The sequence below is a fragment of the Candidatus Amarolinea dominans genome (genome assembly GCF_016704685.1).
Classification (GTDB): Bacteria; Chloroflexota; Anaerolineae; order SSC4; family Amarolineaceae; genus Amarolinea; species Amarolinea dominans.
Genome location: NZ_JADIZS010000004.1, coordinates 115,344 through 230,686 on the forward strand (window position 1 = coordinate 115,344; position 115,343 = coordinate 230,686).

The 115,343-nt window shown below is 61.8% G+C and carries 86 protein-coding genes, 4 tRNA genes and 5 pseudogenes (2 of these 95 cut by a window edge); 75 read left to right on the plus strand and 20 right to left on the minus strand.

From position 1 onward, the window contains the following. From IPF85_RS03720 to IPF85_RS03760, 9 genes are all read left to right on the plus strand, one after another. A protein-coding gene (locus IPF85_RS03720) for a hypothetical protein (RefSeq protein ID WP_343406718.1) crosses the window boundary here: on the plus strand, positions 1 to 470 show its end. It extends 1,240 nt beyond the left edge of the window; only the last 470 of its 1,710 coding nucleotides appear in the window; the start codon falls outside the window, past its left edge; the stop codon is at positions 468 to 470. Positions 471 to 481: 11 nt separating this feature from the next. Continuing rightward, complete coding sequence (locus tag IPF85_RS03725) at positions 482 to 1,840, plus strand: ABC transporter permease (RefSeq protein WP_343406719.1); 1,359 nt, start codon at positions 482 to 484, stop codon at positions 1,838 to 1,840. Continuing rightward, positions 1,837 to 3,225, plus strand: a complete 1,389-nt coding sequence (locus IPF85_RS03730; RefSeq protein ID WP_343406720.1) for a nucleotidyltransferase family protein — start codon at positions 1,837 to 1,839, stop codon at positions 3,223 to 3,225. Before IPF85_RS03725 ends, IPF85_RS03730 begins: the two co-directional genes overlap by 4 nt. Positions 3,226 to 3,465: 240 nt before the next feature. Next, positions 3,466 to 4,332, plus strand: coding sequence for a MurR/RpiR family transcriptional regulator (locus IPF85_RS03735; RefSeq protein ID WP_343406721.1), 867 nt, complete (start codon positions 3,466 to 3,468; stop codon positions 4,330 to 4,332). Between the two features lie 53 nt (positions 4,333 to 4,385). Next, positions 4,386 to 5,594: a cation:proton antiporter gene (locus IPF85_RS03740; RefSeq protein ID WP_343406722.1), complete on the plus strand. Its 1,209-nt coding sequence runs from the start codon at positions 4,386 to 4,388 to the stop codon at positions 5,592 to 5,594. Continuing rightward, positions 5,587 to 5,961, plus strand: coding sequence for a hypothetical protein (locus tag IPF85_RS03745; protein WP_343406723.1), 375 nt, complete (start codon positions 5,587 to 5,589; stop codon positions 5,959 to 5,961). The genes IPF85_RS03740 and IPF85_RS03745 overlap by 8 nt, the downstream gene beginning before the upstream one ends. An 8-nt stretch (positions 5,962 to 5,969) precedes the next feature. Continuing rightward, entirely contained in the window at positions 5,970 to 6,086 is a 117-nt protein-coding gene (locus IPF85_RS03750) for a hypothetical protein (protein ID WP_343406724.1), read from the plus strand. A 4-nt stretch (positions 6,087 to 6,090) separates the two neighbouring features. Continuing rightward, complete coding sequence (locus IPF85_RS03755) at positions 6,091 to 8,298, plus strand: DUF389 domain-containing protein (protein WP_343406725.1); 2,208 nt, start codon at positions 6,091 to 6,093, stop codon at positions 8,296 to 8,298. 142 nt (positions 8,299 to 8,440) lie between these two features. Beyond that, on the plus strand, positions 8,441 to 10,219 hold the full coding sequence (locus IPF85_RS03760) for a serpin family protein (protein WP_343406726.1): 1,779 nt from the start codon (positions 8,441 to 8,443) through the stop codon (positions 10,217 to 10,219). A gap of 3 nt (positions 10,220 to 10,222) precedes the next feature. Here the strand turns inward: IPF85_RS03760 and IPF85_RS03765 are convergent, their stop codons facing one another. Continuing rightward, positions 10,223 to 10,459: a hypothetical protein gene (locus IPF85_RS03765; RefSeq protein ID WP_343406829.1), complete on the minus strand. Its 237-nt coding sequence runs from the start codon at positions 10,457 to 10,459 to the stop codon at positions 10,223 to 10,225. A 57-nt stretch (positions 10,460 to 10,516) separates the two neighbouring features. On the opposite strand from IPF85_RS03765, the gene IPF85_RS03770 reads away from it, so the two are divergent. The 19 genes and pseudogenes from IPF85_RS03770 (at position 10,517) to ftsH (ending at position 28,903) form a co-directional block, all read left to right on the plus strand. Further along, positions 10,517 to 10,771 carry a hypothetical protein gene (locus IPF85_RS03770; protein ID WP_343406727.1) on the plus strand — a complete coding sequence of 85 codons (255 nt, stop codon included), beginning with the start codon at positions 10,517 to 10,519 and terminating at the stop codon, positions 10,769 to 10,771. Continuing rightward, entirely contained in the window at positions 10,768 to 11,064 is a 297-nt protein-coding gene (locus tag IPF85_RS03775) for a hypothetical protein (RefSeq protein WP_343406728.1), read from the plus strand. The genes IPF85_RS03770 and IPF85_RS03775 overlap by 4 nt, the downstream gene beginning before the upstream one ends. Positions 11,065 to 11,425: 361 nt before the next feature. After that, complete coding sequence (locus IPF85_RS03780; protein ID WP_343406729.1) at positions 11,426 to 13,045, plus strand: class I SAM-dependent DNA methyltransferase; 1,620 nt, start codon at positions 11,426 to 11,428, stop codon at positions 13,043 to 13,045. A 185-nt stretch (positions 13,046 to 13,230) separates the two neighbouring features. Continuing rightward, positions 13,231 to 13,572, plus strand: a complete 342-nt coding sequence (locus IPF85_RS03785; protein WP_343406730.1) for a hypothetical protein — start codon at positions 13,231 to 13,233, stop codon at positions 13,570 to 13,572. Between the two features lie 112 nt (positions 13,573 to 13,684). After that, the gene (locus IPF85_RS03790; RefSeq protein ID WP_343406731.1) at positions 13,685 to 14,494 is read left to right on the plus strand and encodes a restriction endonuclease subunit S; all 810 of its coding nucleotides are present in this window, start codon (positions 13,685 to 13,687) and stop codon (positions 14,492 to 14,494) included. A gap of 7 nt (positions 14,495 to 14,501) precedes the next feature. Further along, positions 14,502 to 15,152, plus strand: coding sequence for a four helix bundle suffix domain-containing protein (locus tag IPF85_RS03795; RefSeq protein ID WP_343406732.1), 651 nt, complete (start codon positions 14,502 to 14,504; stop codon positions 15,150 to 15,152). Continuing rightward, a pseudogene (locus IPF85_RS03800) lies at positions 15,149 to 15,880 on the plus strand (type I restriction endonuclease); the annotation flags it as partial. The gene IPF85_RS03795 and the pseudogene IPF85_RS03800, both read left to right, overlap by 4 nt. A gap of 11 nt (positions 15,881 to 15,891) precedes the next feature. Further along, on the plus strand, positions 15,892 to 15,993 hold the full coding sequence (locus IPF85_RS03805; protein ID WP_343406827.1) for a type I restriction enzyme endonuclease domain-containing protein: 102 nt from the start codon (positions 15,892 to 15,894) through the stop codon (positions 15,991 to 15,993). A gap of 208 nt (positions 15,994 to 16,201) precedes the next feature. Continuing rightward, on the plus strand, positions 16,202 to 17,707 hold the full coding sequence (locus IPF85_RS03810; protein ID WP_343406733.1) for an AAA family ATPase: 1,506 nt from the start codon (positions 16,202 to 16,204) through the stop codon (positions 17,705 to 17,707). Positions 17,708 to 17,727: 20 nt separating this feature from the next. After that, positions 17,728 to 19,659 carry an SNF2-related protein gene (locus IPF85_RS03815; RefSeq protein ID WP_343406734.1) on the plus strand — a complete coding sequence of 644 codons (1,932 nt, stop codon included), beginning with the start codon at positions 17,728 to 17,730 and terminating at the stop codon, positions 19,657 to 19,659. 79 nt (positions 19,660 to 19,738) lie between these two features. Next, complete coding sequence (locus IPF85_RS03820; protein ID WP_343406735.1) at positions 19,739 to 21,805, plus strand: hypothetical protein; 2,067 nt, start codon at positions 19,739 to 19,741, stop codon at positions 21,803 to 21,805. A 641-nt stretch (positions 21,806 to 22,446) separates the two neighbouring features. After that, the gene (locus IPF85_RS03825; RefSeq protein ID WP_343406736.1) at positions 22,447 to 22,803 is read left to right on the plus strand and encodes a hypothetical protein; all 357 of its coding nucleotides are present in this window, start codon (positions 22,447 to 22,449) and stop codon (positions 22,801 to 22,803) included. After that, on the plus strand, positions 22,787 to 23,578 hold the full coding sequence (locus tag IPF85_RS03830; RefSeq protein ID WP_343406737.1) for a radical SAM protein: 792 nt from the start codon (positions 22,787 to 22,789) through the stop codon (positions 23,576 to 23,578). Before IPF85_RS03825 ends, IPF85_RS03830 begins: the two co-directional genes overlap by 17 nt. Positions 23,579 to 23,687: 109 nt before the next feature. Beyond that, positions 23,688 to 24,065, plus strand: coding sequence for a DUF1257 domain-containing protein (locus IPF85_RS03835; RefSeq protein ID WP_343406738.1), 378 nt, complete (start codon positions 23,688 to 23,690; stop codon positions 24,063 to 24,065). 49 nt (positions 24,066 to 24,114) lie between these two features. Then, positions 24,115 to 24,309: a DUF2997 domain-containing protein gene (locus IPF85_RS03840; RefSeq protein ID WP_343406739.1), complete on the plus strand. Its 195-nt coding sequence runs from the start codon at positions 24,115 to 24,117 to the stop codon at positions 24,307 to 24,309. Beyond that, entirely contained in the window at positions 24,260 to 24,481 is a 222-nt protein-coding gene (locus IPF85_RS03845) for a hypothetical protein (RefSeq protein ID WP_343406740.1), read from the plus strand. Before IPF85_RS03840 ends, IPF85_RS03845 begins: the two co-directional genes overlap by 50 nt. Before the next feature lie 114 nt (positions 24,482 to 24,595). Next, entirely contained in the window at positions 24,596 to 25,594 is a 999-nt protein-coding gene (locus tag IPF85_RS03850) for an ROK family protein (RefSeq protein ID WP_343406741.1), read from the plus strand. Positions 25,595 to 25,660: 66 nt separating this feature from the next. After that, entirely contained in the window at positions 25,661 to 26,890 is a 1,230-nt protein-coding gene (locus tag IPF85_RS03855; protein ID WP_343406742.1) for a trypsin-like peptidase domain-containing protein, read from the plus strand. A gap of 174 nt (positions 26,891 to 27,064) precedes the next feature. After that, positions 27,065 to 28,903 carry an ATP-dependent zinc metalloprotease FtsH gene (gene ftsH, locus IPF85_RS03860; protein ID WP_343406743.1) on the plus strand — a complete coding sequence of 613 codons (1,839 nt, stop codon included), beginning with the start codon at positions 27,065 to 27,067 and terminating at the stop codon, positions 28,901 to 28,903. 55 nt (positions 28,904 to 28,958) lie between these two features. On the opposite strand, the gene IPF85_RS03865 is transcribed toward ftsH, so the two are convergent. Next, on the minus strand, positions 28,959 to 32,039 hold the full coding sequence (locus tag IPF85_RS03865; RefSeq protein ID WP_343406744.1) for a BTAD domain-containing putative transcriptional regulator: 3,081 nt from the start codon (positions 32,037 to 32,039) through the stop codon (positions 28,959 to 28,961). 467 nt (positions 32,040 to 32,506) lie between these two features. Here IPF85_RS03865 and IPF85_RS03870 point away from each other — a divergent pair, with 467 nt between their 5' ends. From IPF85_RS03870 to IPF85_RS04010, 29 genes and pseudogenes are all read left to right on the plus strand, one after another. Further along, positions 32,507 to 33,361 carry a type 1 glutamine amidotransferase domain-containing protein gene (locus IPF85_RS03870; protein ID WP_343406745.1) on the plus strand — a complete coding sequence of 285 codons (855 nt, stop codon included), beginning with the start codon at positions 32,507 to 32,509 and terminating at the stop codon, positions 33,359 to 33,361. 40 nt (positions 33,362 to 33,401) lie between these two features. Further along, the gene (locus IPF85_RS03875) at positions 33,402 to 35,108 is read left to right on the plus strand and encodes a thiamine pyrophosphate-binding protein (protein ID WP_343406746.1); all 1,707 of its coding nucleotides are present in this window, start codon (positions 33,402 to 33,404) and stop codon (positions 35,106 to 35,108) included. A 26-nt stretch (positions 35,109 to 35,134) separates the two neighbouring features. Then, on the plus strand, positions 35,135 to 35,581 hold the full coding sequence (locus tag IPF85_RS03880; RefSeq protein ID WP_343406747.1) for a hypothetical protein: 447 nt from the start codon (positions 35,135 to 35,137) through the stop codon (positions 35,579 to 35,581). A 149-nt stretch (positions 35,582 to 35,730) separates the two neighbouring features. Further along, positions 35,731 to 36,183 (plus strand): annotated as a pseudogene (locus IPF85_RS03885) ((2Fe-2S)-binding protein); the annotation flags it as partial. A 66-nt stretch (positions 36,184 to 36,249) separates the two neighbouring features. Next, positions 36,250 to 36,543, plus strand: a pseudogene (locus tag IPF85_RS03890) (nuclear transport factor 2 family protein); the annotation flags it as partial. 60 nt (positions 36,544 to 36,603) lie between these two features. Further along, entirely contained in the window at positions 36,604 to 37,041 is a 438-nt protein-coding gene (locus tag IPF85_RS03895; protein ID WP_343406748.1) for an FHA domain-containing protein, read from the plus strand. Between the two features lie 24 nt (positions 37,042 to 37,065). Next, complete coding sequence (locus IPF85_RS03900; RefSeq protein ID WP_343406749.1) at positions 37,066 to 40,032, plus strand: molybdopterin cofactor-binding domain-containing protein; 2,967 nt, start codon at positions 37,066 to 37,068, stop codon at positions 40,030 to 40,032. Positions 40,033 to 40,113: 81 nt separating this feature from the next. Then, the gene (locus IPF85_RS03905; protein ID WP_343406750.1) at positions 40,114 to 40,977 is read left to right on the plus strand and encodes a xanthine dehydrogenase family protein subunit M; all 864 of its coding nucleotides are present in this window, start codon (positions 40,114 to 40,116) and stop codon (positions 40,975 to 40,977) included. 86 nt (positions 40,978 to 41,063) lie between these two features. After that, on the plus strand, positions 41,064 to 41,483 hold the full coding sequence (locus IPF85_RS03910; RefSeq protein ID WP_343406751.1) for an ester cyclase: 420 nt from the start codon (positions 41,064 to 41,066) through the stop codon (positions 41,481 to 41,483). Positions 41,484 to 41,614: 131 nt separating this feature from the next. Beyond that, positions 41,615 to 43,138, plus strand: a complete 1,524-nt coding sequence (locus IPF85_RS03915) for a GMC family oxidoreductase N-terminal domain-containing protein (RefSeq protein WP_343406752.1) — start codon at positions 41,615 to 41,617, stop codon at positions 43,136 to 43,138. A gap of 57 nt (positions 43,139 to 43,195) precedes the next feature. Beyond that, complete coding sequence (locus tag IPF85_RS03920; protein WP_343406753.1) at positions 43,196 to 43,588, plus strand: nuclear transport factor 2 family protein; 393 nt, start codon at positions 43,196 to 43,198, stop codon at positions 43,586 to 43,588. Positions 43,589 to 43,653: 65 nt separating this feature from the next. Continuing rightward, positions 43,654 to 44,223, plus strand: coding sequence for a DJ-1/PfpI family protein (locus tag IPF85_RS03925; RefSeq protein WP_343406754.1), 570 nt, complete (start codon positions 43,654 to 43,656; stop codon positions 44,221 to 44,223). Positions 44,224 to 44,263: 40 nt separating this feature from the next. Then, entirely contained in the window at positions 44,264 to 44,683 is a 420-nt protein-coding gene (locus IPF85_RS03930) for a VOC family protein (RefSeq protein WP_343406755.1), read from the plus strand. A 16-nt stretch (positions 44,684 to 44,699) separates the two neighbouring features. Next, positions 44,700 to 45,380 carry a TMEM175 family protein gene (locus IPF85_RS03935; RefSeq protein WP_343406756.1) on the plus strand — a complete coding sequence of 227 codons (681 nt, stop codon included), beginning with the start codon at positions 44,700 to 44,702 and terminating at the stop codon, positions 45,378 to 45,380. Positions 45,381 to 45,421: 41 nt separating this feature from the next. Continuing rightward, complete coding sequence (locus IPF85_RS03940; RefSeq protein WP_343406757.1) at positions 45,422 to 47,242, plus strand: AGE family epimerase/isomerase; 1,821 nt, start codon at positions 45,422 to 45,424, stop codon at positions 47,240 to 47,242. A gap of 67 nt (positions 47,243 to 47,309) precedes the next feature. Then, the gene (locus IPF85_RS03945) at positions 47,310 to 47,642 is read left to right on the plus strand and encodes an STAS domain-containing protein (protein ID WP_343406758.1); all 333 of its coding nucleotides are present in this window, start codon (positions 47,310 to 47,312) and stop codon (positions 47,640 to 47,642) included. 20 nt (positions 47,643 to 47,662) lie between these two features. Next, complete coding sequence (gene glgX / locus IPF85_RS03950) at positions 47,663 to 49,777, plus strand: glycogen debranching protein GlgX (RefSeq protein ID WP_343406759.1); 2,115 nt, start codon at positions 47,663 to 47,665, stop codon at positions 49,775 to 49,777. 128 nt (positions 49,778 to 49,905) lie between these two features. Further along, entirely contained in the window at positions 49,906 to 50,244 is a 339-nt protein-coding gene (locus tag IPF85_RS03955) for an STAS domain-containing protein (RefSeq protein ID WP_343406760.1), read from the plus strand. Positions 50,245 to 50,309: 65 nt separating this feature from the next. Further along, positions 50,310 to 50,759 carry an ATP-binding protein gene (locus IPF85_RS03960; RefSeq protein WP_343406761.1) on the plus strand — a complete coding sequence of 150 codons (450 nt, stop codon included), beginning with the start codon at positions 50,310 to 50,312 and terminating at the stop codon, positions 50,757 to 50,759. Between the two features lie 38 nt (positions 50,760 to 50,797). Then, positions 50,798 to 52,066, plus strand: a complete 1,269-nt coding sequence (locus IPF85_RS03965) for a SpoIIE family protein phosphatase (protein WP_343406762.1) — start codon at positions 50,798 to 50,800, stop codon at positions 52,064 to 52,066. A gap of 376 nt (positions 52,067 to 52,442) precedes the next feature. Next, positions 52,443 to 53,192 (plus strand): MinD/ParA family protein, encoded by a 750-nt coding sequence (locus IPF85_RS03970; RefSeq protein WP_343406763.1) that lies wholly within the window; start codon positions 52,443 to 52,445, stop codon positions 53,190 to 53,192. Positions 53,193 to 53,376: 184 nt separating this feature from the next. Next, the gene (locus tag IPF85_RS03975; protein ID WP_343406764.1) at positions 53,377 to 56,739 is read left to right on the plus strand and encodes a cyclic nucleotide-binding domain-containing protein; all 3,363 of its coding nucleotides are present in this window, start codon (positions 53,377 to 53,379) and stop codon (positions 56,737 to 56,739) included. A 97-nt stretch (positions 56,740 to 56,836) separates the two neighbouring features. Then, entirely contained in the window at positions 56,837 to 57,619 is a 783-nt protein-coding gene (locus IPF85_RS03980; protein ID WP_343406765.1) for a hypothetical protein, read from the plus strand. 2 nt (positions 57,620 to 57,621) lie between these two features. Beyond that, complete coding sequence (locus tag IPF85_RS03985) at positions 57,622 to 59,457, plus strand: peptide ABC transporter substrate-binding protein (protein WP_343406766.1); 1,836 nt, start codon at positions 57,622 to 57,624, stop codon at positions 59,455 to 59,457. Then, positions 59,454 to 61,466, plus strand: a complete 2,013-nt coding sequence (locus tag IPF85_RS03990; RefSeq protein WP_343406767.1) for a HAMP domain-containing protein — start codon at positions 59,454 to 59,456, stop codon at positions 61,464 to 61,466. Before IPF85_RS03985 ends, IPF85_RS03990 begins: the two co-directional genes overlap by 4 nt. A 113-nt stretch (positions 61,467 to 61,579) precedes the next feature. Next, positions 61,580 to 61,891 carry a hypothetical protein gene (locus tag IPF85_RS03995; RefSeq protein ID WP_343406768.1) on the plus strand — a complete coding sequence of 104 codons (312 nt, stop codon included), beginning with the start codon at positions 61,580 to 61,582 and terminating at the stop codon, positions 61,889 to 61,891. Then, positions 61,892 to 63,346, plus strand: coding sequence for a cyclic nucleotide-binding domain-containing protein (locus tag IPF85_RS04000; RefSeq protein ID WP_343406769.1), 1,455 nt, complete (start codon positions 61,892 to 61,894; stop codon positions 63,344 to 63,346). Between the two features lie 84 nt (positions 63,347 to 63,430). After that, positions 63,431 to 63,952: a cyclic nucleotide-binding domain-containing protein gene (locus IPF85_RS04005; protein ID WP_343406770.1), complete on the plus strand. Its 522-nt coding sequence runs from the start codon at positions 63,431 to 63,433 to the stop codon at positions 63,950 to 63,952. Then, positions 63,900 to 64,205, plus strand: coding sequence for a hypothetical protein (locus tag IPF85_RS04010; protein WP_343406771.1), 306 nt, complete (start codon positions 63,900 to 63,902; stop codon positions 64,203 to 64,205). The genes IPF85_RS04005 and IPF85_RS04010 overlap by 53 nt, the downstream gene beginning before the upstream one ends. On the opposite strand, the gene IPF85_RS04015 is transcribed toward IPF85_RS04010, so the two are convergent. From IPF85_RS04015 to IPF85_RS04085, 15 genes and pseudogenes are all read right to left on the minus strand, one after another. Further along, entirely contained in the window at positions 64,180 to 67,965 is a 3,786-nt protein-coding gene (locus tag IPF85_RS04015) for a tetratricopeptide repeat protein (protein WP_343406772.1), read from the minus strand. The genes IPF85_RS04010 and IPF85_RS04015 overlap by 26 nt on opposite strands. A gap of 130 nt (positions 67,966 to 68,095) precedes the next feature. Continuing rightward, positions 68,096 to 73,840, minus strand: coding sequence for a right-handed parallel beta-helix repeat-containing protein (locus IPF85_RS04020; protein WP_343406773.1), 5,745 nt, complete (start codon positions 73,838 to 73,840; stop codon positions 68,096 to 68,098). A gap of 155 nt (positions 73,841 to 73,995) precedes the next feature. Continuing rightward, on the minus strand, positions 73,996 to 74,394 hold the full coding sequence (gene rplL / locus IPF85_RS04025; protein ID WP_343406774.1) for a 50S ribosomal protein L7/L12: 399 nt from the start codon (positions 74,392 to 74,394) through the stop codon (positions 73,996 to 73,998). 63 nt (positions 74,395 to 74,457) lie between these two features. Further along, positions 74,458 to 75,000, minus strand: coding sequence for a 50S ribosomal protein L10 (gene rplJ, locus IPF85_RS04030; RefSeq protein ID WP_343406775.1), 543 nt, complete (start codon positions 74,998 to 75,000; stop codon positions 74,458 to 74,460). 254 nt (positions 75,001 to 75,254) lie between these two features. Beyond that, positions 75,255 to 75,971 (minus strand): 50S ribosomal protein L1, encoded by a 717-nt coding sequence (gene rplA, locus IPF85_RS04035; protein ID WP_343406776.1) that lies wholly within the window; start codon positions 75,969 to 75,971, stop codon positions 75,255 to 75,257. A 57-nt stretch (positions 75,972 to 76,028) separates the two neighbouring features. After that, a complete protein-coding gene (gene rplK / locus IPF85_RS04040) occupies positions 76,029 to 76,454 on the minus strand; it encodes a 50S ribosomal protein L11 (RefSeq protein WP_343406777.1) in 426 nt (141 codons plus the stop codon). Positions 76,455 to 76,615: 161 nt separating this feature from the next. Further along, positions 76,616 to 77,248, minus strand: a complete 633-nt coding sequence (nusG, locus tag IPF85_RS04045; protein ID WP_343406778.1) for a transcription termination/antitermination protein NusG — start codon at positions 77,246 to 77,248, stop codon at positions 76,616 to 76,618. A 46-nt stretch (positions 77,249 to 77,294) separates the two neighbouring features. Further along, a complete protein-coding gene (gene secE, locus IPF85_RS04050; RefSeq protein WP_343406779.1) occupies positions 77,295 to 77,498 on the minus strand; it encodes a preprotein translocase subunit SecE in 204 nt (67 codons plus the stop codon). A 130-nt stretch (positions 77,499 to 77,628) separates the two neighbouring features. Beyond that, positions 77,629 to 77,701: transfer RNA gene (locus IPF85_RS04055), tRNA-Trp, on the minus strand. Positions 77,702 to 77,785: 84 nt separating this feature from the next. Beyond that, positions 77,786 to 77,950 (minus strand): 50S ribosomal protein L33, encoded by a 165-nt coding sequence (gene rpmG, locus IPF85_RS04060; protein WP_343406780.1) that lies wholly within the window; start codon positions 77,948 to 77,950, stop codon positions 77,786 to 77,788. A 54-nt stretch (positions 77,951 to 78,004) separates the two neighbouring features. Continuing rightward, positions 78,005 to 79,202 (minus strand): annotated as a pseudogene (gene tuf / locus IPF85_RS04065) (elongation factor Tu). Positions 79,203 to 79,269: 67 nt separating this feature from the next. Next, positions 79,270 to 79,345 (minus strand) — tRNA-Thr (locus tag IPF85_RS04070). Positions 79,346 to 79,384: 39 nt separating this feature from the next. Beyond that, a tRNA-Tyr gene (locus IPF85_RS04075) sits at positions 79,385 to 79,470 on the minus strand. Between the two features lie 43 nt (positions 79,471 to 79,513). Next, positions 79,514 to 79,586 (minus strand) — tRNA-Thr (locus IPF85_RS04080). 37 nt (positions 79,587 to 79,623) lie between these two features. Continuing rightward, positions 79,624 to 80,796, minus strand: a complete 1,173-nt coding sequence (locus IPF85_RS04085) for a glycosyltransferase family 1 protein (RefSeq protein WP_343406781.1) — start codon at positions 80,794 to 80,796, stop codon at positions 79,624 to 79,626. 108 nt (positions 80,797 to 80,904) lie between these two features. On the opposite strand from IPF85_RS04085, the gene IPF85_RS04090 reads away from it, so the two are divergent. Beyond that, a complete protein-coding gene (locus tag IPF85_RS04090; RefSeq protein ID WP_343406782.1) occupies positions 80,905 to 81,303 on the plus strand; it encodes a PPOX class F420-dependent oxidoreductase in 399 nt (132 codons plus the stop codon). A 30-nt stretch (positions 81,304 to 81,333) separates the two neighbouring features. Beyond that, on the plus strand, positions 81,334 to 82,131 hold the full coding sequence (locus tag IPF85_RS04095; protein WP_343406783.1) for a metallophosphoesterase: 798 nt from the start codon (positions 81,334 to 81,336) through the stop codon (positions 82,129 to 82,131). 40 nt (positions 82,132 to 82,171) lie between these two features. Here IPF85_RS04095 and malQ read toward each other — a convergent pair whose 3' ends face one another. Continuing rightward, entirely contained in the window at positions 82,172 to 83,719 is a 1,548-nt protein-coding gene (gene malQ / locus IPF85_RS04100; protein ID WP_343406784.1) for a 4-alpha-glucanotransferase, read from the minus strand. Positions 83,720 to 84,282: 563 nt separating this feature from the next. Between malQ and IPF85_RS04105 the strand changes: the two genes are divergently transcribed. Next, positions 84,283 to 84,615 (plus strand): DUF2283 domain-containing protein, encoded by a 333-nt coding sequence (locus IPF85_RS04105; protein ID WP_343406785.1) that lies wholly within the window; start codon positions 84,283 to 84,285, stop codon positions 84,613 to 84,615. A gap of 52 nt (positions 84,616 to 84,667) precedes the next feature. Here IPF85_RS04105 and IPF85_RS04110 read toward each other — a convergent pair whose 3' ends face one another. Both IPF85_RS04110 and dnaA read right to left on the minus strand, forming a co-directional pair. Then, a complete protein-coding gene (locus tag IPF85_RS04110) occupies positions 84,668 to 85,369 on the minus strand; it encodes a hypothetical protein (RefSeq protein ID WP_343406786.1) in 702 nt (233 codons plus the stop codon). Between the two features lie 13 nt (positions 85,370 to 85,382). After that, positions 85,383 to 86,801: a chromosomal replication initiator protein DnaA gene (gene dnaA / locus IPF85_RS04115; protein WP_343406787.1), complete on the minus strand. Its 1,419-nt coding sequence runs from the start codon at positions 86,799 to 86,801 to the stop codon at positions 85,383 to 85,385. 398 nt (positions 86,802 to 87,199) lie between these two features. Here dnaA and dnaN point away from each other — a divergent pair, with 398 nt between their 5' ends. From dnaN to IPF85_RS04190, 15 genes and pseudogenes are all read left to right on the plus strand, one after another. Then, a complete protein-coding gene (gene dnaN, locus IPF85_RS04120) occupies positions 87,200 to 88,384 on the plus strand; it encodes a DNA polymerase III subunit beta (protein ID WP_343406788.1) in 1,185 nt (394 codons plus the stop codon). A 224-nt stretch (positions 88,385 to 88,608) separates the two neighbouring features. After that, complete coding sequence (locus IPF85_RS04125; RefSeq protein ID WP_343406789.1) at positions 88,609 to 90,774, plus strand: UvrD-helicase domain-containing protein; 2,166 nt, start codon at positions 88,609 to 88,611, stop codon at positions 90,772 to 90,774. A gap of 87 nt (positions 90,775 to 90,861) precedes the next feature. Next, positions 90,862 to 93,315, plus strand: coding sequence for an ATP-dependent helicase (locus IPF85_RS04130; RefSeq protein WP_343406790.1), 2,454 nt, complete (start codon positions 90,862 to 90,864; stop codon positions 93,313 to 93,315). A gap of 28 nt (positions 93,316 to 93,343) precedes the next feature. Then, a complete protein-coding gene (locus tag IPF85_RS04135) occupies positions 93,344 to 94,660 on the plus strand; it encodes a hypothetical protein (protein ID WP_343406791.1) in 1,317 nt (438 codons plus the stop codon). A gap of 274 nt (positions 94,661 to 94,934) precedes the next feature. Then, the gene (locus IPF85_RS04140) at positions 94,935 to 97,193 is read left to right on the plus strand and encodes an SdrD B-like domain-containing protein (protein ID WP_343406792.1); all 2,259 of its coding nucleotides are present in this window, start codon (positions 94,935 to 94,937) and stop codon (positions 97,191 to 97,193) included. 278 nt (positions 97,194 to 97,471) lie between these two features. Next, entirely contained in the window at positions 97,472 to 98,554 is a 1,083-nt protein-coding gene (locus IPF85_RS04145) for an AAA family ATPase (protein ID WP_343406793.1), read from the plus strand. Continuing rightward, a complete protein-coding gene (locus IPF85_RS04150) occupies positions 98,554 to 99,186 on the plus strand; it encodes a DUF3226 domain-containing protein (RefSeq protein WP_343406794.1) in 633 nt (210 codons plus the stop codon). Before IPF85_RS04145 ends, IPF85_RS04150 begins: the two co-directional genes overlap by 1 nt. 193 nt (positions 99,187 to 99,379) lie before the next feature. Beyond that, positions 99,380 to 102,940, plus strand: a pseudogene (locus IPF85_RS04155) (helicase-related protein). Between the two features lie 25 nt (positions 102,941 to 102,965). Next, on the plus strand, positions 102,966 to 104,174 hold the full coding sequence (locus IPF85_RS04160) for an RNA-binding domain-containing protein (RefSeq protein ID WP_343406795.1): 1,209 nt from the start codon (positions 102,966 to 102,968) through the stop codon (positions 104,172 to 104,174). Between the two features lie 3 nt (positions 104,175 to 104,177). Further along, positions 104,178 to 104,327 (plus strand): DUF1156 domain-containing protein, encoded by a 150-nt coding sequence (locus IPF85_RS04165; protein ID WP_343406796.1) that lies wholly within the window; start codon positions 104,178 to 104,180, stop codon positions 104,325 to 104,327. After that, on the plus strand, positions 104,324 to 105,982 hold the full coding sequence (locus IPF85_RS04170; RefSeq protein ID WP_343406797.1) for an ATP-binding protein: 1,659 nt from the start codon (positions 104,324 to 104,326) through the stop codon (positions 105,980 to 105,982). Before IPF85_RS04165 ends, IPF85_RS04170 begins: the two co-directional genes overlap by 4 nt. A 128-nt stretch (positions 105,983 to 106,110) precedes the next feature. Beyond that, positions 106,111 to 109,353: a DUF1156 domain-containing protein gene (locus IPF85_RS04175; RefSeq protein ID WP_343406798.1), complete on the plus strand. Its 3,243-nt coding sequence runs from the start codon at positions 106,111 to 106,113 to the stop codon at positions 109,351 to 109,353. A 602-nt stretch (positions 109,354 to 109,955) separates the two neighbouring features. Further along, on the plus strand, positions 109,956 to 110,357 hold the full coding sequence (locus tag IPF85_RS04180) for a GxxExxY protein (RefSeq protein WP_343406799.1): 402 nt from the start codon (positions 109,956 to 109,958) through the stop codon (positions 110,355 to 110,357). Positions 110,358 to 110,777: 420 nt separating this feature from the next. Continuing rightward, a complete protein-coding gene (locus IPF85_RS04185; RefSeq protein WP_343406800.1) occupies positions 110,778 to 114,119 on the plus strand; it encodes a Swt1 family HEPN domain-containing protein in 3,342 nt (1,113 codons plus the stop codon). Positions 114,120 to 114,321: 202 nt separating this feature from the next. Then, positions 114,322 to 115,343, plus strand: partial view of a pyridoxal-phosphate dependent enzyme gene (locus tag IPF85_RS04190; protein WP_343406801.1) — the 5' portion only. Its footprint extends 373 nt past the window's final position; 1,022 of the gene's 1,395 nt are visible here — the first part of the coding sequence; its start codon is at positions 114,322 to 114,324; its stop codon lies beyond the right edge, outside the window.

A 115,343-nucleotide genomic window follows, 5' to 3' on the forward strand; every position in this document is an offset into this window, starting at 1 on the left:
TCAGTGTGGCGCCCCAATTGCGGGTCAGCTTCTATCGGCCGGTGGGTCAACCGATGCCGGGCACCCCCATCGAGCTGCCGATCGAGATCATCAACCAGGGCCGCAACACCGTGGGCATCACCTCGGTGGAACTTGGCCCTGTGGAAGGATTGACGTTCGAGAACGCCTCGGTCTACATCGGTTCGCTCGACTCCGGTCAGTCGGGCACGCTCGACGCGCAGGCAACGGCCGCGCAGGGCGGCGAGTACAACATCGAAATCATCATCAAGTACATTGATGATTTCAACCAGAACCAGGTTTACACCGCCACCCTGCCGCTCAGCGTTCTCAACATGGGCGAACCGGGCGACGGCAGCGGCGGGAGCGATGGCGGCAAAGGCACGAACGGCGGCGAACCGCCCATCACCCGCGTCCAACGCCCCTTCTGGCAACGCCTCTTCCTGGGCCTGTTCGGTCTCGGCAGCGGCTGACAGAAACACAAATGACATTGATTGACCTGTTTCGCACCGTTCTATCGAATCTGAACCGCATGCGCATGCGCGTGGTGTTGACGGCCATTGGCGTGGTCATCGGCACGGCCGCGGTCTTGGTGTTGATCAGCCTGGGCGCGGGTTTGCAGCGCAGCGCCACGCAGGGCATCGGCGGCATCTCCGACCTGACCCTCATCAACGTCATGGGCGAACAGGTGGTGATGATGGAAAAGAGCGCGCCGGATCCGTCAAGCGTCCAGCGCAGCGAGGCGCAGGGCCTGACCCTCAAGGTGTTGGAAAAGCTGCGCGCCCTGCCCAACGTCGTGGCGGTGACGCCGCAGGAATATATGCAGGGCCAGGTGGAGGTGCGTTACAATCGGCTGACGGGCGGAGGCGGCATTTTGGGCGTGGATCCGGAAGCCTGGAAGGCGTTCGGCTACAAGCTGACCTCCGGCGAAAACCGGGTAAGCACCGGCCAGGTCGTGGTCGGCGCCCAGGTCGGCGCCACACTCTACGATCCGCGCCAGGCCGGCCGCAATGAAGGCCTCTTCGATGGCCCCAGGGGCCTGGGCGCGTCAGGTGAGCCGGACGTCACAGACTTGCAGGACGCCAGCCTGACCCTGCGCGCCATTCGTTACGACAACGAGGGCAAGATGGCGACGCGCAATCTGCGCGTGCAGGTGACGGGCGTCCTGGCGTCGTTGGGCGAAACCGACTACAACATCTACCTGCCGCTCAAAGAGGTGGATGAGTTGAACCAGTGGTTCAGCGGGCGCCGGGTGGATCGCACGCGTGAGGGCTATCAGCAAGCGATCGTCAAGGTGGCCAATTCCCGCGACGTGGCGGCCGTGCAGAAGGAGATTCAGCAGATGGGCTTGAACGCCTACTCCGCGCAGGACACCGTCAACAGCATCAACTCCTTCTTCCTGGTGCTGCAAGCCATCCTGGGCGGCATTGGCGCCATTGCGCTCCTCGTCGCCGCGTTCGGCATCGCCAACACCCTGAGCATGGCGATCTACGAGCGCACGCGTGAAATTGGCTTGATGAAAGCCATCGGCGCGCGCAACCGCGATGTCATGAGCATCTTCCTGGGCGAAGCCGCCGCCATCGGCTTCCTGGGCGGCGTGGTCGGCGCCGGTCTGGGCTGGGCGGTCAGCGGCGTCATCAACCTGATTGCGCAGTCGGCCCTGGGGCAGCAGGGCAACCCCATCTTCGGCGGTCCCGGCGCCGACAGCAGCATCGTCTACACCCCTATCTGGCTGATTCCGTTCGCTGTCATCTTCGCCACCCTGGTCGGCCTGCTCTCAGGCGTCTTTCCAGCCCTGCGCGCCGCCACCCTCGATCCGTTGAAGGCCTTGAAGTACGAATGAACCAGGCCACCCTCTCCCGCGCAACGGCCGTCTCGCGGCTGATGCGCTGGCTCGGCGCCGCAGCCCGGCCCCCCGCACCTGCACCGCAGCAGGTGGACGCGACTGGCGCAGAGCGGCCGTTTTCCCTGGCCGACTGGACCGTGATTCTGCAGGAGGCGGTCCGGCACGGCGTCCATCTCCTCCTGGCCGAACATGGGCAAACGATCGCCACGCCTGATTATGTCATGCGCTGGCTGGCGGCTGAGACTGCGGCCAACGCCCGGCGCAATGACCTGCTGGCCGCGGAATTGAGCGCCATCCTGGTCGGCGCGGCGGCGGCCCAGGTCGAGCTGATCCCCTTCAAGGGCGCGCACTTCCTCCTCGAACGGCGCAGCTATCCCCGGCCTGAGGTCAGACCGCTGGCCGATCTCGATCTGCTGGCGCGGCCGGGTCAAATTCCCGCGCTGCGGAAGGTCATGCAGGCCCTGGGCTACAGCGAAGAATCACGCGTCACCTGGAAGCACCTGAGCTTCATCAAGCCTGACAACCGGCATCTCGCGTCCTTCAGCGCCGGCGATCCAAATAACCCGCGGCGGGTGGAGGTTCACAGCGCGCTGGCCGAAGATTTTCTGGGCCTGCGCCTCGATCTGACGACCGCGGCCTGGGGACACAGTCAACCCATGGAGATGGAAGAGATGGAAATGGACGCGGCATCGGTGCGCCTGCTGCCGCCCTGGCTGCTCTTCCTGCACCTGGCGGCCCACGCGTCGCAGGATGTGTGGGAGCGCAAGGCGCGCCTGCTACAACAGGCCGATCTGCAGCGGGTCTGGCAACAACTGACGCACCCGGACATTGCCATCATCGGCGGCGCCTGCGCGGCGCCGGCCGCCTGGTTCGATGCACAGGGCTTGAGCGCGCGGGACCGAGCCGCGGCCAGCCTGGTGGGCGTAGCGCGCCTGGAACCGCGCTTGCTGCTGCCCAGCCTCACCCTGCTGGAAACCGCCTTCCCCGGCGCGCTGCCGCCCGGTCTGACAGCCGCATTGGCCGCGCCCCTGCCGCCCGCGCTGCGGGCCTGGCTGCAACATCTCAGCCTGGCCGAGGTTTCCCTGAGCAATCCTGCGCCGCGGCGCCTGGCCGACAACCTGCGTTGGACGCACGGGCCGGCAGAGCGCGTGGGCGCGCTGCGCCGCCTGCTGCTACCCGACCGCTTCGGCCTGTTGGGCAACCGCTTCCCGCGCCTGGTCAGCTCACCGCTTTATCCGCTGGCCTACCCCCTGCACCTGGTCTTCCTGGGCGGCTGGTTACAGCGCCGCCTGCGCCGCCACGGCCAGCGCGCCGACGGCTCCCTCCATCAACGCATGCTCGATGACCTGGCCCACAGCCTGGCCGCAGAAGCCAACCGGTAGGGGCATGGCCTTGCGCCTGCCCGCTCAGCCAGGCAGTGAGAATGGTCTCGATAGCGCCCGGAGTGCCCCCCTGCCCCCCAATCCTGGGGGAGCCGAATGCTTTTCCCCCCAGGATTGGGGGGCAGGGGGGTCGTCTGAGCAAACTTTTCATTCGTCTAGTCTTTGACAAAAGATATTTCCTTTAGTATCATAACGGTAGTGTTTTGGTTCGTCAAGGTCTTATCCGCACAGGAATCGCAGATGGCAGGATCGTTATCAACACCCACAACCAGTTTATTGCTTACCATTCGCGGCTTACTGCCGGCGCTCAATGAGCAGGAGCAAAAGGTGGGTCAGTACGTGCTGGATCACGCCGATGAAGTGATCCACCTGGTGATGAGCGACCTGGCCGAGAGGTGCGCAGTCAGCGATACGACGGTCTTTCGGTTCTGCCGGCGGGTCAGGACCGACGGATACCAGGATTTCAAGATCCGCTTGGCGCTGGAGTCAGAGCCAGATCATACCACCACCTATGCTTCGATCACGGACGGGGATAGCGTCGCCCAAGCTGCGCGAAAGGTCATCGCGGCTGACGTCAAGGCATTAGAGGACACTCTCAAGGTGCTGGATTTGGCCGCCCTGGAGCGTGCCGCGGATGCGCTCCTGGCGGCACGCCGGGTGGACATCTACGGATCCGGCGGCGGAGCCATCGCCGCGCTGGAATTGCAATACAAGCTCATGCGCGTGGGTGTGCGCGCCGTCCCCCATACGGACGGCGAGATGCAGGTGATCTCGGCGACGCTATTGACACCGGCCGACCTGGCTATCGGCATCTCACATTCTGGGGAGTCGCACGATGTCCTGCGGGCGCTTGGGGTAGCCCGACAGGCCGGCGCCACGACGATTGCCATCACCAACCACCCGGCCTCTCCCCTTGCGAAATCAGCTGACATCAGCCTGCACACGGCGGCTCAGGAGGCCCTCGCCCACGGCTATCCGCTCGGCGCGCGCGTGGCCCAGGTCGCGTTGATTGATGTGCTTTACGCCGCACTGGCGCTCCAGTGCCCGTCCGAAGTTGAACGCAGCCAGGTGCGCATCGCCGATGCTTTGTTGATACGATTGAGCTAGTCGAAAATCCAGTCGTGTCGTGTCGTGTCGTGTCGCAATGAAAGGGCTATCACATGACCCCATTTCTGCAACTCGTTTTTTCTTTGATGGTGATTATTACGGCGGCGAAAACCGGGGGCTGGTTGGCCAACCGCCTGCGTCAGCCAGCCGTCCTGGGCGAACTGCTGGTTGGCGTCTTCCTCGGCCCCAGCGTGCTCGACCTTCTCCACTGGCCGTTTCTGGCCAATCCGGTTGATCCGCATTTGTTGACCGAAGCAGTTTACGAACTGGCTGAGTTGGGGGTGGTCTGCCTGATGTTCCTCGCCGGTTTGGAGGTGGACATACGCGAGATGCAACGCGCGGGGCGCGTGGCGACGCTGGCGGGTGTCAGTGGCGTGATCGTGCCGCTGGCGCTAGGCGCACTGGTTATGCTGCCGTTTGGCTACCAGGGTAACGCCGCCCTCTTCGTCGGCATGATCCTAACCGCAACCAGCGTCAGCATCAGTGCGCAAACCCTGCTCGAGTTGGGTATGTTGCGCAGCCGCGAAGGCATTGCGCTCCTCGGTGCGGCCGTCGTAGATGACGTGCTGGTCATTCTGTTGTTATCCATCTTTGTCGCCGTGGCAACCAGCAGCGCGGGGCTGGCCGCGGTGCCGCTCATCCTGCTACGCATGCTCATTTATCTGGGGGTGGCCGTGGCCGTCAGCTTCCTAGTGCTGCCACGGCTGGCCGACTGGGTGGATCGCCAGTCAATCAGTGAGGGGTTGGCCGCGCTGGTCTTGGTCGTAGCCCTGGCGTTTGCCTGGACTGCCGAAGTGGGCGGCGGCCTGGCTGCGATCACCGGCGCGTTCATCGCCGGTGTTGGTTTCGGCCGTAGTCATCTGCACGCCAAGATTACACGCAGCATGCACACCATCACCTACGCATTCCTGGTGCCGATCTTCTTTGTCAGTATTGGCCTCAAAACGGACGCCCACCTGCTGACTGGGCCGAATCTCCTGTTGATTATGGTCCTGGTCGTGGTGGCCGTCATTTCCAAGGTCGTCGGGGGTGGGCTCGGTGCACGCCTTGGCGGCTTCACGAACCGAGAAGCGCTGCGTGTCGGCTTGGGGATGATTAGCCGCGGCGAGGTGGGCCTGATTGTAGCGGCCGTTGGTGTGAATGCCGGACTGATCCAACCAGAACTATTTTCCAGCATCACGTTCATTGTACTGATTACCACCCTGATTACGCCGCTCTTTCTGCGGCGGGCCTTTGCCGAAAAAGAGGTAAGTTATGCCTAACATGGTCGTAGCTGTCTTGCCGAGCCTGGAAAAAAGCCAGGACGTGCTAAGTGCCTGGGAAGCCTTTGGGGTCACCGGCGTCACGATCCTGGAGAGTATTGGACTTCGCAAACTGCGGCAGTTGCGCGCCCAGCGCGATGATATCCCCTTATTCCCCTCGTTGCGACATCTCCTCGAGGAGGAAGAGTATCACCAACGCACGATTTTTGTGGTCGTGGATGACGCCTTTGACCTGGAGGGACTGATCCGCGTCACTGAAAAAGCGGTGGGCGGCAATTTCAACGCACCTGACTCCGGGTTGCTCTTTGTCACGCCGGTGACGCACGTGCTCGGACTGCGGCCGCATTGGACGCGAGAGCGCAGATAGAAGTCGTCGTGCGCCGCGCCGACCTGCCCTGCGTGCTCCAGGCCGTGGACTCCGTGGATGGCAAGGCGTTTGTCACGGTCGAAGAAACCCGCCGCGTCTATCGAGATTGGCGGCTAGGAAAATAGCTAGATGGCGTCCGTTCATCACACACAGACTGGAAGCATCCTTCTTCCGGTGTCCAACCCCAGCCGCGCGGCCAGCCTGGCAGCCACGGCAGCCCGCATCGCCTTGGCTCGATCTGCCCCGGTGATCGTTCTGACCATTGCCTTGCCGACCGATCCTTCGCTTGCGCGACTCGAGGCTGAGACAAGCGCGGATATGCAGCCGGCTTTGGAGACGGCGCTGGTTGTCCTCCGCGCAGCCGGCGTGAGCGCGCGTTCGATGGTGCGCGTTGCCGACGACGTCGGCGTAGCCATTCGTCAGACGATCCGCGAGCTGGGCAGCCAGCTCATTGTGCTCGGATGGCGCGGCGAAGCCCAACCCGACGGCAACTATCTCAACACGGCCCTCGCCGCTGTGCTGGAAGACCCTATCTGCGATGTTGTCATTGTCGGCGGATATGCCCCGCAGCAATTGCAGCGAATCCTCGTGTCGGTTGGCGGCGGACCTCATTCCGCCTTTGCCTTTCGGCTGGCTTCGGAGTTGGCTGGCACTTCTACCGGAGGCTCTGCGCAGCATGTGCAGGTAACTGCCCTGCATGTCGTGCCACAGGAGCACCATCCCCGCAGCACATTCATCTCCTCGGCTCGTCATCTTGAGCAAATTATCGATGACCGCCTGCATGATTCAGGTCTGGTTCGCAAAACCGTGGTGGCGAGTGACATCGCACAGGCAATCCTGGATGAGCTTGCGACCGGATACGATACGGTCTTGATGGGCACCTCACGCGAAGCCTTGATTGATCGGCTGCTGTTTGGGGACCTACCACAACGAGTTGCCGAGGAGAGTCGCGCGACAGTAATCGTGGTTCGACGACGCACCGGGTTTGTGACGCGGGTCTTCCGGCGCGCCTGGCATGGTATCATCGCCGCCATGCCCGCGCTGACCCCCAGTGAGCGAGACGAGGTCCGCACCGTCATCAGGGAAGGTGCGAGTTCTCGCGCCGACTTCTTTGTCATGATCGCGCTGGCTGCCATCCTGGCAGGTTTCGGCTTGCTCTTGAACAGCCCCGCGGTCATCATCGGCGCCATGCTGGTCGCACCGCTGATGACCGCCATCGTGGGGATGGGGTTGGGAATTATTGAAGGTGACACCGGTCTTCTGAGGATGGCAGCCTGGGCTTCAGCCCGTGGCATGCTGCTGGCCATCTTGATTGGCGCCCTGTTGGGTATGCTTGTGCCGGATGCGGCCACGACGCCTGAAATCATGGCGCGTACGCAACCGAATGTGCTGGATCTGGGCGTCGCCCTGGCCTCTGGCGCGGCCGGCGCCTACGCGTTGTGCAGCAAATCAGTCTCTGCTGCCCTCGCGGGCATTGCGATTGCCGCCGCGCTTGTGCCGCCACTGACCACAGTTGGCATCGGCTTGGCACTCGGTCGTCAAGACATCGCCGGCGGCGCGCTGCTCCTGTTCTTGACGAACTTGATCGCGATTGCTGCGGCCAGCGGGCTGTTTTTTCTTTTATTTGGGTTCGCGCCGCCTGCCAGGTACAAAACACAGCGCGCCCTGTTGCGCCGAGGACTCTTGGGCGCGCTAGCGCTCCTGGCGGCTGTCACCGTGATCCTCGGCATCCTCACGACCCAGACCCTACGTGTCGTGCGCCTCGATCGAGCCATTGACGTAGCGATTCGGGCCGAAGTCGAAATTCTGCCTGATACTGAACTCGTCGAAGTACGGCGTAGCCAGACCGATGATGGCGTCCTACACCTGGCTGTCACCTTGCGGTCGGTCCGCCAATTCCCACATGAAACAGCGTTGACATTTCAACGAGACATCGCCACGCGCCTGCAACAGCCGGTCGCACTCTTGCTCAACGTGATTCCCGCGACCCGGCTCGATCCATTAGTGCCGCCGACATTAACGTCAACGCCAACGCCGACTCGAACGCCAACCCCTGGACCGACGGCCACGGCCACCTCACACCACGCCAACACCTTCGCCGTCCCCCACGCTCACGCTAACGGCGACGGCATCCGCTTCACCCACCGCCACGGCGACCGCGACCGCACTCTCTACCCTGACGCCGACTGCCACACCGACGACGCCTCCGACACCGGCGCCAGCCGTGGTGGTCAACACAAGCGGCCGCGGCGCCTGGCTGCGAACAACGCCTGGCGGATCAATTGCCGGCACGGTGATGGAGGGCACGGCAGTCTTTCTGTTGGGAGAGCAGATTGAAGTCAACGGGCGCCTGTGGGCACGCGTCTTGATCCCCCGGGGACTTACCGGTTGGATTGCGCTGGATTATGTGAAGCTCGTTAGTGCTACGCGTTAACCCCGCGCACTGCTCATTGCGCCCCCAGCTTATGCCATGGTTGGCATGGCTGCCGCACTGGCTGCCGCCGTACACGCACCCCTGACCGCCATTATTCTGCCGGTGATGTTTGCCGTGGTGGTCGGTCTGTTCGTGGCGCAACGATTGCGTCGTGACCCTGTCTATACCCTGGGACTTGCGCGCAAGGGGCTGCGCCTACAACGCGGTCGCGACGTGGAGGTGCTGGAAGGCATCACGGTCGGCGAGGTCATGGAGACGAACGTCGTCACGCTGCGCGAAACGTACCTGCTCGCTACGGCCGCCGATCTCTTTGCACGGACGCGCCACCACGGACTGCCGGTCGTTAATGAGGCGGGCGATCTAGTCGGTATCCTCACGGTACAGTATCTGGAACAGGCACGAAACGAAAATGATGATTCAATCTGCACGGTGGGCGATGTATGCACGCGCGAGATGCTGGTGGCGCATTCCGAGGAAAGCATTGCACGCGGGAACCATCCCGCATCGGCTTCCGTCTCGATGGCGCACTCGAAAGGAGGTGCTGCCATGAGACACCGTCTAGCCAGGCATTTCTGGCTTACTACCTGTCTGTTCATCGTGCTCGCCCAACTCGTGACCGGCTGTGAACCGGCGCCGGTGGGGGCGCAACCACAACCACCCCCCGCACCCGCCATCCCCGCCCCGGCGGAAGACCTGGCCCAGCTCACGGCCGGGCAGAATACGTTCGCAACCGACCTGTACCAGCAACTGCGTGACACCCCGGGCAATCTCTTCTTTTCCCCGTACAGCCTGGCCACGGCGCTGACGATGACCTATGCCGGTGCCCGCGGTAACACTGAAACCCAGATGGCGCAGGTTCTGCACATCACCTTGCCGGCTGCCAGGCAGCATGCGGCGGCGGCAACCCTCAACTGGACGCTCTACCCCGCGGAGAAAAGCAGCGCCCGGCTCAACACCGCCAATGCCCTGTGGTCCCAACTGGACCTGCCGCTGCAAGCAGACTTTGTGGCCCTGATGAATCAGCACTACGGCGCCGGCGTCAAGCCGACCGATTTCAAGCAGGCGCCAGAAGCGGCCCGTGTAGCCGTCAACGATTGGGCGAGTTTCCAAACCGCCGGCAAGATCACGGACCTGGTTCCGCCCGGCATGATCACCGCGGACACCCGATTGGTGCTGGCGAATGCCATCTACTTCAAGGCCGATTGGCTCCTGCCGTTTGACAAGGCGCTCACGCGGGACGAGCCGTTCTTCCGCCTGGACGGCAGCGAGCGCCGCGTCCCCATGATGTTTATGCAAAAGCCCGCCGATCTCGCCTACGGCGCCGGCGACGGCTTCCAGGCGGTCACCCTGGAGTACACGGATACGCTCATTGCCATGACGGTCATCGTGCCGGACCGCGGGCGCCTGGAGACGGTTGAAGCAAACCTCAGCGCGGACTGGCTGCGTACGAGCATGAGTTCCATGACCTCACGCAAGGTCGCGCTGGGCCTGCCCAAATTCCGCTTTGGCTCGACCTTCTCCGTGGCGGATGCGCTCGGCGAGCTGGGCATGTCCGATGCCATCACGCCCTATCAGGCCGATTTTTCCGGCATTGATGGCACCCGCGATCTCTTCATCGGCGCGGTGGTGCACAAGGCTGTGGTGGAGGTGGATGAGAAGGGCACCGTGGCGGCTGCCGCCTCGGCTGTCGGGATGAGGGCGACCTCGATTCAAGTAGAGGAGGAACCGGTCCGCCTCACCGTTGACCGTCCCTTCCTGGTGGTAATCCACGACCGGCAGACCGGCGCGATCCTCTTCCTGGGCCGCGTGGTGGACCCGGCTTAAGATTCAGGCGGATATGTCCCCGGCACGGGTCAGAAGATCGTTCTTCAGAAACGGTCTGTGCGGCCTGTGCCGGGGACAGGGCAAGGCCGCGACGATCTCGGCTTCGCTCTTGTGGCCGTGCGGATCGCGATAGGTTGCCAGTTTGTGCGGATTGCGCTCGTCTGCGATAATATCCTGAATGATCGCAAACCCGGTCACGCCGGTGATGTCGCTGAGCACGTTGGTCAGCTTGAGGTTCATCAAGTGTTCGCTTGTTTATGGGTCTAATGGCGTGGCTATTGGCACTGGGAGCACGCTATGAGCGTCCTTTTTCCCGACACCCACCCCAAAATGGAAGCCCTGCAAATCCAGCTATGGCGGCAGGCCAGCCCCACCCGCAAAATGAACATGCTGGCGCAGCTCAACAAATCGGCGCAAATGCTGGCGACCATGGGACTGCGCGCCCAATATCCCCAGGCCAGCGAGGCCGAAATCCGCCGCCGGCTGGCCGGTCTATTATTGGGAGAAGAGACCGCCCGCAAAGTGTATGGAGAAATCAGCCATGCAAAATGAACCGATTGAAGTCACGCTCAATTTTACAATCGCAACTGGCCCGCGCCCAACAACAGACCTTCGCCTTTGAGACGGAAATCAGCGCCAAATTTGCCAGCCCCGAAGATACGGTCCTTGCCAAGCTCGAATGGTATCGCATCGGCGGCGAAGTATCAGAGCGCCAATGGCGCGATATTCTCGGTGTGCTGATAACCCGCGCCGGCGCACTCGATCTGGATTATTTGCGGAAATGGGCGGGCGAACTCAGGGTCAATGATTTGCTGGAACGCGCCTTAGGAATGAGAATTAAATAAGTGTCCGCTTTGGTGCTGTCTGTATGCTCAGAATTCGCTCGGAACTGGACAGTTAAAAAATTCTCATTCCTTACAACAAATGAAGTACAACGCACGCAGATTATCCTCAGAGCAATTCATGGGATCATGATCCAGGTGCGCCACGGTCAGCAACTACTGTGTCACCTGGCAATCCGACTTGTTCGGCGAAGGCGCCGTAGTGCGCTCTTATATTGCGTCGCCGCCCAACCCTGCGTGCAGGCGACGGAGGCTAATAAGTCGCAAAATCAAAGTTCAGGCGACAGCCGCCCCCACGCCTGACACACGCCGTTAGCGGCCTGCACGACCTATCGATCCACTGCATGACGCGATCAGGAACTCCATGGCAATCACGAAGGACAAAACCAACGATACCGGCGCCAACCTCGGCTTCGAAGCGAAGCTCTGGGCCGCCGCGGACGCGCTGCGCAACAACATGGATGCGGCCGAGTACAAGCACGTCGTCCTGGGCCTCATCTTCCTCAAGTACATCTCCGACGCGTTCGAGGCGAAGCATACGGAACTGGATGCGCAGCGCGCCGAGGGTGCGGATCCCGAAGACCGCGACGAGTACCGCGCCGCCAGCATCTTCTGGGTTCCCAGGGAGGCGCGCTGGCAGCACCTGAAGGCCAGCGCGCCGCAGCCCACCATCGGCACGCTGGTTGATGACGCGATGGCCGCGATCGAACGCGACAATCCGTCGCTCAAGGGTGTGCTGCCGAAGGATTTCGGCCGCGCCGGCCTCGACAAGCAGCGGCTGGGCCAGATCATCAACCTGGTGAGCGACATCGCCTTCAACTCCCCTCTCCCCGCGGGAGAGGGGCCAGGGGTGAGGGCCGACCGCGCCAAGGACACGCTCGGCCGCGTCTACGAGTACTTCCTGGCACGCTTCGCCAGCGCCGAGGGCAAGAGCGGCGGGCAGTTCTACACGCCCTCCAGCGTGGTGCGCGTGCTGGTCGAGATGCTGGCGCCCTACAAAGGCCGCGTCTACGACCCTTGCTGCGGCTCCGGCGGCATGTTCGTCAGCAGCGAGAAGTTCATCGAAGCGCACAGCGGCAGGATCGGCGACATCTCCATCTACGGCCAGGAGTCCAACTACACCACCTGGCGCCTGGCCAAGATGAACCTCGCCATCCGCGGCATTGATGCACAGATCGCGCACGGCGATACCTTCCACCGTGACGCGCACCCCGATCTCAAGGCCGACTATGTGCTGGCCAATCCGCCCTTCAACGACAGCGACTGGCGCGGCGAGCTCCTCAAAGACGACAAGCGCTGGGTCTACGGCGCACCGCCCGCGGGCAACGCCAACTACGCCTGGGTGCAGCACTTCATCCACCACCTCGCGCCCACGGGGCTTGCCGGCTTCGTGCTCGCCAACGGCTCGATGTCGTCCAACCAGTCGGGCGAGGGTGAGATCCGCAAGGCCATCATCGAGGCCGACCTGGTGGACTGCATGGTGGCGCTGCCGGGCCAGCTCTTCTACTCGACGCAGATCCCGGTCTGCCTCTGGTTTTTGCGCCGAGACAAGCGCCACCTCCCCTCTCCCGGCGGGAGAGGGGTCGGGGGTGAGGTGCGCGACCGGCGCGGCGAGACGCTCTTCATCGACGCGCGCAAGCTGGGCACGCTGGTGGACCGCACGCACCGCGAGCTGAGCGACGCCGACCTCGCCAGGATCGCCGGCGCGTACCACGCCTGGCGCGGGGATAAAGGCGCGGGCGCGTACACCGATGTGCCCGGTTTCTGCATGGCCGCGCGGCTCGACGACATCCGCAAGCACGGGCACGTCCTCACGCCGGGACGGTATGTCGGCGCGGAGGCGGCCGAGGACGACGGCGAGCTATTCGAGGAGAAGATGGCGCGGCTCGCTGCGACGCTGCACGAGCAGCAGACCGAGGCTGCGAAGCTCGATGCTGCCATCGCCGCCAATCTCAAGGAGTTGGGCTATGGTCTATCGAAATAACGATGTACCGGCATCCGGCGCTCTTGGAGGTCTTGAAGGCATGAGAGACCATTTTACTCGCAGAGATATGCCGGCAAAATCGGTATTTCATCGGCATATCGCCCGAATATGCCGACGTCATCGGCATATCGTTGCCTCACAGAGCAGTCCTATGCGCGTCATCGTTGACTTGGAGGAGCTTGCGTATGGCGGGTGAGTGGAAGCGATACCAAGTAGCCACGCTCATCGAAAGTGGGGCGCTTGTGGTCGGCGACGGCTACCGGGCAAAGAATTCTGAACTAACAAGTTCTGGTCTACCCTTCGCTCGAGTCAGCAACATCAATGCTGGGTTTTTCTTTAAAGACGCGGACTACTTTCCGGAAGAAAACCTTCGTCTTGTCGGCAACAAGGTAAGTCAGCCGGGTGATGTCGTATTCACATCAAAGGGTACGGTTGGCCGCTTTGGGTTCGTGAGTTCGGATACGCCAAGGTTCGTTTATTCACCGCAGTTGTGTTTTTTGGCGCTCGGTGGATCGTCAACTGATTGACCCTCGCTTTCCTCTCATTCTGGATGTCAGGCCGCGAGTTTTCATCCAGTTCAGAGGGGTCGCTAGCCAGACAGATATGGCCGATTACGTCAGCTTGACGGACCAACGCCGTATGCATATCACGCTTCCACCCCTCCCCGAACAACGCGCCATCGCCCACATCCTGGGCACGCTGGACGACAAGATCGAGTTGAACCGGCGCATGAACGAGACACTGGAGGCGATGGCGCGGGCGCTCTTCCAATCCTGGTTCGTGGACTTCGACCCTGTGCGCGCCAAGGCCGCCGGCCGCGACCCCGGCATGCCCAAGCCCCTCGCCGACCTGTTCCCGGATTCCTTCGAAGACTCGGAGCTGGGGGAGATTCCGAAGGGGTGGGAGGTCAAGAAACTCGGCGACTTACTGGAACTGGCTTACGGAAAGGCGCTCAAGGCAGAGGATAGGCAGGAGGGAGACGTGCCGGTCTATGGCTCGAACGGTCAAGTGGGTTGGCACAACGCCCGGCTCGTGGTCGGACCTGGAATCGTTGTTGGCAGAAAGGGAAACCCCGGGATCGCAACATGGGTTGCGACCGACTTCTTCCCTATCGACACGACCTTCTATGTCTTGCCCAAGGCGAGTTGCCAGAGCCTGGAGTTTCTGTTTCACATGCTCCGAACCCATGATCTTGCTTCGCTTGGGGCTGACTCAGCGGTGCCAGGGCTCAATCGAAATCTCGCGACCATGAGCAACCAGGTTCTTCCGCCTGCAGAATTATTCGGACACTTTGAACGCTTCGCAGGCGAGCTTGCGCGTTGTGTGAACTGCGGGAACGAGGAGTCTCGCACCCTCGCCGCGCTGCGCGATGCGCTACTGCCGAAGCTCATCTCCGGGGAGGTGCGAGTGGGGGATGCCGAACGATTTGTGCGAGCCGAACAAGGATAGGTACACCATGACCGAACCCGAAACTCTCATCCCCAAGCACGGCGGCTACCGCAACCTGAAGAGCTTCCAGGTCGCGCAGTTGGCCTACGACGTGACCGTGCGTTTCTGCGACCGCTACATTGACAAGAAGAGCCGCACCCACGACCAGATGGTGCAGGCCGCGCGTTCGGGGGTGCAGAACATCGCCGAGGGCAGTCAGGTGTCGGGCACATCGAAGAAGATGGAGTTGAAGCTGACCAACGTGGCGCGCGCCAGCCTCGAGGAGCTGCGGCTGGACTATGAGGATTTCCTGCGGCAGCGGGGGCTACCGCTGTGGGAACGAAGCGATCCGAGGCGGCAGGCTCTGATTGATCGGCGGTGTCGTACGGCTGATGACGTTGCGCGCTGGGTAAAAGAGATACATGACCGGGATCTCAGTGGACGCAGTGGACAGGGTGGACGCAGCGCACCGATCTCATCTGAGCTGTCCACACAGTCTACACAGTCCACCAACAGCGCCTACCCAGAAATAGCAGCCAATGCAGTCCTGACCCTTATTTCTGTGGCCACCGCCCTCCTGGACCGCCAAATCGCCGCGCAGGCCGCCGCCTTCGAAACAGAGGGCGGCTTTACGGAGCGGCTCTATCGAGTCCGCCAAGACAGAAGGCGGAGCCCATGAGCCACGGCTTCACTGAATCCATCGTGGAGGACGCGGCCCTTGCCTGGCTCGAAGCACTGGGCTATGCGGTGCTGCACGGCCCGGCCATCGCGGCCGGCGAGCCGGGCGCGGAGCGCAGCGATCCGGCCTACCGCGACGTGGTGCTCGATGGGCGGCTGCGCCAGGCGCTTTTCCAGTTGAATCCGGACCTGCCATACGATGCCCTGGAGGATGCCTACCGCAAGCTCACCCGCAGCGACGCGTCGTCGCTCGTGGAGCGTAACCGTGCCCTGCACCGGATGCTGGTCAATGGGATCACGGTCGAGTACCGCCGCAAGGACGGCTCGCTTGCCGGGGCGCAGGCCGGGGCCATTGACTTCGATGCGCCGAACAACAACGACGCTTTGCCCCACGCCTCGTTCATCGGCTTCACCGGGACGCCGATCGAGAAGACCGACGCCAACACGCGCGCCGTCTTCGGCGACTACATCAGCGTCTACGACATCCAGCGCGCCGTCGTGGATGGCGCCACGGTGCCCATCTACTACGAGGGCCGGCTCGCGCAGCTCAAGCTGAAGGATTCGGAGCGCCCGAAGATAGACCCCGAGTTTGAAGAGGCGACGGAAGGCGAAGAAGTCGAGCGCAAAGAGAAGCTCAAGACCCGGTGGGCGCAGCTTGAGGCCGTGGTCGGCTCTGAGAATCGCATCAAGCTTATCGCGCGCGACCTGGTGGAGCACTTCGAAAACCGTACGTCAAGCGCATCTTACGCAAGTACGGCTACCCGCCGGACAAGCAGGAGAAGGCGACGCAGACAGTGCTGGAGCAGGCGGAAGTGCTCTCCGAAGGCTGGGCGGTCGCATGAAACACCCCGAGCAGGCGGCCTAACATGGGCATGCGGACGCGATGGCGGATCATGATCCAGGTGCGCCACGGTCAGCTCTCGCCCTTGTTCTACAACCGCCGCGGCGGCGGCTTCTTCCACCACGGGCTTAACCGACTGCGCAATGGCAAAGGTTCTGTGGTATACTTGGGCTCGCAAGTCAGAAGACGTAGGCGAGGACAAGGATTCGATGCGCCAGGAACTCGATATTTACATTCGTGCCCGCTATCCGCTGTTGTACGTGGTGACAGCGGAAGAGGAACGCGCGCTGGCCGAAATCCAGAAGCTGGCCGATGAATCCAAGACGCGCAAGCAGGTGATTGCCTGGTCGTGTACGGAGGGCTTCGTCAACCAGGCCAGCGGCCGCAAGGATCCGGCCAAACGTGATCCACTCGTGGCGCTCAACAGCATCATGGAGGACAACACCCCGACGCTGGTCATTTTGCGCGACTTTCACCCATTTTTTGAGAATCATGAGATCGTGCGCAAGCTGCGCGACCTGGCCCAGGCCCTGCAGAAGGGCCATCGCACCGTGATTCTGCTCTCGCCGGTGCTGCGCATCCCGCCGGAGCTGGAAAAAGAGATCACGGTCATTGACTTCAGCCTGCCCAATGAAGCCGAGTTGGCTGACCTGTATGAGCGCGCGGTGCAGACGCTGGAGGCTGACGGCAAGGCGCGTATCCAGCTCGACCGGCGCGAGCGCGAGCGCCTGGCCAAAGCGGCCCTGGGGCTGACCTTGTCCGAAGCCGAAAAGGCGCTGGCCAAAGCCGTCATCATGGCCGGCGGCCGCCTGGATGGTCACGCCGCGGAGGCGGTGACGGCCGAGAAGAAGCAGATCATCCGCAAGTCGGGCTTGCTGGAGTTTTACGACACCTCGGAGACGCTGACCGATGTGGGCGGCCTGGATGTGCTCAAAGAATGGCTGCGTAAGCGGGTGCGCGCCTTCTCAGCCGAGGCGCGCGCGTTTGGCCTGCCGGAGCCGCGTGGCATCCTGCTGGTGGGCGTGCAAGGCTCTGGCAAGTCGCTGATGGCCAAGGCTGTAGCCAACGCCTGGCGCCTGCCGCTGCTGCGCCTGGATGTGGGACGCCTCTTTGCCAGCCTGGTCGGTTCGTCCGAAGAAAACCTGCGCACCGCCATCCGCGTGGCCGAATCCATTGCGCCGTGCCTGCTCTGGGTGGACGAGATCGAGAAGGGCTTTTCTGGCGTCGGCAGTTCCAACGTGAGCGATGCCGGCACCGCGGCGCGTGTCTTTGGCAGCTTCGTCACCTGGCTGCAAGAAAAGAAGGCGCCGGTTTTTGTCGTTGCCACCGCCAACCTGGTGGATCAACTGCCGCCCGAATTGGTGCGCAAGGGGCGCTTCGATGAGATTTTCTTCGTAGATTTGCCCATGACTTCAGAGCGTGAGGACATCTTCCGCATCCATCTGCGCAAGCGCAACCGCGATCCGCAGCAGTTCGATATCTCAACCCTGGCGATGTCGAGCGAAGGCCTGAGCGGCGCGGAGATCGAGCAGGCCGTGGTGGCGGGCCTGTACGAGGCCTTCGATCAGGGCCGGCCGCTGGCGACGGACGACATGGTCAGCGTGCTGGCCGAGACGATCCCGCTGTCACAAATGATGGAAGAGACGGTCAACGCACTGCGCACCTGGGCCAAGCACCGGGCGCGGCCGGCGTCATCCCAAACCCGGCTGTTTTAGACGAGCGATGAACAAATTTTATGCTTGAACGATTCGAATGGCTGGAGATTCCGGCTGAAGTGCAGGCCCCCAAGAAGCGCCGCTCCTCGGCCGATGACGTGGTTTTGGGTAAGCGCTGCCCGGCGTGCGGCTGGCTCGATGAAGAGACCGCGCTGGAATGTTTCCGCTGCGGGCATCGCTACAACCGCCAGACGCAGTTGGTCAGCGCCATCGAGGCGCTCGGCGTGCAGTTGCGTCCGCGCGTCATCGAAGGACACAGAGACATGGCGCGCTTCCTGCGCCAGCAGGAGCCGGCCGGCCTCGATCTGTTTCACTTACGCCTGCGCGCCGAGATGCTGCACCTGTCGCGTGGCTTCGATGAGTTGATCTGCCTGGAAGATATCGCGGTGGATCACTACGATCATCAGTTGGACACAGCCCGCCGCGCCCTGCGCGACATGCGCGGCCGCGCCCTGCTGGCCGATGAGGTCGGCCTGGGCAAGACCATCGAAGCCGGCATCATCATGAAGGAGTTGATCGAGCGCGGGCTGGCGCAGACCATCCTGGTGCTGACGCCGGCGTCGCTCACCGAGCAATGGCGCGAGGAGTTGGAGAGCAAGTTCCGCGAGCCATTCACGGTCCTCGATGCCGCGGCCGACTGGGCCGCGGTGGCAGGCGCCAGCGCGGGGCGTTGGATCGTTTCCCTGGACACGGCCAAGCAGGCCAACCGCGCCGAGCATCTGCTGAAACGTGACTACGACCTGCTGATTGTGGATGAAGCGCACAAGCTGAAGAATCGCAGCACGGTGGCCTGGCGGTTTGTCAACCAGATTCGCAAGCGCTATGTGCTGATGCTGACCGCCACGCCGGTGCAGAACGACCTGACCGAGCTGTACAGCCTGGTGACGATTCTGTCACCGGGGCACCTGGGCACGGTGCGCGGTTTCCGGCGCCAGTATTTCGATCAAAGCGATGGGCGCCAGCCCCGCAACGCGCCGGCGCTGCGACGCCTGCTCAACGATGTCATGATCCGCAATCAGCGCAGCAAAGTGACCGTGCATCTGCCCGCCCGCCGCGCGGCCGTCTATCATCTGAACCTCTCCGAGCCTGAACTCAATCTGTACCGGCAGGTCACGCAGTACATTCGCGATGAATTCGAGCAGGTAGGCAATAGCAAACACCTGCGCCTGGTGCTGCTCACGTTGCAGCGCGAGCTGTGCAGCAGCCCGCAGGCGGTGGCCGGCACCCTGCAAAAGCTGGTAGCCGACACCCAATATCCGGAGGCGACGCGCCGGCGCCTGGCCGCGTTCCTGGCCCTGGCGCAGTCCATTGGCGAGAGTCGCAAGCTGAGCGCCGTGCGCGAGATCCTGGGGCGCTTTCCGGGCAAGTTCCTGATCTTTACTGAGTATCGGCACACGCTGGAGCAGATCGTCAGTCAGTTGCGCGCCTGGGACATTGCCACCGTGGCATTTCATGGCGGCATGAACGTTTTTCAGAAAGAGGACGCGGTGCGCGCCTTCGCGAAAGACGCGCGCGTGCTGGTCAGCACCGAATCGGGAGCCGAGGGGCGCAATCTGCAATTTTGCCATCAACTCATCAACTATGACCTGCCCTGGAACCCGATGCGCGTCGAGCAGCGTATCGGTCGCCTGCACCGCCTGGGTCAACGGCACGAGGTCAGTATTTTCAACCTGTCCAGCAACGAAACGGTCGAATCGCACATCCTCGACCTGCTGGCCTACAAGATTCGCATGTTCGAGCTGGTCATCGGCGAGCTGGACCTGATCCTGGGCACGCTCGACGCCCGCAAGAGCTTCGAGGACCTGGTGCGCGAGGCCTGGCAAGGCAGCCGCAGCGAGAATGATCTGACCACACGCATGGGCGCGATTGGCAGCGCGATTGATCGCGCCCGCCGCGAGTTCGACCACATTCGACAATCGAACGATCTCCTCAACACCTGGTTGGAGAACTGAGGATGCAGACGACGCCGCGCAACCTGCCCGGCCGCGACCCTGCGCGGCCCCTGGAATTTCCGCTGGATCGCTCAAGCTGATGGCACGCAAGAAGGCAACCACCCAAACCCCGGCCGATTCACCTCTGCGCCAACTCGCGCTGGAGTTCTTCCGCCTGTTTGGCGCCACCGTGCAGACCAATGGCAGCACCGCCTTGACGGTGGAGTTGACGCCAGACCTGGCGGCTCATTTCGATAAGCCAACCCTTAGCCTGGTTTTTTCGACCGCAGAGCTGTCGCCCTATCATGACCTGGTAGCCTATGGCAGCCGTGTGTTCGACCGCATGATGACCTACATCGCCAATCACGGTTCGATGGCGCGCGAAACGCTGCCAACCCATTTCCCTGAGCTGGCAGTGAGCCGCCTGCCCGGCGAACTGACCCTTTCGGCTTGCGACCTGACCCACAGCGCGGGCAAGAACGGCTGGCGCTACCTGTTTCAGTTCAATTTTCACATCAGTTACCGGGCGGATGACAAGCGCGAGGAGGTCTTCTCGGTGGCGCTGGACGAGGATGGCAACCCGGTGCCCAACATGGGCGATCTGTTGGCGCAAGCGGCGCGGGCCGGCGCTGAGGTAACCGCGCCCAAGATGGAAGGGCTGATCGAATTGGCGCAGCAGGCACAGAAGTTGGCGCTCTTTCATGCCGATCAGCAGTGCGGTGAGGTCGAGCAGGACATTTTGCCGCGCTTACATGCCATCCTCTCACGCCTGGTCAACTACTATGAACAGCAGGCGCTGGAGATCCAGGAGCGCGGCGATGATCCCGACTATGCCGCCAATCAGCGCCAGGCGCTACGCTCCGATTTGCAACGCAAAATTGCGGAAGAGCTTGAGAATCATCGGCTGCGCGTGGCGGTGACGCTGTTCAGCCTGGCGCAGGTGGCGCAGCCCACGTGGGAACAGAGCCTGAGCTTGCGCAGCCGGGCGGGCGACACCACACTGAAGCTGCCGCTGACGCGTAACATCTACACCGGCAAGTTGACCCTGCCTGTCTGTCATGCCTGCGATACAGAGACGGCCGTGGTAGGCGTTTGCGCGCACGAGCATGTCAGTTGCCCCGCCTGCCTGACCCATTGCCACGCCTGCGCCAGAGACATCTGCCTGGAATGCGGCGTGCAGGGCTGTACCGTTTGCAAGGAATTGCTCTGCCAGGACTGCGCCGTCACCTGCCCGGCCTGCGGTCAGTGGGCGTGTCAGGAACACACAGCGCGCTGTCCCATTTGCCAGGAGACCACCTGCTTTGCCTGCCAGGACACCTGCGCGCAGTGCGGGGTGCAGCAGTGCAAGACTCACCTGGTAGCCGATTATCTCGCGCCGGGAACGCTGCTCTGCGCCAATTGCGCGCTCACCTGCCCTCACTGTCAGCGCCCCAGCGCGCAGACGGCCCTCTGCGACTTCTGCGGCCAGGTTTTCTGCCGGGGTTGCACCGATTCCTGCTATGCCTGCGGCAAGGTCTTCTGCCGACCCCATCTGCTGGCGGATCCGGTCAACGGGGGCGCGGTGTGCAAACGCTGCGTGGCGCCCTGCCCGCACTGCGGCATGAAAACCGCCTCGCTGACGACCTGCGCGGTGTGCGGCGTCACACAGTGTACTTCATGTCTGCAAGGTTGCGCAGAATGTGGTACAATGGTCTGTGCAGATCACCGGGAACGGTGCAGCCTGTGTGGGCGGTTGCACTGTCAGCGTCACAGCGACCGCTGCCACATGGATGGAAAGACCGTATGCGTTGCCCACAGCTTTGCCTGTCCGGTCTGCGGCGCCACGGTGTGTCATGCCCACCAGAAGTTCTGTGTCGTGTGCAACATGGCTTATTGCCCCGATTGTATCAACCTGGACAACAACGTTTGTGCCACATGTCAACAGTTGGAGGATGCGGACCCGATCAACCTGGCGCAGGAACCGGTGGCTCACGATCCAGATGTGGCAGCCCTGGCAACGGCCTACACCTGGCGTTCAGCCAGCAATCGCGCCCACACCGTCTATTTCGGCACGCGGCTGATGGGACAAATGACGCTCGTCGTGAGACACGACGGCAAGGTGGTGCATACATCTCATGTCAAGGGGCTGGAATCGCTGATCAGGTGGGGACGTCGTCTTCTTGGATGAACTGAATGGAACACGATCAATTTTTCAAGACGCTTCTGCGGGCGTTCCTGGCCGAATTCCTGGATCTTTTCTTCCCGGATATCAAGACACGGGTGCCCTTGGGGGACGCCGAAAGGGGGGGGGGGGGGGGGGGGGGGCCCCCCCCCGGGGGGGGGTCTGGGGGGGGGGGGGGGGGGGGGGGGGGGGGGGGGGGGGGGGGGGGGGGGGGGGGGGGGGGCGTTCCTCCAAAACGGAAGGGGGGGGGGCGGGGGGGGGGGCGGGGGGGGGGGGGGGGTCGGGGGGGCGGGGGGGGGGTCCCCCCCGGGGGGGGGCGGCCCCCCCCGCGGCCCCCCCCCCCCCGGGGGGGGGGGGGGGCGGGGGGGGGGAAAGGGGGGGGGGGGGGGGGGGGGGGGGGACGGGTTTTTTTTTGTTGGGGGGGGGGGGGGGGGGTGGGGGGGGGGTGGGGGGAAAGGGAACAAAACCCCCCGGGGGGGGGGGGGGGGGGGGGGGGGGGGGAGGGGGGGGGGGGAAAAAAAACCCGGGGGGAAAAAACGCCGCGGGGGATTCTATAACACGAGCCGAATCGGGCACGCCAGAATGTCCTGGCGATGTGTGTCAATAAGTATCTGCCGTTAGCAGAAGTTGAGCAACGGAGGTTAGAGATGATGCTAAGTACGGATCCACGGATCGAGAAGGAGTTAGAGGACATCGTTGCAGCGTGGAAGCAAGAGGAACGTGAGCGTATGATCCGCGAGGCGAAGGCAGAGGGTCGCGCAGCAGGACGCGTAGAAGGCATTGAAAAAGGACGCGCGGCGGGAATTAGTGAAGGCGAGAAACGGGGCCTGCTCTATCTGGTGTCCATGCGCTTTGGCGATCAGCCGATTCCAGACGAATTGCATGATACCATCATGAACATTGCCAGTGAAGAGGAACTGCTGAAGTGGTACCGATTTGCCTATGAAGCCGAGAGCTTGACCGATCTGTTGCCAGGTAAACGTGGAAATGGGCACGGCGCCTAGCCTCGACTCCGCATCGTTGACCGCGCGGGCGGCGCAGGCACGCACGCACCTTGACAATTGCCAGTTGTGCCCGCACCGCTGTGGTGAAACCCGCGCCACAGGCCGCGGGGTCTGCCGGGTTGATACCCGCACGTTCATTGCCAGTGAGATGCTGCACATGGGCGAGGAAGAGGCCATCCGGCCGGCCCATGCAGTGTTCTTCTCCGGCTGTACGGCGACCTGCACTTTTTGCACGGCGGCGCGCTTTGCCTTTCGACCGCAGTACGGCGTGGAAGCGACGCCGGGTCAACTGGCGGCCGCCGTGCGGCGACGCGTGGCGCAGGGGGCGCGCACGCTCGAATTCGTGGGCGGCGACCCGCTGCCGCATTTGCCGTTTGTGTTGGAAACGCTGGCGCTGCTCGGCCATGATGCCAATAACGCGCCGCCGGTGGTCTGGAACTCGAATTTCTACCAGACGCCAGAGGCGCTGGCGCTGCTCGATGGCGTTGTGGCGCTCTATCTGCCCGACTTGAAGTTTGGCAATGACCGCTGCGGCCTGGAACTGGGCGGTATGCCTGACTATTGGGCCGTGGTGACAGGCGCCATTGCCTGGGTCGCGACCCGCAGCCCGGTGATGGTTCGACATCTGCTGATGCCCGGGCATTTCGACTGTTGCACCGAACCGGTGTTGCGCTGGCTTGCCACCGCTGTCCCCCAGGTCACGGTGAGCCTGCTCACCCAATACTTCCCGCCGGCGCAGGCGTGGCAGCCTGGCGGCGTTCCTCAGCACGGCTGAGATTGAGCAGGCCCAAAACCTGGCCCAGGCGCTGCAGCTCAGGCTGACTGTCTGAGGCCAAGTGAGTCCACGAAGCGAATGAAAGCAGGATTGCGAACGGAGGTTTATCATGTCCAAGTTCGTCAAGATACGTACGGAGTTGCGCGATCTCACGATGATCAAGCGCGCATTGGATGACCTGAAACTGAACTACCAGGAAGACGCCAATTATCGTCACGAATGGTCAGGCGCCAGTCACACGGCCGAACTGGTTGTCACGGCCGGCATGTTCACCAGCTTCGGCCTGCGCCGCAATGATGAAGGCGTGTACGAAATCCTGGGCGACAACATGGGCCTCTCCAGCCAGCAGGAGACTTTGCAGCAGTTGAATCAGCGCTACGCCTATCACAAGGTTCTGAATGAAGTGGGCAAGGCAGGATTCAGCCTGGTAGAAGAAGCCACCGATCGCAACAAGGCGATTCGCCTGGTTGTGCGGCGCTGGGCCTGACAGGTCAACAGCCGGCTTCTGCCTTCGACTGTAGACAAGGGAGCGACTTATGCCTAAGAAACAGGAAATTGCCATCACGATCCTGCCGGATGGACGGATTGAATACACCATCCAGGGGATCAAAGGCGCGCAGTGCGAGAGCATCTCCCAATTGCTGGAAATCCTGGGTCGGGTAGATCAGGAGAAGAAAACTGGTGAGTACTACGAATCTGACCGCGCCCCCGGCATTGTCATTCAGCACTGAGACCGAGATCTACCTGACGGCTGATGGTCAGATCATTGTGGCGGACTTGCCGGTGGAGCTGGCCGATCTCATGGTCGAACTGGGGCAGGTACAGCCCTGCGAGATTGGCCCTGCCGTGGCAACGGCGCCGGTGCGGCTCTTGGGCCAGGCGCTGGCTCCAACTCAGCCCTGACCCATCCGTGAATGGCGAGTGTCCCGCCAACCGGCTTCAACCGGCTTCGACCGGTTTCGACCGGTTTCTAATTAAGGTGGCGGAACAAGAAATCGTGGGAGGAAAGTCGCAGACATGGCGAAGGACAACGAAAAGACGAACGAACTGGTGGTGGGTGTGGACCTGGGAGGCACCAAGATTCTGGCGGCGGTCATCACGGCCGACGGCAAGATCTTGGGTCAGGCCAAACGCAAGACGAAACCGGAAGCGGGCACGGAGAGTGTCATTGATCGCATCGTGAAAACGGTGGACGATGCGCTGGGCAGCGCCAAGCTCACGCGCAGCGATGTGCGCGCGGTGGGCATCGGCGCCCCAGGGCCGATTGACCCCGACACGGGCACAGTGCTGATGGCCCCCAACCTGAACGGGTGGGAAAATGTCGCGCTGGCCAAGATGCTGAGGGATCAACTCGACCTGCCGATCTTCCTGGACAACGATGTCAACGTGGGCACCCTGGGCGAGTACGTCTATGGCGCTGGCCGCGGGGCCAGTGATGTCATCGGTGTTTTTGTCGGCACGGGCGTCGGTGGTGGGTTGATTATCGGTGGACAGCTCCGCAGCGGGGCACGTCATGCCGCCGGTGAAATCGGACACATGATCGTGTTGGCCGATGGGCCATTTTGCGGCTGTGGCAATCGCGGCTGCATCGAAGCCCTGGCCAGTCGGACCGCCATTGTGCAGAGTTTGCGCATGGCCGTGCTATCAGGACGCAAGACGGTGCTGGCCGATGCCCTGGCCGGAGGCGGCGTTGAGCGGCTCAGCAGCGGCGCGCTGGCGCAGGCGTGGAAGGCCAACGATACATTGACTGTCGAGGTGCTGAGTCGAGTGCAGCACTACCTGGGGCTGCACATTGCCAGCCTGGTCAACTTCATGGATCCTGAGCTCATCGTATTGGGCGGCGGCGTCATCGAGGCGATGGGCGAAGACTTTCTACCGCCGATTCGTCGTGTGGCTTACCAGCATTTTACACAGCGCCGCGATGCCAACCGGGTCAAAATCGTCATGTCGCAGCTTGGCGACAATGCCGGTATTCTGGGCGCGGCGGTAACCGCCCGCTTTCATTTGAATAGCTGATCTGAATAGCTGATCTGAATAGCTGATCTGAATAGCTGATCTGAATAGCTGATTTGAGTCGCCAGGATGAATAGCTCAGGACGCGACACGGGCAGTGGCGTCGCGGAGGTTTGTGTGCGTCGTCATTCGATCTTGTTTGTTTTCAGCTTGCTGGCCCTGGCCGCGCTGGCCTGCGGGCCGCTGCGGTTGCCCAGCTTGCCGCGCCTGGCTACCCCGACGCCTGCGCCCACGGTGACGCCCGTGATCATGGTGGTGACGGCCACCCCGGACCCGCTGGCCGTGGCGGCCGGGGCGGACCTGGCCGAAGAGCGCGTGATTCGTGTGTATGAGCAGGCCAGCCCGGCCGTTGTCAACATCACGAGCCGGGTCGTCGTGCGCTCGTTCTTTTTTGGCGCCTATCCAGAAGAGGGCAGTGGCTCTGGGTTCGTGTGGGACGCCCAGGGACACATTGTGACCAACTATCATGTGGTAGAAAATGCCGATTCGTTGGCGGTCAATTTTGGCGACGACAACGCCGTCAGGGCCACGGTGGTGGGCACCGATCCGCACAATGATCTGGCGGTCATTCTGGTGGATACGCTGCCGGCCGGCGTGGAACCATTGGTTGTGGGCGACTCCAGCACGCTGCGGGTGGGCCAAACAGCCATTGCAATCGGCAATCCCTTTGGCCAGTTCGAACGAACCTTGACCACCGGTGTGGTTAGCGCCCTGAATCGCACCATTGAAACCGATAGCCAGGTCCTGCGGGGCGCCATCCAGACCGACGCCTCCATCAACCGCGGCAATTCGGGCGGGCCATTGCTCGATAGCTTGGGGCGCTTGATTGGCGTCAACTCGGCCATTTTTAGTCCGAGTGGCACCAGCGCCGGGGTCGGTTTCGCCATTCCGGCCAATACGGTCAAAAAAGTGGTGCCGGTGTTGATCGAACGCGGTCGTTTTCCACATCCGTGGTTGGGTGCGATCGGCTACGATATCACCCCACGCCTGGCCCAACAGCTGAGTCTGCCGGTGGAACAGGGCCTGTTGGTGGCACAGTTGTACGAAGGTAGCCCGGCCCTGCAGGCTGGGGTGCAGGGGGCGCGGCGTGAGGTGATTGTAGGCAATCGGCGCATGTTCGCGGGCGGCGATATCATCACGGCGATTGATGAGCAGCCGTTGCGCGCGTGGAAAGACCTGGACGCCTACCTGGAAGCGAAGACTGAGGTGGGACAGGGAATTACCCTGCATCTGCTGCGCGAGGGTCAGGCGCAAACGATCACGATCGAACTGGCAGAAGAACCGCCCCATTTGTCTTGAACCGCCTGCAGGCGCCGCCCGCTGCGTTGGTAAGTCGCGCTACGGCGCCAAGCGGCCCCTGGCGCGACACTGCACGCCGTGGATCGGTACCGGATCGTGCTTGTTACTATTGGTGATTTTGGCAGTCTAAACGAGTGAGAAAGCGCCATCTTTGGCGGAGGGTATTGAATAGACATGGTTCCGAAAGTGTTCCGCAATGGATTAGTCTACTTGCTGTTGTTGACGGCGCTGGCTGCGTTCGTCTTTACATCGTTTTCGCGCACGCGGCCCGACGTGCCCGAAGTTGCGATTGCCGACCTCGCGCGCGAGGTGACGGCCGGCTTTGTGCAGCGCATCGCCATCAAGGGCAATGAACTCCAGATTACTTACAAGCCTGAGTACAAGTCAACCACGGCGATTGTGCGCAAGGAAGACGGCATCAGCCTGGGCGATACGCTGAAAAATCTGGGCGTGCCGGATGACAAACGCCAGGCTATCGTTGTGGAAGTGGTCGCGCCGAGTCGCTGGGAAAACTGGGGCGCCATCCTGGGCACCCTGCTGCCGCTAGTCCTGGTGGGCGCTTTTTTCTTCTTCCTGATGCGCCAGGCGCAGGGCGCCGGCAACCAGGCTTTTGCGTTTGGCAAGAGCCGCGCCCGCATGTTTACCGGCGAGAAGCCAACGGTGACCTTTGCCGATGTGGCCGGTGCGGATGAGGCCAAAGAAGAGCTGCAGGAAGTGGTTGAGTTTCTCAAAGAGCCGCAGAAATTCGCCGCCCTGGGCGCGCGTATCCCCAAGGGGGTCCTTCTCATCGGCTCGCCTGGCACCGGCAAGACCTTGATGGCGAAGGCGGTTTCGGGCGAGGCCGGCGTGCCCTTCTTCTCCATTTCCGGTTCTGAGTTCGTTGAAATGTTTGTGGGTGTGGGCGCCAGCCGTGTCCGTGATCTGTTCGAGCAGGCCAAGCGCAGCAGTCCATGCATCGTTTTCATTGATGAAATTGACGCCGTCGGTCGCCATCGCGGCGCCGGCCTGGGCGGCAGCCATGATGAACGCGAGCAGACCCTCAATCAACTGCTGGTGGAGATGGATGGCTTCGATACGGATACGAACGTCATCATCATTGCGGCCACCAACCGGCCCGACATTTTGGACCCCGCCCTGCTGCGTCCCGGTCGTTTCGATCGCCAGGTGGTGATGGATCGGCCGGACATGAAGGGGCGCAAGGCCATCCTGGAAGTTCACGTCAAGGGCAAACCTTTGCTTCCCGATGTCAACCTGGAAACATTGGCCAGGCAAACGCCGGGCCTTGCCGGTGCGGACCTGGAGAACATGGTGAATGAAGGCGCCATCCTGGCTGCGCGTCGTAACAAGCGCGGCATTGGCATGGCCGAGTTCCAAGAGGCGATCGAGCGGGTGATTGCCGGACCCGAGCGCCGCAGCCGCCTCATTTCGGCACACGAAAAGGAAGTAATCGCCTTTCATGAGGCCGGCCATGCGGTGGTGATGCATATGCTGCCCAACTGCGACCCCGTGCATAAGATCAGCGTGGTCTCACGTGGCATGGCCCTGGGCTACACGATGCCCCTGCCCAAGGAAGACCGGGTTCTCTATTCGCGTGACAAGTATCGCGATGACCTGGCAGGCTTGCTGGGTGGTCGGGTGGCAGAAGAGATTATCTTTGGCGATGTCACCACAGGAGCCAGCAATGACCTGGAGCGCGTCACCAAACTGGCGCGCCAGATGGTGACGCAGTTTGGGATGAGCGACAGCCTGGGGCCGCTGCAGTTTGGTCAGCGCGAAGAGATGATTTTCCTGGGGCGGGAGATCAGCGAGCAGCGTAACTACAGCGAAAAGGTTGCCCGTGAGATTGATATGGAAGTGCGCCGTTTCATTGATGAAGCCTATGAACGTGCGCGTTCCATTCTGTCAACGTACAAAGAGAGGCTGACCGCGGTGGCGCAGCGTCTCATGGAAGTGGAAACGCTGGACATGTCCGAATTTGCCGCCATGTTGACGCCGGCGCCTGCGACCGCGTGATCACGTGATGGTCGCAAAAAGGCCCTGATCGCCGCGGCGATCAGGGCCTTTTTTGTTACTCCTTTGACTCGGCTAACAGCGCAGAAACCAACGCCGGCAGACCCTGCTGGTGACTGCGCGCTTCACAGGCGCGCAGCGTCTCAGGCGGCAGTCTGTCGGTCAGCTCGGACAGAAGGCCGCTCGCCCTCGTCCTGGTCGCAACGGAGCTGGCGCGGTGGTGTAAAGGAAACGTAACCAATGCCACGACCTGTTCAAGCGCGCCGCGCTGCAGAGCCAGGTTGGCCATGCCAACCAGGATCGAAAGAATGCGAGGCATCGCTTGAATTTCCACCCCAATGCGCAGCGCCGCCTGCAAAGAGGCGCTGGCCCGGCTGTATTCTCCCTGGGCGCAGGCGATCTCACCCAGGCCAGACAAGGCCAGCAGGATGGCGGTCCGCTGCCCAATCTGGCGAGCCACAGAGAGGCACTCGCGATAGAAGGTTGCGGCCATGGCATAGTCCCCGGACGACGACGCCAACAGGCCCAACTGATCGAGGGCGGCCGTCATCTCATATGGATTGCCCAACTCACGGCTAACCAGCAGGCTTTCATTGAGGCGCTGGCGCGCGGTGACAAAATCGCCCTGGTCGGCGCTGAAACGGCCAAGAGCGCCGAGCGCCGAGGCCACGCCCTGCATGTCGCCAGCCTCCTGCCGAATTTTCAGGGAACGTCGCAGCATTTCCTGAGCCTTCGTTTCGTCGCCGTCCAGATGCGCGGCCACGCCTCGGTGATGCAGGGCCGCGGCCAGGCAAGACCGATCACCGAGGATTGGCGCGACGGCCAGACTTTCATCCAGCAGATGGATGGCCGCAGCCAGGTCGCCGCCGGCGCCCACCAACTGGCCGAGGTGAGTCAGAGCAAAGGCCATCTCGCGTTTGTTGTTCGCCTGGCGCACGATCATCAGCCCAGATTCCAGAAGCGTGCGCGCACGGGCATTGTGGGAGAGGCGCCCCAAGAGAATGCCCAAGCGAATTTGCAGCCGGCCCAGCAGAAGCGTGACGTCAGACCGGGCAGCAGCAGGCGTGCCGCTGCTCCAGACCCGAACAGTCTCCTCGAACAGTTCACTGCCGCGCACAAACCAACTCCGCACTTCGAAGAAGCGGAACAGGCTCTCAAGGGCCTGGTCTATCATCCGGTCACGACGCCCGGCAATGGCCCAGCGCCACATGGCGCCCACGTTGTCCAGTTCAGCGTTGATGTCATCCAGTGCCTGCTTCTGCTGCGATCCAAGGAGCAACGGCTCCTGTTTAGCCATGAAGCGTGCCACATAGGACGCGTATCGTTCACGCACCATGTCTTTTTCATCTGCGGCTTCGTTGAACTTCTCCTGAGCGTAGTATCGAACCAACTGATGAAGCCCATAGCGCTCTCGACCACTGCTGTAAAGCAGTGATTTGGCGGCCAGGGCCGTGAGCACAGCAGGCGTAGCGCCGGTCACAGACAACGCGGCCTGTTCGCTAATGGTGCCTTCGAAGACCGCCAAGCGGCGCACGGTGCGTTGTTCTTCGGGGGTGAGTAATTTCCAGGTGTGATCGAACACGGCGCGCAAGCTACGGTGGCGGATGGGGACATCGCGCATGGCGGTGTGCAGAAAATCGAGGCTGCGTTCGATGCGTTCGGCAATTTCGGCGCAGGAGAAATCACGCGCCCAGGCCGCGGCCAGCTCGATACCCAACGGAATCCCATGCACCTGGCGGCAGATGCGCACGATGGGCGCTTTGACCTGGTCGGTCAACGCAAATCCTGCACGAATCTGGGATGCCCGCGCCACAAACAGGCGCACCGCATCGTAATCCTGGGTGGCGCCATTGAGGTGACCGTTCGGAATCTGCATCCCGTCCACATCGAAAATCCATTCGGCCTGCAACTGCAAGCGCTCTTGCGAGGTGACCACAATGCGCAAACCTGGCGCGGCGTGCAGCATTTGGATGATGAAACTGCCGGCTTCCACCAGGTGCTCGAAATTGTCGAGGACGAGGAGCATCTGTTTGTCGCGTAGATAGTTCAGGAGTTGCGCTTCAGGCAGTTCGTGGCCGTAAAAAACCAGTTGCAGCACATCGGCCAGGGTCACCACCAGGTGGGCCGGCGATTGGAGAGAGACCAGCGGCGCCACAAACACCCCATCCCGAAAGTGAGAGGCCTGCTGGGTTGCCAGCTCTAGCGCCAGGCGCGTCTTGCCGACGCCGCCTGGGCCAACCAGGGTCAGCAAGCGACAGGCGGGGTCCTGGAGGCGCTTGGTCAGCATGGCTAACTCACTCGCCCGGCCGATGAATGGCGTGAGTTGCGCGGGCAAAGCCAGCCCGCGAGGCGCCATCGGCTGTACGGTGGAAACCGGCCATGACGGCTCGGCCACAGACCAGGTGCGTTGGCTGGGAGTTTCTTCGGCGCGTATGCAGTCGTAGAGGGCCACCGTCTCTTTGCTGGGGGAGACGCCCAATTCATCGCTGAGCACGCGGCGGCAGGTTTCGAAGTGAGCCAGGGCGGCGTCGCGTTGTCCACTCAGGGCCAGGGTGTGCATGATATGACGGTGAGTTTCCTCGCGCCAGGCCTCCATGCCTAACTCACGCCAGGCCAGGGCAAGCGAGCGCTCGTACTGACCTTGCCGCTCATAGAACACGGCCAGGGTGCGCAGGGCGCCGAGCATTTGCCGGTGATAGTGGCGCCGCTTCTTTTCTACCCACTCCTCGAACGCGCTGCTGTCATCGAGAAAAAAGCCCTCCAAAAACTCGCCGCGATAGAGATCAATGGCCTGCTGCAAGCGGTCCACGCAGGTGGTGCAGGCTTCGACGTGCAGGTGGTCGTGATGGCGACAGGCTTCGAGGAGTGAATCGAACAGACGCACGTCAAACCAGGCCTGGCTGGAATCGGGAAAGTGAACCGCTTCGCGGGTCAAATGAAGGAAGGGGGTGGGGCTTTGGTTGTCTTGCAGCAAACGGCGCAGGTTCGAGAGCGCCTGCCGCAGATTGTGACGCGCGGCATCCTCAGGTCGCTCAGGCCACAAGAAACCTGCCAGCGCGTCACGTCGCTGCGGGTCTTGCGCTTCCAGGGCCAGATAGGCCAGGAGCGCGCGCATCTTGTCATATTCGAACTGGGCCACAGACTCATGGTTGAGTTTGGCTTGAAATGATCCCAATAGAAAAAGTGCCAGATGAGTCATGGCATTAACAAGGTTTAATCAAGACAAAAGTACTCAAAGTTGTATTTTACCTCATCAGGTCAGATTTTTTGACGTTCTCTTGACGATAGCCTGGTACACTAATAGTATCTGGTAAACAATTCATTTCCACTCAACGCCGATCTGTTGCCAAATCCATTCTGTGATCTGATTCTTTTTGTAAGAAAAATCCCGTTTAGTGATGCAAGCATGAAGTATACCGTACTGCGCACCTGGCGCATGTAGGTTGTGTGACAGTTGCTTCCGGTGAAGAAATTCACCTGGTTGCGGTTAGCGTTGTTTTGCGCCCCTGGTTCACCGTTGTTTTGTCGAAAGCAGTCATGGAAGTCATGGAAGTACCTCTGTGACCGGGCATTCGAAGTGATGATTCAAACTAAGGAGACTTACGCATGTCTAAGAAGGTCTTGGTCGTTTTGTCTGAGTGGGGTTACTGGGGCGAGGAATTGGTCGGCCCTTACGATGTGCTGGCCGCACGTGGATATGAGATGGACTTCATGACGGCAAAAGGCAGGAAACCGCCTGCGTTGCCCCCCAGCATGGAGCCAGGATATCTGGATCCGCCGCTGGATAAGGTCGTGACCGACGAGCACTACGCCACCCGGACGCGACAGATTCACGAGGCGGACCTGTTGAACAACCCCATCAACCTGTCCGAGTGGTTCCCGCAGATGCCGTATTTCAATAGCCCCAGCTTCGGGCACGAGCTTGAGGCGTACCACAACAAGCGCGCCGAATGCTGGAAAGACCTGGAGAAGTACGATGCGCTGCTGCTGCCTGGTGGCAGCGGCCCCATGGTGGACATGGTGAACAACGAGCGCCTGCACGACGTGATCCTGGGGTTCCTGGCCCAGGGCAAGCTCATCGCCGTCGAGTGCTACTGCGTGACCTGCCTGGCCTTCGCCCGCGATTGGAATGACCGCAAGAGCATCATCTGGGGCAAGCACGTCACCGGCCATGCCCGCGAATACGACTATAAGGACTCGACTGGCTTTGCCCAGATGTACGACTACGACGGCAAGCCAATGAATACGTCCGCCAATTTCGGTCCGCCGTTCTATCCGCTGGAGTACATCCTGCGGGATGCGGTCGGCCCGGAGGGTCAGTACCACGGCGGCGTCGGCCACACCATCTCCACGATCCTGGACTATCCGTTCCTTACCGGCCGCTCGACGCAGGACTCGCGCCTCGTCGGCGAGCTGATGATCGAGGTGCTGGAAAACGGCCTGCGCCGCTATGGCTGGTAAGCCGTCGCGCGCAATCTAAATCCCGCTTATGAGGCAATGTATGACACAAAAGACAGGTCGCTTCGCCATCATCGAGCAGTTCCTGGCCGACGGGATGCACTTCATGTTTGGCAATCCAGGCACCGTGGAACAAGGCTTCCTCGATGCCCTGGCTGAATATCCCGCGATGAAGTATATCCTGACCCTGCAGGAGAGCGTGGCCGTGACCATGGCCGATGGCTACGCGCGGGCGACGCAAAAACCGACACTGGTCCAGTTGCATAGCACACCGGGGGTTGGCAACGCCATTGGCGCCCTTTACCAGGCCAAGCGCGGACATTCTCCCCTGGTCGTCATCGGGGGGGATGCCGGCATCCGCTATCAGGGTCTCGATGCGCAAATGGCCGGCGACCTGGTGGCGCTGGCCGAGCCGGTCACGAAATGGGCCACGATGGTGGTTGACCCTTCCTCGCTGCTGCGCGTGCTGCGGCGCGCCATCAAGATTGCTGCGACGCCGCCGATGGGGCCGGTATATGTCTGCATTCCCCAGGACATCATTGATGCCCCGCTGGTCGAGGACGTGGTCCCGACCTCCATCCCCTCCACGCGTTCAGCGCCCGATCCGGAGTTGCTCAGGGAGGCCGCGGCGCTGTTGGCGGCGGCAACCAAACCCATGATCTTCGTGGGTGATGGCGTGGCCTATTCCGGCGCGCAGGACGAGCTGACACGCGTGGCTGAACTGCTGGGCGCCGAGGTGTGGGAGGCAGACGCCGGCGAAGTCAACATTGACTACCGCCATCCACTGCACCAGGGCATGACCGGGCACATGTTTGGCTATGCCAGCAAGCCGATCATGGTCAAGGGCGACGCTAATCTGATTGTGGGCACCTATGTGCTGCCAGAGGTCTTTCCTGAACTGGGCAACATCTTCGCCCCTGGCGCGGCGGTTATTCACATTGACCTCAACGCGTATGAGATTGCCAAGAGCCATCCGGTGACGCTGGGCATGGTGGCTGACCCCAAGCGCAGCCTGGCCATCCTGGCAGACATCCTGGCAGCCACGATGACCGCCGAGCAGAGGGCGCAAGCTCAAGCGCGCACCGCCGCGATCGGCGAGATCAAGGCCGCCAGGGAGGCCGCCAACCTGGCCCATGATCGCGAGACACGTGACAAGGCGCCACTGACGATGGCGCGCTTCATGGAAGAGCTGGCGCCGCAGTTGCCGGCCGATACCATCATCTTCGATGAAGCACTGACCAGTTCACCGGCCGTGGTGCGTTATCACCCACCCTCGCGCACCGGTCAATACTTCGTGACGCGGGGCGGTTCTCTGGGGGTCGGCATTCCCGGCGCCCTGGGCGCCAAACTGGCCAATCCTGACAAAACGGTCATCGGCTTCACCGGCGACGGCGGCTCGATGTACACGATCCAGGCCCTGTGGTCGGCCGCGCGGCACAACATCAACGCCAAGATTATCATCTGTAACAACGGCTCGTACCGCCTGTTGCAGTTGAACATCGCGGCCTACTGGAAAGAACGCGACATCCCGGCGCATGATTTCCCGCTGAGCTTCGACCTTTCCCATCCGCCGCTCAATTTTGTAGACATCGCGCGCGGCATGGGCGTGGCCGGGGTGCGCGTGGAAAAACCGTGGGAGATCGGCCCGGCCATTACGCAGATGCTGGCGCATCCGGGGCCTTTCCTGATTGACCTGGTGCTCGCAGGCGACACCCACCCGGAGCGCGTGGGCAATACGTGCGGGCAGTAAACCAAGAAGGAGACAAACAATTCGCTATGAGTACACCATTGCAGTTAGATGAAATTAAGCGCCTTGTGGCCGCGTGGTACCGTGCGCTTGACAACCATGACCCGATCGAAGATGTCTATCCCCTGCTGAGCGAATCGGGCCTGAATATCCAGTTCCCGGATGGCGACATCCATGACTACGCCTCGTTCAAAACATGGTATGACCGGGTCACCAACCTGTTCTTCGATGAGAATCACTACGTCCAGACCGTGGACGCCCAGATCAATGGCGACGAGGCGGTGGTGGATGTGGTGGTCGGTTGGCAGGCCAGTTGGTGGGAGCCGCCGGCAGCGAAGAGCAAACGCGTCTCCATGGATGCGACCCAACGCTGGACTGTGCGCCGGTCAGACAAGAATCGCTACGGTCTGCAAATTGTGGCCTATAACGCCACGGTGAAGCCGTTCGCGTACGCGCCAGGATTTGCACGACTCTAGCCAGGACAACGTCCATCGTGGCGGCCCCGCAATCCGGCGGATTGCGTTACAGGCCGCCACGACGGGCCTTGTCAGGTTCGTTGTTCATGATCTGTATGAACGAGATGTGACGAACTTGTGATGAGCTGTAGATGAGAGGAACCGAATCCATGCATGTATCAATGACCATTAACCAAAAGCCCCATGAGGGAAATGTGGAGCCGCGTATGCTCCTCGTTGATTTTCTGCGCGACGACCTGGGGCTGACCGGGACGAAGATAGGCTGTGATACCGGCCAATGCGGCAGTTGTACCATCATGCTCAACGGCATTTCGGTGAAGAGTTGCACCATGCTGGCGGTGCAGGCCGCAGGCGGCGACATCGGCACCATCGAAGGCGTTGCGCACGCGGGCACGCTGACTACCCTGCAGGAAGGGTTCTGGGAGCGCCACGGCTTGCAGTGTGGCTTCTGCACGCCGGGCATGGTCATGTCATTGACCGACCTGCTGCAGCATAATCCGCGCCCAACCGAAGCCGAAATCCGGCGCGGCCTGGAAGGCAATCTCTGTCGCTGCACCGGCTACCAAAATGTGATCAAAGCCGTGCAGTACGCGGTTGAGAAGACGAACAGCCTGGTACACATGATTATTGACACGCCAGGCAAAGCCTTCTACGAGCGCCAGGTGCGTTATCTCATTGCCGGCAACCCAGACGCGTTGGTCGAAGACAACTATCATGAGGATGCCGTCGTCGCCTCGTTCGATTGGACGGTGCGCGGCCATGCAGCCCTCAAAGAGCACTTCCGCAACTACATGCGCTGGGTGCAGATCAAAGAAGTGGTTACGACCGAAAAATTTACAGAGTCCGAAAACTCGGTCTCATTCGAGGCCACCGTACGCACGAATCGAGGCACCGTGCGCGTCTACGATGTCTTCATGCTGAAGGACGGCAAGGTCAGCTATCATTTCACCGGCGTCAAGTAGGATCGCCCGGAAACAGGGTTACGTTGCAAAAAAGTCAGTACGGAAGGCGGTAACGATACGATGCCCGGTTCATTTCAGCTATCAGTACAGCGCGGCCAGATGGTCGGCGAGTGCTTCGAGATTGAGCAAGCCACAGTCATCATTGGGCGTGACCCGGCTTGTGATTTTGTGGTGGACGATCCGCTCGTCTCACGTCGGCATGCCCAGGTGACGAAGGCGAACGATACGTTCACCATTCAGGATTTGGGCAGCACAAATCGCACCTTTGTCAACGGCGTACAGGTGATGACGCCGGTGGTTCTGAAACAAGGTGATGTGATTAACCTGGGCAAAAATGTAACCTTATGCTTCGAACCAACCGACGGGGCCAATATCACCCTGTTGGCAATTGACAAGGCCAGGAAGGCAGCCCATGTGGCCGAAATCACCAATGATGCCTATTTCCAGGACCTGCAGAAGATGGCTAAGCAGATCCGCCGCGGCAAGGGATCGAGCTGACGGGCGAAAGGGGAACACACGGAAATGACGGAAATCAAGGATTCGTTTCGACTGGTTGTGCAAGAAGGCATTGCGGCCGGCAAGGTCTTCGAACTGAAGGAGGATGTGGTCACCATCGGGCGCGATCTGGTGAACGACATTGTGTTGACTGACACCGAAGTGTCACGCCGACACGCACGCCTGGCACGCTCGGATGACGGCTTCACGATCGAAGACATGAACAGCACCAACGGCACCAGTGTCAATCAAAACCGGCTCATGGGGGTGATGAACTTAAGTCCCGGCGACACCATCTCCCTGGGCAAGACGGTCAAGGTGGGCTACGAGAGCATGGCCGAGGTGGATGAGCATGCCACCGTGATTATTCAGTCGGGCACCACGATGCTCTGGGAGTCAGGCATTCGGGCGCAAGAGGCGAAGGCGGCCGCGGCTACGCAGGCGCCCCCCGGGGAGAATACGCCCCCACCCATGCCCGCGCTGCGGGAAACAGCGCCTGTCAGCGCGCCGGCAACCCCACCAACCACGACAGTCAGCAGCAATGGCGCCACGGCAGCGGACGCAAAGCCCGCCGACACCGTCAAGGTGACGCCACGCGCAGGCAAGATCTTGGGCGCACGCCTCAAGCGCAAGGAAGATCCGGAGATGCTGCGCGGCGAGGCCAAATTCACCGCTGACCTGACTTTGCCCGGCATGCTCCATATGGCCATTCTGCGCAGCGAGTACGGTCATGCGCGCATCAAGAGTATTGATATCAGCGCGGCGCTGAAGATGCCCGGCGTGGTACGCGTGTTGACCGCGGCTGACATTGAAAACAAGATGATGCCCCTGCCCTGCGTCTGGATTCCGGGCGGTGTGGTGAGTCACTTCCCCTCGCATCCCTTTGGCGTACCTGGCGCCGGCAATGTCCTCGCCACCGATCGTGTGCGCTATACCGGTGATCCGGTGGCGGTCGTTGTGGCCGAAACACGCTACCAGGCCTATGACGCACTCTCCGCGATCAGGGTGGACTATCACCCGCTGCCGGTGGTGGTGGATGCCGAAGAAGCGTTGAAAGCGGGCGCGCCGCAGTTGCATGACGAAGTGGCGAACAATCTGAACGCCTACATTCCGTATGGCAACAAAGAGGCGGCCGAGCGCGCCATCGCCGAAGCTGAGGTCAAGGTCTCTCTGTCCATTCGCAACCAGCGCACCATCAACAGCCCCATTGAACCACGCGCCGCCATCGGCGAATACGATGCCGGGACCGGTGAGTTCACCCTGCGCTCTTCGACTCAGTCACCGCACGATCATCGCCTCTTGTTGGCGCTGATGATTCTGGGGGTGCCCTTCAACAAGGTGCGCGTCATTGCCCCGCAGATCGGCGGCAGCTTCGGCACGAAGGGTTATGTCTACGCGGACATGCCGTTGGTGCTCTACCTGGCGCGTGAGCTGGGCCGTCCGATCAAATGGGTTGACACACGCAGCGGGCTGATGCGTTCCACGGTCCAGGGCCGCGATCAGAAGATGTACGCCACGCTGGCCGGCACACGTGAGGGCAAGATCACCGCGCTGCACTGCACCAGCTATGCCAACCTGGGCGCCTATCCATCCACCATTGGCCCCGGCGTAGCTACGGCCATGGTTGGGCGCAATGTCACCAGCGTCTACGATATTCCCAATCCGTTCTGCGAAGTCTACGCGGTGTTCACCAACGTGGTTTCGCTCGGTGCGCAGCGCGGATCGGGCCGGGCAGAGGCAACCTTCATGATCGAACGCCTGATTGACCGCTTTGCCCAAGAGATCGGCATGGATCCGGCCGAGGTGCGGCGCAAGAATCTGGTCCAAGCCGCGCAGTTACCTTTCGACAACCGCATGGGCTGGATGTACGATTCGGGCGACTACCCCACGTCGCTGGAAACGGTGCTGGCGATGGCTGGCTATGCGGACACGACCGCCCGCCGTCAAAGCGCCCGTCAGCGCGGCAAGCGCTACGGCATCGGGATGGCGCCCTTCATTGCGGTCAGCGGCGTCGGCCCCTCCTCACGCATGGCGAAGGAAGGCATGTTGGGCGGCACCTGGGAAAGCGCAAACATCAAGGTACACCCCACCGGCGAGGTGAGCGTCATCATCGGCTCCAAACCGCACGGGCAGGCGCATGAGACCACCTTCGCCCAGATCGTGGGCGAGGTGCTGGGCATTGACATCAGCCAGATCGAAATCCTGCACTCTGACACCAAACGCGCCCCCTTCGGACAGGGCAGTTACGGCAGCCGATCCTTCAGCGTTGGCGGCGCGGCGACTCTCAAGGCGGCCCTGGAGATCAAGGCAAAGGTCATCAAAATGGCCGCGCACATGTTCAAGGTGCCCGAAGCGGAGGTTGTCTACGAGGATGGCAAGGCCTATCCGAAGGACAACCCGGAGAAGAAGCAGACTCTGCAGGAAATCTCGCTGGCGTTGTGGTACGGTTGGGACATGCCGCCAGGTATGGAGCCGAGCCTGGAGGTGACCACCTTCCTCGATCCGCCCGGCTTCAACTTCCCCTACGGCGCGCAGGTGGCCGAGGTGGAAATTGACGAGCAGACCGGTCAGGTCGAGGTGACGCGCTTCTTCGGCGTGCATGACGTGGGGACGATGGGCAACGCGATGGTCCTCGACGGCCAGGTGCATGGCGGGATCACGCACGGCCTGGGTCAGGCGCTCTTCGAGCAGGCCATTTACACCAGTGAAGGCCAGTTGCTGACGTCAAACCTGACGGAATACCCGCTGCCGCGCGCGACGCAACTACCAAACTTCGAGATTGCCAGCATGGTGACCCCGACGCCGCACACCGAGTTGGGCGCCAAGGGCGCCGGTGAGATCGGTACAATCGGCGCGGCCGCGGCGGTGGGCAATGCGGTTTGCAATGCCCTGGCCGACCTCGGAATCCAGCATCTGGAAATGCCATTCACACCGGAGAAAGTCTGGCGCGCGATGCGTGACGCCCAGGCCGCCGGCAGCCAGCGACGGGTATGAGTACTCCGCATCAAGGACTGAAGACTGGGGAGAACGGCGCCGGACGCCCACTCTCACCCGTTGCCGCAGGAGCATAAACGTATGATTCCAGCTTCTTTTGATTACGCAGCTCCCAGCAGCCTGGAGGAGGCCATCACCTTACTGCAGGCGCACCCGGGAGCCAGAATTCTGGCCGGTGGGCATGATTTGCTGACGCAGATGAAATTGCACCGCCTGGCGCCGCCGCTGCTCATTGACCTGCGGGAGGTTCGTGGCTTGCGCGGCATCACCACCCTGAGCAACCCCGACTTTCTGCAGATTGGGGCCATGACCACCTGCACCGAAATAGCCCTGCATCCTGAGATCCGGACGCACGCCGCGGCCCTGGCCGAAGCGGCGGACAGTATCGGCGATGTGCAGGTGCGCAACGCCTCGACCATCGGCGGCAACCTGGCTTTTGGTGACCCAGCCGCCGATCTGCCGGCCGCGCTGCTGGCGCTCGAGGCGTCCATCCTGACCCAGGGTGCGCATGGGCCACGCCACATCCCGGCCGATCAGTTCTTCATCGGTTCGTTCCGGACGGCTCTCGAAAGCGATGAAGTGATCACGTCGGTGCATATTCCGCTGCCGAAAACCGGGCAGCGCAGCGCGTACGAGAAATTCAAGAACCCGGCCAACGGCTATCCGGTCGTGGGAGTTGCCGTCAGCCTGCTGCGCCGAGACGACGGCACGATTGTCAGTTGCCGGTTGGGCCTCACCGGCAGCGAGGCGCATCCCCAGCGCCTGTATCAAGCCGAAGAAGCGCTCAAGGGCCAAAAGGCCAGCGCGGCGGCGTTCGCAGCCGCGCTGAGCCAGGGCGTGGCCGGTTTGAAGGGTCGCAGTGACCTGTTCGCATCGGGTGAGTATCGCGTTCACCTGGTCACAATCCTCGCCGAGCGGGCGCTGACACGTGCCCAGGCCGGTTGAAGCCGAAGAATCGTTCGTTAAATTCGTGAAATTCGTGACACAAAACGATTCATGAATTCCTAAATCAGATCACAGGAGAAAGTATCATGTCAGACGCCGTTTCGATTGGTCGCCGTTTCTTTGAGGAGTTGCTCGGCAAGGGCGATGCCAGTGTCGCCGATGAAATTCTTGCTGACAACATCGTGATGTATCACCCCAGCAGCCCGACGCCGATCACGCCGCGGGCAGCCGTGCAGGGTTTCCTGGGCGCGTTCCGTGCCGGATTCCCCGACATGCACATGGTCGTCGAGGACGCGTTTGGCTCCGGTGACAAGGCCGCGGTGCGCTGGCACATGCAGGGCACGCACACCGAGAACCTGTTTGGCATTCCGCCCACAGGCAAGGCCGTCAGCGTCAAGGGCATCAGCGTGGTGCGTGTAGCCGACGGCAAAATTGTTGAGGACTGGGTGAGCGAGGACACGATGGGCTTGATGCAGCAATTGGGCATCGTCCCGACGATGGGTTAATTCCCTACGAGTCAGGCTGAGCATTGCCAACGTCGAGAAGGCGGGCAACGCTCGTCCCGAGTCACCGCTGCTGCTTGGGCGCCGGCCAATGGGTTGGCGCCCAGGCGAACCGTTGCAAGGAGTCATGACACATGGCAACAGAAAAATACGATTATATCATTGTGGGCGCGGGGGCGAGTGGGTGCGTCATTGCCAATCGCTTGAGCGCCAATCCGGCCCTGAAGGTTCTGATTCTGGAAGCAGGCGCCACGGATACCGATCCTGGTATTCATGCATTGGGCGGGTTCGTTCCGCTGTGGGGAGGCGATTACGATTGGAAGTTCGCCACCGAGACGCAGAAGGGCATGGGCGGGCGCCAGATCATCATCAACCAGGGCCGCGTGATCGGCGGCGGCACCTCGATCAACGCCATGATGTATGTGCGGGGCAATCGCCGTAACTACGATCAGTGGAACGCGCTGGGCGCGGATGGCTGGAGTTTCGACGATGTGCTGCCCTACTACAGGCGCATCGAAGACTACGAGGGGGGCGCGTCCGAGTATCACGGCGTGGGCGGTCCGCTCAAGATTCGCGATTGTCCTGACCCGGCGATGCGCTCGGAGGCCTTCCAGGTCGGTGCGACCGAACTGGGCTACGATGGCCCCAACTGGGACAACAACGGCGCCCGCCAGGAAGATGGCGCGGGTTTCCTGCAGTTCCATGTGGATGACCAGGGCAATCGTGCCAGCGCGGCCACCGCGTACCTGGCCCCAGCCATGAAGCGGCCCAACCTGACCGTGCAGACCGAAGCCGAAGTGACGCGTGTCCTCTTCAGCGGCACGCGCGCCAGCGGCGTGGAATACGTGCACCAGGGCCAGACACTGCAGGTGGAAGCCGAGCGCGAGGTCATCCTGAGCGCAGGCGCTTTCCTGTCGCCCAAGCTGCTGCTGCTCTCTGGCATTGGCCCGGCCGACCATCTGCGGGAGCTTGGCCTGAAGGTGCTGGTTGATTTGCCCGGTGTGGGGCAGAATTTGCAGGATCACGTGCAACTGCCGGTGGTCTTTCGCTCGCTGGTCAATCTGCCGCAGCCCGACTTGCTAACGGGCAATGTGCTGTTTGTGCGCACCCGGCCGGGGATGGACGCGGCGCCGCCCGATCTGCAGATGAACTATACCCCGGCGGTGCCTAAGGCGCTGGCGCCGGTGATGAACTTTGGCGGCCCGGCCAGCATCTTCCTGCCCATCCTGGTGCAGCCGTACAGCATCGGTGAGGTGCGACTGCGCTCAGCCGATCCGCTGGATGCGCCATCCATCAACCCCAACTATCTGCAGCAGGATGCGGATGTGCAGGTGTTGGTGGCCGCGGTCAAGCTGGCGCGCGAGATCATCAACACGAAGGCTTTTGCCGGGTTGAACGGCGGCGAACTCGTGCCTGGCCCGGACGCTGACCTGGTGGCTTTCATTCGGGCGCAAAGCTCGACCCTGTGGCACCCCGCGGGCACCTGCAAGATCGGCTACGATGCGCGTGCTGTGGTTGACTCTGCGCTGCGCGTCTACGGTGTGCAGGGCCTGCGTGTGGCCGATGCCTCGGTCATGCCCACGGTGACGAGTGGCAACACGGTGGCGGCCTGTTTCCTGATCGGCGAAAAAGCGGCCGACATGATTCTGAACGCCTGAGCGACGCGCCAGCCATGGGTATGGCCGTCAGCAACGATTTCTGGAGGTAACTTTATTATGAAGAACGTGCCGGACACCGCCCTGGGCCGCATGTATCGTGAGCATATTCAACTGATCCTGGACAAGAACATTGACGCCTTGCTCGCTCAGTACACCGATGACTGCCTGCTCATCAGCAGCTTCATGAAAACACCGCTCTACTACCGCGGCCAAGAGCAGTTGCGTGAGCACATGCAGGGGATTCTGGGCATCGAGGGCCTGGAGACCGACATCGCGTTCTGGGCCGAGACCGAAAACCCGCAAACGTTGATGATCGTCGAAGCGATCCAGATGACCGCCGGCGGCCAGAAGGCCGAAATGCGTTTCGCCGACAGTTGGGTGTTGCGCGAGGGCAAGATCATGATCCATTTTGCCGGCATGACCCAGTATCCAGATGGTTCAGTCGCCTGACGCAAGGGCGGAGTGTCGGACTTCCGCAGTCACGCAGACTGCGGAAGCCAAATAAAGGGGTAGGTATGCGATTACAGGGCAAGAAAATCGGCGTCTTGATCGAAGGCGACTTTTACGAGAAGGAAATCTTTTACTACGAGCATCGTTTTCCCGAAGAAGGCGTAGAGCTTCATTTTCTCAGCCGCTTGTGGGGCCAACCGTCGCTCACCTTCCTCGGTCACGAGTACAGAGCGCCCTTTGTCTGCTTCGAGAGCTTCGAGAATATGAGCGACGAGGAATTGCGCAGTTACAGCGCCATCATCGTGCCGTCCGGCATGGTGTCGGACCGCCTGCGCTACACGGATGACGTCACGAAACTGCCTCCGGCGACAGCCTTCATCCAGCGCGCCTTTGCTGAAAAGGACGTTCTCAAGGGCATCATCTGTCATGGCATGTGGTTGCTGGCGCTGGTGCCGGAGTTGGTGCGCGGGCGTCCGGTGGTGGTACACAACAACCTGGTGGGCGATGCGCGCAACATGGGCGCCATCTACACCGACCAGGACGTGGTGGTGGACGGCGACCTTGTGACGGCGCGCACCGGCGGGCATTGCCATCAATTTGCCCGCCAAATCATTGACCTGCTGGCTGAGCGCTAACGGTTCGCTGCGGACAGGCGCAGGAAAAAGGGAGAAAACGATGTTTCATCATATGGCTATTGCCTGCCAGGACATGGCCGCCATTGAACGCTTCTACAGCCGCTACTTCGGCTTTGCGCGTGGGCGCGTCATTGCCCTCGGTGACACGCAGATCATCTTCTTGCGGGCCGGCAACGCCTATTTGGAGTTGTTCCAGGCCAAAGAAGATTCACCGCTACCGCCCAACGAGAAGGACGGGCCCTGGTTTCCAACCTGGCGCCACATCGCGTTCCAGGTGGCGAGCGTGGATGCCAAGCTGGCCGAACTGGGCGAGGCCGCCAGGATTACGTTGGGGCCGTTCGATTTTGACGCTTTCATTCCGGGCTGGCGCACCGTGTGGGTCGCGGACCCGGAAGGCAACATCGTGGAGATTACCCAGGGCTACGCGGACGAAGAAAACCCGCCGCCCTTCCCCGGTTAGAAGTTGGTAGAAAACGATGACAGAACCACAGATGAGTCACGCAGAGCACGACGTGAAGCGCAAACACGCGAAGGGACATCACAGTGCGCCCGGAAATGAGCGCATTGGATCTTTCAGCGATGGCGTCTTCTCGATCGCCATCACGCTGCTCGTGCTCGAAGTAAAAGTGCCAGACGACATTACCGGCGGCCTGATCACGGCCTTGCCAGTGATATTGCCGAAACTCCTGGCGCATGTCATCAGTTTCGCTGTCCTGGGTATCTACTGGGTGGGGCACCACAACATGTTCCTGCATATCAGGCGCCACGACCGCTGGCTCCTGTGGATGAACATTCTCTTTCTGCTGTTTGTGGCTTCCATGCCGTTTGCGGCCGCCCTGATCATTCATTACCCTGACGATCAACTGGCCCTGATCTTCTATGCCCTGATGCTGATCGGCGCTGGCCTGGCCCTCAACCTGACCTGGCGTTACGCCACGAAGCACCGGCGGTTGGTGCCAGCGGAGTTGGATGCCGACTTGATTGCGTTTGTCAACCGGCGCCAACTGATGGCGCCCATGGTCTACGTGATCGCTGTCTTGGTTTCGTTTCTGAACCTGAACGTAGCCAAATTGTTGTTCATTCTGGTTCCCCTATTGTACATCGTGCCCAGCCCGTTGGATCAGTTTCATCACAAACAACTGGCTGATACTGAATAGCAGCGCCATGCGCAGCAAATTGAAGCACAGGAGAGTGACACATGGATAAGTTGAAGTTTACCTTCTCGGACACTATTGCCGGCTACGTTACCCAGTACGATCGGTCACTGGACACCTACTCGGTGCGCACCAGTGGCGGCGTCACCTATGACATCAAGCTAAAAAGCAACACCTACGCCTTACTCACCCGCAACCTGGGCGATCCCTACCAGGATTGCACAGGGCAGATGCGCGACATGCTGGTGGCCGAGCGTCATGTTTTTACCTACGGCATCTTTTATCCGCAAGGCGATGGCTACATCTTCGAGGCGCAGTTTCTGGTGTTCCCCGGCCGTCGGGCGGGCGAATTCGTTTTCGAGCGCCAGGACTGGTGGGTGCAGCAGATTGGGGAGTTGGGCAAGTTCTACGCCCGCGCTCAGTTTGGCGATGCACCGGTTGACTACAAGGACTACCGCACGAACATCACCCTGACCGGCGAGAAGGCGTCTGACCGCTATCGCCAGGAAACGGACACCATCTCCCGCCTCGTCTACGGTTTTGCCACGGCGTACATGCTCACCGGTAATGATCGCTTCCTGGAAGGCGCTGAGCGCGGCACTGAATACCTGCGCGATCACATGCGCTTCTACGACCGTGATGAGAACATCGTCTACTGGTATCACGGCATCGATGTGGAAGGACGCCGCGAGAAGAAGGTGTTTGCCTCTGAATTCGGCGATGACCTCGATGCCATCCCCGCCTACGAGCAAATCTACGCCCTGGCCGGCCCCATCCAGACCTACCGCGTGTCGGGTGATCCGCGCATTTTGCGCGATGCGGAGCTGACCGTTGACCTGTTCGATCGCTTCTTCCTGGATCGTGAGAAGGGCGGCTATTTCTCGCATCTTGATCCGATCACGCTGGACGCGCGCAGCGAGGCGCTCGGTCCCAACCGTGGGAAGAAGAACTGGAATTCGGTGGGCGATCATGCGCCGGCCTATCTGATCAATCTGTGGCTGGCGACGGGCGAAGAGCGCTATGGCAAGATGCTCGAATACACCTTCGACACCATCACCGCTCACTTCCAGGACTACGAGCACAGCCCCTTTGTGCAGGAGAAGTTCCACGAAGACTGGTCGCACGATTCCACGCACATGTGGCAGCAAAACCGCGGCGTGGTGGGCCACAATCTCAAGATCGCCTGGAATCTGCTGCGCATGTTTGGCGCGCAGCCCAAGCCAGAGTACGAGGCCTTTGCCCGCAAAATTGGCGCCATCATGCCCTCCGTCGGCGGCGATCAGCAGCGCGGCGGCTGGTATGACGTGATGGAGCGTAACCCCGCACCTGGCGAAAGCCTGCACCACTTTGCTTTCCATGATCGCAAGGCGTGGTGGCAGCAGGAGCAAGGCATCCTGGCCTATCTGATTCTGCACGGTGTGCTCGGCGACGAGGAGTACCTGCGCCTTGCGCGTGAATCATCGGCCTTCTACAACGCCTTCTTCCTTGACCACGACGATGGCGCGGTCTATTTCAATGTGATGGCCAGCGGTGTGCCTTACCTGATGGGCACCGAGCGCCTCAAAGGCAGCCATTCGATGAGCGGGTATCACTCCTTCGAGCTGTGCTACCTGGCCCAGGTCTACACCAACCTGCTGATCACCAAGCAGCCGCTGACGCTGTACTTCAAGCCGCTGCCCGGTGGGTTCAAGGACAACATTCTGCGCGTTTCGCCCGACATCCTGCCCGCCAACAGCATCACCATCAGCGAAGTGTGGATTGATGACGAGCCTTACAGCAATTTCGATGCCCAGGGGCTGACCGTCAAGCTGCCAGAATCGAAGGAGCGCCTGCGCGTGCGCGTCACGGTGCAGCCAACCAAGTAACTGGCACGAGCCAGTAGCGCCATCCGGCGGATGGCGCTACTGGCCGGCCCAAAAAGGACAATCTTTCATGGAAATAAACGTTCAGACCGAGCAGTCTATCCAAATTATTGATATCAACGGCGAAGTGGACGGCAACACGGCCCCCCAGGTGCAGACGCAGATCATGGCGGCGGCCGCATCGAACCCGCGCCTGCTGCTGGATATGAGCCACGTGCCCTACATGTCGAGCGCCGGTTTGCGCATGCTGCTGGCCACCTACCGCAACGTGGTAGGTCATGGCGGTCGCGTTGTGTTGGTGGGCCTGGTGGAAGAAATCAAGGACACGATGGAAATGACTGGCTTCCTCGACTTCTTTGCCCATTTCGATACATTGGCCGAAGGCGTCGCTGCCCTGGCGTAGCCGTTTACAAGGAGTGATCTATGGACCGAGTTGATGCATACCCCACCCACGAACACCAGGGTTTCAAGCTGCGCACCGGCAAACCCTTCCCCTTTGGGGCCACGTTTGTGCCCGGCGGAGTCAATTTCTCCGTTTTTTCCAGCCATGCCACCGATTGCACCCTGGTGCTGTTCGAAAAAGGCGCTGCCCAGCCGCTGGCTGAAATCCCCTTTCCTGATGAGTTCCGCATTGGCAACGTCTATGCGATGATCGTGTTTGGCCTTGACTACGAGAAGATCGAGTATGGCTACCGCATGGAGGGGCCGTTCGATCCACCAAACGGACACTGGTTCGACAAGTCCAAGATTCTGCTCGATCCCTACGCCAGGGCGATCGGTGGTCGCGATGTGTGGGGCACGCCCCCCAACTGGGACGACATCTACCGCTATCGGGGACGCCTGGTTTTTGACGACTTCGACTGGGACAACGACCGCCCGGTTGAGATTCCCACCGAAAACCTGGTGATCTACGAGATGCACGTGCGCGGATTCACCCGCCATCCCTCGTCCGGGGTGAAATTTCCTGGCACTTTTGCCGGCATCCGCCAGAAAATCCCCTATCTCAAGGAACTGGGCGTGAACTGCGTCGAACTCCTGCCCATCTACGAGTTCGACGAGTTCGAAGGCAGCAGTCCGGATCCAAAGACCGGCGAACTGCGCGTGGGGAACTACTGGGGCTACAGCACTGTGGGCTTCTTTGCGCCCAAATCAGCCTATGCCGCCACCGGCAAGATGGGCATGCAGGTTGATGAGTTCAAGGCGCTGGTCAAAGAGTTCCATCGCCATGGCATCGAAGTGATGCTGGACGTGGTTTTCAATCACACGGCCGAGGGCAACGAACATGGGCCTTCCATTTCGTTCCGCGGGATTGACAACAAAACCTATTACATGCTCACGCCCGAAGGCTATTACTTCAACTTTACGGGCACCGGCAACACCCTCAACTGCAACAATCCGGTCGTGCGCAACATGGTGTTGGACTGCCTGCGCTACTGGGCGGCCGAGTATCACATTGACGGCTTCCGTTTCGATCTGGCCGCGGTGTTGGGACGCGCTCCCTCGGGCGCGCCGTTGTCCAACCCGCCGCTCCTGGAAACCCTGGCCTATGATCCCATCCTGGCGAAATGCAAGCTGATCGCCGAGGCCTGGGATGCTGGCGGTCTCTACCAGGTTGGCTCGTTTCCTGCCTACGGCCGCTGGGCCGAATGGAACGGCAAGTTTCGCGACGATGTGCGCAAGTTTGTCAAAGGCGAGGCGGGACTGGTCGGCGCCATTTCCCAGCGCGTGCAAGGCTCGCCTGACCTCTATCTCACCCGCGGCGCCACGGCCTCGATCAACTTCATCATCGCGCACGACGGTTTTACCCTGAACGACCTGGTGTCCTACAATGAGAAGCACAACTGGGCCAACGGCGAAGAGAATCGAGATGGGGCCAACGACAACGACAGTTGGAACTGCGGAGCAGAGGGTCAGACCGACGACGAGGGGATCAACAGCCTGCGTCGTCGCCAGATGAAGAACTTTGCGGCCATCCTGATGTTGAGCCAGGGTGTGCCCATGATCCTGATGGGCGATGAAGTGGCCCGTACCCAGGATGGCAACAACAACACCTATCGCCAGGACAATGAAACCAACTGGTTCGATTGGAACCTGGTGCAACAGAACAGCGCCCAGCTGCGTTTCTTCAGTCAGCTCATTGCGTTCCGGCATGCGCATCCCATCCTGCGTAACCGCTGGCATCTGCGTAACCAGGACTACCTGGGCACCGGTTATGCCGACATCAGCTGGCATGGCACGCAGGCCTGGAATGCGGATTGGTCAGACAACAATCGCACCCTGGCTTTCATGTTGAACGGCCGCTATGCGCATGGCGGCCAGACGGCGGATGACTTTATCTACATGGCGCTGAACATGCACTGGGACGCTCATCATTTTGAGCTGCCCCGGCTGCCCGAAGGCATGCAGTGGTATGTGTTTGCCAACACCGGCGTTGAGTCGCCGGCCGATGTGTGGGAGCCAGGCCACGAGCCGCGGCTGGATGACCAGGCTGGTTTCCTGGTGGGATCACGCTCGGTTGTGATCATCGTTGGGCGCTGAAATGCAGGGCGCGCCCTTGCGGTCGCCCACGCGGGCAGGCGCAAGGCCTACCCCGGATTATTGAGAAGCGTTGAACTGCGATCAACCATCGCAGTTCATGAACGAAGAGACAGGAATGGAGAAGAAAAATGGCTTTTACAGTTTCAAGTAGCATGAACAACGGTATTGCCCAGGTCACCCTGGTGGGTGAGCTTGATGGCGGCGTGGCGGGTCAGTTCAAAACCGCGGTCGAAGAAGCAGCCGCCTGGAACCCGCGGCGCCTGGTCCTGCTCTTGCAGGATTTGACGTACATGTCCAGCGCGGGCCTACGGGTTCTGGTGTTTGCCCGCCAGAAGATGGGGTCACACGTTGATCTCTACCTGGTGGCGCCCCAGGAGTCGGTCCAGGAGACCATCGAAATGACTGGTTTCGATCAGAGCTGCATTATCATTGACACTTACGATCCAGTCGTGATCGAGACCTTCTAGTCGTTTACGGCAAACCGGGTTTCAAGAGAAACCCGGTTTGCCCCATTGAGCGCAGGAGTTGATCCATGCAGCCTTTGAAGGTACCGGGTACCCTCGCTTCCCTGAAGCTGATTCGAGATTATGTGACCGAAGCATGCGTGCTGGCCAGCCTGGACAAACGTGTTGGCTACCGGTTGCGCCTGGGTGTAGACGAAATTGCGACGAATATCATCAACTACGGCTATGATGGCTCCCAAATCTCAGGCGACATCGAAGTCAGCGCCCATGTGAATGACGAGTCGCTTACCATCATCCTGGAAGATACGGCGGTGCCCTTCGATCCGTTGTTGCACCCAACGCCAGACAACCTGGATGCGCCGTTGGAATACCGCGGCATCGGCGGTCTCGGCGTCTACCTGGCCATCCAGGGCACCGACCAATTTCTCTATGAGCGCATTGATAATCGCAACCGCAACATTTTCGTGGTCAAACGTTCCGATCCGACGCCGCCGGTCACGACGGCGCCTGTGCCATAACTGATGGCAAAAGAGATGATAAAAGGAGACGCCGGCGCGTGCCAATTCAATCTGCACGAGTGTTAGTCATTGATGATAGCCCGCTCCGCCGCGCCACGCTGGCGCGGCGCCTGGATATGCTCGGCTATGGCGCGCTACTGGCCGAATCGGGGCAGCATGGGCTGGAATTAGCCAAAGCAGAAAAGCCAGAGCTGATGCTCCTGCAGATCAACCTGCCGGACATGACCAGCGAGTATGTCATCAAACATCTCAAGGTGGACGACGACCTGAGCAGCATCATCGTGCTCATGCTGACGTCCGGACAAACCACCGAGGGCGTGGAGGCCTGCCTGGCCCTGGGCGCGGACGATTACCTGCCCGAACCGTTCTCGCCCTCCCTGCTCAAGGTGCAGATCACCGATTACCTGGAGGTGCGCCAGCATCGGATGGAGGATCGCGAGCGCCTCAAGCGCGAGAAGGTGCTCAACGATGTGGCGATTGCCCGGCGTTTCCAGAGCGATTTCTTGCCCAAGGAAGTGCCGCAGCCCAAGGGCTGGCAACTGGCGGCCTGCCTGCATCCCGCGCGCGAAGTGGCCGGTGACTGGTATGACATCTTTACGCTGACGCAAGGGCGCCGCGTGGGCATTGTCATCGCCGATGTCTGCGACAAGGGCGTGGGCGCGGCGCTGTTCATGGCGCTCAGCCGCAGCCTGACGCGCGCCTTTGCGCAGCAAAACTACAGCCTGAACCTGGTGGAATCTCTCTTGGGCGACGGCCCGGCCCAGATCAGCGCACGCCCAGGACGGCGTGGCCTGCCCGCCATTGGCGCCACCGCGCTCAAGAACGCCGTGCTCCTGACCAACAACTACATCATGGAAAACCACTCCGATCTGAACATGTTTGCGACCATGTTCTTCGGCGTGCTCGATCCAATGACCGGCGGACTGGTTTACATCAATGGCGGCCACAATCCGCCGTATATCATGGGCGCGGATGGCGCCCTCAAAGCGGTGCTCAAGCCGACCGGAATGGCGGTCGGTATGATGGCGCAGACCGATTTTAGGACTGGGGATGCGCAGCTTGAACCTGGCGACACCCTGGTCATGTACACCGATGGCGTTCCCGACGCGCGTAATCCGGCCGGAGGGCAGTACACCGACAAGCGCCTGCGCGAGCTGTTAGCCACGCCGGCCACCTCCGCGGCCGGCCTGCTCGAGCGCATTGATAGCACGGTGCGCAATCACATCGCTGACGCCGTCCAATTCGATGACATCACCATCGTGATCGTGCGCCGCATGCTGCCGGCCGAGAGCAGCGCCGTCGGTTGATGAGCAAAAATCCCACACAGGCAACGCCCCCTGGCGCAATGTGAACTGTGTGACCCCCATGTCGTCTGTCCCGTATCCCTTCAATAATCCGGGGGAGGGGTATGGCCTTGCGCCTGCCCGCGTGGGCGACCGCAAGGGTGCGCCCCTACGAATTGAGAAGATACTCTGTCCCTGTCTGAGCAACCCGTATTGACGATCAGTGGGGGTATGCTACAATGGACAGCACTTGCAGCATGAATAATACCAGTAACCGTTCAGGCCCTCACCCCCTCTCCCGTCGTGGTGCTTTTCCACGACGGGAGAGGGGGTCGGGGGGTGAGGGCTTACGTAGTGCTGTAAGAAGACAATAAAATCCGAACTGAGAAGGTGGGTAGTTATGATTATCTCTGTTCACTCGTTTCGAGGTGGCACTGGCAAATCGAACACAACGGCCAATCTGAGCACAGTGCTGGCGATGAGCGGTAAGCGTGTGGGCGTCGTTGATACCGACATTCACTCCCCCGGCATCCATGTTTTGTTTGGTCTCCAGGAAGGGGACGTTGTGCATTCGCTCAATGACTACTTATGGGGCAAATGCAACATCGAAGATGCGGCCATTGACGTCAGCCCCCGCTTAGGAAGAAAAATCTCAGGGCAGATCTTCCTGATCCCATCCAGCATGAAAGCCAGTGATATTGCCCGCGTGCTGCGTGAGGGTTATGATGTCGGTTTGCTCAACGATGGCTACCAGCGCTTGATCGAAGAGTTGAAGCTGGACGTTCTGATGATTGATACCCATCCTGGCCTGAACGAAGAAACGCTGCTCTCGATCGCCATCTCCGATGCGTTGGTGCTCATCATGCGCCCTGACTCGCAAGACTACCAGGGCACCGCAGTCACGGTCGAAGTGGCAAAGAAGCTCGATGTGCCGCACATGTTGCTCGTCGTCAATAAGGCGCCGCCCATCTGGAATCCAAACGATGTCAAAGCGCGCGTCGAACGCACCTTCAATTGCCCGGTGGCCGCCGTGCTCCCCCATTCGGATGAGATGATGACGCTCGCCAGCGAAGGAATCTTCGTCATCCGCTACCCCAACCATCCCATGACGGCCCTCTATCAGCAAATTGCGGGCATGTTGAACGTCTGACCGGTTGCGCGACCTGTTGTCCTGCAAATCCTAAACGCTGGCTAGCCAATCTGCACCGTGCGGGGAACCTGGCCAGCGTTTTTTATCCCCAAAATCCCTGATCTCTGATCTCCGATCTCCGATCTCCGATCTCTGATCTCCGATCTCTGATCTCATGCAATGCTGAGCTTAGGATTTTCTTGCCGTGATTCTTGTCCTGGGCAGACTGCTCAATATCCGAACGCATGAATGGCCGCGGCTGCTCATCCTCTATTTGATGTCGTTTGTCGTTTTGACCGGCATCAACTGGGGTGAGACCATCGTCGAGGCTGATTTCCTGCGCCAAATCGGCGTGCAATACCTGCCCTGGGCGTTCATCGCCAACGCGATCTTTTCCATCCTGGCGATCTTCATCTACTCGGCCTTTGCCGATCGCGTCAGCAATGACCGCATCCTCGTGGCCCTCCTGGCCGTGAGTGTCATCGGCATCGTGATCGGACTGGCGCTGTTGGCCGCCGGCGCTGTCTTCATCGCCTTCCCCCTCTTCTACCTGATTCTCAATGTGCCCTTGCTCGACATCTACAACGTACATTGGGCCACCTATGTGAGCAGTTTCTATGATACCCGCGCGGCCAGGCGCGTCGTCCCTGTCCTGGGAACTTCGGCGCGCCTGGCCGGCATCGTCGCGGGCCTCACCATCCCGCTGCTCAATCAGCATCTGGCGCCAGTCGGCATCATCGGGCTGTGGATGGGCGCCCTGGTCGTCATGGCGCTGCTGGTCTGGTTGATGCCGCGCCTGCTGCACGAAAAGACCGCGCCGACCGCCATCACTATCACGGCAAGCCTCGGCTCTGCCCCACGGACACTGGCCCGCCCATCAGCACGCGAGAATCTACGTGAAGGCAGCGCGTATGTGCGCCAATCGGTTTTCCTGCGCTGGATGGCGGTATCCACCCTGATTTTCACCGTATTGTTGGCGCTCATCAACTATCGCACCAGCAGCATTCTCCTGGGCGAACTCAAAACAACCACGGCCATGGCCGATTTTATCGGGGTGGTCAGCGGCATCACCAACCTGATCGCCCTGCCCATCCAGTTATTTCTCGTAGGCCGACTCATTGGTTGGTTTGGGCTGGGCAACGCCAACCTGATCTTCCCCGCCGGCACCATGCTGATCAGCGGCAGCCTGATCTTTTTCCCGCGACTGGCGTCAGCCGCCCTCGGTTACTTCAATCGCACCACCTTTCGCACCGCGTTCCGCAATTCCACGGAGAATCTGCTCTACAACGCCGTGCCGCTGCGGGTCAAAGGACGGGCGCGCGCCTTCATCAGCGGGCTGATCGTCCCTGTCGGCGCCATACTGGGCGGCGCGATCCTGCTCCTCACGCCGCTCCTGCGCGGCTCAGGCGCGGCCGATTGGGTCTTGTCGGCCGCCATGGGCGCGCTGGCCCTCGCCTTCGTCGTGATGGCCGTCATCATTCGGCGTCAATACAGCCAGGCACTGCTGCGCCTGCTGGAGCAGGAAGATTACGCCAGCCTCCTGCTGCAACATGCCGCCACCTTGACCAGCGCGGACCCGCCCACGCTGGCGCACCTGCGCAGTAGGATAGCAGCCGCCAAAGATCCGGCGCTGACGCTTTTCCTGACTCAGCTCCTGATCGAGATCGGCGGCGTCAACGTGATCCCCACGGTGACTGAGTCCATTCGCCAGGCGCCTGACGCCGCGCAGCGCAGCGCGCTGCTCAACCTGTTGACCGCGGCTGATTTGCACCATGACAGCGTGCGCCAGGTTTTTACCGAGTGCCTGGCAGATACCAGCGGTCTGGTCCGCCAGGCCGCGCTGGCCGGCCTGGAAAACATGCTGGGCGCCCAGCACAGCCAGTATCTCAGTTTGGCCTGCACCCGGCTCAGCGATGATGATCTCGACGTGCGCGGCCAGGTGTTGCCGGCGGTGCTGGCGTCTGCTGACCCAAACCTGCGCGCGGCCGCAACCACCATCCTCCAGGAGATGCTCGATAGCACCGACAGCATGCAGCGTTTGCGAGGCGTGCAGGTGATCGGACAGACGGCAAATCTCTCCTGGCTGCCGGCTGCCATGCACAGCCTGGACGATCCGATGGATGACGTGCGCCTGCAGGCCATGTTAGCCATCGAAGCGATGCTTCCCCAACCCTTGCCCGACGAACAAGAGAGCCTGCTCTTTGCCACCCTGGAAAAGCATACCCGCGACCCCATCGAGCAGGTTCGGCAGGTTGCGCTCACAACCCTGGCGCGCCAGACCGGCAACGGAAGCATGGGAGCGCAAACCTGCTCTATTCTCTTGCTCGGTTTGCATGACGACAGCGCCGGTGTCCAACAGGCCGCGGTCGAAGCCCTCGCGTACCTGGGAGACCGGGTCTTGCCTGCGCTGCAACCGCTGCTCAACGCCAGCAGCTCACGGCAGCGCAAACTAGCCACGATCGTCGCTGGCCGTGTCGCCGCGCAGGCCTGGGCGCCAACCTTGAGCGCCGAGATGAACGATAGCCTGCTGCAGGCCGGCCGCTTCTACAGCTACTGGTACGCCTTGACCAGCGCGTCAGCCCAGCACGCGGCCCTGCAGACGAGCGGGATGACCCTGCTGCAGGCGGCTCTGCGTACACAAACCGACGAACGTCTGCACGAGGTGTTCGAGCTGTTGGCCGCTCAACACCACGCGCAGGGTACGCAGGTCGTGGAAACGGCTCTGCGGGCCGAGGATGAACGCACGCGCGCCAACGCCGTCGAGGCGCTGGAGTCCTTGACGACTCCGGCCCTGGCTTCACTCATGGCCGCCCTGTGCGATCCAACCGCCGCGGCAGACCATGTCAGCAGCCTGGTGGCCGCGGGCCAGGATACAGGTGTACCCACTCCGGCCCAAGCCATACTCGCCTTGTGCAGTCACGCCCAGTCGGACGAAAACCCATGGCTGGACGCATTGGCCGGTTTTGCGCTGAGCCAACTCACACCGGCGGACGCAGCCCTGTTGGGTGACAGCTCGCTGGCGGCCCCTGAGCAAACCGAACTCACCGTCAACGCCAGGCCGCAGGAGGAAATCATGCTCTCACTGATCGAGCGTATCATTTTTCTCAAGGAAGCGCCATTCTTCCGTGAGATGACCATCAACCAGTTGAAAGTCCTGGCGCCGGCGTGCGAGGAACAGCGCTTTCACGCCGGCGACATCATCTTCCACCAGGGCGAGCCTGGCGGCGTCCTGGTGGTGATCATCAATGGGCAGGTGGGCATCGAACAGAGTCGGCGCCGCGGTTCGTCCATCCGCCTGGCGACGCTCGGCGCGCATGGCTACTTTGGCGAGATGACCCTTTTCGACAACAGCCCCCACACCGCATCGGCCATCGCCCTGCAAGATACGCTGGTGCTGCATCTGCGGCGTGAGCCGCTGATCGCCCTCATGCGCCGGCATTCTGACCTGGCCCTGGTGCTCATCAATGTGTTGAGCAGCCGTTTGCGTGAAACGAGCGATCGGGTGGGCGACCTCAGCCGCAGCCGACCACGGGAGTTGCATAAACTATATGATCAACTTGATCAGTAACCGGAGGCAGTCCCTCGATCCCCTCCGCACATCCTGGGTCAGACCGCCGGCATCATCTGTCGGCCATCCTCTGATTTTTTCTGTCACCGAGTCCTTGTTGACCGGTGACTGCCTGTTGCGGCCTGATCCTGACACGTCGTTAGCGCCCACAGCCTGGCAGCAGTTTGCCGAGTCCGTGGCCCATGAAAAAAGCCTGACACCATTTCCGGCTGCCGTTCTCTACCGGCGCTGGCAGCAAGGTCTGGCGGCCGTAGCCGTCCACCAGGGTTGCATCATCGGTCATATCAGTTGTATGCCGATCTTTCACCAGACCACGCGCAGCCAGGTGGAACGCGCACTGCGCGGCGACCAGCCCCAGGGCGCCTCCGTCTGGCCTGCGATTGAAATGTTCGAACTACTCACCGGCTGGACGCATCCCGACTGGCGTAGACGCAAACTCAGTTTGCACCTGCGTCAGCATCTCCTGTCCCAGTTCCGATCGGAGTTCCTGCCTCGCCAGCGCTTCTTTGTCAGTGTCACCGTGGGGCGGGGTGGATCGCCTGTTCTGGCGCGCCTCGGATGGCACACCCTGGCCTGGGATGCCATCCCGTATGTCAGCAGCATGATCGGCGCGAACGACGACGGCCGGCCGCGTCCGGGATGGCATGTCACCAATCATGCGCCCTACAACGGATCGGACATTGCCCCCCTGGTGGACACCGCCCGTAGCTGGGATCACCACTGCTTCTTGTGGGTTTCCCATGCTGCCCTCGCCCAGCAGCTCAACGACCAACTGCAAGCCGCCGTTGGTCACGACCTGGATCGCTGGCGCCGCGCGTGGCGTGACGCAGCGTTGCCAACCTTGCTTCAGGCCGGCTATCTCCCGGTTCTGTTTGGATAATCATGATGCTCAAAACCAACACCATCCTTCGGTTCTGCTTTGTGATCGGGTCGTTGCTGTGGGGGCTGACCGCCTGCGCCGGCGAACCGCTGTCGCCGGCGCCGACCCTGGCGCCCACGCCCACCACAGCCCCGCCCACAGGACGCGGCGCCGGCGGCGTCTTACGCATCCTCTTTTGGCAGGCGCCCACGATTCTCAACCCGCACCTGGCGTCCAGCCAGAAAGACTGGGCGCCGGCGCGTGTCACCTATGAACCACTGGCCAGTTTCGACAAAGATGGCAATCTCATCCCGATCCTGGCGGCCGAAATTCCATCGCTGCAAAACGGCGGGGTTGCACCCGACGGCAAATCGGTCACCTGGAAACTGCGTTCCGATGTCAAGTGGTCGGATGGCATGCCTTTCAGCGCGGCTGACGTTGAGTTCACCTACGATTTCATCGCCAATCACGCTGTCAACGGCGCGACCACGTTCACCAACTACCAGGGCATCGAGAGTGTCAAGGCTCAGGATGACCTCACCGTGCGCATTGATTTTCAGGCTGTCAATCCGGCCTGGGCTGTGCCCTTCGTGGGCGTGCAGGGGATGATCATCCCGCGCCATGTCTTCGAGCCTTACAACGGCGCCAATGCCGCCGACGCCCCGGCCAATCTCCTGCCCGTGGGCACCGGCCCCTATCGCGTGGTGCGCTTCAAGCCGGAAGAAGTGCTGTTCCTGGGCAATACCCTGGTCGAGACCAACAAGATCATCTATGAACCTAACCCGTATTTTCGTGAACCGGACAAGCCGTACTTCAGCCGCATCGAGCTGAAGGGCGGCGGCACCGTCAACGAGGCCGCGCGCGCCGTGTTGCAGGCAGGCGATGTGGATTACGCCGCCAATTTGCAGATCAACTTCCAGGAGCAGCCGGGCCTGGCGAGCGGCAGTAAAGGCCAACTCCTGGCGCCGTTTGGCGCGTTCGTGGAGCGCATCTTGCTCAACCGCACCGACCCCAATCGCGAAACCGCCGATGGCGAACGGTCGAGCCTTCAGTTTCCCCATCCCTTCTTCAGTGACCTGCGCGTGCGCCAGGCCTTTGCCCATGCCATTGATCGTGCGGCGATTGCCAGTCTGTACGGGCCGACCGGTCAGCCGGCGACGAACATTCTGGTGTCCCCGCCTCCCTTCGAGTCACCCAACACCGCGAACCAGTACCCGTTCGACCTGGCAAAAGCCGCGCGCCTGTTGGATGAGGCCGGTTGGCGCGACACCAACCGGGACTCGATTCGTGACAACGGCATGATACGCCAGGCCGGCGAACCATTGATCACCCTGCGCGTGCTGATGCAGACCGCAGCCAGCCCCATTCGCCAGCAAACCCAAGAGATCATCAAGGGCACGCTCAACTCGATCCAGGTGGATGTTCAACTGACCTTCTTCGATTCGATTACCTTTTTCAGCAGCGACCCGGCCATCACCAACACGCGTCACCATTTCTACGCCGACCTGGAAATGTACAGCACTGGCAATCGCAGCCCTGATCCGGGGGCCTACATGCGCACCTGGATCTGCAGCGAAATCGCGCAGAAGGCCAATAGTTGGAAGGGCCTGAACAAGGAGCGTTGGTGCGATCCTGCGTACGATGCGTTGTACCAGGCATCTACGACGGAAATTGACCCCGCACGCCGGCGCCGGCTCTTCATCGAGATGAATGACAAGTTGATCGCTGATGGGGTCGTGATTCCCCTGGTGCGCCAGGCTGACATCTCCGGGGTGAGCAACACCCTGGTTGGTGTTGACCTCAGCCCCTGGGACGCGGACCTGTGGAATATCAAAGACTGGAAGCGGAGTACACCATGACCGAATCACCAACCGCCCATTCCCCAGACGAGCGGGCGCTCGTTGACAAGGAGAACCTGGCCTACCGGGTCGGCGCGCCGTTGCTCAACCGCCTGGCGATCGGGAGTAAACTGAGCCTGGGCTTCGGCATTCTCGTGCTGCTGACGATCGTGGGCGCCATCTTCAACTATCTGGCCAGCACCAACGCCATGACGGGCATCAACATCGCTGACGAAGTGCGCGCACCCACCGCGCTGACAGCCATCCGCGCCGAAGCCAATCTCCTGCGCCTGCAATCGGACGTGCGTGGCTACCTGGCATTGAGCAGTGAGGAGTATCTGCAAGACCAACAGCGCGATGCCCGGGCCTTCCAGAATGACCTGGACGAATTGACCGTCCTGTCTGCGCAGCTCTCTCCTGAAGATCAGCAGCGCCTGAAACGGGTGCGTACACTCTATGACCAGTTGGCAGCTGATATCCCCACGCTTTTCGCACTGCATGACGACCCATTGGAACGCGAGCCGGCCTACGCCATCATGGCGACGAAGGGCCTGCGCCTGGGCGGACAGGTTCTGATTGATGTCGGTGGGTTGATTGATGAACAGGGACGGCGGTCTGCGAGTGAGTTTACCGCTGAGGCCGAAGGCATGGCTCAACTGGCCGAGATGGCGCGTTTTCAGGGATCACTCAGCGCCATGCTGTCTGGCCTGCGCGGCTACACCACCACCCGTAACCGCTCCTTCCGGGGTGAGTACGAGGCCAATCGCGATCTCAATCAGCAGGCCTGGGATCAACTCAAAGCGAGTCGTCCGCGGCTCAATGCGAAACAGCGCAGCCTGTTGGATGGCATCTCCACCAATCGCGCCGCTTTTCTGCGCTTGCCAGACGAGATCTTCCCCATCCTGGAAGGCGAACACTGGCGCGAAGACATCTACCTGTTTCGTACCGCTGTCCTGCCGCTTTCGACGGAAATGATCAGCCTGCTGGATCAGTTGACCGCCAATCAGCAGAATGCCCTGCGCAGCGATCTGCATCGTGGCCGCCAGGACCTGGTGGCTGCCAATCGCGTCGTCCTGGCGGGCGGCGTGGTGGCACTCATCATGGGCGTGGCGTTGGCCTTCATTTTTCGTGAGAATATCGCAGGCCCAGTGCGTCGCCTGACCGGGGTGGCCGAACGTGTGCGTGGCGGAGACCTGGAAGCCCAGGCCCGCGTTCGATCGCGTGATGAAATTGGGCGCCTGGGTGAGGCCTTCAACAGCATGACGACCAAGCTGCGCCAAACACTCAGCCAGGTGCGCAGGGAGAAGAAACGCGCCGATGATCTCCTGCACGTCGTGATCCCCATCGGCGTATCGTTGGCGTCTGAAAAGGATTTCAACCGCTTACTGGAGGTCATGCTCGTGGAGGCCAAGACTTTCTGTCACGCCGACGCCGGCACGCTCTATCTGCGCACAGATACCAACCACCTCAACCCGATGATTGTGCGCAACGATACGCTGCATTCTACGATGGGCGGCACCTCGGCGCTTGCGGTGACTCTGCCTCCGATTCCGCTCTACGACGCCGTCACGAATGAACCCAATCATGCCAATATCTCGTCCCATGTGGCCCTGGAAGGCAAGAGTGTCAATGTCTCGGATCTGTCCCACGCGACCACCTTCGATTTTTCCGGCCCGCGCGCCTTCGAAATCCAAACCGGCTACCGCTCGCACTCGCTGTTGACGGTACCCTTGAAGACGGACGAGAATCATGTGCTGGGCGTGATGCAGTTGATCAATGCCAAAGACAGCGAGACCGGCGAGGTGACGGAGTTCGATGACGCCCTGCTGCCGTTAATGGATTCGTTCTCATCGTTGGCTGTGGCTGCGCTGTCAGCCTACGTGCGTGAGCAGGGTCTGCGTCAGGAAATCCAGCAGTTGCGCATCGAAATTGACGAAACGCGGCGTCAACACGAAGTCAGCGAAATTGTGGAGACAGACTTCTTTCAGGCCCTGCAAGCCAAGGCCCGTGTGATGCGCCAGCGTCTGTAGGGGCATGGCCTTGCGCCTGCCCTCTGCCCGCGTGGGCGACCGCAAGGGTGCGCCCCTACAAATTGCGTTACGACGATATTGATGAAAGACCGAGTGGGTAAATGATGAACTTCATGGTAAACTTCAGTGAACTGATGGAACAACTGCAAGCAATCAGTGTTTTCCCCGGCATTACACCGGTTGACATCCTGATTCTGCCTGATCCGGTTGACTCGGCCGTGCAGAAAATCTTGCGACGCGGGCCGATGGGCGTGGTCGAAATAGCCTCTGTCCTCAATCTGCCCGAAGATGAAGCCAAGCAAGTGGCCGATCTCCTGGTTGAAAAAGGTTATCTGCTGACGGAAGAACGCCACAGCGATGGCAGCCTGATGTACAAGGTCTATTTTGCCCGGATGCGGGGGCACAAAATTCCACTGGACTTATAGATGACTTTATCTGAGGAACGGGCCGCAGCTTTGAGTGCGGTGAGCATTTTTTCCGAAACGCCACGCGCGGCGCTCGCTTTCATTGCGCCTTTGCTCGAAGAGGTCACCGTGGCCGCCGGCGAGACGGTGATCGAGCGGGGAGAGATGGGCGACGCCATGTACATCATCGAACGCGGGCGCATGATCGTGCATGACGGCGAACGGGAACTCAACACCTTGGGGCCGGGCGATGTCTTCGGCGAGATGGCGGTGCTCGACCCGGAACCGCGCAGCGCCTCGGTCACGGCGCAGGAAGCGGGTGTCCTCCTGCGCCTGAAACAGGAGGCGCTGCACGATTTGATGAGTCACCAGCCAGAAATTACGCGCAGCGTCATTCGCATCCTGTCCAACCGCTTGCGCCATATGGTCCACCACATGTCGGTTGAATTTGCCTACATGCAGCAGTTTGCCCGACTCACAGCGGCGGCGGTCGCGATCGAAAGCGAGATCTATGTGCCCTCAAGCCTGGACGACGTCGCCGCACGTCCAGATGAGTTGGGGCAACTGGGCCGGGTTTTTCAGCAAACGATTCGTGAGCTGGCCCGCCGCGACCAACAGCTGCATGACCAGCTGGCCCACCTGCAAATTGAGATTGACGATGTCAGGAAGGCTCGCCATGTGGCCGAATTGACGGAGAGCGCGACCTTCCGAAATCTACAGCTGCAGGCGCAGCGCCTGCAGCGGCGCAGAAAATCGCGAACCCCGGCGCCTGCACCACCGGCGACGCATATCCAGCCGGAGACCACTGAACCCGCGCCGGGATCGGCCATACCCGCGCAGCCGGATCTGGCCCGCGCACGCCAGTATGTCGTGAAGCGTCTGAGCACTGAGCTGGCTGCGTACAACACCTACCATTCTCTCGAGCACACCGTTGAGGATGTCGCGCGGGCCGCAGACCGCCTGGCGGCGTTGTCTGGTATCGAGGGCGATGATCTGCTCCTGCTGCGCACGGCCGCGTATTTTCACGACATCGGTTTTGTGGACGACCGCGCCAACCATGAGGTGATCGGCGCCGACATTGCGCGTACCGTCCTGCCAGGCATGGGCTATCAGCCCGAACAGATTGATGCCATCTGCGGGATGATTATGGCGACGCGACTCCCGCAAAGCCCGCGCACCCTCCTGGAGCAAATACTGGCCGATGCCGATCTCGATGTGCTGGGGCGCGCCGATTTCATAGAGCGGAGCGCGGCGCTGCGCGCTGAATCGGCGGCCATGGGCGCGCTGCAGACCGACTACGAGTGGTACCAGTCACAGTTCCAGTTTGTGCGCCACCATGATTATCATACCCCAGCCGCGCGCACGTTACGCCAGGCCGGCAAGGAAGCCAACCTGGCGACCCTCGCCCGCCTGATCGAGACCAGCCGCTCACCGTCATTCTCTCAACCCGCAGATGCGAGCAAGCATCATGACTGAGCAGATGAACGCCAGCAGCGCCAGTCAGGTGAGCAATGCAATGCAAGTGATCGTCGCGCTGAACTGTTGTCCAAAGCGGACATCATGGCGATCCTGCGCACAACCACGATCTTCATGACGACGACCGACGAAGCCCTGGAAGATGTGGCCGATCTTCTGCGCCCGCAAAGCCTGGCCGCCGGCCAACTGCTCTTTGCCCGCGGCGACCCCGGCGATTGTATGTACATCGTGGTGAAGGGCCGCGTGCGTGTGCATGATGGCGAGCGTGTGCTGAATGACCTGTGGGCCGGTGCGGTTGTGGGCGAAATGGCAATCCTGGACGATGCCGGGCGCGTGGCCTCGGTCACCGCCATCGAGCCGACGCAACTACTGCGCCTGGACGAGGCGCCTTTTCAAGCCCTGATGGACGCGCAGCCTGAGATCGGTTTTGCCATCATCAACGTGCTGTGCCAATACTTGCGTGCTCGCCTGCGCGACATGGCGCAGGACTTTGTCTATTTGCAGCACATCGGTCGCATGACGGCGGCCGCGGCGGCGCTGGAGAACAACAGCTATGATCCGGCTTCCATCGCTTCCATCCATCGCGGACCTGGCCGAACGCTATGACCCGCTGGGGCAACTGGCGCGGGCTTTTCAACACATGGCAGAAGAGGTCATCGCGCGTGAGACCAGTTTGCGCCAACAGGTGCAGGCGCTGATCATCGAGATTGACGAGGCCAAGAAGGCGCGGCAGGTTGCGGAAATTACCGAGACCGACGCCTTTCGTCGCTTGCAGGAGAAGGCAGGCCAGTGGCGGCGTGACCGCCGCGCAGGCAGCAGCCGGGCCGCCCCTTCTACAGTTGATCCAGCGCCTCGCTGATGGCGTCCGCCTGTGGCAGCGCCCGCCCGTCCGCCAGCGCCCTGGCCTGGTCCCACCCCGCAAGGTGGCTGAGTGCAGGCGCCAGCAAGCGATCCAAGCGCGCCTGCTCCGCGCCCGAGAGCGGAACGCCGATGGCGGCACGCAGGGCCGCGGCCGCGCCGATCAGGCGCAGGGCGTGGGTTGGCTTGCCTTCGAGCGCCAGTAAACTGCCAATATCCTCCAGCAGATAGGCCAACGCCCATTTGTCCCCGAACCCACGGTAGATGAGCAAACTTTCGCGGTACAGGGCGTGCGCGCGGTCATCGTCACGCTGGCCGCGTGCCGCGTTGCCCAGGTTGTTCAGGAAATTGGCAATCGTCCAGCGATCACCCACCTGGCGCATGAGCGCCAACGCCTCCTCGAAGCATAGCGCCGCCTCGCGGTCGTTGCCCAGGTCAAGCAGGACATTGCCCAGGTTATTGAGAGAGACCCCGATGGCCCAGCGATCACCGAAGCCGCGGCGGATGGTCAGGCTCTCCCCGTGCAGGCGCCGCGCCTCTGCCAGATTGCCCTGGCGCCGCGCCACAATCGCCAGGTTGCTGAGCAGGCTGGCGACGCGCGGCTGGTCGCCCACGGCACGCCGCAGGGCCAGGCTTTCCAGGTAATGGGCCTGCGCCCCGGCATAATCGCCCTGTTGATCGGCCAGGGTGCCCAGGTAGTGCAGCGCCTGACCCAGGCCGTCCTTGTCTGCCAGCGCCTCGAAGCCGCGCCGCGCGGCCGCCAACCACTCCCATGCCTCGCCAAATCGGGCCTGCTTGCGGCAATTTTCGCCCAGGCGAATTTGGCACCAGGCCTGTGTCAGGAGATCGTCCAGGTCCGCGGCCAGCCCCAACGCCTCCGTATAGAGATCACTGGCGCCGCGCCAGTTGCCCGTCAATTCGAGAACCTGGCCCAGGCTGAGCAAAACGTCCACTTTTTGGCCGCGAGCGAGAATGGGCAACACTCGCTGGTAATAATCAATGGCCGCGCTGTTGGCATAGCGCGCCTGCGCGGCCTGGCCGGCCCTCAGCAGATACTCACGCTGTTTCGCCTCGTTGTTGCTGCGTGCGTAGTGAAAGGCCAGGAGATCAAGATGCGGATCGAGTGCCTCGTGATAGGTCTCCTCCACAAAACGCCCCAACTGGTCGTGGAGCATGGCGCGGGTGGCATAGGGCAGGCTCTCATACGCCACTTCCTGTGTGACGACATGCTTGAAGAAATAGACCGTGTCCGGCTCCGTACGCTCCAGCGCCATCAGGCCCAGGCTTGCCAGCGTCTCCAGATCGCGCTGCACAAGGTCGTGCGCTCCCAGGCTGGGATGCACACCCCACAACAGACGCGTGCCAAACAGGCGGCCGATGACACTTGCCGCCTTGAGGGTGATTTGCTGACTTTCGCTCAGTTGGTCAATGCGGCTCAGGATCAGGCTGTGCAGGCTGACCGGCAGATCGAGCTGGGCGAGAGATTGGGCATCATCGAACGCGATCCCGCGCGCCTGGATGTAGTTCAGCAACTCCTCGATATAAAACGGGTTGCCATCGGCTCGTTCCAGGATACGCTCGACCAGGGCAGCAGGCAGGTCGTCAGGATGCAGGGGCGCGGCGCCCCCTGCCTGCCCACGGTGGCCGACTCTGAGTGCGATCAGGTGGGCAGCTTCGGCGGGCGAAAATTCGCCCAGGGCAATCCGGGTGACGAGCGGGAGCCGGCTGAGCCGCGGCGCCTGTTCCTGCGCCAGGTCGGGCGGGCGATAGGTCAGCACCAGCAGCACCGGCAAATTGTCCAGCGCCTGCCCCAGCGCCTCCAGCAAGTCCTGTGAGAGCGCATCCATCCAGTGTGCGTCTTCCAGGATGATCGTCAGCGGGGTGCTGGCGGCCAATCCGCGCAAGCAGTCCACAAGCAAGGCCTCCAGCGAGGTTTTGCGCAGCTTGGCATCGAACGTGTGCGTCAGATCGTTGTCGGGGATGGGCAGGTTGAGCAGCCGGCCCAGCAAGGGCAAGCGGGGGACGAGGGTCGGATCAAGCTGGCGCAGGGTCGCTGCCAGCAGTTCGATCTGGCGTGAAGTCGCGTGGGTCACAGGGCCTACGGCTCCGTTACCGCCATCTCCCCGCATTTCGTCCGACGCGCCCGCGTCCACCGCCAACAGCCCACGCCAGATATTCTGCCACACCAGGTAGCTGCTGTTGGTGCCGTAGGATTCGCACTCGCCAGCAAAAATAGCGAATCCAAGCGCGCGGGCGCGGCGTATGACTTCGGCCACCAGGCGTGATTTGCCCATGCCCGCTACGCCCGCGATGGCAATGATCTGGCCGTGCCCTTCATGCGCGGCGGCCAACCGTGTCTCGATCAAGGCGAGTTCCGCCACGCGTCCCACCATGGGCAGGGCATACGCGGCCTCGTGCGTACCCACAGCCGGCTTCTGCCGCCGCCCAAGCAGGCTGGCGATGGCAATGGGCAACGACTTACCTTTGACCCGAATGGCCGGCAGCTCTTCCCAGGCGAAGCTGGCGCCGGCTGCGGCTTGCACCGCATCGGTGACCAGGATTTGCCCTGGTTTGGCGGCCTGCATCAGGCGCGCGGCCACATTGGCCGCGTCGCCCATGACGCCATAGGTGCGGCGGGTGACGCCGCCGTAGGCGCCCGTGCGCATACGCCCACGCGCGATGCCAATTTGCACCGGGGTCAGATAGTCCAGCGACGCGGCCAGGGCGCGCAGCTCCAGCGCGGCCGCCAGGGCACGCGCGGCGTCGTCTTCATGCGCGTGCGGCGCGCCAAAGGCGATGTACAGATAGCTGCCCTTGTCGCCGACGACAATTTGCAGCGGCGTGGCCGCGTAGCGCGTCAACAAACGCTGCACCCCACGGATGAATTGATCGAGCTTGTCGCGTACCGATGGATCGTGATCGTAATCGAGGCCGCCAAAACGCAGAAAGAGCGACACCGCCGGCCGCAGCTCGGCCAGAAACTCACCGCCGCCGGTGCGCAGGCGCTCGTAGACAGCCGGCAGCAGCCAGGGTTGCACCTGCGCCGCGCTCAGCGCGTCTGCGGCCAGCAGAGGCCAGGGTTGTGGTTCGACCGGTTCGCGTAGGCCGGCAGCGACCCCAAAGCGAGCCGGTGGCGCCTCATCCTGGGCGTCGGTGTGCAGCGTCTCACGCCATGCGCTGAAGATCACCGCGTCACCGACGGCCGCGGCAGCAGCCGCCGTGAGGAGCACCTCCCCTTTTTCAGCGTGGTGTTCAGCCTGTGCGAGGTGGTTGAGGGTTATGCCTGACAGGACATCAATCACCTGCAAAGCAGGATCACCGACCACAAAGCGGTGTACCGGGCCGACCGCGACCGTTGCTTTGACGGCCAGGGAAATGGCTCCGGTGTTCGGCAGGGGCGCAGACTGAAACGGGCGCATGGCTTCCTGCATCGCCAGGGCGCAAGCCGTCGCCCGGCGCCCCTGGTCGCCGTCGAGCCAACAGGTGATGGCGTCACCGCTAAAGCCGATGACGCTGCCGCCAAAGCGATCGAGTTCGGCAATCAACGTGTCGTAGACCTGGTTCAGGTAGCGCGTCAACTCCTCCGCGCCGCGCTGAGGGCCGAGGATCTCCACCAGCGCTTCGGTCAGCGGCGTGAAGCCAGAGATGTCAACAAACAGCGCCGCGCCGGTGGTCTGTTCCGGCAAGGTAACGCCAGCCACCATAGCCTGGCGCCGATCCATGGGGATGTAAACAGCTTGAAGCTCGATCGGTGTCTGCATCCAAAAATTCCAGCTCTGCCTGTAGGTCACAGCTCCGCTGTGACGGCGCCGTTGGGGCGAGCCAACCTCCCGATCAAGTTCGGGAGGTTGGCCCGCATTGCCCGAATCATGTCACGTCGGAGGCGATGACCTACATAAGACGCTGCTTACGCCCGCGCAGCAGCCAACCGCCGCTGAGCAGGGCCAGCAAAGCAACCGCCAACAGGGTCCAACGACCGGCCAGGCCGGCCAGGTCGGCAAGGCCAGGATCGAAGCTTAGGGCGTCCAGTCTGATGGCGGTTGGCTCCGAGATGATGATCGTCGGGCCGGCCGTGACCGGGGAGGTGAAGTAGCCGCCCACCACGGCGGTGGTGACCTGGTACGTCCCGGCCGCCGGGGCTGTGATGGTGATGATGGCGGCGCCGTCAGGGCCAACCGGCGCCAGGTAGAAGCTCTGCGGGTGGTTGAGCAGATCCAGGTCGAACCGCACGATGGCCTGGGTCAGATCGCCCGGCGCCCCGTCATCCGCCTGCGTCACGCTGGCGGCCAGGGTCAGCGGCAAGCCCACTGCGCCGGTCACCGCGCCAGTGTAGGTGACGCTGGCATCTTCGGCGCTCAGGATCATGGCGGTCGCGGCCGTCGTGGCGTTGTAGCGCAGATCATCCAGGCTGAGTATCTGACCGTTACCCAGCGGGATGTCACCCACAAAGTAGACGCTCAGCGTGTAGCTGCCCGCCGGCGCGGGCAGGTCGCCCAACGGGGCGCGGCCGCTGTAGTCGGTGATGATCGGTTTGGCCTGCGGATCGCTGGCCGGTGTGAGCGGCGCTGACGCCCGCAGCGATTCAGACTCCGCCAGGAAGAAGACGGTCTTGGAGGCGAGGCGGCGCCCGCTGGCGTCGCGCAGCTCAGTCAGGACGTTGATGGGATCGCTATACTGCCCGGCGACCACGGTGGGTGAGAAGACGAGCGATGTGTCCTGCTTGAAGATGGTGAACGGTGCGCTGGCGGACGCGGGGGCAGCGGTGAGCGTGCCGGGAAACGTCACGCGCACCTGGCTTTCGCCGGGCAAGCCGAACAGCGAAAGGTTGACAACGCCGCGGCCGTTGCCATCGGTTACGCCCTGGCGAACTTGTGTGCCCAGGCTGAAGATCAACGGCTGCAGAGGCAGCGGAGCGCCCAGGCTGGTCAGCTCAGCCGTGAAGGGCAGTTCTGTGCCGTAGGGGCCGCTGCCCGGCGGCGCGATCAGCGCGATGGTGGTTGAAACCGGATAGGTGGGGGGCGGTGCGCCTGGATCACTGCCAGGGGTCAGATAGGAGCCGACATCGGTCACCAGGGAGACCAGGCCAACGCCATTGACCGCCTGAACCAGCGCGCGCAGGTTCGATGGGTCCGGGTAGGGGAGAGCCAGCGTGCCTTCCCACAGCGTCGAGTCGGTCGGGCTTTGCGCCAGGTCGAACGACTGCCATTGACCGAACAGCGGGCCGTCTATGGCCGTGTAAGTGACCCACACAGCCTGAATACCGGCAGCCGGGTCGCCGATGACGGTGGCCTGGAAGCTGACCTGGGCCAGGTCGGGGGTGCTGGTGACGCGCACGATGGTGGGCGGTGAGGCCAGGGCCGGAATGTTGCCGGTGGTCGTCAGCAGTCGCGTTGCCCCCCAGGGACCGCTTGCTGCCGCGGGCGCCTCCGGTGTGGGGTAGACGGTGGTGTTGGCGCTGTAGAACAGGCGGAAGTCCAGGGCGTCGTAGCGGCGCAAGGTGCCGGTGGGCGTTGTGGATGACGCGGCGCGGAACTGCGCGGGGCGCAGCAGGAGCGACATTCGGCCGGCCGCGCCGTTGGCCAGCACATCGAAGTAGTTGGCGTCCCAGGGCTTGACCGGGTAGAAAGAATCGCTGAAGAACGGGATATGTACCCCGCGCACCTCGGTGGCGGCGGCGCCGGTCAGGGGCAAGATGTCGTTCAGGTCGGTGTAGCGGCCGCCGCGGAAGCCCACACCGCGCAACACCTGCCCGTTGACATGGACGTTGCGCGCTTCCAGGGGCAGGACCGGCTCCGCGGGGTAGACGACAACGCCATCGGCGCCGGTGAGGTAGGCAGCCGTCACCGTGACGTCGGTCGAGTTGATGTTGAGAATTTTGGTTTGCAGGCTGAGGGTGGGGGTGATCGTCACATCAGCAAAGCTCAGGCCCAGGGTCAGGCCGGGGTCAGTGGCAAGGCCGGCGGTGGCGCCGACGATCGAGGGCGGGGCGGCCGGCGTGCCGCGTCCATTGGGCAAGTCAACGCTGAGCATGGGCAGGCCGAACAGGGTGGCGATCAGGAGCGCTTTCTGGTCAATGCCACGCAGGGAAGGAGTGGTAGCCAGGTAAGCCTGCTTGGCCGCGACCAGGGCTTTGCCCACGGGCACCGGCCCGCTGCCGGCCAGGAGGGCGCGGCTGAACTCGGTGTACAGTTTTTCGCTGTATGCGATGAAATCGGTATCGCCATACTGGTAGCCGGTGCCGCCGATGAAGGTGACGCGCTGGCGTGCAAACGCCTGCGCCCAGTCCGGTTGCGGGGAGATGCCGGCGATGCCGTGGGCGTTGACCAGGCTGTAACCCGAATGACAGCCTGCGCTGAACAGGATGACGTTTTGCAGATCAACGGTGGCCGACGCGACCTCAGAAGCGAGCAGGCGGGTGGTATAGTCCGCGGCCAGGGCGCTGCCGGCGCTGAAGTGGCCGGCCAGGAAGATCAGATCATGGCGGTTGCTCAAGAGGCTGGCGCGCAGATCGGTGGCCGTCCACGCGTCCGGATCGGCCGGCGATTGGTTGGCCGGGGCAATCAAGGTGTCGGCGGCGGCGCCGATGCCGGCCTCGAAGGCTGCCTGTACCGCCTGGGCGCTGTCGGTCAGGAAGTCATAGCCGGTAACGAGGGACGCGGTGGGCGTGTCCACCACACCGGCGGCCGTGGAAAGGTAGGCGTCGAGCATACCGATGATTTCGGCCGGTGTTTCGACGAGGCGTCCCACGGCCAGGTCAGGCAGCGGGAAGGTGCTCACCTTGTGGTTCAGTTCGATGGCCGCGCCGTAGTCGTCCTGGCTGAGCAGATAACCCAGGCGCAGGCTGGCCTGTGAGGCCGAGCTGTCACGCACCGGCGGCACGTAGTTGCGTTCGCTGGCGAGCAGGGCATGGTCAGGATGGCGGAAGAAGGGAATGACGTCATCGTTGCCCACCAACACCACGTAGGCCAGCGGGTTGACGAGGCGATAGCGATCTACCACGGTCTTGATGGCGTCGGCCACCAGGTTCTTGGCCGCCGGACAGGCTGGGTAGGCATCGGCCTGCGCGTTGGCGGCCGCCACGCGTGCGTCGGCGTCTACGTTGATGATCTCAGCGCTGACTTCTGGGCGCGCGGCCAACGTCAGCAGCCTGGCGCGCAGGGTTGGCGTCAAGGGGTCGCTGGCGGCCAGGCGTGCGCGGTCGGTCAGGATCAGGGTCTGGAAATTACCGGCCGTCGCAGTCAGGCTGGACGGCGGCAGGTCGGAAGTCACCCCGTCGCAGACATCAGATAGCAGCGTCACCTCCAGGTGGAAGGCCTGGGTGGGGCTGAAAGCGCCATTGCGTCCGCGCACACGGATGTAAAAATCGCTGCTGTTGTCCCACGTGTTGATGGAGATGCCTTCGCTGGCGGTGCCCTCGAAGCCGGCCACGGCGATCACGCTGCGAACCTGCGCGCTGGCGTAGGCATCCGCATCCGGCGAATAGACATCCGGGCTGTAGACATCGGGGCTGTACACGTCCGGACTGTAGACATCCGGGCTGTACACGTCCGGGCTGTAGACATCCGGGCTGTAGACATCCGGGCTGTAGACATCCGGGCTGTACACGTCCGGGCTGTAGACATCCGGGCTGTACACATCCGGGCTGTAGACATCCGGGCTGTACATGTCGGGGCTGTAGACATCCGGGCTGTAGACATCCGGGCTGTAGACATCCGGGCTGAACGCGTCCGGCGCGAATTCAGCGCCCAGTTGCGCCAGGTCGGTCAGCGAAGCGGGCGGGTTCAGCGCCTGGTAGACCTGGGCAATATCCTTGAAGAGGGTCAAATCATAGTTTGCGGGCAGGTCGGTCAGCGTCACCGTCAGCTTACTCTGGGGCGTGACCCTGATCTTGTACCAGCGCGATTGTCCCGGCCGGCTCAGATATTGGTCTATCTCGCCCTGCAGCGTCGAAGCGTCCGGGGCTGGCGGTGCGGACAGGGGAAGGCGATAGGCCAGCGGCCAGGTGACGTTGTTGGGGCCGACGGCCTGGCACGGTCCGAATTCCGAGGTGTTACCGTTGCTGTCGGTGGCGGTGGCGGTGATGAAATGATTCAGCGGCACCGCCAGCGGCGCAGTCATCGAAAAGGCCACGCTGTCAGACAGATCCGTGCTGACGGTGGTGGCGCCGAGCGAAAGGCCGCCTTCGCCATAGGTGCTGGCGTCACAGGCGATGTTGTCGAAGAATTCCAGGGTGAACGTCTGCTCGGCCTGGGTATCGAGGCGTCCGCTGATCAGGGTGGTGAGATCATCCGGCACGGCGCTAAAAACTAACGGGTAATTCTGGTCATAATTCGCGCCCTCATCGGCATCGCCGATATCGTTGAGGGTCGGCCCGTCGCCGTCGAGGTCAATGCCCAAGCCATCGTTCAGTTCGATCCGGTTGCCAAGAAAGGAATTCTCATAGCCGTTGAGCACGGTGATGCCGTCGCTGCCATTGAAAGCGATCCGATTGCCCTCGCCCGCCGCCAGGCCACCAACCGTATTGCTGCTGGCATCTTCGAAGTAGATACCGCTGCCGCCGTTGCCCACCGGCGCGTAGCCGCCCACATCGCTGCCGATCCGGTTACCCTGGATCACGTTACCGTTGGCCCAGAACCATGACAGCAGGATGCCATGCTGCGCATTACCGGAAATGACATTCTCCGCGCCTGGCGTCGTGCCGCCAATGGTGTTGTCGGACGCGGCGAGAATCCCGATACCGTTGGCTTGATTGCCGAGGGGCGCAGCGCCGCTCACGTTGGCGCCGATGAAGTTGCCCTGCACCAGGTTGCCAGACGTGCCTGGCTCAGCGGGCGCGGCGCCTGCAGCCAGGTGACCCGCCTTTGGGCTGGCGTAGAGTGTGATGCCGTCGCCCAGGTTGCCGGCCAGCAAATTGCGGCGATCAGGCGTCTCGCCGCCGATGACGTTGTTGTCTGACCGGACCAGCACGCCGCTGCCGCTGTTGCCCAACCCTTCCAGGCCGCTGGCGTCCGTGCCGATGAAGTTGCAGTACAGCGTGTTGTTTCCTGCGAAGCGCAACTCAACCCCATCCTGATCGAAGCGATTGATCACCAGACCCATCAGCGTGCTGTCACCCACCAGCGTCAACCCCGATGTTTGTGACACGGCGCTGCCGTTCACTTCGATGAGCAAGGTGGGCGGCCAGGATGCACAACTGGCGCCGGGCTGAGTCAGGCCGTTGATAATGACCGGATCTGTGACGTGCGGAAGTCCGGTGCTGGGCGTGATGGTCTGTACACCAGAACCGGGAATGGCAAAATGAATCTCATCGGGCACGCCGACGTTGGGGTGACTGTTGGCCGCCTCAATCGCATCGCGCAACGAGCAGGGTTCCACAATATCGCATACGCCGGTGCTTGTATCGTCGGTGGTGGTGACCGTAAAAACGAAGCCGCCCTGGGGTGTGTCCACATCACAGCGGGCACCGGGCTGGTCTGGCCCGGGGCAATCGCTGTTGGCACGGGCGCTCATGGCCGGGCTGCCCAGGTTGACGCCCAGGACCAGTATCGCCACAGCGCAAGCCACGAGCAGCCATGCGGCGCGGATGGGCTGCCTCTTAGAATGATTCGGATAGCTAGAATAAAACCACGGATTCATGCGCTTTTCTCCAGATTTATGATACCACCAAAGTCGAATTTTGCTAAACGCCGTTGCCGAAGGGGCGGCTGTGAGCGGCGGGGAGCAGGCATCGGTAACAAGAAGGGCCGCCAGGTGTAACCTGGCGGCCCTTCTTGTCTGTGTACCCAGCGTGATTACTTGACGTCTACCACAGCGCCTTCGGCCTCGATGATCTGCTTGGCGTTGGCGGCCACTTCTTTGGTGACCGCAGCCAGGATGGTCGCGGGCGCCGACTCGACCAGGTCCTTGGCTTCCTTCAGGCCCAGGCTGGTGACCTGGCGGACTGCCTTGATGACGTTGATCTTCTTGGCGCCGATGTCCTTGAGGACCACATCGAACTCGGTCTGCTCTTCCACCACCGGGGGGGCTTCCGCCACCGGCGCCGCAGCGCCGGCCGCGGCCATCATACCTGCAGCCATCGGCGCCGCGGCACTGACGCCCCAATGCTCCTGCAGGATTTTGGACAGTTCAGCGGCTTCTTTGAGGGTCAGAGCATCCAGCTCTTCGACCAGTTTCTGCAATTTGTCGGACATGATTCTGATGATCTCCTCGTGCATTTCAAAAGGTTGTTCTAAGGGTTCGAATCTACGGTCGCGTCAGGCAGCGTTTTCTTCTGCCTGTTCTGAACGTGCGTAGAGAACCGTGATGATTTCGCGCAACGGCGCTTGCAGCACACCAACCAGGTTGGTTGCCGGTCCCTGCACGGCGCCCAGCAACTGCGCCAGTAACTGCTCACGGGTCGGCAGATCCACCAGGCGCTTGACCTCATCGGCCCCGAATATGTCATCGGGCAGGAGCGCGCCAATAAGCTCCAACTTCTTCTGCTCCTTGATCACAGCGAGCAGATGCTTGGTAGACGTTGCAATCGGGCCTGCAAAGTAACAGACGCTCACCATACCGGCAAACATCTCGTCTGGCACCGGGAACTGGCTGTCCTTCAGTGCGATCTTGAACAGTGTGTTCTTGGTCACCTGGAACGTCGCGTCTGCGTCGCGCAACTTCTTGCGCAGCGCGGTGATTTCAGCCACGGTCAGGCCCTTGTTGCGCAGCACCACTATGGCCCGGCTCTTCTGCAAGCGCTCCGCGTACTGATCAATAAACTTCTGCTTTTCTTTTCGAGTCAGCGGCAATCGAGTCACCCCCTCTCACGATTACATCATGGCCATGGCCGGTGCAACGATACGCATCGCGCCAGGCATGGCCTGCTATCAACAAAAAAACCTTCGTGCCGCAGGACACGAAGGCGCACAAACCCGGGCGCTCTCTGTGCAGGGCAGAGAGTGCAGGATTCATTGACGTGCAGCTTCGCCTCAGCAGGGTTTACGTTTGGCTTGGCTGGCAAGCACACAACTACCTGCGGTCATCGGCTCATGCGTTAGGATTCGTAAAAGAATCAGGCTGTCGGTTTCAGACTGGAGGCCAGGTTGGCGTCCATGCGAATACCGGGGCCCATGGTTGTTGTCAACGTGACGCGGCGGACATAGATGCCCTTGGCCGCAGCCGGCTTGGCGCGCACAATCGCGTCCATGATGGCCGACAAGTTTTCGAGCAATTGGTCAGGCGTAAAGCTGGTCTTGCCCACCGGCATATGAATGTTGGACGTCTTGTCCACGCGAAACTCCACACGGCCCTGGCGCGCTTCTTTGATGACGCGCGGCAGGTCTTCGGGCTGCACAATGCTGCCGGTTTTCGGGCTGGGCATCAGACCACGCGGGCCGAGAATCTTGCCGAGACGGCCAACCTTGCCCATGACCTGGGGTGTCGCCAACACCAGGTCGAAGTCAAGCCAGCCATCCTGGATCTTCTTGATCATGTCATCGGCGCCGACGAAATCAGCACCGGCTTCGGAGGCGAAGCGCGCCCCGTCACCATCGGCAAAGGCGAGGATGCGTACCTGCTTGCCGCTACCGGCTGGCATGACCACAACGCCACGGACTTGCTGATCGGCGTGGCGCGGATCAACACCCATACGCAGATGAATTTCGACTGTGGAATCGAACTTGGCAAAGGCTGTTTCTTTGGCCAGGTTGATGGCATCCTGCGGCGTGTAATACTGATTGCGATCTACTTTGGCCGCCGCGGCGATGTATTTCTTTCCGTGCTTAGGCATATTGAGACTCCTGTGGTGCAAGCGAAGAGGTCTTCTTCTCCCACGTGTGACAATGGATTATTCGACAACCGTGATACCCATGCTCTGCGCGGTGCCTTCGATCATCTTCATGGCAGCCGCCAGATCATTGGCGTTCAGGTCTTTCATCTTGGTTTCGGCGATTTCACGCAGTTGGGTGCGCGTAATTTTGCCGCTGGCCTTGCTGTTCGGCGTAGCCGAGCCTTTGGCCACATTGGCTGCCTTCTTCAGGAGATCGGCCGCCGGTGGTGTCTTCGTGACAAACGTAAACGAATTGTCCTGAAAGACGGTAATTTCCACCGGGATGATCATGCCGGTTTGGGCAGCGGTACGCGCGTTGTACTCCTTGCAGAAGGCCATCAGGTTGACACCGTGTTGACCAAGCGCCGGTCCCACCGGCGGCGCCGGGTTCGCCTTGCCGGCGTTCAGTTGGAGCTTAACGATTGCTTTGACTTTTTTCGCCATGCGACTTCCTTTCGACTTCCTTTCAACAAACCCTTTCCTACTACGTGCTTGTCAAGACTGTTGTCAAGAAAAACCGTCTGTCAAAACAAAGGTGCGGCGCCCATCACAGTGGGCCGCACCTCGTTCCCTTATGGCTCGTGCGCTATGCCATCACCCGGACGTCAAACTTTTTCAAGCTGTAGGAAGTCAACTTCAACCGGTGTTTCCCGGCCAAAGAACGACACCATGACACGCGCCTTGCCTTTTTCCAGTGAGATTTCGTCCACGGCGCCAGTGAAATCGGCAAACGGCCCACCCACAAGGCGCACTTTCTGGCCGATCTTGAAGCTGATCTTGATCTTGGGCGCCACATCCTCGATGCGGCGCATGATCTTGTCCACTTCTTCCTGGCTCAGGGCGGTTGGTTTGTTGCCCATGCCGACGAAGCCGGTCACCCCAGGGGTGTTGCGCACGACGTACCACGAATCTTCATCCATGATCATGTCAACCAGGATGTAGCCCGGAAAAACCCGGCGCTCGATGGTACGGCGTTTGCCGTCCTTGAGTTCCACTTCCTCTTCGGTCGGAACGATCACCTGATAGATACGATCTCCGCCCACATCATGCATCGAAGCGGCGCGGTGCTCAAGGTTTTTCTTAACCTTGTTCTCGTAGCCGGAATAGCTGTGGATGACGTACCAGAAGCGCTCTGCCGCTGGTTCTGTCGCCGCAGTCTCGCCTTCGCCGGCCGCGACAGCGGACCGGGTGACCGGTTCATCGTCCAAGTTCAGTTCATCTAGGTAATCTAGCAACATCGCGTGGTCCACACCTTGGTGCCCTGGTCAACTGTGTCAGACAGAATCAGCCACCGACCAACAGGCGGAAAAACTGGGCAAATATGAAGTCCACCGCTCCCAGGATCAACGCCATCGAGAAAGTCACCGCCAGCACGACGACTGTCAGGTTAGTGGCTTCCTCACGCGTCGGCCAGGTCACTTTGCGCAACTCGGCCCGCGTGTCCTTGAAGTATTTGATCAGCGGGTTCTCTTTTAAGTTGACTGTCACAGGTTTATTCACAAATCTTCTCACATCGTTGCGATATCACAGGCCTCTTACAGATCAAGACACCAGTCTCCGCCAGATACTGATCGGAACAGAGGTGGTGTCTCGATACACTCAACAAGAGTGACTTAGGCAGGCCAGGCAGGACTTGAACCCGCAACCCTCGCTTTTGGAGAGCGATGCTCTACCTATTGAGCTACTGGCCTTCGTAAACGAAGCGACAACACATCCTGAAGCTGCTGAAAAACCGGGTTTCGTGATGCGTCGGAAACCCGGTTCTTCCGGCTCCCCTAGCGCGTCTCGCGATGGGGCGTATGCTTGTGACAACGGGAGCAGTACTTAGCCAGCTCCATGCGCCCCTGGTCGTTGCGCCGATTTTTCTCCGAAACGTAATTGCGCTCTTTGCACTCCGTGCAGGCCAACGTAATTACGGTGCGTACCGCTTTTTTCGCCATGATTTTGTGTCCCGTCTGGCAGTGGACGCCGGCAAGGCAGCCACCGCAAAGTCCTTAGTTCATCATCTTGGTGATGACGCCGGCGCCAACGGTGCGGCCACCCTCACGGATGGCAAACCGCGACCCCACTTCCAACCCGACCGGTACGATCAGCTTGATCTTCAGGTTCACGTTGTCGCCCGGCATGACCATCTCCAGCCCTTCCGGCAAATCGCACGTCCCGGTTACGTCCATCGTCCGAATGTAGAACTGCGGCCGGTACCCGTTGAAGAAAGGCGTGTGCCGCCCACCCTCCTCCTTCCGCAACACGTACACCTCGCCCATGAACTCCATGTGCGGCTTGATCGAACCCGGCTTGGCCAATACCTGCCCGCGCTCCACATCGGTGCGCGTGATCCCCCGCAGCAGACAACCCACGTTGTCCCCCGCCTCGCCGCGTTCCAGAATCTTCTTGAACATCTCTACGCCGGTCACGATCGTCTTGCGCGTATCTCGCAATCCCACAATCTCGATCTCTTCGCCCACCTTGACTGTGCCACGCTCGATACGTCCCGTCACCACCGTGCCCCGACCCTTGATCGCAAACACATCTTCCACCGGCATCAGGAACGGCTTCTCCGTCTCACGCACCGGCGTCGGTATGTACTCGTCCACCACTCGCATCAAGTCCCAAATGCACTTGTACTCCGGCGCATTCGGATCCTTCGAACTCGATTCCAACACCTGCAACGCACTGCCACGCACGATCGGAATGTCGTCCCCAGGAAAATGCTGGCTCGTCAGCAACTCCCGTAACTCCAACTCCACCAACTCCAGCAGTTCCTCGTCGTCCATCATGTCGCACTTGTTCAGGAACACCACCATCGCCGGTACTTCCACCTGCCGCGCCAGCAAGATGTGCTCCCGCGTCTGTGGCATCGGCCCATCAGGCGCCGCCACCACCAGGATCGCACCGTCCATCTGTGCCGCACCCGTGATCATGTTCTTGATGTAGTCCGCATGTCCCGGACAATCTACGTGCGCATAGTGCCGCTTCGCTGTCTGGTATTCAACGTGCGCAATCGCAATCGTGATGCCGCGCCTTCTCTTCCGGCGCATTGTCAATCGAATCAAATGCACGAAAATCCGCCCATCCCTTGAGCGCCAACACCTTCGTGATTGCCGCCGTCAAACTCGTCTTCCCGTGGTCAATATGACCAATCGTCCCCACGTTGATGTGCGGCTTCGTTCGCTGAAATACTGCCTTTGCCATGAAATCCTACGCCTCCTGATCCGTTGCGAGCACTGGCGCCAGGTCCATTTCTCGCTGCATGTTATTATGGAGCCCACGACCAGACTTGAACTGGTGACCCCGTTCTTACCAAGAACGTGCTCTACCGACTGAGCTACGTGGGCAGGTAGAGGAGAGAGCTGCGTGCGCTCTCTCCTCTAATCTGGTGGGCGGAGAAGGATTCGAACCTCCGAAGGCGTCAGCCAGCTGATTTACAGTCAGCCCCCGTTGGCCACTTGGGTATCCGCCCCTATTCACTTACACCGGCCGTTCAATCACTCTGACTCGACGAGAGCCGACGAGGAGAATCGAACTCCTAACCTACTCATTACAAGTGAGTTGCTCTGCCGATTGAGCTACGTCGGCCTGGCAATCGGGTATTATACCAGACGAAAACGAACTGTCAAATGCTTTGGCGTTCTACTTTTGACGCCCCATCCCGGCGGCTCTCGATGACACGCTGATACACCTCCAGGGTCGCCGCTGCGGTCTGCGCCCAGGAGAATTGCGCGGCCCGCACAAGTCCCGCCTGACGCATCGCTTGCCGCTCCTCCTCATCCTGCCATACTCGCTGTAGGGTCTGCGCGATGTCAGCAACCGTGAGGGGATCGAAATATCGAGCCGCCGTACTCCCCAGTTCAGGCAAACTCGCGGTCCCGCTGCACACCACCGGCGACCCGCAGGCCATCCCCTCCAGCACCGGCAGACCAAAACCTTCATACACCGACGCCAGCACCGTCAGGCGCGCGCCTGCGTAGACCGCGGGCAAATCGTCATCCGCCACAAAGCCGGCCAGATGAACTGCCTCGCGCTGCGGCAGCGTCTCCAGGCGGGCAAAGAAGCCTTCCGTCAGCCAGCCCTTGCTGCCAACGATGACCAGGTGGGCATCCAACCCCGATTGGCGCAGAATCAACAGCGCATCCAGCAGGCGATCCAGGTTCTTGCGCGGTTCGATCGTGCCGACGGTCAGCATGTAGTGCGCCGGCAGGTGATAGCGCGCACGTACGGCCGTGATGCGTTCCGGTGTCTGCGGGCGAAAGTGTGGCGCGGCCGCTTCGTAGATGACATGCACCTTTTGCGGCGTCACCGCATAAAGTCGCACCAGGTCGCGCTTGCTGTTTTCCGAGATGGTAATCAGGGCGTTGGCGCGCTGGCAAAACAGCGGCATGGCCGCGTTGAGAAACCAGTAGTTCAGGCGTTTGTGGTGCTGCGGCAACAGGTGGTAGATCAAGTCATGCACGGTGAGCACGCTGGGCACCTGGCGCAGCGGCATCAGCAAATGCTCGGTAGCGTGATATAATTCAGCCGCGGGCAGCAGGCGGTCGAAACCGATCCCCGCCATCTGTCCCAGCCAGACCGCCAGGCGCCAGGGCTTATATCCAAGACGAACGTGCCGAGCCTGATGTGCTGTGCCCGCGCCAGGCAGCCTGACCGTGCCTGATGCACCGGCCCGATTGTAGAAAAACGCCAGGCGCTCGCCCAGCAGCGGCGAGAGATGATCGGCCAACGTGGCGGCGTAGCGCCCCAGGCCGGCCTTGCCGTTGATGGCGGCTGACATATCAAGATAGATGGTCATCTGTACCTGGGTGACAAAAAACGATCGGCCGGCGTCTCATGCAGAACGCTGACCGTTAGCGACAAGCAACAGAAAGATGTTTCCTGACAAGCCCTACGGAGAAAGAACATGACGACAACAATTCCCAGCACGCATCTGGATTTGCTCACCGCACGAGCGCTCGCCAACCTGGCGACCAGCATGGATGACGGCACCCCGCAGGTGACGCCGGTCTGGTTCGATGTGGAGGGTGAGTATGTGCGGGTCAACTCGGCCCAGGGGCGCGTCAAGGATCGCAACATGCGTGCCCGTCCCTATGTGGCCCTGAACATCGTGGATCCACAAAACCCGTATCGCTACCTGCAAATTCGGGGGCCGGTGGTCGAGATCACGACCGAAGGCGCGGACGCCCACATTGATACGCTGGCCGAAAAATACACCGGCGCCGGTCGTCGCTTCAACCACCAGCCCGGCGAGGTGCGCGTGATCTACAAGATCAAACCGGAACACGTCCACGCGTCGGGGTGACCCGACGCCCGCCGAGGAACCGATCATTCCATGCGCATTCTTGTCACGGCTGACCTGCACTATCGGCCAGCCCAGCGTGCAGCCTACCTCGACTTTGCGCAACGGGCGAGCGCCCGGCGGCCTGATTGCCTGATCGTGGCCGGTGATGTGGGCCATCCGCTGCGGCTTTTTCAGCGCGGTCTGCAGCTCTTTCGTGATTTCGCCTGCCCGCGCCTGCTCATCGCCGGCAACCATGATGTTTACCGGGGCGAATTCCACAGTCGCGATCTCTGGCAGGTGCAGCTTCCGCACGCTGCGCGGCAAGAAGGCTTTGTCTGGCTGGAGGACCAAAACCTCGTCATCCAGGGCATCGGCATCTGCGGCACGATGGGTTGGTATGATTACTCCGCACGGGCGCCGCACCTGCCCTATGTGGCCAACGAGTACCGGGCGCTGAAGCGCCTGGTCACACACGACGCCGACTACGTTGATTGGCCGTGGAGCGATGTGGCCATGGCGCGCTATCTGCAGCGTGGTTTCGCCCGTCGTCTGGCGGCCCTGGAGGCCGACGCGGCCGTGCGTCAGATCGTGGTCATCACCCACTGGCCGATCTTTGCCGAATCGGTGCCCCAACGTCCTCAGAGCGCATTCTGGAGCCTGCTCAGCGCCTATATGGCGAACTTCACGCTGGGGCAACTGGTGCGGCAAAGCAGCAAAGTCACGCAGGTCGTCAGTGGCCACATCCATCGGCCGGGGCAATGGATCATCGCTGGCGCGCATGGCCCCATCGCATTCAGCATCGTTGGCTCCCGCAGCGATGAGCCGGCCTGGGTTGAACTCAACCTTTGACTATGTGGCCGTTGTCGGCGCCGGAGCCTGGGCAGTTACATCAATCTTCGATCGTTTCAGCCGTATCTTCTGTGTCCTCTTTCTCCGGCTGCGGTGACAGGCGCCGGTAGAGATAGGTCAGTTCCAGCAGGCGGTTGCCAAGTTCAGCACTCAAATCGTCAGCCTGATAGCGCCAACCCCAGTTGCCGCTGGGGCGACCGGGAAAGTTCATACGCGCCTCCGAGTCAAGGCTGAGCAGGTCTTGCAGCGGTGTCAGCGCCATGTCGGCCACGGATGCCCAGGCCACCCTGATGAAATCCCAGGCGATGTCATCGCCGTCGCGCGCCAGGTAACGCCGGGCAAAGTCGCGTTCTTCCACGGTTGAGCTATGCCGGTACCAGCCGACACTGGTGTCGTTGTCATGGGTGCCGGTGTAGACCGCGGCGTTATGCACATAATTGTGCGGCAGGAAGGGGTCCTCCGGGCCAGAGCTGAAGGCAAACTGCACGATGCGCATCCCTGGCAGACCGAAATCGTCGCGCAGGGCGCGCACCTCCGGCGTGATGAAACCCAGGTCTTCGGCGATGATGGGCAGGTCTCCCAGGCGCGCGCGTACCGTCTTGAAGAGATCGGCGCCCGGCGCCTTGCGCCATTCACCGTTGACGGCCGTTGGTTCGCCAAAGGGCACCGCCCAGTAGGCCTCGAAGCCACGGAAGTGATCAATGCGGATGATGTCTACCACGCGCAGGGTGGCCTGGATACGCGCCAGCCACCAATCATAGCCGCGCGCTTGCATGACATCCCAACGATAGAGCGGATTGCCCCACAGTTGGCCGGTCTCGCTGAAATAGTCGGGCGGCACGCCAGCCACGATCTCCGGCTGGCCGTTTTCATCGAAATAGAACAATTCCGGGTTGGCCCAGGCGTCGGCGCTGTCATAGGCGACGAAAATGGGAATGTCGCCAATGATGCGAATCCCCTGCGCGTTGGCTGCGGCCTTGACCGCGGCCCACTGCTGGAAGAAGACAAACTGCATGAATTTTTGCAGCGCGACCTGCGCAGCCGCCCGCCGGCGCCAGGCGGTCAACGCCGCGGGCTGCCGGGTGGCGATGTCACGTGTCCAGGTACTCCAGTTGGCGCCGCCATGCGCGCTCTTGACCGCCATGAACAGCGCGTAGTCGTCGAGCCAGGCGGCATTTTCAGCGCACCACGCGTCGAGCGCGGCGCGATCGGCGGCCGTGGCCCGCGCCCGGAAATGGTCGAAAGCCGTGGCGAGCAGGGTCATTTTCCAGGCAATGACCCCGCCAAAATCAATGGACTGGGCCGGGAACGCCGGCACGTCAGCCAGATCATCGGCGTCGAGCAGACCGGCCGCCAGCAGACGATCGGGGCTGATCAGGAGCGGGTTGCCGGCAAAGGCTGAGAAGCATTGATAGGGTGAGTCGCCGTAGCCGGTGGGGCCAAGGGGGAAAACCTGCCAGAGTTGTTGACCATGCCGGGCCAGGAACTCGATCCATTCGATGGCAGCATCGCCCAGGTCGCCGATGCCGTAAGGGCCGGGAAATGACGTGGGGTGCAACAAGACACCACTGGAACGCGGAAAACGCATAGATCGAACCTCACTGCGGGTAAGAATTCACATCAAGATGATGTATTCTAGCACAGCGCAAAGCAAAGTCAATCTGACGGGTGTGAATAGGGGCATTTCGCATTGGGTGCAGGTTTGCAGAAGCCACTCACCGAGAATTCAGCGTGAGATCACGCAGGGGTTGAAGATTTCCTGATTCCGTGATAAGATGCTGCAACAGTGGATGTGAGAGCGAATCAAGAGATTTAGGAATGAGAATTAAATAAGTGTCCGAACATAGCCACCCCGTGGGCCGTTAAACCAGACAATTAAAAAATTCTCGTTCCTTAGCACAGCGATCGTGCCAGACAGGGAGCTGACGATGCCAGAGCCCCAAAGCGAGATAATCTGGACAGATTACGTGCGCTATCGAGCCAGGTTGCGCGGGTTTGATCTTGCGAAAATCGAACCAATCGTGAGATACTCAAGTGAGCGATATCTGGATACCGAAACCGGACGGTCGGTCGTCATAGGGCGCATTGAGGATGTGTTAGTGATGATCCCTTACGAGACTGAACAGACTGCGATGATACCGGTGACTATTCATGCTACGACGCGTCAACAAGTCAATTTTCGGCTTAAGACGGGAAGGTTTTCCAATGAGTGAAGCCCGGATGATGTACTTCGAAGAGGATGACGTGCTGCATCTGTCCATCTCGGATGAGCCGGAAGCGGGAAGCGTGGAACTCGGCCCCAACATAACGGTCGAACTGAACGCACAGGGGGAAATGATTGGCATTGAGATTTTAGAGGCCAGCCATTTCATCCGAGACTCGATCATGGAGTCAGTGCAGGCAAGAGTATTGCGTATTTCCGATTTTGGCGCGCTTGCGACTGCTGCGAGTGTTTCTGCTGTTGGAGCGGAGGTTTACGCGTAACGTTGGCCCGCGCCATGATAGGTCAGGCGTCACCGGCTGCGCTGCGGCCAGGCTAGGCAGTCACGCGGGGCTTGGCGTCTGGCCGCGTGGTCATGACCAGGAGAAAGCCGCCGAACATGATGATCGCGCCGAGCAATTCGCTGAGATACAAGAATTCAGGATGCCCCAGGCGGGTGAAGGCGCCGCCAAACGCAGGCGCTAAGCCACCAATCGCAATCAGCACATTGCCGATGACCCGGTTGCGCAGGATGTGCTTGCGCCAGAAGAGCCAGGCCGAATAGATGGCGCCGCCCACCAGGCCGATGGTGCCGTAGATGTTGAAGGGAATGGTGAGCAGCCGCGCGCCGCCCGGCGGCATGATCTGTTTGTACTGCAGGCTGACAGGCATGGTCGCGGAAAACGCGGCGCTGTCCAGCGGGGTGGCAAAGACCCGCCAGACCGCGTAAACCGAACCGAGCGCCAACAGAGCCATGAGCGCGTGCGGCAGCCAGGCCGGTTTGCGCACCAGGAGATACACGGTGCCCTGTCCCAGCCAGGCAGCCGTCAGCATGGCGCCGCCAAGATACCACAGATGAAACCAGGCGGCGCTCCAACGCAGCGCCAGATAGAACTCCGCAAAGGTGCCGATAGCGTACAAGATCAACCCCATGCCCCACAGCAGCAAATGCGCACCGCCGCGGTAAGCGTAGCGGTAGAGCACGAAGCCGGCAAAGACGAGGGTGACAACAGTGGAAATGAGTGATAACCAATTCATGAATGATACATGCCTATTTTGGGGCCACGAGTTGTGTACGCACGTCGGTGATCTGTTTGCGCACGGTCTCATCGTCGGCGAGCAGGTGGGTCACCTTATCCACGCCGTGGATGACGGTGGTATGATCGCGCCCGCCCAGGAGTTGGCCAATCTGCGGCAGCGACATGTCCAACTCGGTGCGCAGCAGGTACATCGCGACATGGCGCGGCCAGGCAATATTCTTGACGCGCGAGGTGCTGAATAAAACACCTGTTTCGACCTTGTAGTAGCTGCAAATGCACTTCAGGATACTGTCGGCGGTCGGCTTGGGCAGCGCCGGCGCCAGTTCACCCAAAATGCGCTCGGCCAGGTCGGTCGTGATGGGCCGGTGCAGCAATTGCGATTGGGCCACCACACGCGTGAACATGCCTTCCAACTCACGGATGTTGGTCCGCACACGATGCGCGATCAACATGAGCACATCGCCCGGCACCGGCACCGGCTGGTTGTTGGCCCTGGCCTGTAGAATGGCTACCCGTGTTTCCAGGTCCGGCGCCTTGACGTCCGCGGTCAGGCCGCCTTCGAAGCGCGAACGCAGGCGATCTTCCAGCAGCGAGATGGAACGCGGGGGGCGGTCACTGGAGAGCACCACCTGGCGATTGGCCGCGTGCAACGTATTGAAAGTGTGAAAAAACTCCTCCTGGGTACGCTCTTTGTCGGCAATGAACTGAATGTCATCAATCAACAACGCGTCACAGGTGCGGTATTTTTCCCGAAAGGCTTCCGTGCCTTGCGTGCGCAAGGCGCCGATCAGGTCATTCATGAAGGCTTCCGAAGAGACGTAGACGACGCGCAGCCCGCGCCGTTGCAGGTCGTGTGCAATCGCCTGCAGCAGGTGCGTCTTGCCCAGGCCCACGTCACCGTACAGAAACAGGGGATTGTAGGCCTCACCCGGTTTCTCCGCCACCGACTGTGAAACGGCATGCGCCAGCCGATTGGCCGAACCAACGATGAAGGCATCGAAGGTGTAGCGCGGGTTGAGCGGTGGTGATGACACCGCGCCGGAAAAAGCAACGCTTCTGGCGCCATGCCCGTTGCCATTGCGATAACCGGTTTCGGTAGTCTGCGACTCCCCATGCCTTGCTTCGACGTCAAGAAGCGGCCGTTCCGTAACTGCCGGCGGTTCTGACGCCTCGCGGTTGCGCACGACGAAACGCAGATCAATCCCGCGACCGACAATGGCTGCCAACGTGCGTCGCATGGTCGGGCCGAGCCGGTTCTCCAGCCAGTCCTTGGCATACGCGTTGGGGACGCCAATGACATACTCGTCCAGTTCACAACCAACGACGATTGTGTCTTTGACCCACGTGTCAAACGTGGCACGCGGCATTTGCAGCTTCAATTCACCCAGTGTTGCCTGCCAATGAACGGCAGGGGCCATACTATTGCTCATACAGGCCATCCCATACATTATCTGTCATTATCTGTCATCATCTGTCATCCGCCACGCTAACGATCTTTAACATTCTATCATGCCCTGCACGCTCGCGCAACCGCCCTTTTCAGGTCAAAAACCAGTGATTTTGGCTTTTTACGTCAAGTCGGTCACACCGAACATTTGTACTACACTACATCTAGGACAGACATCTTTTCCGAACGCAAAATAACTCCGATTTTCATTGCCCTACAGCAAAAACGCTACTTCTGTCATGCTCATAATTTTAAGGTTCTGTTTGCAACGGTCTTGCAGCGCCGCGCTGAAAGAAAGATTGGAGTAGATACCGGTTGTATGGTATACTTGCCCGCAATCTAGTCACTAGACGACACTCGTCACTCCAAGGAGGCTGTCACGTGCGTATCTCTTGTTTGCAGGAAAATCTGGCCAAAGGCCTTTCGATCGTCGGGCGAGCGGTATCCTCCCGTAGTACGCTCCCTGTTCTCAGTAATATCCTTCTCGCCACCGACCAGGGGCAATTGAAGTTGGCGGCGACCAACCTTGAAATTGGTATCAACTGCTGGATTGGCGCCAAGGTCGAGGATGAGGGAGCCATCACGGTACCCACCCGCATCCTGACCGAATTCGTCAACTCGCTGCCCACCGAAAAGATTGATCTGGACCTGGCGGTGCGCACGCAGACCCTCAACCTGAAGTGCGCGCGCTACGAGGCCAACTTCAAAGGCATTGATGCCGCCGAATTCCCTACCATTCCCACCATGGCTGACCGAGGCGAGACCGCGGTCATCGAGCTGCCGCCAGCCACCCTACGCCAGATGATCAACCAGGTTGCCTTCGCGGCTTCGACCGATGAGAGCCGCCCAACGTTGACCGGCGTCGAGGTGCGCTTCGAAGAAGAACGCCTGACCATGGCCGCGACCGATGGCTACCGCCTGGCACGACGCAGCGGCGGCATGGGGATGATCGGGGGCACGCGCAACACGGTGATCGTCCCGGCGCGCACCCTCAGTGAAGTGGCGCGCATCGTGAGCGACGCCAGCGACGAGCGCCCGGTTGAGGTCACCATCACACCCACGCGTAATCAGATCATGTTTCACGTCTGGGGCAGGGCCGACAGCAAGGGCGGCTATCACCAGGTTGACATTGTCAGCCAATTGCTCGATGCCACCTTCCCCGACTACAACGCCATTGTCCCGCGCGGCTTCAAGACCCGCGCCGTGTTAGACACCCAGGCGTTCTTGCGCACGGTGCGGATGGCCTTCCTGTTCGCCCGCGACGCGGCCAACGCCGTGCGCCTGCAAATCATACCGGCCGACGGCCTGAAGCCCGGCACCTTGACCATCACCGCAACCTCGGCCGAGCTGGGCGACAATGTCAGTGAGATGGACGCGTTGGTCGAAGGTGAGGCCAACGAGATCGCTTTCAATGCCAAGTACCTGATTGACGCCTTGTCTGCCATTGACACCCCCCAGGTAGCGCTGGAAGCCACCCGCTCAACGTTGCCCGGCGTGATTCGCCCGGTGGGCACCGGCCCTGAAGACTACACCCAGGTCATCATGCCGATGCAGTTGCAAAAGTAAACGTTCCGCCGGCCGAATGAATTCGGGGGGGGCCGCCGAATGAATTCGGGGCGAACGGGCGTGCCGCCGCAAGGTCGGCCTGCGCCGACCGGCCTCCGCGGCCACGCAGGTGGACGCCTGGCGGCACGCCCTTTAGGTGCGATTTCAATCGCTGAACTGATCTCCGATCCCCTGATCTCTGATCTCCGATCTCCGATCTCTGATCTCTGACCTGACCGCTGACTATGTCCGATTCTCACTCGCTGCCATCTCCCACCCAATCTACCCTGGCCGATCTGCCCGCGTGGGCCATCGAGGGCAACAAGGTCTTTCTGCACGGCCCGGCCGGCGTGGGCAAGACAACCCTGGGCGTTGCCCGCCTGCGCCATCTGTTGAGCCAACGCGGCGTCTCTGCGCGGCGTATCCTGGTGTTGACCCCCCAGCGCAGCCTGGCTGCCCCCTACTGGGACGCCCTGGCCGCGCCGGCCCTGGCGCGCAGTGGCAGTCAAGTCACCGTGCAGACCGTGGGCGGACTGGCGCGCAGCCAGGTTGAACTGTACTGGCCGCTGATTGCCGCGGATGCCGGCTTTGCCCATCCAGACCGGGAGCCTGTCTTTCTCACGTTAGAAACAGCCCAATACTACATGGCCGGGCTGGTGCAGCCGGTCATCGCCAGCGGTCGCCTGGATGCTGTGGGGCTTTCCCAGCCGCGCATCATCAGCCAGGTGCTCGACAACCTCAACAAGGCCGCGCTGGTCGGCTTTGCGCACACCGATGTGGCGCGCCGCCTGCAACGGGCCTGGCAGCACGATTCGAACCGCCTGACCGTGTACGAAGACGCGCAAGAACTGGTCAATGCCTTCCGCACGTTCTGCCTGCACAACAACCTGCTCGATTTTTCCCTGCAAATCCAGGTCTTCAGCCGCACGTTGCTCGCCAACGACTGGTGTCGTACCCAGCTCTTTCGCAGCTACGACCATCTGATCGCGGATAACCTGGAAGAGGACACGCCGGTCGCGCACGATCTGCTCAAACTCTGGCTGCCTGACCTGAAATCGGCGCTGCTCATCTACGATGCGGAAGCCGGCTATCGGGTTTTTCTGGGCGCCGACCCGGACTCGGCGCAACAGTTGCAGGCTGTCTGTACGCAAGCGGTGGCGTTGACCACCCATTATGTCTCATCCGACGATGTGCAGGCGCTGGCATTGGCCTTGACGCGCCAGCTCAGCACGCGCCCGGCGCCGGAGCCTGCGCCAGACCCCGCACCCGCGACCCCTGGCGTTGCCCGCGCCGCGTTCGACGTGGCCCTGCGCCGCTTCTATCCCGAAATGCTCGACTGGACGGCCGATACCATCGCCCATCTGCTGCATGAAGATCGCGTGCCTGCGGCCGAGATTGCCGTCCTGGCCCCCTTTGTCAGTGATTCCCTGCGCTTCTCGTTGATGGATCGCCTGGCGCAGCGCGGCGTACCGGCCCGTTCGCATCGGCCCTCGCGCGAACTGCGCGCCGAACCGGCCACCCGCTGCCTGTTGACCCTGGCCAGCCTGGCGCACCCCGGCTGGCAATTACCGCCGCTGGCCGCGGACGTGGCGCAGGCCTTCTACCTGGCGCTGGACGGCCTTGACCCGGTGCGCGCCCATCTGCTCAGCCGCATCGTTTACCGCGCCAAAGCGGGCGAAGCGCCCACGCTCACCTCGTTCGACATCATCGCCGGCAAGGCGCAGGAGCGCATCACCTACCGGTTGGGGCAGGCCTACGAACAACTGCGCCGTTGGCTGTTGGCTTACCGGGTCGAAGAGGTGCAGGCGCTCGATCATTTTCTCAGCCGCCTGTTTGGCGAGGTGCTGAGCCAGCCCGGCTTCCGTTTTCACGGCGATTTCGACGCCGGCCGCGTGGCCGCGCAGTTGATCGAATCCGCGCGCAAGTTCCGCTGGGCGGTGGCCGGCGTCGGACAGACCCCCCTGCTCGACATGGGGCGCGATTACCTGGGCCTGGTGGAAAGCGGGCTGATCGGCGCGCTATTCGTCGCCGGCTGGCAAGAGAATGAGGACGCCGTGCTGATTGCCCCTGCCTACACCTTCCTGATGCGCAACCGCGCCGTGCAGCACCAATTCTGGCTGGATGTCGGCAGCTCCGGCTGGGCCGAGCGCCTCGATCAGCCGCTGACCCATCCCTACGTGCTCAGCCGGCGCTGGAGTGAAGACCGGATCTGGACCGATGCCGATGAGGTGGCAACCAAACAGCAGAATCTTTATCGCCTGCTGGTGGGCCTCCTGCGGCGCTGCCGCACTCGCGTTCACCTGGGTATCACGCAGTGGGGAGAGCAGGGTTTCGAGCAGCAGGGAATGCTGGTGCAGGTATTGCAGCGCGTGCTGGGGCAGGGAGAAAAACCCCAGGGGGTGGGGGGCTGATGGGAGCGCCGATGGGAGCGCTGATGGAAGCAGGAGCGGTGACAAGCAGCCCGCCGCCCCGTTTCGTGCCGCGACCGGCGCAGGCGCGTGCTGGAATTTCGCGAGGGGCGCCTGGGAATCAGCGCGGTGCCGGGCAGTGGCAAAACCCAAACGTTGAGCTATCTGGCCGCGCAGCTCGTGCATGAACTGGCAACCCGCCGCGATGAGATCATCAACCCCTTCGAGACGCCCGAAGTGCTCATCGTCACCTTTTCCAACTCGGCGGTGGAGAACTTCCGCCAGCGCATTTCCCAAATCCTGAGCACAGAGTTCGAACTGCTGCCCAACGTGGGCTACCGCGTGCGTACGCTGCACGCGCTGGCCAACGACATCGTGCGTATGCGGCCGGCGCTGGCCGGGCTGACCGATGATTTTCAGATCGCGGATGAACGGGCGGCCCAACAAGTGCTGGACGAAGCCTTGCACCATCAGCTCAGCAATGAGCCGGCCGCGCTCGATTTTATCCTGAGCGGGGCACTCAAGGAATTTCAAGCGGCCACCGTCCGCCGTGAGAAATGGCCTGAACAGGCCCGCGATATCGCCAGCATGGTCATCCGTCGCGCCAAAGACCTGGAACTGACGCCGGTCGAACTGCGCGGCCGCCTGGGCAACCTGGAAGAGCCGTCGCGGGTGCTGCTGCGCCTGGGTCTGAACGTCTATGAGACCTATCAGCGCGGCCTGCAGATGCGCAACATGGTGGACTTCGATGATCTGCTTCGCCTGGCGCTGTTGACCCTGCGCCTGGCGCCCGATTTTCTGGAGCGATTGCGCCGGCGCTGGCCCTACGTGCTGGAAGATGAAGCCCAGGACTCCAGCCTGCTGCAAGAGAAGATGCTGCGCCTGTTGACCAACACCCATGAGCGCGGCACGCAAGGCGCGGGCGGCAGTCATTGGGTGCGCGTGGGCGATCCCAATCAGGCCATCAACACCACCTTTACCACGGCCGACCCTGCACATCTGCGCCAGTTCTTGCATGAGCCGGGCGCGCTGCGGCGCGATTTGCCCGACTCCGGCCGCTCCGCCCGCCCCATCATTGACCTGGCTAACTTCCTGGTAAACTGGACCTGCATCGCCCATCCGGTGGCCTGGCTGCGCCAGCATGCCTTCTTACAGCAGGCCATTCAGCCCACGTCGCTCAGTGATCCGCAGCCTAACCCGACCGAGAGTTTCACCTACCTCGATGAGCGTGCGCATACACCGGACGACGAGCTAAAGGCTGTGGCCGATTCGTTGAGCCGCTGGCTGCCGGGCCATCCTGACTGGACAGCGGCCGTGCTGGTGCCGGAAAACAGCCGGGGGTTTCAACTAGCCACCGAACTCAAGGCGCGCAACCTGCCCTACGAAGAACTGCTGCGCAGCAGCGCGGCCACACGCAACGTGGCTGGTAAGCTGGAGATGGTGGTGCGCTACCTGGCTGAGCCGGTTGAACGCATGCGGTTGGCGGATGTCTACCGGCAGGTGTGGTGGGCGCGCGGGCGTGGCGCCGAAACCGATGATGAAGCGCTCGAGGCCGATCGTGCGGCCGCAGCCGCGGATGTGGACGATACCCCGGACGTGAGTTCAGCGCCGGATGACCAGGGCGACGACGCCATGCCGGATACCCTGGCCGAATCAGTCCTGGTTGTGCCGCCGTTAGGCGCCGGGCCGTTGCCCCTGTCCGCGTTGAATCAGCCGCAGGCGCAGCAGGTCGAGAAGACCCTGCACCGCCTGACCAGCGTGGAGGATTTCCTCTACCCCGGCCCCGCGGGCGATTGGCTGGCCGCGCTGCGACCGGCCCTGGAGCAGCCGGCGATCATGGCCGATCTGCTGAACTTCCGCCAGGCCGTGCAGCGCTGGCTGCAGGCCGGCGTGCTGCCGATTGACCAACTCATCCTGACCCTGGGCCGTGAGCTGTTCACCGAGCCGAGCGAACTGGCGCTGACGCACAAACTGGCGCTGGTGCTGACCCACTTCGCCGAGACGCAGGCCAGCGCCCGCCTGCTGGAACTGGCGAACGAACTGCACATCATCGCGCGCAATGAGCGCCGTTTCCTGGGCTTCGACACGGCCGACACCGGCTACCAACCCAAAAAAGGCACGGTGACCATTGCCACCATGCATGCGGCCAAGGGGCTGGAATGGGATCGCGTCTACCTGATGGCGTTGAACAACTACAGCTTTCCCGCCGCGCAGCCGCACGACTCCTATCAATCAGAACCGTGGTACGCGCGTGATGCGCTCAATCCCCAAGCCGAAACCATCGCCTTGCTGGAAGCGATTCTCGACGATGATGCGGCCGGCTACGTGGAGGGCGCAGCCTCGGCGCAGGCACGGTTGGCCTACGCGGCCGAACGGCTGCGCCTGTTCTACGTCGGCATCACACGTGCGCGCAAGGATCTGATCGTCACCTGGAACATCGGTCGCTTTGGCGTGCAAGACTCGGCGCGGCGCAATCAGGCCGCGGCCGCCTTCACCGCGCTGCACGAACACTGGCGCGTGCGGTTGAAGAACAAGACATCGTAAGCAAAGTAATCGAAGAAAGGTAAAAAGAATGCGTTCGATCATCACCATTTGCTGCCTGGTCGGCCTGGCCGCGGCGGTATTGACAGCAGGACAGGGCGACGCGCAGAGCGTCCCTCCGACCGGCCCGGCTGTCGCGGGCACGTGGCAGTTGCAGTACAGCCATCCCCATGCGGAGGCCACGATGCGCGGCGTCAGGATGCTCAACAACCAGGTCGGTTATGCCGTCGGCGGCTCCGATTGGTACCCAGGCAACGGCGGCGCGTTCGGCATCATCCTGAAGACCACCAACGGCGGCGCCACCTGGACCGAACAGGCGCATCCGGCCACCGGCTGGCTGCACGGCCTCGACTGCCTGGACGCGGACACCTGCTGGGCGGCCGGTCAGTACGGCTACATCCTGCGCACCACCAATGGCGGCACGACCTGGGCGCTGTCACAAACGCCCGACTACGGCGGTTGGCTCTACTCCGTGGGCATCGTCACACCCAACACCATCCTGTTGGGCGGCACCCAGGGCGAGGTTTTCCGATCCACCAATGGGGGCGCAAGCTGGCAGTTGTTTGATGCGGACGGCGGGCCTGGCGGCGTGGTGATGTGGGACTTTGCCTGTTTCGACGGCAGCACCTGCTACGCAGCGGCCAACGGCGCCAAACTGTACCAATCGTTCGATGGCGGCCTGAGCTGGAGCTTTCACTTCGCCACCGGCGCCGACAACACCGCCATTCACTGCTTGAGCAGCAGCCAGTGCTGGATGGCCGGCGCCACCGCGTCGCATGGCACGGTCTACTATTCGGCCAACGCGGGCGGAACGTCACCCTGGGATCAACAGACGCGCAAGTCAGACAAGAAATTCTTCGGCGTCACCGTGCTGGCCAACGGCGTGGGCTGGGCCGCCGGCGGCGAGGGCACCGACCCGAACTACGCCGGCGCGCTGGCCTACACCGAAAACGGCCAGGACTGGGACAGCATTGCCGCACCGGCCGGATCAAAAGAATTCTGGGACATCGAATTGACCGATGAGTTCCACGGCTGGCTGGTCAGTCATGATGGCAGCATCTACAGCTACGTGCCGGCCGCCACCCCAACGCCCACCGCCACCGATACGCCGACGATCACGCCGACGCCGACCGCCACGCCCACGCGCACCCCCACGCCCACGCCGACTCGCACGCCGACGCCCACCTGGACGCCGACGGCCACGGCTACCTTCACCGCCACGCCCACCGCTACGCCGTCGCCCACACCCACCGAGACGCCATCGCCCACCCCCACGGAGACGCCATCGCCGACGCCAACCGCCACCCCAACCCCAAGACCCTACTTTTTCCCGATCATCTGGCGCTAACGCGACGTGCATCCCCTCAATTTGTAGGGGCGTACCCTTGCGGTCGCCCACTTGCGGTCGCCCACTTGCGGTCGCCCACGCGGGCAGGCGCAAGGCCATGCCCCTACCGCGATGGGCACAGATGACAGTTTTGTCACCTGACAGGGGCCGATCTTCATCTGGCGTTAAGACGATGGGGACATAATGGGTGGCCGTGGCAAACGATGCACAAGAAAGTACAGGCAGGCGCCGGTCGGCGCCTGCCTCAACTTGCCCCAACTCATGAGGTTTGACTGTGAAACGATGGCAACTGACTCTACTCACGCTGTTGAGTACGCTTATCTTGCTGGTCCTGCTGGCCTCCGTGGTCTTTGGCCAGACCGCACCCGAAGATGCCAGCGCGCCCGACATCCCCCTGCCCTGGATGAACGATCCGGGCATTTACATGATCAACCACAGCGGCGATGCGGACCCGGCGCGCTACTCGCTGGCCGGCAATCTGCGCACGTTTGACTGGGGTGAGCTGAACCCCGGCAACGGCGTTTACAACTGGGCGCTCGTAGACGATTACCTGGCGGCCGTCGCGTCCACCGGCAAGCGCGCGGCCATTGGCATCAGCACCTACAACGGCCGCTGCTGCGGCGGCATCAACGGCACGCCGGCCTGGGTGTGGCAGAGCAACGCCAACGCGGTGGTCATCACCTCGTCCTGCGAAATCTCGCCCTCCGGCGGCTGCCCCGACGGGCTGTGGCGCGTGCCGCGTTACTGGTTCCGCAGTTACCTGAATCCCTACGCCACTTTCATCGCCGCCCTGGGCAACCGCTACAAGAACGATGCGCGCGTCGAATGGATCTCCATGGGCTTTGGCACCTACGGCGAAAATAAAGCTGGCGGCAACCAGGGTGAAATTGACGCGCTCATCGGCGCCGGCCTGACGAAGAGCCTGTGGATGAGCACCACCAAAGAGATCATTGACGATTATGTCATCAGCTTCCGCACCGGTTCCAGTCTGCAGAAGGGCGTCTTTGCGCAGATTGCCCCCTACACCTTCACCGAGGCCGAACGCTGGGAGCTGGCAAACTACGCCGTCCCGCGCGGGGTTGGTATCTCCCTCAATGGCCTGGTGCCTGACTTCAACGAGGCCTGGCGCGGGTCAACCACCTGCAGCAACACGAACTTCTGCGGCATGTACGACACCGTCTACCAAAACTACACCTCGGTGCCCATCGCCTTCGAGACCTACCAGTACATGCTGTGCAATAACACCGAGGTGTATTGGGGCATGTTGAGCGGCATGGACAAGAAGGCCGACGTCATGCGCCTGAACGATGATCTCTTCTTCAACCGCGATGCCGGCAGCGGGCTGATCGTAGACAACATCCCCAACCTGGAGGTCTTCTCCTGGATGAAGGATTACGTGGGCAAGAACGCGGCCAACACCCCCAACGTGTGGGTGGCGATGCGCGAACATCGCAACCCCACCACCTACTGCTATGCGGCCAGCGAGCAGACCTACTACCCGCAGGTGGGCAACTACAGCTTCTACCTGACCCAGGAAGACAACATCTCTGGCGGCCGCACCGTGGCTGAAACCAACCTCACCGGCGTCGAATATCTCGGCTGGTGCGGGGGCGCCAATGACCCCAATGGCAACCCTTACCCCTGCCACAACAGCCCCTACAACGCCAATCTACCGGCCGGTCGTGAAGGCTGGGTGGCGCGGCGCACGGACCAGGTGGGCGGAAACCCGTACATGTGGTTCAAGGTCAGCGATGGCTACTACTTTGCCGGCAGCGGCACGATCCGCATCGCCGTCACCTACGCGGACCTGGGAACCGATACCTTCAAGATCGAGTACGATTCCACCAGCGGTCTGCGCGATGCCATCGTCGAAGGCACCAATCAAGCTCTCGTCACCAAGACCGACAGTCATACCTGGAAGACGGCCGTTTTCCTGGCGGCTGATGCGCGCATGGCGAACACCCTGAACGGCGGCGCGGACTTCCGCCTGAACAGCCGTAGCGACGGCGATGAGCACATCCACCTGGTGATGGCCTCCAGACTTTCCACCACCTATATCGGCCCGCCGCCGACCTTCACGCCATCGCCCACACCGACCAAGACGCCCACCCCCACGCGCACGCCCACGGTCACTCCCACCAACACCCCGACGCAAACGCCCACCCCCACCGTCACGCCCACCCCCACCCTGACGCCGACGCCCATGCCGCAGACCGGGCACCTGGCCGGCATCGTGTTCAACGACCTCAACCGTAATAATCTGTTGGACGCGGGCGAGCCGCCGTTGGCCGGCGCGGTCATCAAGCTCAAGCGTCCGCCCAACACCCTGGTCACCACCATCATCAGCGGCAACGACGGCTCCTACACCCTGCCCGACATCAGCGCCGGCGCCTATCTGCTGGAAGAAGTGCCGCCGCCGCTCTACGCCGGCTGGCAGCAGGTCGGCGTGCAGGTGCAGGCAGGCAACACCTTCTTCTACAACTTCCCGAACGTCTACGCCCCGCCGGTGTACATCCCCTGGCTGCACCGGTAGCCTGGCCGACCCCGCGCCCGGCAAGCTGAAGAGTTCCCAAAGGCCCGGCTTCTCGTAGAAGCCGGGTTTCTTTTGCATGGCAGAAACCCGGCTTCTCATCCGAAGCCGGGTTTCTTTTGCGGGGCCGATGTGATGCCGGTATAATGGAGACCGTCACGCGGGATTCATGAGCCGTCGCTTCGACGAACTTCGATCCCTGGCGCATACACTCGAGGCCTATTTGAAATGCACCAGACCCCACTGGCCAAGGACAAAGAAGTCCCTTTGGAGGTGTTCTAATGATCTACACTCTTAGAATTACGAATTTCCGATGTCATCATCAAGCCGAGCTGCATGGTTTGAGCAGAATCAACCTGCTGCTGGGCAAGAACAACTCCGGCAAAACGGCTGTACTGGAAGCCTTGTTGCTCCTATCGCTACCTGGCAATCCGCGCGATGTCATGGTACGGCTGAACGAGTTGCGCGGTTACGGCCCTGGCGCGGATCAGGATGAGATTATGGAATCGCTGTTTCACAACTGGGATCGAACTCAGGAAATCAGCCTCGAAGCCACCGATGTGGCCGGCGCATTTCCACCCAGGACCAAGGAGATGCCAGGATGGAGAGAGCTGCGGATCAAGGCAACGTTTGGAAGCAGGCGGGAAAATGGCTCAGGCGGGGTGCTGGAGAGCGCCAATATGATCGGCGCAACCCAGGGTCTGGCATTTCAATATCGTTCGCCCGTGACATCGGTCGGCCGTACCGTCACGGATTTGACACAGAGAGCCAGTCGCCAAACTCTGACAGATCTGGAGGATGCCAGCGCTGTCGTGTACATCCCGGCCCGCAGCGTGCCCGATGCGCAGACAGTTGCGCAGCGTTTCAGTCGCCTGGAGATTGCGCGGCAGCATGAGCCGGTTGTCGAGGCGCTGCGTGTGATCGAGCCACGACTGAGGCGACTGACCGTAGTTGCTACGCGCGGGGGCAGCGTGCTGTACGGCGATTTAGGCGCGCAGCACCTCATGCCGGTACCTCTGATGGGCGATGGCATGATACGTGTGTTATCCATTGCGCTGGCATTGGCGGGGAGCCAGAATGGCATGGTTTTGCTGGATGAGGTTGAAAACGGCCTGCACCATTCAGCGTTGCCGGGAGTATGGCGGATGATCGCGCAGACGGCGCGACGCCTGAATGTCCAGGTTTTTGCAGCCACCCATAGCGACGAGTGCATCCGCGCGGCCCATCGCGCCGTGGTCTCTCTGAATACTCGTGAGGATCTGCGGCTTTGTCGCTTCGACCTGACAGAGCAAGGCACTCGCGTGGTAGACTATACTGCTGATGAACTTGCTACGGCGATTGAGTCGGAGCAGGAGGTCCGCTGATGGACAAGAAAAATGAGATCCAGAAAACGAAGCTCCTGTTGGTTGAAGGCAACCACGAACGTGATGTCTTCGAGGCATGGCTGAAAGATCTCAAACGCAATGATATCCAGATTATGCCAATCGCCGGGAAGACACGTTTACGTGAAAATCTCCAATCACTGGTCAAACAGTCAGCGTATCCCACCGTAATGAATCTGGTCGTGGTGCGAGACGCCGACGACAACCCCGTAGCGGCCTTTGTCTCCGTACAAGATGCGCTGATAAACGCCGGGCTGACGGCACCGAAACAGCCGTGGCTGCTAACCGAAGGAGTCATACCTCGCACCGGCATTGTGATCGTTCCCGACTCCGACCGGCAGGGCGCGCTTGAGGAACTGCTTCTGGCAACCGTGGCGGATGATCCGCTGGCGACTCCGGCGCACGCCTTCATCGAGAGCGCAGTCGCGACACTGACACAGTCCGGCCATCGCCAGCCGCCGCCAGCGCACCGCCGCAGCAAGGCCGAAATTCACGCCTTCCTGGCTACACACAACGAACCGGATCGAGATCCCGGAAAGGCTGCTTTGGCCGGTGTGTGGCGTTTCGACCATGAATCGTTGAAGGCGCTCGCCGAGCTTCTGGCAGCGATGTAAATTAGCGCCAAACGCGAAGGCCCACGCTATGAGCAGGGGGAAGAAACGATAACGCTGGTGCGGCCTAACGGCGCTGGCAAGAGCAATTTCCTGGATGCGCTGCGCTTCGTAGCCGATTCCTTGCGAACGTCGCTTGACCACGCGCTGCGCGACCGCGGCGGAATCAATATAGTTCAGATCGGAGCTTACCGGCATGACCCAACTCGAACAACTCCAGCCCAACGTCGCGTTGCGCGGCATCTTGCCCGACGCGCTGGTCACGGTGGTCAGCGTGCAGTGGTTCGGCTCCGAGGCGCTGGAGCTGACCTATAAGACGGCGACCGGCCGGGTGGCGAACGAGCTGCTCTATCGCCACGACGAGGCCCGCCTCGAGGTCGTGGAGCACGGCCGGCCCTGGAGCTTCGACGGCGACGGCGCACGCTTCCGCCTGGTCTCCGAGGCGCAGCGCATCCGGCTGGCGCACCTGTTCGACCCGGTGCTGGCGGTGCACACCTCCGTCGTCGAGCCGCTGCCGCACCAGATCACGGCCGTCTACGAGACGATGCTGCCGCGCCAGCCGCTGCGCTTCCTGCTGGCCGACGACCCCGGCGCCGGCAAGACGATCATGGCCGGCCTGCTGATCAAGGAGCTGATCGCGCGCGGCGATCTGCAGCGCTGCCTGGTCGTCTGCCCGGGCAGCCTGGCCGAGCAGTGGCAGGATGAGCTTTACCGTCGTTTCCACCTGCCCTTCGAAATCCTCACCAACGACAAGCTCGAAGCCGCGCGCACCGGCAACTGGTTCCTGGAAACCAACCTGGTCATCGCCCGGCTCGACAAGCTCTCGCGCAACGAGGATGTGCAGCAGAAGCTCCAGGCGCCCGACTGCCGCTGGGACCTGATCGTCTGCGACGAGGCGCACAAGATGTCGGCCTCGATCTTCGGCGGCGAACTCAAGGTCACCAAGCGCTACCGGCTGGGCCAACTGCTCTCGACCCTCACGCGGCACTTCCTGCTGATGACGGCCACGCCGCACAACGGCAAAGAAGAGGACTTCCAGCTCTTCATGGCGCTGCTCGACGGCGACCGCTTCGAGGGCCGACCCCGCGACGGCGTTCACGCGGCCGATGTCTCGGACCTGATGCGCCGCATGGTGAAGGAGCGCCTGCTCAAGTTCGATGGCACGCCGCTCTTCCCGGAACGCATCGCCTACACCGTGCCCTACAAACTCTCGCCGGCCGAAGCGCACCTCTACAGGGCCGTCACCGACTACGTGCGCGAGGAGTTCAACCGCGCCGAGGCGCTGCAGAACGACAAGCGCGCGGGCACGGTTGGCTTTGCGCTGACCATCCTACAGCGGCGGCTGGCATCCTCCCCCGAAGCGATCTACCAATCGCTGCGCCGGCGGCGTGAGCGGCTGGAGGGGCGCTTGCGCGAACTGGAGTTGTTACAGCGGGGCGCTGCCGCGGCGATCGCGACAGATAGCCCGGTGCTCGACGCCGACGACATTGACGACCTAGAAGAAGCGCCGGAGAACGAGGTCGAGACCGTCGAGGAGGAGATCCTCGACCAGGCCACCGCCGCCCGGACGATCGTCGAGCTGAAGGCCGAGATCGCGACCTTGAAGCACCTGGAAGCGCTGGCCCTGGGCGTCCGGCGCAGCGGCACAGACACCAAGTGGCGCCAGCTTGCCAGCCTGCTGGGCGAAATTTTCACGCCCGCGGCCATTGCCAACCGCCTGGCAGAGCAGGGGCGCCTGCCGGGCCCCATCCGGTCTCCTCGCCCCGGCAGAAGCTGGTGCTCTTCACCGAACACCGCGACACGCTCAACTACCTGGAGCAGCGCATCACCACGCTGCTCGGCCGGCGCGAGGCGGTGGTGATGATCCACGGCGGCATGGGCCGCGAGGAGCGGCTGCAGGCGCAGGAGTCGTTCCGCCACGATCCCGAGACGCAAGTGCTGCTGGCCACCGACGCGGCGGGCGAGGGCATCAACCTCCAGCGCGGCCACCTGATGGTGAACTACGACCTGCCCTGGAACCCCAACCGCCTCGAGCAGCGCTTCGGCCGCATCCACCGCATCGGCCAGACCGAGGTCTGCCACCTGTGGAACCTGGTGGCCGAGGAGACCCGCGAGGGCGACGTCTACCGCCGGCTGCTGGAGAAGCTGGAGCAGGCCCGCCAGGCCCTGGGCGGCCAGGTCTTCGACGTGCTCGGCAAGCTGCAATTCGAGGGCAAGCCGCTGCGCGATCTGCTCATCGAGGCGATCCGCTACGGCGATCAACCCGAGGTGCGCGCCCGCCTGACGACCGTGCTGGATCATGCGCTGGATCGGGAGCAGTTGCAGAACCTGCTGGAAGAGGGCGCGCTGGCCCGCGATGTGATGGACGCCAGCCGCGTCTTTCGCATCCGTGAGGAGATGGAGCGCGCCGAGGCCCGCCGCCTGCAGCCGCACTACATCGAGTCGTTCTTCCAGGAAGCCTTCCAACGCCTGGGCGGCACGGCCCGGCAGCGCGAGCCGCGCCGCTACGAGGTGACCCACGTGCCGGCGCCGGTGCGCAACCGCGACCGGCTGATCGGGATCGGCGAGCCGGTGCTGCCGCGCTACGAGCGCATCGTCTTCGAGAAGGAGCTGATCGCGCCGCCCGGTCAACCGCCGGCCGCGTTCGTCTGTCCAGGCCATCCGCTGCTGGATGCGGTGCTCGATCTCACCCTCGAACGACAGCGCGATCTGCTCAAGCGCGGCGCGGTGTTGGTGGACGAGCGCGACCCCGGTACGCAGCCCCGCGTCCTTTTCTACCTGGAGCACGCGATCCAGGACGCCAGCCTGACGCGCAGCGGTGAACGCCGCGTCATTTCCAGGCAGATGCTTTATGTCGAACTGGCCGCTGACGGCACGGCGCGCCATCTGCACTACGCGCCCTATCTCGACTATCGCCCCTGGCCGAGGGCGAACCGGGCGTGGACGCGCTCCTCGACCGGCCGGAGTGTACCTGGATCACGCGGGGCCTGGAACAGCAGGCGCAGGGTTACGCCATCGCCCATGTCGTGCCGGAGCACCTGGCCGAGGTGCGCGGCCCCAAGCTGGCGTTGAACGCCAAGACCGAGGCCGCGGTCAAGGATCGGCTGATGAAGGAGATCACCTACTGGGATTACCGCGCCGAGCAGCTCAAGCTGCAGGAGCAGGCCGGCAAGCCGAATGCCCGGCTGAACTCGGGCGAGCGCGCAAGCGCGCCGACAATCTGCAAGCTCGACTGCAGAAGCGGCTGGAGGAGTTGAAGCTCGAAGCCCAGATTTCGCCGCTGCCGCCCGTAGTGCTCGGCGGCGCGCTCATCGTGCCGTTGGGGCTGCTGGCGGCCATGAACGGGCGGAGCACGCCGGCGCCAGCCGCAACTGCCGATAAGCAGGCCGCGGCCGCCCGCGCCCGCGCCAGCGTGATGGCGGTCGAGCGCGGCCTGGGTTTCGCGCCGAGCGACCGCGAGTTCGAGCAGCTCGGCTACGACATCGAGAGCCGCGTGCCCGGCACGGGCAAGCTGCGCTTCATCGAGGTGAAGGGGCGCATCACCGGCGCGGAGACGGTGACGGTCACCAAGAACGAGATCCTCTACTCGCTCAACAAGCCGGACGATTACATTCTGGCGCTTGTCGAATTTCTGAGCGATAATACGCAATGCGTCCACTACCTGCGCCGGCCGTTCAACCGCGAACCGGACTTCGGCGTGACGAGCGTGAACTACGATTTTGCCGGGCTGCTGGCGCGGGCGGGGGCGCCAAGATGAAGCTCAAACCAAGAGGCAATCTATTATGTTGAGCCAAGAACAACTCCAAACCATGCTGTCCGAACTGGAGTCCGATCGCGTTGAGCGCACTGTGTCTACCAATAACACCGACAAATTCGGACAGGCCATCTGCGCCTTCGCGAATGATTTCCCCAATCATCGCCAGCCCGGATACCTCATCGTTGGCGCAAGCGACGACGGGCGCCCCAACGGTCTTTCTGTCACCGATGATTTGCTTCAGAACCTCGCCGCGTTGCGCTCCGACGGAAACATTCAACCGCTCCCGGCCATCACGGTGAGCAGACACTCCTTGCCGGGTGGCGATCTGGCGGTGGTCGAAGTTCTGCCTTCGGACCTGCCCCCGGTGCGCTACAAAGGCAGAGTCTGGATTCGCGTTGGCCCTCGTCGCGCAACCGCCAGCGAGCAAGAGGAGCGTATTCTCAGTGAGCGGCGCATTTCCTACGCCAGGTCTTTCGATGCCTTGCCTTGCCTGGAGAGCACGCTGGCCGATCTCTCCCAGGAACGCTTCTATCTTTCCTATTTGCGACGCGCCGTGGCCGAGGAGGTGATCGTTGAGAACCAGCGTCCGTTCAAGCTGCAACTCGCCAGCCTGCGTTTGTTCGATCTCAAGCAAGATTGTCCCACCCATGCGGGTGTCCTGCTCCTGGCAGATGAGCCTACCTACTACTTGCCGGGGGCTTACGTTCAGTTCGTGCGGTATGCCGGCGGTGAAATGAGCAGTGATGTGATTGATGAGAAGCGGGCGATGGGGGATTTGCACACGATCCTGCAAACCCTCGACCTCCTGATGGATGTCAACCTGCGCCAGCATCCTGTGCCGGTGAGCGCGCTGCGTGAGGCAATGATCAGCGACTACCCCAAGGTTGCTGTGCGTGAACTTCTTATCAATGCCATCATGCATCGCAATTATCAATCGAACGCGCCCGTGCGTTTCTACTGGTTCCCCGATCACATCGAGATCAACAACCCAGGCGGGCTTTATGGCGAGGCGTCCCCGAAGAATTTCCCGTACGCCGTTGGCTATCGCAATCCGGTCATCGCTGAGGCTATCCGCGTCCTGGGGTACACAAATCGCTTTGGACAAGGGGTGCTGCGCGCACGCAAAGCGCTCGAAATCAACCAGAGCCCCCCAGCCAAGTTCACCTTCGATCCGCACTGGTTCTCCGTGCGGATCGAAGCCCGTGCCGCCAACGGCGTCCTGGGCCAGGAATGACGCATGTCCACCACCCGCAAGAAACTCATCGAAGTCGCCCTCCCCCTCGACGCGATCAACACCGCGTCGGCGCGCGAGAAATCCATCCGAAGGGGTCACGGCCATCCAAGCATGCTGCGCCTGTGGTGGGCACGCGGGGAGGCACCCGGATGAACATTGATCTGCCCCAACTCCAAGCTTGGCTGAGCGCCGGGGAAGACGAGCACCTGGAGTTCAAAGAGGCGAGGAATCGCTACGACTTCGAGGAACTGGTCAAGTATTGCGTGGCGCTTGCCAACGAGGGCGGCGGAACGATGATCCTGGGCGTCACCGACAAGCGCCCCCGGCATATCGTCGGCAGCCAGGCTTTCGCCGATCTGGAACGTACCAAGGCCGGCCTGATCGAGCGGCTGCGGCTGCGCGTGGATGTTGCAGCCCTCCAGCATCCCGACGGCCGCGTGATCGTGTTCAGTGTCCCCTCGCGCCCTATGGGGGTGCCGATCCAATACCACGGCGCCTACTGGATGCGCGGCGGCGAAGACCTGATCCCGATGACCCCCGATCTGCTCAAGCGCATTTTCGATGAGGCTGGGCCGGATTTCTCGGCGGAAATCTGCCCCCGTGCGACTTTGGCCGATCTCGATCCTGCGGCCATCGGCCACTTCCGCGCCATGTGGCAGCGCAAGTCGGGTAACAAAGCCCTGGAAGCGCTTCCTGTCGCGCAACTCTTGGCGGACGCTGAACTGGTGGTGCGCGGCGGCGTGACCTACGCCGCGCTGGTGTTGTTTGGCACGCGCCAGGCACTCGGTCAATACCTGGGCCAGGCGGAGGTCATCTTCGAATACCGTTCGAGCGATGTCACTGGCCCGGCCGCCCAGCGTGAGGAATACCGCCAGGGCTTCTTTTTGTTCCAGGACGAAATCTGGCACAAGATCAACCTCCGCAACGACAAACAGCATTTTCAGTACGGCTTTGTCATGCTGGACGTGCCCACTTTCAACGAGGCCGCGGTGCGCGAAGCTATCCTCAACGCCGTTAGCCACCGGGATTACCGCCTGCCGGGGTCGGTCTTTGTGCGCCAGTACCCCCGCCGTCTGGAAGTCGTGAGTCCGGGCGGGTTTCCGCCAGGTATCACCCTCGAAAACATCCTCTGGCGGCAGGCGCCGCGCAACCGGCGGATCGCTGAAGCGTTTGCGCGCTGCGGCCTGGTTGAGCGGGCGGGTCAAGGGATGAACCGGATCTTCGAAGAGTGCATCCGCGAGAGCAAGCCGCAGCCGGACTTCCGCGAGAGCGATGAATACCAGGTGGCGCTCACCCTTCACGGCGAGATTCAAGACCCACAGTTCTTACGTTTTCTGGAACAGGTTGGCCAGGAACGGCTGGCAGCGTTTGTCACGCAGGACTTCCTCCTTCTCGATCTGGTGCACCGGGAGCAACCGATACCTGATCTGCTCCGCGACCGGCTGCCTTTCCTGGTTGACCAGGGCTTGATTGAACGTACCGGGCGCGGCCGCGGTGTGCGCTACATGCTATCGCGCGCTTTGTATACCTTTCTGGGACAAGGTGGGGTCTACACGCGCCAGCGCGGGCTGGATCGAGAGACGAACAAGGCGTTGCTGTTGAAGCACATCCAGGATAACGCACAGGAGGGCAGCCAGTTAGCTGAGCTGATCCAGGTTCTGCCTGCGCTCTCAAGTGACCAGGTACAGTGGCTGCTGCGCGCATTGCAGGCCGATGGGCATGTCCATAAGGTCGGTCACACAAAAGGCGCCCGCTGGTATCCCGGCCGGGAGAAAATCGAAACCGGTGACATAGAGGCGCCGTCGTGATCGTGCTCGGACGCCGCCAGCCTTTTCCGCCCGCGATTGCGCAGGAATTACGTGATAATTGCGTGTTGCGCAATTATGACACGTAATTGCATAAGCAAACCATGAGCAAACTCGGCCCAGGAAACCACATGACCTACAAGAAGAAACTCATCGAAGTCGCCCTCCCCCTTGACGCGATCAACGCCGCGTCGGCGCGGGAGAAATCCATCCGTCACGGCCACCCCTCGACGCTGCACCTGTGGTGGGCGCGGCGACCGCTGGCCGCGGCGCGGGCGGTGATCTTCAGCCAGATGGTGGACGATCCGTCCGAACATGCCGAGCTGCTGCTGAGCGACCCGGACAAGCGCCGCGCGGCCAACCGGGAGCTGACCAAGCGGCGCAATGCCTGGAGCAAGCGCAAAACTGCGCACGATGAAGCCTACCAACAGGGCAATCACGCCGCGCCCGACCCTGGCCCGGAGCCGACCCTGCCAGAGTGCGCCGCCGACCTCGAGCGGGAGCGGCTGTTCGAGATCATCCGGCAACTCGTGCTGTGGGAGAACACCACCAACGAGACGGTGCTGCAGCAGGCGCGCGACGAAATCTGGCAGAGCTGGCGCTACACCTGCGCGGAGAACGCCGATCACCCGCGCGCCCGCGAGCTCTTCGACCGCCACAAGCTGCCCGCGTTCCACGATCCCTTCGCCGGCGGCGGCGCGCTGCCGCTGGAGGCGCAACGCCTGGGCCTCGAAGCCTACGCCAGCGACCTCAACCCCGTGGCGGTGCTGATCAACAAAGCGATGATCGAGATCCCGCCCAAGTTCGCCGGCAAGCCGCCGGTGCATCCAGGAAGTAGGAGAGAGGAAATAGGAAATAGGCGTGAGGAGGTAGGAAATAGGCGTGAGGAGGTAGGAAATAGGCGTGAGGAGGTAGGAAATAGGCGTGAGGAGGTAGGAAATAGGCGCGGCGCTAAAGGGGCTACTTCCTCTCTCCTATTTCCTATCTCCTACCGCGGAGCGGCGGGCCTGGCGGAGGATGTGCGCTATTATGGGAAGTGGATGCGCGATGAGGCGGAGAAGCGGATCGGGCATCTGTACCCGAAGATCGAGATCACGGCGGCGATGGCGCAGGAGCGGCCTGACCTGAAGCCGCTGGTGGGGCGCAAGCTCACGGTGATCGCCTGGCTGTGGGCGCGCACGGTGAAAAGCCCCAATCCCGCCTTCAACCAGGTGGACGTGCCGCTCGCTTCCACCTTCATGCTCTCCACCAAGCCGGGCAAGGAAGCGTATGTCGAGCCGGTGATGGTAGGAAATAGAAGTGAGGAGGTAGGAAATAGGGGGGGCAGCGCTTCCCCTACTTCCTATCTCCTATCTTCTACCTCCTACCTCCTACCTCCTACTTCCTCGCCCGGCTACCGCTTCACGGTGAAGGTGGGCAAGCCGAAGGATGCAGAGGCGGCGAAGAATGGCACCAAGTTGGCGCGGGCGAATTTCGCCTGCGTGATGTCCGGCGCGCCGATTTCCGGTGATTATATCAAGGCCGAAGGCAAGGCTGGACGCATGGGCGCGCGGCTGATGGCTATCGTGGCTGAGGGCGAACGCGGACGCGTGTACCTCCCGCCAACGGTCGAGCAAGAAGCAATAGCACGCTCGGCAAAGCCAGAGTGGAAACCTGAGGTGACGATTTCTGGTAGTACACAGTATCTCGGAGTGAAACCCTATGGCATGGAGCAGTTCTCGCAACTCTTTACCGGCCGCCAGTTGGTACTGCTATCAATGCTCGCCGAATTGGTGTATGAGGCACGCGCGCGAGTGAAACGCGACGCCGTTGTTGCTGGCCTGTCTGATGATGGTCGTAGTCTCGATAGTGGCGGTGATCGTGCAACCGCTTATGCAGACACCGTGGCTGTCTACTTGGGAATCGGAGTGAGTCGCCAGTCGAATCGTTCTGCAACGCTCAATTTCTGGGATAACGCTGGTGGAATGGTTCAACAGGTCTTTGCTCGACAAGTCCTGCCTATGACTTGGGACTTTGCAGAAGGCAATCCTATGAGTAGTTCTACGGGCAACATTATTGGACAGTTTGAGTATATCACCAACGCGATGCTTAGGCTGCCTCAGGTCGGTTATGGCGAAGCCTCGCAAGCAGAAGCCACAACACAGACCATCAGTGTGGGGAAGATCGTGTCGACGGATCCGCCCTATTTTGACAATGTACCGTATGCTGATATCTCGGACTTCTTCTATTTGTGGATGCGGCGTTCACTGAGTGCAGTTCTACCGAACCTCTTTGCAACCATGACTGTCCCGAAGACTGATGAATTGGTGGCGTTTGCCTACCGACATGCCACCAAGAAAGATGCTGAGCGCTTTTTCATGAGTGGTATGACCCGCGCGATGCATCGCCTTGTGGAACTAGCTCATACTGGTTTCCCTGTCACGATATACTATGCTTTCAGACAATCTGAGACGGAGAGCGAAGGTACCGCCTCAACTGGGTGGGAGACCTTTCTTGACGCCGTCATTCAGGCGGGGTTTGCGATCAGTGGTACCTGGCCAATGCGTACAGAATATACTAGCAACCTCAAGACCAACCGTAATGCCCTCGCCTCCAGCATCGTCCTCGTCTGCCGCAAACGGCCGGCCGACGCGCCCACTGCCACGCGGCGCGAGTTCGTAGCCGCGCTCAAGGCCGAATTGCCGGTCGCGCTGGTTCACCTCCAGCGCGGCAACATCGCGCCGGTGGACCTGGCGCAGGCGGCCATCGGGCCGGGCATGGCGGTCTACACCCGCTACGCACGGGTGCTCGACGCCGCGGGCCGGCCGCTCACCGTGCGTGAGGCGCTGGCGCTCATCAACCAGACCCTGGACGAGGCGCTGGCCGAGCAGGAGGGCGACTTCGACGCGGACACCCGCTGGGCGCTGGCCTGGTTCGAGGGGTCCGGCTTCGCCGAGGGCGAATTCGGCGTGGCCGAAACCCTCTCCAAGGCCAAGAACACCAGCGTCGCCGGCATGGTGGACGCGGGCATCCTGAAATCGAGCCACGGCAAGGTGCGCCTACTCAAGCCGACCGAGCTGCCCGCGGATTGGGACCCCGCCACCGACAAGCGCCTGACCGCCTGGGAGGCCGTGCATCAGCTCGTGCGCGTGCTCGAAACCAGCGGCGAGTCGGCCGCGGCCGCGCTGGTCAGCAAGCTGGGCAGCCAGGCCGAGCCAGCCCGCGAGCTGGCCTATCGGCTCTACACGATCTGCGAACGCAAGAAGCGCGCCACGGAAGCTTTGGCGTATAATAGTCTTGTACAGAGTTGGCCGGAGATCACGCGGTTGGCGCGCGAGAGGGGCGCGCCGCGCCCCGAGCAGGGCGAGTTATTCGGACAGGATGAACGGGATTGACAGGATAACGAACAACCCATCCTGTTCATCCTGTAAATCCTGTCAAAGACGGAATAGGACACGCTATTCGGACAGGATGAACAGGATTGACAGGATAACGAAGAATCCATCCTGTTCATCCTGTAAATCCTGTCAAAGATGGAATAGGACACGCTATTCGGACAGGATGAACAGGATTGACAGGATAACGAAGAATCCATCCTGTTCATCCTGTAAATCCTGTCAAAGACGGAATAGGACACGCTATTCGGACAGGATGAACAGGATTGACAGGATAACGAAGAATCCATCCTGTTCATCCTGTAAATCCTGTCAAAGACGGAATAGGACACGCTATTCGGACAGGATGAACAGGATTGACAGGATAACAAAGAATCCATCCTGTTCATCCTGTACATCCTGTCAAAGACGGAATAGGACACGCTATTCGGACAGGATGAACAGGATTGACAGGATAACAAAGAATCCATCCTGTTCATCCTGTACATCCTGTCAAAGACGGAATAGGAGACGCTATTCAGACAGGATGAACAGGATTGACAGGATAACAAAGAATCCATCCTGTTCATCCTGTACATCCTGTCAAAGTTTAGGAGGACGATATGGAAGACGAAGCACTGACAGAGAAGATCATCGGCTGTGCCATGAAGGTGCATCGGACCCTGGGGCCGGGCTTTCTGGAATCGGTGTACGAGAACGCATTTGCTCATGAAATGAGAAAGGCTGGTCTGCGCGTCGAATGCCAGGTGCCGATCCAGGTGTACTACGACGGCATCGTGGTGGGAGATTTTTCTGCTGATATGCGAGTCGAGGGCCGGATACTCATCGAAAACAAGGCCGTGCTGGCGCTCAATACGACTCATGAAGTCCAGCTTGTCAACTACCTCACGGCCACTGGCATCGAAATCGGTCTATTGATCAACTTCGGGGCCGCCCGCCTGGATGTCAAGAGAAAATACCGGACGTATCGTAAGGCAGGATTTGGACAGGATGTACAGGATTGACAGGATAGAGCATAATCCATCCTGTTCATCCTGTGAATCCTGTCAAAGATGGAATAGCAGACGCTATTCGGACAGGATGAACAGGATTGACAGGATAACGAAGAATCCATCCTGTTCATCCTGTACATCCTGTCAAAGACGGAATAGGACACGCTATTCGGACAGGATGTACAGGATTGACAGGATAACGAACAACCCATCCTGTTCATCCTGTACATCCTGTCAAAGACGGAATAGGACACGCTATTCGGACAGGATGAACAGGATTGACAGGATAACGAACAACCCATCCTGTTCATCCTGTACATCCTGTCAAAGATGGAATAGGAGACGCTATTCGGACAGGATGAACAGGATTGACAGGATAACGAAGAATCCATCCTGTTCATCCTGTCCATCCTGTCCAGAAGGGGAGATCTGATGGCAATCACCAACCACGAACGCGTCGGTAAGGCGCTGGAATTGCTGCGCGATGGATTGCGCCCGTTTGTTGCGCGGGAGATGGAAAATAAGCACGGCAAATACTGGATCACCACTGTGACCGCGGCCTGGCCCAACGAGCTGACCTGGCGGGAGGGCGAGGACGAGCCGCAGATGGATGCGGCCGTACTGCTGCGCATGATGTGGGATCAGTGGAACGTCGTCTTCCGCGACACCCTGGGCTTCTCGGAACGCTCCCTGGTCAGCGAGCTGCGCGAGGTGCGCAACAAGTGGGCGCACCAGGAACCCTTCTCCACCGATGACGCCTACCGCGCGCTCGATTCGGCCGCGCGCCTGCTGACGGCCATCTCCGCTCCGCAAGCCGACGAGATCGAAAAGATGAAGCTGGAGCTGCTGCGCCTGCGCTTCGACGAGCAGGTGCGCAGCGAGAAGCGCAAGACCGCCGGCGTCGCCATCGAAAGCCAGGTCACCGGCAGCCTCAAGCCCTGGCGCGAGGTGGTGACGCCCCACCCCGATGTCGCCAGCGGCCGCTACCAGCAGGCCGAGTTCGCCGCCGATCTCTGGCAGGTCCACCTGGGCGAGGGGACCGATGAGTACCGCGACCCGGTCGAGTTCTTCCGCCGCACCTACCTCACCGAGAGCCTGAAGGCCATGCTGGTGGGCGCGGTGCGGCGTCTCGCCGGCCGGGGCGGCGACCCGGTCGTGCAGCTCCAGACCAACTTCGGCGGCGGCAAGACCCACTCCATGCTGGCGCTCTATCACCTCTTCTCCGGCATCGCGCCCAGCGAGCTGGCCGGCATCGACGCGGTCATGGCGGAGGCGGAAGCCACGACCCTCCCAACCGTCCGCCGCGTGGTGCTGGTGGGCAACAAGATCTCGCCCGGCAACCCGGTCGTCAAGCCCGACGGCACGGTGGTGCGCACGCTGTGGGGCGAGCTGGCCTGGCAGCTCGGCGGCAAGCCCGCCTTCGCCCGCATCCAGGCCGACGACGAGCGCGCCACCAGCCCCGGCGACGCGCTGCGCGAGCTGTTCAAGGAGTACGGCCCCTGCCTGATCCTGATCGACGAATGGGTGGCCTATGCGCGCCAGCTTCACGACCAGAGCGACCTGCCGGCCGGCGGCTTCGAGACCCAATTCAGCTTCGCCCAGGTGCTCACCGAGTCGGCCAAACTGGCGGGCAACTGCCTGCTCGTCATCAGCCTGCCCGCCTCCGACACCACCGGCTCGCCCCACACCCTGGCCGACGACGTCGAAGTGGGCGGCCAGCGCGGCCGCGAGGCGCTCGATCGGCTGCGCAACGTCGTGGGCCGCGTCGAGTCCTCCTGGCGGCCGGCCAGCGCCGAAGAAGGTTTCGAGATCGTGCGCCGGCGCCTCTTCGAGCCGCTGAGCGACCCCGCCCAGTTCAAGGATCGCGACGTGGTGGCGCGCGCCTTTGCCGACTTCTACCGTTCGCAGCATCAGGAATTCCCGCCCGAATGCCGCGACGCCGACTACGAAAAACGCATCCGCGCGGCCTACCCGATCCACCCGGAAATCTTCGACCGGCTCTACAGCGACTGGTCCACGCTGATCAAATTCCAGCGCACCCGCGGCGTCCTGCGCCTGATGGCCGCGGTGATCCACAGCCTGTGGGAGAAGGGCGACCGCAACCCGCTGATCCTGCCGGCCAACATCGCGATTGACGACCCGCGCGTGCAGTTCGAGCTGACGCGCTACCTCCCGGACAACTGGGTGCCGGTGATCGAGAAGGACGTGGATGGCCCCGGTTCGCTGCCGCTGCGGCTGGATGGCGAGGTGCCCAACCTGGGCAAATTCGCCGCCTGCCGCCGCGTCGCGCGCGCCATCTACCTCGGCTCCGCGCCCACCGCGGCTGCGGCCCACCGCGGCATCGAAGACCGCCGCGTCAAGCTCGGCTGCGTCATGCCCGGCGAGTCGCCCGCGGTCTTCGGCGATGCCCTGCGCCGCCTGGCCAGCGCGGCCACCTACCTCTACCAGGACGGCCCGCGCTACTGGTACTCGACCCAGCCCACCGTCACCAAGCTGGCGGAAGATCGCGCCGAGCAGTTCAAGCGCCAGCCTGACAAGATCGTGCAGGAGTTGGACCGCCGCCTGCGCCGTGATCTCGAAAACCGGGGCGACTTCTCCCGCATCCACCCCCTGCCCCAGTCGAGCCACGACATCTCGGACGAACTCGACACGCGGCTGGTGGTGCTCGGCGTGGATCATCCCTACAGCAAAGAGCCTGGCAACGCCGCCGAAACCGCGGCCCAAGCCCTCCTCGAAGCGCGCGGCAACGTGCCCCGCCTCTTCCGCAACACCCTCGTCTTTCTCGCGGCCGACAAGAACCGGCTCCAGGACCTCGACGAGGCAACCCGCAGCTACCTGGCCTGGACTTCCATCCTGGATGAGAAGGTCACGCTCGATCTCGCGCCGCTGCAGGTCAAGCAAGCGGAGACGCAACGGGCCGCGGCCGACACCACGGTCACCGCGCGGCTCCCGGAAACCTACCAGTGGCTGCTCGTGCCCGTGCAGGGGACGCCCCAGGCCCCCGTCACCTGGCAGGCGCTGCGGCTGACCGGCTCGGATGCGCTGGCCGTGCGCGCCAGCAAGAAGCTCAAGAACGACGACCTCCTGGTCACCGCGCTCGCCGGCACGATGCTGCGCATGTGGTTGGATCGCATCCCGCTCTGGCGCGGGGATCACGTGTCCGTCCGCCAGCTTGTGGATGATTTTGCGCGCTATCACTACCTGCCGCGGCTGCGCGACGCCTCGGTCTTGCTCAACGCGATCAGTTCGGGCCTTGCGCTGCTCACCTGGGAGCAGGACAGCTTCGCCTACGCCGACAGCTTCGACGAACGCGCGGGTCGCTACCGCGGGGTGCAGAGCGGTCAGCGCGTGACGTTGGCGGATACCAGTGCGCCGGGGCTGCTGGTGAAGCCGGCGCTCGCGCGCCGGCAGTTGGACGCCGAGCGCGTGGCGCTGCCGGTCGGCGGCTCTGATCCCGCGTCGCCGCAGCCTGCGCCTGGCCCTGGGCCTGGGCCTGGGTCAACGCCCCGGCCTGCGCCTGACCCCGCGCCGCGGACTGGCCCCAAACGCTACCACGGCACAGTCAGCCTCGACCCCGCCCGCGTCGGCCGCGACGCCAGCCGCATCGCCGACGAGGTGATCGCCCATCTCGCCGGCCTGGTCGGCGCCGGGGTGACAGTGACCCTCGAAATCGAAGCCGAGATCCCCGGCGGCGCGCCAGACACCGTCGTGCGCATCGTCACCGAAAACAGTCGCACCCTGAAATTCAGCAGCCAGGGCTTCGAGAGGGAGTAGGAGTTGCCGAAGCTCGGGGTGACCTGTCCATCAACCTCTTGTACAGGTCATAACACAAGCACAACAAACCACCAAAGTTGACAAATTTTGACGGAAATACAAACAATTGGTTGCGGGGCTCGAAGGTTTGTCTCGCAGCGCAAAAAGAAAGAAAGAAAGAAAGAAAGAAAGAAAGAAAGAAAGAAAGAAAGAAAGCGAGATCATGACACACAAATCCATCATCACCGGCCCCACGTTCGAAGAGATGCTGCACCCTGAGACGATTGCGCCCGCGACGCGCGCGGCTGCGCTGCGCATGAAGACGGAAGACCCGCTCGATCCGATCAACCTGTTCAACATCACCTGGAAGGATGCGGCCAACACGCCCTACTACCAGGTGCTGCCCACGGCGCTGACCGGCGTGGACGCGAACATCGTCGTCCTCTACGGCAAGGAGTTCCCCACCGGCGCGCACAAGGTCGGCGCGGCCTACTCCGTGCTGGTAGAAAAGGAGCTGTTCGGCGAGGTGGACCCCAGCCAGCACACGCTCGTCTGGCCCAGCACCGGCAACTACGGCATCGGTGGCGCGTGGGTGGGCTGCCGCATGGGCTTCGACGGCATCGTGGTGCTGCCCGCGGAGATGAGCCAGGAGCGCTTCGAGCGCATCCGCAGCTACGGCGCCCGCGTCATCGCCACGCCCGGCTCCGAGTCCAACGTCAAGGAAATCTACGACAAGACCTGGGAACTGCGCCGTGATCCGAAGGTGCGGGTGCTCAACCAGTTCGAGGTGATGGGCAACTATCGTTTTCATTATTATGTCACCGGCAACACCATCGTGGAGCTGGCCGCGCTCCTGCACAGCCAGGGCATCGGCAACGGTAAAATTGCCGCCTACTGCTCGGCGATGGGCTCGGCCGGCACCATTGCCGCGGGCGACCGCCTGAAGCAGGTGTGGCCGGACCATCGCATCATCGGCCTGGAACCGGTGCAGTGCCCCACGATGTACAACAACGGCTACGGCAGCCACGACATTCAGGGCATCGGCGACAAGCACGTCACCTGGATTCACAAAGTCAACAACATGGACGCGATCATGTGCCTGGATGACATCGAGTGCAAGAAGGGGCTGCAGTTGCTGACCGAGCCGGCCGGTTGGGAAACGCTGCAGCGGCGCTACGGCATCGCGCCAGAAACGGTGCAGAATCTCGCGGCCATCTTCGGCATCAGCGGCGTCTGCAACGTGCT

Coding starts and splice junctions, on each gene's coding strand:
- IPF85_RS03855 (WP_343406742.1), top strand. CDS start 25,661: ATGAATAGCTCAGGACGCGACACGGGCAGTGGCGTCGCGGAGGTTTGT.
- IPF85_RS03935 (WP_343406756.1), top strand. CDS start 44,700: ATGACAGAACCACAGATGAGTCACGCAGAGCACGACGTGAAGCGCAAA.
- IPF85_RS04005 (WP_343406770.1), top strand. CDS start 63,431: ATGGCGATCCTGCGCACAACCACGATCTTCATGACGACGACCGACGAA.
- IPF85_RS04145 (WP_343406793.1), top strand. CDS start 97,472: ATGATCTACACTCTTAGAATTACGAATTTCCGATGTCATCATCAAGCC.
- IPF85_RS03735 (WP_343406721.1), top strand. CDS start 3,466: ATGGCAGGATCGTTATCAACACCCACAACCAGTTTATTGCTTACCATT.
- IPF85_RS04170 (WP_343406797.1), top strand. CDS start 104,324: ATGAACATTGATCTGCCCCAACTCCAAGCTTGGCTGAGCGCCGGGGAA.
- IPF85_RS03985 (WP_343406766.1), top strand. CDS start 57,622: ATGATGCTCAAAACCAACACCATCCTTCGGTTCTGCTTTGTGATCGGG.
- IPF85_RS03960 (WP_343406761.1), top strand. CDS start 50,310: ATGCAGCCTTTGAAGGTACCGGGTACCCTCGCTTCCCTGAAGCTGATT.
- IPF85_RS03820 (WP_343406735.1), top strand. CDS start 19,739: ATGGCACGCAAGAAGGCAACCACCCAAACCCCGGCCGATTCACCTCTG.
- IPF85_RS03760 (WP_343406726.1), top strand. CDS start 8,441: ATGGCTGCCGCACTGGCTGCCGCCGTACACGCACCCCTGACCGCCATT.
- IPF85_RS03925 (WP_343406754.1), top strand. CDS start 43,654: ATGCGATTACAGGGCAAGAAAATCGGCGTCTTGATCGAAGGCGACTTT.
- IPF85_RS04020 (WP_343406773.1), bottom strand. CDS start 73,840: ATGAATCCGTGGTTTTATTCTAGCTATCCGAATCATTCTAAGAGGCAG.
- IPF85_RS03905 (WP_343406750.1), top strand. CDS start 40,114: ATGATTCCAGCTTCTTTTGATTACGCAGCTCCCAGCAGCCTGGAGGAG.
- IPF85_RS04185 (WP_343406800.1), top strand. CDS start 110,778: ATGGCAATCACCAACCACGAACGCGTCGGTAAGGCGCTGGAATTGCTG.
- IPF85_RS03895 (WP_343406748.1), top strand. CDS start 36,604: ATGCCCGGTTCATTTCAGCTATCAGTACAGCGCGGCCAGATGGTCGGC.
- IPF85_RS03910 (WP_343406751.1), top strand. CDS start 41,064: ATGTCAGACGCCGTTTCGATTGGTCGCCGTTTCTTTGAGGAGTTGCTC.
- IPF85_RS04105 (WP_343406785.1), top strand. CDS start 84,283: ATGCTACGACGCGTCAACAAGTCAATTTTCGGCTTAAGACGGGAAGGT.
- ftsH (WP_343406743.1), top strand. CDS start 27,065: ATGGTTCCGAAAGTGTTCCGCAATGGATTAGTCTACTTGCTGTTGTTG.
- IPF85_RS03900 (WP_343406749.1), top strand. CDS start 37,066: ATGACGGAAATCAAGGATTCGTTTCGACTGGTTGTGCAAGAAGGCATT.
- IPF85_RS03915 (WP_343406752.1), top strand. CDS start 41,615: ATGGCAACAGAAAAATACGATTATATCATTGTGGGCGCGGGGGCGAGT.
- IPF85_RS03920 (WP_343406753.1), top strand. CDS start 43,196: ATGAAGAACGTGCCGGACACCGCCCTGGGCCGCATGTATCGTGAGCAT.
- IPF85_RS04095 (WP_343406783.1), top strand. CDS start 81,334: ATGCGCATTCTTGTCACGGCTGACCTGCACTATCGGCCAGCCCAGCGT.
- IPF85_RS03770 (WP_343406727.1), top strand. CDS start 10,517: ATGAGCGTCCTTTTTCCCGACACCCACCCCAAAATGGAAGCCCTGCAA.
- IPF85_RS03850 (WP_343406741.1), top strand. CDS start 24,596: ATGGCGAAGGACAACGAAAAGACGAACGAACTGGTGGTGGGTGTGGAC.
- IPF85_RS03755 (WP_343406725.1), top strand. CDS start 6,091: ATGGCGTCCGTTCATCACACACAGACTGGAAGCATCCTTCTTCCGGTG.
- IPF85_RS03830 (WP_343406737.1), top strand. CDS start 22,787: ATGGGCACGGCGCCTAGCCTCGACTCCGCATCGTTGACCGCGCGGGCG.
- IPF85_RS03725 (WP_343406719.1), top strand. CDS start 482: ATGACATTGATTGACCTGTTTCGCACCGTTCTATCGAATCTGAACCGC.
- IPF85_RS03790 (WP_343406731.1), top strand. CDS start 13,685: ATGCATATCACGCTTCCACCCCTCCCCGAACAACGCGCCATCGCCCAC.
- IPF85_RS04085 (WP_343406781.1), bottom strand. CDS start 80,796: ATGACCATCTATCTTGATATGTCAGCCGCCATCAACGGCAAGGCCGGC.
- IPF85_RS03775 (WP_343406728.1), top strand. CDS start 10,768: ATGAACCGATTGAAGTCACGCTCAATTTTACAATCGCAACTGGCCCGC.
- IPF85_RS04150 (WP_343406794.1), top strand. CDS start 98,554: ATGGACAAGAAAAATGAGATCCAGAAAACGAAGCTCCTGTTGGTTGAA.
- IPF85_RS03870 (WP_343406745.1), top strand. CDS start 32,507: ATGTCTAAGAAGGTCTTGGTCGTTTTGTCTGAGTGGGGTTACTGGGGC.
- IPF85_RS03780 (WP_343406729.1), top strand. CDS start 11,426: ATGGCAATCACGAAGGACAAAACCAACGATACCGGCGCCAACCTCGGC.
- IPF85_RS03970 (WP_343406763.1), top strand. CDS start 52,443: ATGATTATCTCTGTTCACTCGTTTCGAGGTGGCACTGGCAAATCGAAC.
- glgX (WP_343406759.1), top strand. CDS start 47,663: ATGGACCGAGTTGATGCATACCCCACCCACGAACACCAGGGTTTCAAG.
- IPF85_RS03785 (WP_343406730.1), top strand. CDS start 13,231: ATGGCGGGTGAGTGGAAGCGATACCAAGTAGCCACGCTCATCGAAAGT.
- IPF85_RS04160 (WP_343406795.1), top strand. CDS start 102,966: ATGTTGAGCCAAGAACAACTCCAAACCATGCTGTCCGAACTGGAGTCC.
- IPF85_RS03875 (WP_343406746.1), top strand. CDS start 33,402: ATGACACAAAAGACAGGTCGCTTCGCCATCATCGAGCAGTTCCTGGCC.
- IPF85_RS03945 (WP_343406758.1), top strand. CDS start 47,310: ATGGAAATAAACGTTCAGACCGAGCAGTCTATCCAAATTATTGATATC.
- IPF85_RS03930 (WP_343406755.1), top strand. CDS start 44,264: ATGTTTCATCATATGGCTATTGCCTGCCAGGACATGGCCGCCATTGAA.
- rplL (WP_343406774.1), bottom strand. CDS start 74,394: ATGTCCGACAAATTGCAGAAACTGGTCGAAGAGCTGGATGCTCTGACC.
- IPF85_RS04000 (WP_343406769.1), top strand. CDS start 61,892: ATGACTTTATCTGAGGAACGGGCCGCAGCTTTGAGTGCGGTGAGCATT.
- IPF85_RS03810 (WP_343406733.1), top strand. CDS start 16,202: ATGCGCCAGGAACTCGATATTTACATTCGTGCCCGCTATCCGCTGTTG.
- IPF85_RS03880 (WP_343406747.1), top strand. CDS start 35,135: ATGAGTACACCATTGCAGTTAGATGAAATTAAGCGCCTTGTGGCCGCG.
- IPF85_RS03940 (WP_343406757.1), top strand. CDS start 45,422: ATGGATAAGTTGAAGTTTACCTTCTCGGACACTATTGCCGGCTACGTT.
- IPF85_RS04175 (WP_343406798.1), top strand. CDS start 106,111: ATGACCTACAAGAAGAAACTCATCGAAGTCGCCCTCCCCCTTGACGCG.
- IPF85_RS03955 (WP_343406760.1), top strand. CDS start 49,906: ATGGCTTTTACAGTTTCAAGTAGCATGAACAACGGTATTGCCCAGGTC.
- IPF85_RS03990 (WP_343406767.1), top strand. CDS start 59,454: ATGACCGAATCACCAACCGCCCATTCCCCAGACGAGCGGGCGCTCGTT.
- IPF85_RS03835 (WP_343406738.1), top strand. CDS start 23,688: ATGTCCAAGTTCGTCAAGATACGTACGGAGTTGCGCGATCTCACGATG.
- IPF85_RS03840 (WP_343406739.1), top strand. CDS start 24,115: ATGCCTAAGAAACAGGAAATTGCCATCACGATCCTGCCGGATGGACGG.
- IPF85_RS03995 (WP_343406768.1), top strand. CDS start 61,580: ATGGTAAACTTCAGTGAACTGATGGAACAACTGCAAGCAATCAGTGTT.
- IPF85_RS04090 (WP_343406782.1), top strand. CDS start 80,905: ATGACGACAACAATTCCCAGCACGCATCTGGATTTGCTCACCGCACGA.
- dnaA (WP_343406787.1), bottom strand. CDS start 86,801: ATGAGCAATAGTATGGCCCCTGCCGTTCATTGGCAGGCAACACTGGGT.
- IPF85_RS03765 (WP_343406829.1), bottom strand. CDS start 10,459: ATGAACCTCAAGCTGACCAACGTGCTCAGCGACATCACCGGCGTGACC.
- rpmG (WP_343406780.1), bottom strand. CDS start 77,950: ATGGCGAAAAAAGCGGTACGCACCGTAATTACGTTGGCCTGCACGGAG.
- nusG (WP_343406778.1), bottom strand. CDS start 77,248: ATGTTGCTAGATTACCTAGATGAACTGAACTTGGACGATGAACCGGTC.
- IPF85_RS03740 (WP_343406722.1), top strand. CDS start 4,386: ATGACCCCATTTCTGCAACTCGTTTTTTCTTTGATGGTGATTATTACG.
- IPF85_RS03815 (WP_343406734.1), top strand. CDS start 17,728: ATGCTTGAACGATTCGAATGGCTGGAGATTCCGGCTGAAGTGCAGGCC.
- IPF85_RS04010 (WP_343406771.1), top strand. CDS start 63,900: ATGATCCGGCTTCCATCGCTTCCATCCATCGCGGACCTGGCCGAACGC.
- IPF85_RS03745 (WP_343406723.1), top strand. CDS start 5,587: ATGCCTAACATGGTCGTAGCTGTCTTGCCGAGCCTGGAAAAAAGCCAG.
- IPF85_RS03795 (WP_343406732.1), top strand. CDS start 14,502: ATGACCGAACCCGAAACTCTCATCCCCAAGCACGGCGGCTACCGCAAC.
- rplA (WP_343406776.1), bottom strand. CDS start 75,971: ATGCCTAAGCACGGAAAGAAATACATCGCCGCGGCGGCCAAAGTAGAT.
- IPF85_RS04110 (WP_343406786.1), bottom strand. CDS start 85,369: ATGAATTGGTTATCACTCATTTCCACTGTTGTCACCCTCGTCTTTGCC.
- IPF85_RS04135 (WP_343406791.1), top strand. CDS start 93,344: ATGCGTTCGATCATCACCATTTGCTGCCTGGTCGGCCTGGCCGCGGCG.
- IPF85_RS04125 (WP_343406789.1), top strand. CDS start 88,609: ATGTCCGATTCTCACTCGCTGCCATCTCCCACCCAATCTACCCTGGCC.
- malQ (WP_343406784.1), bottom strand. CDS start 83,719: ATGCGTTTTCCGCGTTCCAGTGGTGTCTTGTTGCACCCCACGTCATTT.
- IPF85_RS03730 (WP_343406720.1), top strand. CDS start 1,837: ATGAACCAGGCCACCCTCTCCCGCGCAACGGCCGTCTCGCGGCTGATG.
- IPF85_RS04165 (WP_343406796.1), top strand. CDS start 104,178: ATGTCCACCACCCGCAAGAAACTCATCGAAGTCGCCCTCCCCCTCGAC.
- IPF85_RS04015 (WP_343406772.1), bottom strand. CDS start 67,965: ATGCAGACACCGATCGAGCTTCAAGCTGTTTACATCCCCATGGATCGG.
- rplK (WP_343406777.1), bottom strand. CDS start 76,454: ATGGCGAAAAAAGTCAAAGCAATCGTTAAGCTCCAACTGAACGCCGGC.
- IPF85_RS03825 (WP_343406736.1), top strand. CDS start 22,447: ATGATGCTAAGTACGGATCCACGGATCGAGAAGGAGTTAGAGGACATC.
- IPF85_RS04180 (WP_343406799.1), top strand. CDS start 109,956: ATGGAAGACGAAGCACTGACAGAGAAGATCATCGGCTGTGCCATGAAG.